The 115343-nt window shown below is 72.7% G+C and carries 82 protein-coding genes, 1 pseudogene and 1 riboswitch (1 of these 84 running past the window's edge); of the genes and pseudogenes, 53 read left to right on the forward strand and 30 right to left on the reverse strand.

Annotated features, from left to right (window positions below; translation table 11 throughout):
- The 3 genes and pseudogenes from ACL06G_RS08265 to ACL06G_RS08275 form a co-directional block, all read right to left on the reverse strand.
- Positions 1–661 (reverse strand): annotated as a pseudogene (locus ACL06G_RS08265) (M4 family metallopeptidase); the annotation flags it as partial.
- Between the two features lie 463 nt (positions 662–1124).
- Positions 1125–3044 (reverse strand): ABC transporter ATP-binding protein, encoded by a 1920-nt coding sequence (locus ACL06G_RS08270; RefSeq protein WP_412787902.1) that lies wholly within the window; start codon positions 3042–3044, stop codon positions 1125–1127.
- On the reverse strand, positions 3041–4930 hold the full coding sequence (locus ACL06G_RS08275) for an ABC transporter ATP-binding protein (protein ID WP_412787901.1): 1890 nt from the start codon (positions 4928–4930) through the stop codon (positions 3041–3043). The genes ACL06G_RS08270 and ACL06G_RS08275 overlap by 4 nt, the downstream gene beginning before the upstream one ends.
- A 246-nt stretch (positions 4931–5176) precedes the next feature.
- On the opposite strand from ACL06G_RS08275, the gene ACL06G_RS08280 reads away from it, so the two are divergent.
- The 3 genes from ACL06G_RS08280 (at position 5177) to ACL06G_RS08290 (ending at position 8093) form a co-directional block, all read left to right on the forward strand.
- Positions 5177–6448, forward strand: coding sequence for a L,D-transpeptidase (locus tag ACL06G_RS08280; protein ID WP_412787907.1), 1272 nt, complete (start codon positions 5177–5179; stop codon positions 6446–6448).
- 102 nt (positions 6449–6550) lie between these two features.
- A complete protein-coding gene (locus tag ACL06G_RS08285; RefSeq protein ID WP_412787900.1) occupies positions 6551–7318 on the forward strand; it encodes an enoyl-CoA hydratase/isomerase family protein in 768 nt (255 codons plus the stop codon).
- 274 nt (positions 7319–7592) lie between these two features.
- A complete protein-coding gene (locus ACL06G_RS08290) occupies positions 7593–8093 on the forward strand; it encodes an ATP-binding protein (protein ID WP_412787899.1) in 501 nt (166 codons plus the stop codon).
- A 54-nt stretch (positions 8094–8147) separates the two neighbouring features.
- Here ACL06G_RS08290 and ACL06G_RS08295 read toward each other — a convergent pair whose 3' ends face one another.
- Both ACL06G_RS08295 and ACL06G_RS08300 read right to left on the reverse strand, forming a co-directional pair.
- Positions 8148–9965, reverse strand: coding sequence for a DUF8508 domain-containing protein (locus ACL06G_RS08295; protein WP_412835651.1), 1818 nt, complete (start codon positions 9963–9965; stop codon positions 8148–8150).
- A gap of 322 nt (positions 9966–10287) precedes the next feature.
- The gene (locus ACL06G_RS08300; protein WP_412787897.1) at positions 10288–11232 is read right to left on the reverse strand and encodes a DoxX family membrane protein; all 945 of its coding nucleotides are present in this window, start codon (positions 11230–11232) and stop codon (positions 10288–10290) included.
- 303 nt (positions 11233–11535) lie between these two features.
- On the opposite strand from ACL06G_RS08300, the gene ACL06G_RS08305 reads away from it, so the two are divergent.
- A complete protein-coding gene (locus ACL06G_RS08305) occupies positions 11536–11958 on the forward strand; it encodes an Hsp20/alpha crystallin family protein (RefSeq protein WP_412787906.1) in 423 nt (140 codons plus the stop codon).
- 93 nt (positions 11959–12051) lie between these two features.
- On the opposite strand, the gene ACL06G_RS08310 is transcribed toward ACL06G_RS08305, so the two are convergent.
- A complete protein-coding gene (locus tag ACL06G_RS08310) occupies positions 12052–13002 on the reverse strand; it encodes an NAD(P)-dependent oxidoreductase (RefSeq protein WP_412787896.1) in 951 nt (316 codons plus the stop codon).
- Positions 13003–13059: 57 nt separating this feature from the next.
- On the opposite strand from ACL06G_RS08310, the gene ACL06G_RS08315 reads away from it, so the two are divergent.
- Positions 13060–13656 carry a TetR/AcrR family transcriptional regulator gene (locus tag ACL06G_RS08315; protein ID WP_412835652.1) on the forward strand — a complete coding sequence of 199 codons (597 nt, stop codon included), beginning with the start codon at positions 13060–13062 and terminating at the stop codon, positions 13654–13656.
- A 31-nt stretch (positions 13657–13687) separates the two neighbouring features.
- On the opposite strand, the gene ACL06G_RS08320 is transcribed toward ACL06G_RS08315, so the two are convergent.
- The gene (locus ACL06G_RS08320) at positions 13688–14278 is read right to left on the reverse strand and encodes a class I SAM-dependent methyltransferase (protein WP_412835653.1); all 591 of its coding nucleotides are present in this window, start codon (positions 14276–14278) and stop codon (positions 13688–13690) included.
- Between the two features lie 247 nt (positions 14279–14525).
- Between ACL06G_RS08320 and ACL06G_RS08325 the strand changes: the two genes are divergently transcribed.
- From ACL06G_RS08325 to ACL06G_RS08345, 5 genes are all read left to right on the forward strand, one after another.
- Entirely contained in the window at positions 14526–15314 is a 789-nt protein-coding gene (locus tag ACL06G_RS08325; protein WP_412835654.1) for a GNAT family N-acetyltransferase, read from the forward strand.
- Between the two features lie 184 nt (positions 15315–15498).
- Positions 15499–15687: a DUF6381 family protein gene (locus tag ACL06G_RS08330; RefSeq protein WP_412787905.1), complete on the forward strand. Its 189-nt coding sequence runs from the start codon at positions 15499–15501 to the stop codon at positions 15685–15687.
- 82 nt (positions 15688–15769) lie between these two features.
- Complete coding sequence (locus ACL06G_RS08335) at positions 15770–16549, forward strand: SDR family oxidoreductase (RefSeq protein WP_412787892.1); 780 nt, start codon at positions 15770–15772, stop codon at positions 16547–16549.
- 195 nt (positions 16550–16744) lie between these two features.
- Entirely contained in the window at positions 16745–18322 is a 1578-nt protein-coding gene (locus ACL06G_RS08340) for an extracellular catalytic domain type 1 short-chain-length polyhydroxyalkanoate depolymerase (RefSeq protein ID WP_412787891.1), read from the forward strand.
- A 348-nt stretch (positions 18323–18670) separates the two neighbouring features.
- Entirely contained in the window at positions 18671–20089 is a 1419-nt protein-coding gene (locus ACL06G_RS08345) for an MFS transporter (RefSeq protein WP_412787890.1), read from the forward strand.
- Positions 20090–20446: 357 nt separating this feature from the next.
- Here the strand turns inward: ACL06G_RS08345 and ACL06G_RS08350 are convergent, their stop codons facing one another.
- Entirely contained in the window at positions 20447–21709 is a 1263-nt protein-coding gene (locus ACL06G_RS08350) for an NAD(P)/FAD-dependent oxidoreductase (RefSeq protein ID WP_412835655.1), read from the reverse strand.
- A gap of 42 nt (positions 21710–21751) precedes the next feature.
- On the reverse strand, positions 21752–22789 hold the full coding sequence (locus tag ACL06G_RS08355) for a MerR family transcriptional regulator (RefSeq protein WP_412835656.1): 1038 nt from the start codon (positions 22787–22789) through the stop codon (positions 21752–21754).
- Positions 22790–22949: 160 nt separating this feature from the next.
- Between ACL06G_RS08355 and ACL06G_RS08360 the strand changes: the two genes are divergently transcribed.
- From ACL06G_RS08360 to ACL06G_RS08375, 4 genes are all read left to right on the forward strand, one after another.
- Positions 22950–23612: a sigma-70 family RNA polymerase sigma factor gene (locus ACL06G_RS08360; RefSeq protein ID WP_412787887.1), complete on the forward strand. Its 663-nt coding sequence runs from the start codon at positions 22950–22952 to the stop codon at positions 23610–23612.
- A 115-nt stretch (positions 23613–23727) separates the two neighbouring features.
- Positions 23728–24141: a hypothetical protein gene (locus tag ACL06G_RS08365; RefSeq protein WP_412835657.1), complete on the forward strand. Its 414-nt coding sequence runs from the start codon at positions 23728–23730 to the stop codon at positions 24139–24141.
- Positions 24134–25330, forward strand: a complete 1197-nt coding sequence (locus tag ACL06G_RS08370; protein WP_412835658.1) for a lycopene cyclase family protein — start codon at positions 24134–24136, stop codon at positions 25328–25330. Before ACL06G_RS08365 ends, ACL06G_RS08370 begins: the two co-directional genes overlap by 8 nt.
- A 30-nt stretch (positions 25331–25360) precedes the next feature.
- Positions 25361–26932: an FAD-dependent oxidoreductase gene (locus tag ACL06G_RS08375; protein ID WP_412787904.1), complete on the forward strand. Its 1572-nt coding sequence runs from the start codon at positions 25361–25363 to the stop codon at positions 26930–26932.
- Between the two features lie 31 nt (positions 26933–26963).
- On the opposite strand, the gene ACL06G_RS08380 is transcribed toward ACL06G_RS08375, so the two are convergent.
- The 5 genes from ACL06G_RS08380 to ACL06G_RS08400 form a co-directional block, all read right to left on the reverse strand.
- Positions 26964–27941 carry a Rieske (2Fe-2S) protein gene (locus tag ACL06G_RS08380; protein ID WP_412835659.1) on the reverse strand — a complete coding sequence of 326 codons (978 nt, stop codon included), beginning with the start codon at positions 27939–27941 and terminating at the stop codon, positions 26964–26966.
- Entirely contained in the window at positions 27938–28945 is a 1008-nt protein-coding gene (locus tag ACL06G_RS08385; RefSeq protein WP_412835660.1) for a phytoene/squalene synthase family protein, read from the reverse strand. The genes ACL06G_RS08380 and ACL06G_RS08385 overlap by 4 nt, the downstream gene beginning before the upstream one ends.
- 63 nt (positions 28946–29008) lie before the next feature.
- Entirely contained in the window at positions 29009–30574 is a 1566-nt protein-coding gene (crtI, locus tag ACL06G_RS08390) for a phytoene desaturase family protein (RefSeq protein ID WP_412787882.1), read from the reverse strand.
- A gap of 106 nt (positions 30575–30680) precedes the next feature.
- Positions 30681–32045: a cryptochrome/photolyase family protein gene (locus tag ACL06G_RS08395; protein WP_412835661.1), complete on the reverse strand. Its 1365-nt coding sequence runs from the start codon at positions 32043–32045 to the stop codon at positions 30681–30683.
- A 70-nt stretch (positions 32046–32115) separates the two neighbouring features.
- Positions 32116–34248 (reverse strand): MMPL family transporter, encoded by a 2133-nt coding sequence (locus ACL06G_RS08400; RefSeq protein ID WP_412787880.1) that lies wholly within the window; start codon positions 34246–34248, stop codon positions 32116–32118.
- A gap of 57 nt (positions 34249–34305) precedes the next feature.
- On the opposite strand from ACL06G_RS08400, the gene ACL06G_RS08405 reads away from it, so the two are divergent.
- Positions 34306–34803 carry a MarR family winged helix-turn-helix transcriptional regulator gene (locus tag ACL06G_RS08405; RefSeq protein WP_412787879.1) on the forward strand — a complete coding sequence of 166 codons (498 nt, stop codon included), beginning with the start codon at positions 34306–34308 and terminating at the stop codon, positions 34801–34803.
- Here ACL06G_RS08405 and ACL06G_RS08410 read toward each other — a convergent pair.
- Positions 34772–36532, reverse strand: coding sequence for an SDR family oxidoreductase (locus ACL06G_RS08410; protein WP_412835662.1), 1761 nt, complete (start codon positions 36530–36532; stop codon positions 34772–34774). The genes ACL06G_RS08405 and ACL06G_RS08410 overlap by 32 nt on opposite strands.
- On the opposite strand from ACL06G_RS08410, the gene ACL06G_RS08415 reads away from it, so the two are divergent.
- From ACL06G_RS08415 to ACL06G_RS08425, 3 genes are all read left to right on the forward strand, one after another.
- Positions 36523–38094 (forward strand): MFS transporter, encoded by a 1572-nt coding sequence (locus ACL06G_RS08415; RefSeq protein WP_412835663.1) that lies wholly within the window; start codon positions 36523–36525, stop codon positions 38092–38094. The genes ACL06G_RS08410 and ACL06G_RS08415 overlap by 10 nt on opposite strands.
- A gap of 240 nt (positions 38095–38334) precedes the next feature.
- Positions 38335–38538 carry a cold-shock protein gene (locus tag ACL06G_RS08420; protein ID WP_412787876.1) on the forward strand — a complete coding sequence of 68 codons (204 nt, stop codon included), beginning with the start codon at positions 38335–38337 and terminating at the stop codon, positions 38536–38538.
- A 289-nt stretch (positions 38539–38827) separates the two neighbouring features.
- Positions 38828–40378 carry a DEAD/DEAH box helicase gene (locus tag ACL06G_RS08425; RefSeq protein WP_412835716.1) on the forward strand — a complete coding sequence of 517 codons (1551 nt, stop codon included), beginning with the start codon at positions 38828–38830 and terminating at the stop codon, positions 40376–40378.
- A 158-nt stretch (positions 40379–40536) separates the two neighbouring features.
- On the opposite strand, the gene ACL06G_RS08430 is transcribed toward ACL06G_RS08425, so the two are convergent.
- Both ACL06G_RS08430 and ACL06G_RS08435 read right to left on the reverse strand, forming a co-directional pair.
- Entirely contained in the window at positions 40537–41250 is a 714-nt protein-coding gene (locus ACL06G_RS08430) for a polyamine aminopropyltransferase (RefSeq protein WP_412787874.1), read from the reverse strand.
- A gap of 107 nt (positions 41251–41357) precedes the next feature.
- Positions 41358–41759: a MerR family transcriptional regulator gene (locus ACL06G_RS08435; protein ID WP_412835664.1), complete on the reverse strand. Its 402-nt coding sequence runs from the start codon at positions 41757–41759 to the stop codon at positions 41358–41360.
- 364 nt (positions 41760–42123) lie between these two features.
- Here ACL06G_RS08435 and ACL06G_RS08440 point away from each other — a divergent pair, with 364 nt between their 5' ends.
- From ACL06G_RS08440 to ACL06G_RS08455, 4 genes are all read left to right on the forward strand, one after another.
- The gene (locus tag ACL06G_RS08440; RefSeq protein WP_412787872.1) at positions 42124–43626 is read left to right on the forward strand and encodes a SulP family inorganic anion transporter; all 1503 of its coding nucleotides are present in this window, start codon (positions 42124–42126) and stop codon (positions 43624–43626) included.
- 158 nt (positions 43627–43784) lie between these two features.
- A complete protein-coding gene (locus ACL06G_RS08445; RefSeq protein ID WP_412787871.1) occupies positions 43785–45038 on the forward strand; it encodes a GAF domain-containing protein in 1254 nt (417 codons plus the stop codon).
- A gap of 122 nt (positions 45039–45160) precedes the next feature.
- Positions 45161–46678, forward strand: a complete 1518-nt coding sequence (gene adh / locus ACL06G_RS08450) for an aldehyde dehydrogenase (protein WP_412787870.1) — start codon at positions 45161–45163, stop codon at positions 46676–46678.
- Positions 46678–47088: a DUF779 domain-containing protein gene (locus ACL06G_RS08455; protein WP_412787869.1), complete on the forward strand. Its 411-nt coding sequence runs from the start codon at positions 46678–46680 to the stop codon at positions 47086–47088. The genes adh and ACL06G_RS08455 overlap by 1 nt, the downstream gene beginning before the upstream one ends.
- A 180-nt stretch (positions 47089–47268) precedes the next feature.
- On the opposite strand, the gene ACL06G_RS08460 is transcribed toward ACL06G_RS08455, so the two are convergent.
- The 4 genes from ACL06G_RS08460 to gcvT all read right to left on the reverse strand — a co-directional run bounded on the left by ACL06G_RS08460 (position 47269) and on the right by gcvT (position 51676).
- Positions 47269–48651, reverse strand: a complete 1383-nt coding sequence (locus ACL06G_RS08460) for an L-serine ammonia-lyase (RefSeq protein ID WP_412787903.1) — start codon at positions 48649–48651, stop codon at positions 47269–47271.
- Positions 48652–48734: 83 nt separating this feature from the next.
- Positions 48735–50009: a serine hydroxymethyltransferase gene (gene glyA / locus ACL06G_RS08465; protein WP_412785272.1), complete on the reverse strand. Its 1275-nt coding sequence runs from the start codon at positions 50007–50009 to the stop codon at positions 48735–48737.
- Between the two features lie 37 nt (positions 50010–50046).
- Positions 50047–50427: a glycine cleavage system protein GcvH gene (gene gcvH / locus ACL06G_RS08470; protein ID WP_412785271.1), complete on the reverse strand. Its 381-nt coding sequence runs from the start codon at positions 50425–50427 to the stop codon at positions 50047–50049.
- A gap of 106 nt (positions 50428–50533) precedes the next feature.
- Positions 50534–51676 (reverse strand): glycine cleavage system aminomethyltransferase GcvT, encoded by a 1143-nt coding sequence (gcvT, locus tag ACL06G_RS08475; protein ID WP_412785270.1) that lies wholly within the window; start codon positions 51674–51676, stop codon positions 50534–50536.
- Positions 51677–51819: 143 nt separating this feature from the next.
- Positions 51820–51929, reverse strand: a riboswitch (glycine riboswitch).
- Between the two features lie 177 nt (positions 51930–52106).
- Between gcvT and ACL06G_RS08480 the strand changes: the two genes are divergently transcribed.
- Entirely contained in the window at positions 52107–52751 is a 645-nt protein-coding gene (locus tag ACL06G_RS08480) for an AAA family ATPase (RefSeq protein WP_412785269.1), read from the forward strand.
- 147 nt (positions 52752–52898) lie between these two features.
- Here the strand turns inward: ACL06G_RS08480 and ACL06G_RS08485 are convergent, their stop codons facing one another.
- On the reverse strand, positions 52899–53585 hold the full coding sequence (locus ACL06G_RS08485) for a hypothetical protein (RefSeq protein WP_412785268.1): 687 nt from the start codon (positions 53583–53585) through the stop codon (positions 52899–52901).
- Positions 53586–53752: 167 nt separating this feature from the next.
- On the opposite strand from ACL06G_RS08485, the gene ACL06G_RS08490 reads away from it, so the two are divergent.
- The 10 genes from ACL06G_RS08490 to ACL06G_RS08535 all read left to right on the forward strand — a co-directional run bounded on the left by ACL06G_RS08490 (position 53753) and on the right by ACL06G_RS08535 (position 78766).
- Entirely contained in the window at positions 53753–54526 is a 774-nt protein-coding gene (locus ACL06G_RS08490; protein ID WP_412785267.1) for an enhanced serine sensitivity protein SseB, read from the forward strand.
- An 86-nt stretch (positions 54527–54612) separates the two neighbouring features.
- A complete protein-coding gene (locus tag ACL06G_RS08495; RefSeq protein ID WP_412785266.1) occupies positions 54613–55392 on the forward strand; it encodes an enhanced serine sensitivity protein SseB C-terminal domain-containing protein in 780 nt (259 codons plus the stop codon).
- A 288-nt stretch (positions 55393–55680) separates the two neighbouring features.
- Positions 55681–56679, forward strand: a complete 999-nt coding sequence (locus ACL06G_RS08500; RefSeq protein WP_412785265.1) for an ABC transporter permease — start codon at positions 55681–55683, stop codon at positions 56677–56679.
- Between the two features lie 64 nt (positions 56680–56743).
- Positions 56744–58507: an ABC transporter substrate-binding protein gene (locus ACL06G_RS08505; protein WP_503167821.1), complete on the forward strand. Its 1764-nt coding sequence runs from the start codon at positions 56744–56746 to the stop codon at positions 58505–58507.
- A gap of 115 nt (positions 58508–58622) precedes the next feature.
- Complete coding sequence (locus tag ACL06G_RS08510; RefSeq protein ID WP_412785263.1) at positions 58623–59621, forward strand: ABC transporter permease; 999 nt, start codon at positions 58623–58625, stop codon at positions 59619–59621.
- Positions 59618–60718 (forward strand): ABC transporter ATP-binding protein, encoded by a 1101-nt coding sequence (locus ACL06G_RS08515; protein WP_412785262.1) that lies wholly within the window; start codon positions 59618–59620, stop codon positions 60716–60718. Before ACL06G_RS08510 ends, ACL06G_RS08515 begins: the two co-directional genes overlap by 4 nt.
- Before the next feature lie 14 nt (positions 60719–60732).
- A complete protein-coding gene (locus ACL06G_RS08520) occupies positions 60733–62055 on the forward strand; it encodes an ABC transporter ATP-binding protein (RefSeq protein ID WP_412835665.1) in 1323 nt (440 codons plus the stop codon).
- Positions 62056–62078: 23 nt separating this feature from the next.
- Positions 62079–63494: an MFS transporter gene (locus ACL06G_RS08525; protein WP_412835666.1), complete on the forward strand. Its 1416-nt coding sequence runs from the start codon at positions 62079–62081 to the stop codon at positions 63492–63494.
- Between the two features lie 42 nt (positions 63495–63536).
- On the forward strand, positions 63537–77210 hold the full coding sequence (locus ACL06G_RS08530) for a non-ribosomal peptide synthetase (RefSeq protein ID WP_412835667.1): 13674 nt from the start codon (positions 63537–63539) through the stop codon (positions 77208–77210).
- Positions 77207–78766 (forward strand): condensation domain-containing protein, encoded by a 1560-nt coding sequence (locus ACL06G_RS08535; RefSeq protein WP_412785258.1) that lies wholly within the window; start codon positions 77207–77209, stop codon positions 78764–78766. Before ACL06G_RS08530 ends, ACL06G_RS08535 begins: the two co-directional genes overlap by 4 nt.
- Positions 78767–78806: 40 nt before the next feature.
- On the opposite strand, the gene ACL06G_RS08540 is transcribed toward ACL06G_RS08535, so the two are convergent.
- Together ACL06G_RS08540 and mnmA are read right to left on the reverse strand one after the other, a co-directional pair.
- Entirely contained in the window at positions 78807–79649 is an 843-nt protein-coding gene (locus ACL06G_RS08540; RefSeq protein ID WP_412785257.1) for a thioesterase family protein, read from the reverse strand.
- A gap of 59 nt (positions 79650–79708) precedes the next feature.
- Positions 79709–80866, reverse strand: a complete 1158-nt coding sequence (gene mnmA, locus ACL06G_RS08545) for a tRNA 2-thiouridine(34) synthase MnmA (protein ID WP_412785256.1) — start codon at positions 80864–80866, stop codon at positions 79709–79711.
- 77 nt (positions 80867–80943) lie between these two features.
- Between mnmA and ACL06G_RS08550 the strand changes: the two genes are divergently transcribed.
- Complete coding sequence (locus ACL06G_RS08550; RefSeq protein ID WP_412785255.1) at positions 80944–81675, forward strand: N-acetylmuramoyl-L-alanine amidase; 732 nt, start codon at positions 80944–80946, stop codon at positions 81673–81675.
- A 30-nt stretch (positions 81676–81705) separates the two neighbouring features.
- On the opposite strand, the gene ACL06G_RS08555 is transcribed toward ACL06G_RS08550, so the two are convergent.
- Positions 81706–82884 (reverse strand): cysteine desulfurase family protein, encoded by a 1179-nt coding sequence (locus ACL06G_RS08555; RefSeq protein WP_412835668.1) that lies wholly within the window; start codon positions 82882–82884, stop codon positions 81706–81708.
- A gap of 186 nt (positions 82885–83070) precedes the next feature.
- Between ACL06G_RS08555 and ACL06G_RS08560 the strand changes: the two genes are divergently transcribed.
- Positions 83071–84129: an N-acetylmuramoyl-L-alanine amidase gene (locus tag ACL06G_RS08560; protein WP_412835669.1), complete on the forward strand. Its 1059-nt coding sequence runs from the start codon at positions 83071–83073 to the stop codon at positions 84127–84129.
- A 114-nt stretch (positions 84130–84243) separates the two neighbouring features.
- Here the strand turns inward: ACL06G_RS08560 and ACL06G_RS08565 are convergent, their stop codons facing one another.
- Positions 84244–84720, reverse strand: coding sequence for a Dps family protein (locus ACL06G_RS08565; protein ID WP_412785252.1), 477 nt, complete (start codon positions 84718–84720; stop codon positions 84244–84246).
- Positions 84721–84948: 228 nt separating this feature from the next.
- On the opposite strand from ACL06G_RS08565, the gene ACL06G_RS08570 reads away from it, so the two are divergent.
- Complete coding sequence (locus ACL06G_RS08570; protein ID WP_503167846.1) at positions 84949–86595, forward strand: glycine/sarcosine N-methyltransferase; 1647 nt, start codon at positions 84949–84951, stop codon at positions 86593–86595.
- Positions 86596–86655: 60 nt separating this feature from the next.
- Here the strand turns inward: ACL06G_RS08570 and ACL06G_RS08575 are convergent, their stop codons facing one another.
- Positions 86656–88590, reverse strand: a complete 1935-nt coding sequence (locus ACL06G_RS08575) for an NAD-binding protein (protein ID WP_412785283.1) — start codon at positions 88588–88590, stop codon at positions 86656–86658.
- A gap of 94 nt (positions 88591–88684) precedes the next feature.
- On the opposite strand from ACL06G_RS08575, the gene ACL06G_RS08580 reads away from it, so the two are divergent.
- From ACL06G_RS08580 to ACL06G_RS08630, 11 genes are all read left to right on the forward strand, one after another.
- Positions 88685–89209: an LOG family protein gene (locus tag ACL06G_RS08580; RefSeq protein WP_412785282.1), complete on the forward strand. Its 525-nt coding sequence runs from the start codon at positions 88685–88687 to the stop codon at positions 89207–89209.
- Positions 89210–89223: 14 nt separating this feature from the next.
- Positions 89224–89931: an SDR family oxidoreductase gene (locus tag ACL06G_RS08585; protein WP_412785251.1), complete on the forward strand. Its 708-nt coding sequence runs from the start codon at positions 89224–89226 to the stop codon at positions 89929–89931.
- On the forward strand, positions 89928–90956 hold the full coding sequence (locus ACL06G_RS08590; RefSeq protein WP_412785250.1) for a methionine synthase: 1029 nt from the start codon (positions 89928–89930) through the stop codon (positions 90954–90956). The genes ACL06G_RS08585 and ACL06G_RS08590 overlap by 4 nt, the downstream gene beginning before the upstream one ends.
- Before the next feature lie 34 nt (positions 90957–90990).
- Positions 90991–93183: an NAD-dependent DNA ligase LigA gene (gene ligA, locus ACL06G_RS08595; RefSeq protein ID WP_412785249.1), complete on the forward strand. Its 2193-nt coding sequence runs from the start codon at positions 90991–90993 to the stop codon at positions 93181–93183.
- Positions 93184–93430: 247 nt separating this feature from the next.
- Complete coding sequence (locus ACL06G_RS08600) at positions 93431–95533, forward strand: putative bifunctional diguanylate cyclase/phosphodiesterase (RefSeq protein WP_412835670.1); 2103 nt, start codon at positions 93431–93433, stop codon at positions 95531–95533.
- A gap of 137 nt (positions 95534–95670) precedes the next feature.
- Complete coding sequence (gene gatC / locus ACL06G_RS08605) at positions 95671–95967, forward strand: Asp-tRNA(Asn)/Glu-tRNA(Gln) amidotransferase subunit GatC (protein WP_412785247.1); 297 nt, start codon at positions 95671–95673, stop codon at positions 95965–95967.
- 3 nt (positions 95968–95970) lie between these two features.
- Positions 95971–97464: an Asp-tRNA(Asn)/Glu-tRNA(Gln) amidotransferase subunit GatA gene (gene gatA, locus ACL06G_RS08610; protein WP_412785246.1), complete on the forward strand. Its 1494-nt coding sequence runs from the start codon at positions 95971–95973 to the stop codon at positions 97462–97464.
- Complete coding sequence (locus ACL06G_RS08615; protein WP_412835671.1) at positions 97461–97712, forward strand: hypothetical protein; 252 nt, start codon at positions 97461–97463, stop codon at positions 97710–97712. The genes gatA and ACL06G_RS08615 overlap by 4 nt, the downstream gene beginning before the upstream one ends.
- A gap of 15 nt (positions 97713–97727) precedes the next feature.
- On the forward strand, positions 97728–99236 hold the full coding sequence (gene gatB / locus ACL06G_RS08620) for an Asp-tRNA(Asn)/Glu-tRNA(Gln) amidotransferase subunit GatB (RefSeq protein ID WP_412835672.1): 1509 nt from the start codon (positions 97728–97730) through the stop codon (positions 99234–99236).
- Between the two features lie 118 nt (positions 99237–99354).
- Positions 99355–100614, forward strand: coding sequence for an AAA family ATPase (locus tag ACL06G_RS08625; protein ID WP_412785243.1), 1260 nt, complete (start codon positions 99355–99357; stop codon positions 100612–100614).
- Between the two features lie 164 nt (positions 100615–100778).
- Complete coding sequence (locus ACL06G_RS08630) at positions 100779–103013, forward strand: MMPL family transporter (protein ID WP_412835673.1); 2235 nt, start codon at positions 100779–100781, stop codon at positions 103011–103013.
- Between the two features lie 19 nt (positions 103014–103032).
- On the opposite strand, the gene ACL06G_RS08635 is transcribed toward ACL06G_RS08630, so the two are convergent.
- The 3 genes from ACL06G_RS08635 to ACL06G_RS08645 all read right to left on the reverse strand — a co-directional run bounded on the left by ACL06G_RS08635 (position 103033) and on the right by ACL06G_RS08645 (position 105580).
- Positions 103033–103269, reverse strand: coding sequence for a DUF6191 domain-containing protein (locus ACL06G_RS08635; protein WP_412835674.1), 237 nt, complete (start codon positions 103267–103269; stop codon positions 103033–103035).
- Positions 103270–103320: 51 nt separating this feature from the next.
- A complete protein-coding gene (locus ACL06G_RS08640) occupies positions 103321–104493 on the reverse strand; it encodes a PQQ-dependent sugar dehydrogenase (RefSeq protein WP_412835675.1) in 1173 nt (390 codons plus the stop codon).
- Positions 104494–104584: 91 nt separating this feature from the next.
- A complete protein-coding gene (locus ACL06G_RS08645) occupies positions 104585–105580 on the reverse strand; it encodes an aldo/keto reductase (RefSeq protein WP_412785239.1) in 996 nt (331 codons plus the stop codon).
- 72 nt (positions 105581–105652) lie between these two features.
- On the opposite strand from ACL06G_RS08645, the gene ACL06G_RS08650 reads away from it, so the two are divergent.
- From ACL06G_RS08650 to serA, 6 genes are all read left to right on the forward strand, one after another.
- Positions 105653–106624: a 2-hydroxyacid dehydrogenase gene (locus ACL06G_RS08650; protein ID WP_412835676.1), complete on the forward strand. Its 972-nt coding sequence runs from the start codon at positions 105653–105655 to the stop codon at positions 106622–106624.
- 302 nt (positions 106625–106926) lie between these two features.
- Complete coding sequence (locus tag ACL06G_RS08655; RefSeq protein ID WP_412835677.1) at positions 106927–109920, forward strand: putative bifunctional diguanylate cyclase/phosphodiesterase; 2994 nt, start codon at positions 106927–106929, stop codon at positions 109918–109920.
- Positions 109921–110183: 263 nt separating this feature from the next.
- Entirely contained in the window at positions 110184–112061 is a 1878-nt protein-coding gene (locus tag ACL06G_RS08660; protein ID WP_412785281.1) for an acetolactate synthase large subunit, read from the forward strand.
- A 20-nt stretch (positions 112062–112081) separates the two neighbouring features.
- Entirely contained in the window at positions 112082–112606 is a 525-nt protein-coding gene (gene ilvN / locus ACL06G_RS08665) for an acetolactate synthase small subunit (RefSeq protein ID WP_412785236.1), read from the forward strand.
- 91 nt (positions 112607–112697) lie between these two features.
- Entirely contained in the window at positions 112698–113696 is a 999-nt protein-coding gene (gene ilvC / locus ACL06G_RS08670; protein ID WP_412785235.1) for a ketol-acid reductoisomerase, read from the forward strand.
- Between the two features lie 305 nt (positions 113697–114001).
- Positions 114002–115343, forward strand: partial view of a phosphoglycerate dehydrogenase gene (gene serA / locus ACL06G_RS08675; RefSeq protein WP_412785234.1) — the 5' portion only. It continues 248 nt past the right edge of the window; 1342 of the gene's 1590 nt are visible here — the first part of the coding sequence; its start codon is at positions 114002–114004; its stop codon lies beyond the right edge, outside the window.

Here is a 115343-nt window from a genome sequence, read left to right on the forward strand (position 1 = left end):
TCACCTGGCCGACGTACATGCTGTTGCCGGTGCCGTTGTGCACGGCCTGGTACTCGTAGAGCTTCTCGCCGGTGGCGGCGTCGGTGATGACGTGGAGCTCGTTCGGGGTGGCGCCGTCGGCCTGGACGCCGCCGATCACGCGCTCCCAGGCGAGGGTCGGGTTGCCGTCCGCGGCCCAGATCACCTTGCGGGGGGCGGTGCTGCCCTCAGCCTTCGCCAGGGACGGCTTGTGCTTTGCCGGAGCCTTGGTGGTGGGCACCTTCAGGCTGGCGTTGGTGGCCTTGTCGGTGCCCTCGATGGCACCGTCGGGCGCACGGTGGACCACCATGTCGCCGCCGAGGACGGGGAGGCCGGCGTAGGTCCGCTCGTAGCGCACGTGGGTGGCGCCGTCGCGGTTCTTGACGACGTCCTTGACCTTCAGCTTCACCTTGCTGTTGAGGCCGAGGGCCTTGGCCGTCGCAGCCTGGCCCTTCTCGGCCTTCGCCAGCAGCGAGGCGTGCTCGGAGGGGCTGACCTTCGCGGGCAGCGAGCCTCGGTCGAGGTCACCGCCGGGGGTGGCGGTGGCGGTACCGGCCTGCAGCCCGACGGCCACCATGGCGGCGGTCGCCACCAGTGCGGCGGTGGCGCGGCTGCGTCTGCCGATGCGGTGTGGGGTTCTCACGCGATGGACTCCTAGTCTGCTGTGGCCGCCGGGGTGATGCGGCCTCGGTGGGGTGCAGATACGGGTGGAGCAGTGGTACGCGTGGGGGGAACCGGGTGCGAGCGACGCTCGTCGGTCACGTACCGGTGGGGGTCGGCCAACCGGAGTCAGACTGGCAGCCGGAACATGGAACTGTCATGACCGCGACAAGAACATGGCCGAAACGCTGTCCCCGCTCGGCGAAGGAGCGGAGCGTACGGTGACGGGCCGACCTGAGGCTGCGTCATGCGGATGACGTGCGACGTCCGGAAGTCGGGGCACCGTGAAGAGTGCCACGCCCCGGAGAGGTGCACCAGAGGGCCGACGGGGGCGAGGGTCACGTGATGGCTGAAAATCACCCTGGCGACTCCGACGGGGCGTCCGGATACCGGTCACGCGCCGGCCCGTTGCCATGCGGGGGCACAGGCGAGGGCCCCGGGCACCGTCAGGCCAGACTCTCCTGCCAGGCATGGTGCAGGCGGGCGTAGCGTCCCTTGCCGGCCGTCAGCTCGGCGGGCGGGCCGTCCTCGACGATCCGGCCGTCCTCCATCACCAGGACGCGGTCCGCCACGTCCACCGTCGACAGCCGGTGGGCGATCACCACCGCCGTACGCCCCCTCAGCACGGTCGTCATCGCGTGCTGCACGGCGCGCTCGCCGGGGATGTCCAGGGAGGAGGTCGCCTCGTCCAGGATCAGCACCGCGGGATCCGCGAGCAGCGCCCGTGCGAAGGACACCAGCTGGCGTTGGCCGGCGGAGATCCGGCCGCCGCGCTTGCGGACGTCCGTGTCGTATCCCTCGGGCAGGGCCGCGATGAAGTCGTGGGCGCCGATGGCCTTGGCGGCGGCCTCGATCTCCTCGGGCGTGGCGTCGGGACGGCCGAGGGCGATGTTCTCGGCGACCGTACCGGAGAACAGGAAGGCCTCCTGGGTCACCATGACCACGCCCCGACGCAGGGTCTGCGTGTCCATGTCCCGCAGATCGACGCCCTCCAGCAGCACCCGGCCCTCGGTCGGGTCGTAGAACCGTGCCAGCAGCTTCGCCAAGGTCGACTTCCCCGCTCCCGTCGCGCCGACGACAGCCAGCGTCTGCCCCGCGGGGATGGTCAGGTCGAAGCGGGGAAGGACTTCGCCGCCGGTGCGGTAGGCGAAGCGGACGCCCTCGAAGACCACCTCGCGCCCCGGCTCGGCGTCTCCGCGCGGCGGAAGCGCCCGGGACTCTCCCGCCGGCTCCGGCACGGACGGCTCCTGCGCCAGCAGCCCGGCGATCTTCTCCAGAGAGGCCCCGGCCGACTGGAAGGAGTTGAGGAACATCCCGAGCCGGTCGATCGGGTCGTACAGCCGCCGCAGGTACAGCGCCGCCGCGGCGAGCACGCCGAGCTCCAGGCCGCCCTCCGCGACCCGGTAGGCCCCCCACAGTACGACGACCGCCACGGTGACGTTCGCGGTGAGTCGGGAGGAGACCACGTAGCGCGCCATTTCCAGGATGGCATCCCCGTTGACCTTCAGGTGGCGGTCGTTGAGACGGCGGAAGGCCTCGTCGTTCGGCCGCTCCCGCCGGAAGGACTGCACCGGGCGGATGCCGTTCATCGTCTCGGCGAACTTCACGATCACCGCGGCAATGGCGGTCGAGCGCGTGCGGTAGATGCGGGAGGACCGCCGCTGGAAGGCTCTGATGAACATCCCGAGGGGCACGAAGGAGGCGACTGCCGCGGCGCCCAGCCCCCAGTCCAGGTAGAGCAGCATGGTGAGGATGTAGGCCGTCGACACCACGACGGTCAGCAGTTCCTGCAGGCCCTCGTCGAGGAGTTCGCGGAGCGCCTCCACGTCCGTCGTCGCGCGGGAGATCAGACGGCCGGAGGTGTACCGGTCGTGGAAGTCCACGCTCAGTGCCTGCGCGTGCCGGTGGATCCGGCTCCGGAGCTCCAGCAGGACACGCTGGTTGACCCGTGCCGCCGCGGTGATGAAGCCGTACTGCAGACCGCCGGCCGCGAGGGAGCACACCAGGTACCCGAGGGCGACGGCGATCAGCGGACCGTAGTCGCCGGCGCCGCGGATCGCCGGGACCGCGTGGTCGATGGCGAAGGCCACGAGGAGCGGCCCTGCCTGCACCGAGGCCTGCTGGAGCAGCAGCAGTACCGCGCTCAGCGCCACGGTGCGGTGGTGCGGTCGGAGCAGTGAACGCAGCAGCCTCAGCGGTGCGTCGCGCGGCGCGGGCAGGACGTCGTTGTGGAACGGGTCGTCCTCTCCCTGCAGCCGGAGTGTCCTGTCGCCCGCCGCGGCCGGGTCGGTCTGCTCGGTCCCGCCGGGAGGTGCGCCGGTCCGTTCGCCGGGCGGCGTGGCCCCGTCGTTCACCGTCGTCGTCACGCTCGAAGACTCCTCTCGGCGGACCCGCCCGCCTCGCTACCGGACATCAGTGCGGCGTACTCCGGGTTCTCGTGCAGCAGTTGCTGGTGGGTGCCCACCGCGGCGATCCGTCCCCCGGAGAGGAGCGCGACCCGGTCGGCGAGCAGCACGGTGGAGGGCCGGTGGGCCACCACGAGTGCGGTGGTGGTGGCCAGTACCTCCCGCAGCGCCCCCTCGACCGCGGCCTCGGTGTGCACGTCCAGTGCGGAGAGCGGGTCGTCGAGCACGAGGAACTGCGGTGCGCCGACCACGGCACGCGCCAGTGCGAGCCGTTGCCGCTGACCGCCCGAGAGGGAGAGGCCCTGCTCACCGACCTGGGTGTCGAGGCCTTCGGGGAGAGCGTCGACGAACCCGTCGGCCTGCGCCACCCCGAGCGCGCGGCGCACCGCGGCGCGGTCCGCGTGCTCCGCGCCCATGCGGACGTTCTCCTCCACCGTGGCGGAGAACAGCGTCGGTTCCTCGAACGCCACGGCGACCCGCTCCCGCAGCTCCGCCCGCGGCAGCGTGGTGATGTCGGTCCCGTCGAGAGTGATGCGGCCCCCGCCGGCCTCGTGCAGCCGGGGCACCAGTGCCGTCAGGGTGGTCTTGCCGCTGCCGGTCGCCCCCACGAGAGCCATCGTCTCGCCCTGCCGGACGTGCAGGTCGACACCGTCCAGCACCGGTGGCACGTCCGCGGGGGCGTCGGGGAAGCGGAAGACGACGTTCTCGAAGCGCAGCCCTCCGGTGAGGATCTCCGCCGGTGCGGCGCGGGCGGACACCGGGGCGGGGCCGCCGTGTTCCGCGTCGGTGGCCAGCGGAGAGTCCGTGACCTCGAAGAACCTGTCGGCGGCCGTCGCGGACTCGTTGCTCATCGCCAGCAGGAACCCCAGCGACTCCACCGGCCACCGCAGGGCCAGCGCCGTCGAGAGGAAAGCCACCAGCGTGCCCGCGGACAGGGCGCCGTCCGCCACCTCCATCGTGCCGAGCACCAGAGCCGCGCCCAGGGCCAGTTCCGGGAGTGTCACGATGCCCGTCATGATGCCGGCCAGCAGCCGGGCCTTCTGCAGTTCGGTGCCCAGCAGCCGCTCCGAGAGCGCCCGGAACGCCCGCGCCTGGCTCCGGTGCCGACCGAACCCCTTGATGATGCGGATGCCGAGTACCGACTCCTCGACCACCGTGGTCAGATCGCCGATCTGGTCCTGCGCGCGGCGTGCCGCGATGAAGTACCGCGCCTCGAAGAGCGAGCACAGCACGCCCAGCGGCAGCAGCGGCGTCAGGACCACCAGGCCGAGCACCCAGTCCTGCAGGAACATGATCAGGCAACCGACCGCGATGGTCGTGCCGTTCACCACGAGGAACGTCAGCGGGAAAGCGAGGAACATCCGCAGCAGTTGCAGATCCGTCGTCGCCCGCGACAGCAGCTGCCCGCTCGCCCAGCGGTCGTGGAACGAGACCGGCAGCCGCTGCAGGTGGCCGTAGAGGTCCGCGCGCATCGCGGCCTCCACACCGGCCAGCGGGCGGGCGACGAGCCAGCGCCGCAGACCGAACAGTGCCGCCTCCGCCACGCCGACGCCGAGCAGCAGTGCCCCTCCGAGCCACACCCCCGTGGTGTCCCGTGAGGCCACCGGCCCGTCCACGATCCACTTCAGGACGAGTGGAACGACTAGCCCCATGCAGGAGGCGACGACGGCGACGACGGCGGCGGTGAAGAAGCGGGCCCGCACCGGTCTGAGGTACGGCCACAGCCGCGCCAGCGATCGCACGGCCGAACGTTCGCCGTCGGGGCGGGAGGGGCGCTCCGGTGCGGCTCCGGAAGGGTCCTCCCCGGAGCCGTCGGCGCGTTCGGGGGCGAGGTCGGTGGCACTCATCGGAACCGAGGTTACGGCGGGCCACCGACACCGCACACTCGGTTTTTCGTCGTGCTCCGTCCGCCCGGGCCGCTCCGCCCGCGGGCCTACGTCCGGGGCCGCGAGGGCCGGCCGTGCAGGGGAGTGCACAACCCTCCCCGGGCTGTGGTTGTCTGACGGGTCACACGCGCGTGGCGCTTCGACGGCGCCCGGGGAGCGCGTGCGGAATTTCGAGGAGAGCGGAAGACCACAGTGGAATTGAAGGCCATGCTGAACCGGGGAGCGGCCGCCGCGCAGGGCCGTCCCCGGCTCGTCGGGGGCGGAGCGGTCGGGCTGGTCGTCCTGCTCGTCGTGACGGTGCTGGTGGTGACCTCCTTCGGGGGCGGGAACCCCTCCAGCGCCGTGGGCGACGGGGGGCCCGGCGCCGGAGCGGGGGCGGGATCGACGGGGCCGTCGCGGGCGGAGCTGTCGATCACGCCGCGGGACGGCGCGGAGGACGTCGCGACCAACGGGGCGCCGGCGGTGAGGGTGAAGCGCGGGATGCTCTCGGAGGTCACGGTGCGGACCGCCGGCGGGCAGGAGGTGCCGGGGGCCGTCGTCGAGGACGGCACGGCATGGAAGCCCTCCAGGCACCTGGCGACAGGCACGAAGTACGTCGTCCACGCGGTGGCCCGCGACGCCGAGGGCCGTGAGGCTGCTGCGGACACCTCGTTCACCACGTTGGTGCCCGACGACACCTTCGTCGGCTTCTTCCAGCCGGAGGACGGTGACACGGTCGGTGTCGGGATGCCCGTCTCGATCCGCTTCAACCGCGCCGTCGAGCACCGCGAGGACGTGGAGCGTGCGATATCGGTGACCGCGGAGCCCGCGGTGGACGTCCGCGGTCACTGGTTCGGCGACCAGCGGCTCGACTTCCGCCCCGAGGACTACTGGGAGCCCGGTACCGAGGTCACGCTCGGACTCGACCTCGACGGCGTCGAGGGGGCGGACGGCGTCTACGGTTCGCAGCACAGGTCCGTCACCTTCACGGTCGGCCGCTCGCAGGTCAGCGTGGTCGACGCGGCGAAGAGGACCATGACCGTCACCCGCGACGGGGAGACGCTGCGGACGGTTCCCATCAGTTCGGGCGCTCCGGCCACGCCCACGTACAACGGGGTGATGGTCATCAGCGAGAAGCACCGCGTCACCCGCATGAACGGCGCAACCGTCGGATTCACCGACGAGGACGGCGAGGGGGAGTACGACATCGAGGACGTGCCGCACGCGATGCGGCTGTCCACCTCGGGGACGTTCATCCACGGCAACTACTGGGCGTCCTCGGCGACGTTCGGCTCCGCGAACACCAGTCACGGCTGCATCGGGCTGGACGACACCCGCGGTGGCGGCGATCGGAGCACCGCAGCTGCCTGGTTCTACCGCAATTCGATGCTCGGGGACGTGGTGCAGGTGAGGAACTCGCGCGACCCGGAGACCATCGCGCCCGACAACGGGCTCAACGGCTGGAACATGAGTTGGGAGGAGTGGACGGGCGAACGCTGAGACCGGCCCGGCGGGTTCCGGCCCACCGGCCCGCGGTGCGGTGCGCCGGTGCGGGCGAGGTCCCCTGAAGCATCGGGGTGAACGACCGCTAACCTGCCGGGTATGACTGTGACTCTCGAAGTGGCGGAGGGTGTCGGCACCCTCCGCCTGGACCGCCCGCCGATGAACGCACTGGATGTCGCCACCCAGGACCGCCTCCTCGAACTGGCCCGCGAAGCGACCTCGCGCGAGGACGTGCGGGCCGTCGTCCTCTACGGCGGCGAGAAGGTCTTCGCCGCCGGGGCCGACATCAAGGAGATGCAACGCATGGACCATGCCGCGATGGTGGCGCGGTCCAGGGGGCTGCAGGACGCGTTCACCGCCGTCGCCCGCATTCCCAAGCCGGTCGTGGCGGCCGTCACCGGATACGCCCTCGGCGGCGGCTGCGAGCTGGCGCTCACCGCGGACATCCGCGTCGCGGGGCGGAAGGCCAAGCTCGGGCAGCCGGAGATCCTGCTGGGTCTGATCCCCGGTGCGGGCGGTACGCAACGGCTCTCCCGTCTCGTCGGCCCCGCCAAGGCCAAGGACCTCATCTTCACCGGCCGCCAGGTCGCGGCCGAGGAGGCCCTCGGCATGGGACTCGTCGACCGCGTCGTGCCCGACGAGGAAGTCTACGAGGCCGCCCACGCCTGGGCGGCGAAGCTCGCGGCGGGGCCCGCCATCGCGCTGCGCGCGGCGAAGGAATCCGTCGACGCGGGGCTCGAGGCCGACATCGACACCGGTCTCACCATCGAACGCAACTGGTTCGCCGGCCTGTTCGCCACCGAGGACCGGGAGATCGGGATGCGCAGCTTCGTCGAGGACGGCCCGGGCAAGGCCCGGTTCACCTGACGCGTCGCCGAACGGCATCGGCGGAGGGTGGCGCGGAGTGGCGCACTGCACCCCCGCGCACCCCTCACCGATCCTTCACATGTCGGCTGTGTCCCGATTCGCCCCCACGTCGGTGAGCGACTCGCTGCATACGGTAGTTGCTGGTCAGAGGGGGGATCACTGCCCGGATGGCAGCCGGGCATATGCCCCCCGGTGCGCCCCCTGAGCTGACGCGCAGGTCAGGAATGTCTCCGAACGCCTTCCCCGTGTGCTTGCACGCGCCATCATGGACGCCATGGCGAGTGAGGGTGACGTGCCGAGCACGGTGGGGCATCTGTCCGAGGCGGAGTGCGCGCTGGGTGGCACCCCGTCCCTCGGTGTGGCGGTGGAACTGGTGGGAGATCCGACACAGGACGAAGTGCGACTGCCGAACCGCCCGGAGTCCGCGGCCACCGCGCGGCGGCTGGCCGAGGCCGTGCTCCGGCAGGGATGGGCCGCCCCGGCAGGCACGACCGAACAGGCCGTGCTGCTCGTCTCCGAGCTGGTCGGCAACGCCGTACGTCACACCGGTGCCCACACGTTCGGCATGCGGATGCACCGCCGGCGCGGGTGGTTCCGCATCGAGGTCCGCGACCCCTCGCGCGGGCTGCCCTGCCTGCTGCCGGTCGCCGAACTCGACGACAGCGGCCGCGGCCTGTGGCTCGTCGACCGGCTCGCCGACCGCTGGGGCGTCGACCTGCTGCCTCTCGGCAAGTCCACCTGGTTCGAGATGCGTCTGCCGGACCCGACGCGGTAGCCGGGTCCGGCAGACGGCAGACGCACCGGGCGGTCTCCGCCCGGTGCCGAACGGTCAGGGGCGAATGCGGACCACCTGCGGGTCGTGGTCGCTGACCTGGTCGGAGAACTCCGCGTTCACGTGCACGATGTCGTACTCGTAGGACGTCACCGCGGGGCTCGCCAGGATGTGGTCGAGCGCCTGCGAGTTGCCCTGGTAGACGTAGGTGTACCGCTCGTCCGCGGGCAGGGAGCCGGACAGCTCCGTCAGTGCGCCGCCCGAGGTGAGGGTGGAGACGGTGTCGGAGAACCCGAAGTCGTTGAGGTCTCCGAGGACGACCACGCGCGCCGACGGCTGCACCGCCAGCAGGTCCTGCACGAATCCGTTCACCTGCGCGGCCTGCTCCCCGCGCTGCGCTTCGGAGTCGCGGTGGGGCGGCTGGTAGCGCGCGTACAGCGGCTCGTCGCCACCCTTGGAGGCGAAGTGGTTGGCGACCACGAAGTACGTCCGCCCCTGGAAGGTGAACTCTCCCGCGAGCGGCTTGCGGCTGGAGTCCCAGGCCGGGTCGCCCGGGGCGATGCGGCCCGGGGAGACGGACAGCGCCGCCGTGCCGCCCTGGTCGACCACGGACACGGCCGTGGTGGCGTCCCCGCCCGGCCGGTCGGTGAACCCGACGCGGGCCGGGTCGAAGAGGAAGCCGACGCGGATGTTGCCGCCGGGCTCCCCGCCGTCGCGGCCGTCCTGCGGGTCGATCTGCCGCCAGTCGTACGCCGGGCCGCCGGCCGCGGAGACCGCGTCGACGAGGCGGGCGTAGGTTTGGTCGGCCGCGACCGTGCCGTCGTCCACCGCGCCGTTGTTGTCCTGGACCTCCTCCAGCGCCACGATGTCGGGCGAGGCGAGGTGGTCGACGATCTGGGCGGCCAGCGCGTCGAACTTCGACTGCGGGTCGTCGGCGTCCAGGTTCTCCACGTTGTGCGTGGCGACGGCGAGTTCGTCGCTCGCCGGGGCGGACGTCGTCTCCCGGGAGAGCCCGTTGCCGGTGGGGGTGCCCAGGGTGGTCGCCTGGATGCCGTAGCCGCCGTACTGGTCGTAGTCCAGCGGCCCGTCGGTGGTCCCGCTGAGCGTGGCGCCGACGTCGGCAGTGGGGAAGGAACCGCCCGTCAGCGACTCGATCTTGACCCGGCCCGGGTTCTGCGAGGAGTAGGAGCCGTAGACGGTTCCGCCGCGGGCACTGGGGTTCTCGCCGGGCTTCGCGGTGACCCACACCTCGTCGTAGGGGGTGGTGGCGCCGACAACGCGGGCGTCGTCGACCCGTACCCGCATGCCCTCCAGCGACTCGTAACGGTCGAGGGCATAGGTGGACGGCTCGAGCGCGAGGCCCTCGATGCTGCTCCCGTCCGCGTCGGGGGCGTAGGCGTCCGGTATGGAGGCGGCGTCCAGGGAGAACGCCGGGGGGAGTGCGTTGCCGGTCGAGTCGACCGTGACGTCCGGGCCGGTGAGTTCGGTGAGCGACTGCCCGCCGCTGCCGGAGCCGCCGGGGTAGTACTCCGACACGCGTCCGGTGACGGTCACCTCGTCGCCGGCATCGACGGCCGGGGTGCTGCCACCGGTGTAGACGAACAGGCCCTCGCTGGTCGCGGGGTCCGCATCCGGGGTCGGGTCCTGGATCCAGAAGCCGCGCGAGCCGGACGTGCGGACGGCGGTGACGACACCCGTCACCGTCACCGGACGCCCCTCGTAGGAGGAGACGCGGTCGTTTCCCTGGACGTCGGCGATGGTGAGGGTCATGGCGGCTGCGGGCGGAGCTGTGGTGAGGCCCGCAGTCAGCGCTCCGGCGAGGACGGCTGCGCAGAGCAGGCCGGAACGGGGAGATCTGGGCGTGGGCAGATGCATCAACGATGCCCTTCGCTGGCACGGATGGCGGTGAGCTGCGAACTGACCGCCAGGACAGGGACGTTGTACGGGGCTTGAGAGACACGGCGGCGACGTGGGGGTGAGCGAGTCATGACAACGCTACGCGCGTTGCGTGTAGTGTGCAGCCGCTGTGACGTCCTGTCGAGGGGGCGGGCGCGGCGCAGCGTGCGCACTCCCGTGCCGCGAGGGCGGGGTGAGCGGCGTCAGGAGCACCCGGGGGCGCGATGCGGGCGGCGGCCCCCGAGGGGACCGCCGCCCGCATCGATCGGGCCGACAGCGCCGAAACCGTCCGGTGGTGGCGTCAGCGGGAGGCGGCCTTCTTCGCCAGGGCCCGCGCCTGCCGTGCGTGCGCCCGTGCCGCCCGGACCTGCGCCTCGGACCGCGCCTGCGCCTCGGAGCGGGCCTGTGCCGCACGCGCCTGCGCCACCTGCTGCGCGTGCCGCGCGCCGTGTTGGAGCTTGTGGACGGCGTGCGCGTCGGGCTGTGCGCGGCGGGCACCGGTGTGCACCCGGTGGAGTCCGTGCTGCGCCTTCTCCCTGGCTGCCTGCTGCGCCTTCCGCAGGTCGTTCTTCCCGTGACGCGGACGCGCCCTTCCGTGCCTGCCCACGCCCGCGAGCGGGCCGCTGCGGGCGGCGCTCGCCGCCCTGCCCGCACGTTTCCTGCCGGCCCTGGCCGCCTCGGCCTGCGCCCGCCTCATCCCGCTGCGCGCCTGCCGGGCACTCTGCTTCGCGCGGACCACGCCGCGCCTGCTCCGCCGCTGCGCCGCCGTATTGGCGGCCACGGCCCAGCGGCCTGCCTCCCGCACCTCGTGCCGGGCCCACCAGGCGGCCGACGGCTTGCCGTGCGTGTCGGCCACGGCGAGCAGGAGTCCGCCGGCGAGGCCGCAATTCTTGAGGAAGTGCGTCAGTTGCGCCTCACGCTGCTCGGGGTCCTGCTCCTCCCAGAAGCGGTGGGCCGCCAGGGTCGTGGGCACCACCGTGCCGAGCAGTGCGAGTGCCGCGACACGTGGCGCCTTCCCCAGAGCGAGTGCCGCCCCCGCGCCGATCTTCACGGCGGCGTCGATCCGGATCAGGGTCCTGGCGTCGGTGGGCACCTGTTCGGGCAGCCGGTCCGCGTTCTTCCCCAGCGTCCGGTCGAGCCACGGCTGTGCGGCCGCCACGTGGCCGTCCAGGTGGCGCAGCGCGTTGATGCCGCCCGACACGAAGATGCCGGCGAGCAGGGGGCGGGCGATTCGCCGAAGGATCATCTGCTGAACACCTCTCTCGCTTCGTGCTCACTGTGCCCGCCTACCCGTACCTGTGCACCTTCCACCGTGCCGGGCGACTGCGTACGGGTGAGTACCTCCCGCGTCCGGTCCCTTCCGGTGTGCGCTCCGGCGGTCGACCGGCGGCTTCACACGCCTCCCCGTCGACATGCTGAGGAAAGTTGAGTCGCAACTTGGCAAGTTTCATGGTGCTGCGCTATACATGTGTGTGTCAGGGCATCGCAGGGCCCGGTGGCAGCGCGTCACCGGCCGCAGAGAGACCTTGTGAGAGAGGGGATGACCGTGATGCTCATGCGTACCGACCCGTTCCGTGACCTGGACCGCCTCGCCGACCACGTCTTCGGCACCCCGTCCCGGCCCGCCGGGATGCCGATGGACGCCTACCGCACCGGTGACGAGGTCGTGATCCACCTGGACCTGCCCGGTGTCGACTCCGAGTCCATCGACCTCGACGTGGAGCGCAACGTCCTCACCGTGCGTGCCGAGCGTCGTGCGCCCGCGCCCGAAGGGGCGGAGCAGGTCGCGTCGGAGCGGCCGACCGGGCGCTTCAGCCGCCAGATCTTCCTCGGCGACACCCTGGACACCGAGCGCATCGCCGCCTCCTACGACGCCGGTGTACTCACGATCCGCGTGCCGGTCGCCGAGCAGGCCAAGCCCCGGAAGATCTCCGTCGAGGGCGGTGGCGCGGCACGGCAGATCGCCGGCTGAGCCCCGCCCGCACCGGCCGGGCCCGCCCCCTCGTTCCTCCAGCCCGGGGCGGGCCCGGCCGGCGGCGTCCGACGGGGCGGGCGCGCAGCCCCGTCAGTCGGCTCCGCTCCCCGCCGGGCGGTGCGTGCCCGCGCCGCCCGTGCGCTGTTCGAGCGCGCGCAGCACGGCGATCATGTCCTCGGCGCCGTGGCCGAGGGCCGAGGCCTCCTCGAACAGTGCGTGGCAGGCGTCCAGCACCGGTGACGCCGTGCCCGACCGCCGTGCCTGCCGAGCGATCAGGCGGTTGTTCTTGAGCACGTCCGAGACCGCGGCCTGCACCCGGACGTCGTCGTGGAGCACTTTGTCGGTCTTCGCCCGCGACACGTCGCTCGCCATCGGTCCGGCGTCGAGGACGGACCGGAGCAGTGCGCGGTCCAGCCCCTGCCGGTCGGCGAAGTGGAAGGCCTCCACGAGGCCGGTGACGGTACTGATGAGGAAGAGGTTCACCGACAGCTTCGTCAGCAGGGCGTTCGGCACCGCGCCGCAGTCGAGGACCGCTGTGCACAGCGGAGCCAGCACGGGGCGCACGTCCGCCACCGCGGCCGGGGCGCCCGCCAGCATGGCGACGAGCCCTCCCGTTTCGGCCGGTCCTCGCGAGCCGGAGACGGGGGCCTCGACGTACCTCCCGCCGGCCGCGTGCACCGCGTCCGCGAGGGCGCGCGAGTGGTCGGGCGAGGTGGTGCCGGTGTGGACCACGGTGCGTCCCGCGACGCGGTCGGCGAAGGCCGGGGTGCCACGTCCGAGGACGTCGTCGAGCGCGGGCTCGTCGGCGAGCATGAGGATCACCGTGCGGGCCCGGGAGAACACCTCGCCGGGGTCGTCCGCCACCCGGGCGCCGGCTGCGCGGACCTGCTGGGCACGGTGCGGGCTCCGGTTCCACACCACGAGCGGCGTCCCCGCCCGGGCGAGCCGGAGCGCCATGGGGCCGCCCATCGTGCCCAGGCCGATGAAACCGGTGGTCTCCACGACGGACCGCCCTTCCACGAGGGTTATGACGCTCGTCATAGTACGGATCTCCCGGGCGCTGTCATAGTGGTCGCGGGTGGGGAGAGAGGACGGGCGATGGCCGAGGAGGAGCGCGGCCCCCGGGCGCGGATGGTCTTCAGCGCGGCGCAGCTCATCCGGCGCCGCGGTGTCACCGGTACCGGGATGCGCGACGTCGTCACCCACGCGCAGGCGCCACGGGGCTCCCTCCAGCACTACTTCCCCGGCGGAAAGCGGCAGCTCGTCGACGAGGCCGTGGAGTGGGCGGGCCGCTATGCGGCCGACCGGGTCGACCTGTTCCTCGCCGGACTGTCCCGACCGTCGCCCAGCGGCCTGCTCTCCGCGATGGTGCGGCAGTGGACCGACGAGTACGCCTCCGGCGAGTTCCTCGCGGGCTGTCCCGTGGCCGCGGCGACCGTCGACTGCGCAGGGACGGAGGCCACCCGGGAGGCCGCTTCCGCGGCGTTCGCCGTCTGGCGGCGCCCCGTGGCGCGGGCACTGAGCGATCTGGGCGTGCCTGCCGAGCGGGCCGCCCGGCTCGCCACCTTGGTGATCAGCGCGATCGAAGGAGCCGTCCTCGTCGCGCGCGCGGAGCGGGACGTGGCGGCACTGGACGCCGTGGCACAGGAACTCGGACCGGTTCTCGACGCGGCCGTCGTGGCACCGGACCGGTGAGCGGCGCCTGGCCGGTGGGCGGGCGCGGGGCTCAGACCCGCCGGGCGACCGTGACCAGCTCCGTGCTGCGCGGCGTCACCGGGCCGCGCGACCAGTCGCCGTAGCGGGCGTCGACGATCAGGCCCGCCTCGGCGAGGAAGGCGTCGAGTGCCGGCGCGTCGAGGAAGCGCAGCCGGGTGCGGTCGGTGCGGAGGACGGGGCCGGTGGCGTCCGCGGTCGTCTCCGTGAACGTCACCACGTCCCCCTCGACGGACTCCACGGTGTGCCACACGCGCAGTCTCCGCCCCGAGGCGTCCTCCACCTCACGGGCGTGCCCGGGATGCCACGCCTCCCACACGCGGGCCTGCGGATGGCGCGTCTCGAAGGCGAAACGCCCCCCGGGGCGCAGCGCACTGCGGACCGCGGCGAGCGAGACTCGCAACTCGTCGTCGCCGACCAGGCACTGGAACGCGTGACTGGCCATCACCGCCAGGTCGAACTCCGCCTCGAAGGTGAGCTCGGCGGCGGTGCCCACCCACCAGTCGACGTCGCCGCGGCGCCGCGCCCGAGCCAGCGCGGCGCGGTCCGGGTCGACCCCGACGAGCCGGCCGGTGTGCCCTCTCTCCCGGGCGCTGTGCAGCATGGCACCGGTGCCGCACCCCCACATCCAGCACCGACCCCGCGGCGGACACCAGCGCGTCGTAGAACGCGTCGGCCGGGTACCGGCCCGGGTCCCAGGGGCAGAGCAGGTCGTAGAGCGCGGCAGCGTCCTCGTCGGTGAACACGGCGGCATCATGCCCCGGCGTGGAGCGGCGGGGAGCCGCGGGTGCGCGCCACCGGCTGCCGCAATGTGGTCACAGGACCACCCGTTCGGACGTAGTGTCGTGCGGGTGAATGTCGTATCGCTTGGGTTCCGTACGGATCTGATGCTCCTCGAACTAGGCGGATCGGTGGTGATCGACCGGTCCACACACATGGTGGTGCGCACGCCTCAGAGCCCCGACTTCTGGTGGGGGAACTTCCTGCTGCTGGCCTCTCCGCTGCGGGAGGGTGAAGCCGAGCACTGGACGGGCGAGTTCGCCGAGCACTTCCCCGACGTCACCCATTTCGCCCTCGGTGTGGACGGCACCGACGGCGAGGCCGGCGACGCGGCCGAGCTCGCGGCCCTCGGCACCACCCTCGAGACGAGCGCCGTCCTCACCGCGGAGGAGATGGCCGCCCCGGACCGGCTGCCCCCGGGCGTCGACGTGCGCCCCCTGTCGGGGGACGACGACTGGCGGCAGGCCGACGAACTGCGCTGGGAGTCGGTGGAGTCGGGTTCCTCGAATCCCGCGCACCGCGCGTACGTCACCGGACGGCAGGAGGAGTACCGGCGCCTCTGCGAGGAGGGCTACGGGGCGTGGTTCGGCGCGTTCGTCGACGGCCGGATGCGTGCCGGAACCGGCGTCTTCACCGACGGCAGCGGCCTCGCCCGCTTCCAGAACGTCCACACGCACCCGGACCTCCGGCGGCAGGGTCTCGCCTCGGCCGTGGTCCGCCATGCGGGCCACTGGGCCCTCACGGAACTGCGCGCCACCACGCTGGTGATCGTGGCCGGTGGGCAGCAGGCCGTCGCGCTCTACGAGAAGCTCGGCTTCGCCGAGACCGAGCGCCAGGTGCAGCTCGCCCGGCCGGCCTGAACCCGCCCCGGTGAAGGAGGCGGCGGTCCGCGCCTTCGGTGGGGCTCCCGCCTCCGTGCCGGCGATCGTCGCGCCCTTCGCCGGATGAGCCGCTCCGCCCGGTCTGGCGGCCGTCCGGATGCCGTGTCACGGCGGGTCTGCTTCGCTGGGAGGACATCTCTCGTCACGGGACCGAGGAGTGATGATGGGAGCCGAGGAGGAGCTGAGCGGCCGTGTGCAGCAGATGCGGGCGAAGGCGCAGCAGCTGAACGAGGCCGCCGAGCGGACGGACGACCTGCAGGAACGGGAGCGGCTGCGGGAGAAGGCCCGCAGGTTGCGCGACCGGAGCGAGGAGGACAGCCGTCCGGCGGGCGGTGACGTCTTCACCGGCTAGAACCCGCCGGACACAGATGGTCGGACGGCAGCGCGGTCGGCGCTGCCGTCCGCGGCGGAGCACGATGGGCGAACGGAGACCGATGGATCAGCCCGTACTGGTCACCGGCGGCAGGGGAAGCCTCGGTCGTCCCACCGTCGAGCGGCTGCTGAGCGACGGCGTCGCGGTCCGCGTGATGAGCCGACGTGAGCGGCCGCCCGGCGACGACCGTCCGTACGGGTGGGCGCGGGCCGATCTGCGCAGCGGCCGGGGCCTGCCGGAGGCGTTGCACGGCGTGGGCGCCGTGGTGCACTGCGCCACCGACGGGCGCACGGACGTGCGGCAGACGCGGCGGCTCGTCGAGGAGGCCCGGAAGTCCGGGGCCCGGCCGCACCTGGTCTACATCTCCATCGTGGGCGTCGACCGCATCCCGTTCTTCTACTACCGGCAGAAGCTCGCGGCGGAGCGCCTCGTGGAGTCCTCGGGACTGCCCTGGACGATTCTGCGGGCCACCCAGTTCCACGGCCTGGTGGCCGGGATGACGCTGGCGCAGCGGCGGCTCCCCGTCGTGTTCACGCTGCGTGGGCTGCGGATTCAGCCGGTCGCGGTGACGGAGGTCGCCGACCGGCTCGCGGCGCTGGCGCAGGAGCCGGCGGCGGGGCGGGTTCCGGAGATGGGCGGCCCCCGGGTCCGTGACGCCGTCGAGCTGGCCCGGGCGACCCTGCGCGCGGCGGGGCGGCATCGCCGCGTGGTGCCGTTGCGGCTGCCCGGGAGGACGGCGGCCGCGTTCCGTGCCGGCTACCAACTGTGCCCCGAACGGGCTGTCGGGACGGGCACGTTCGAGGAGTTCCTCGCCGAACGTGTCGTGTCCGGCCGTCTCTGAGGGGCCGCCGGGCCCGGACGTGGGGGAACGCCCGGCCCGTGGCCCCGGAATCCTGGTGTGACATGTACGCGCCCACCATGCGGGGTGCGGGATTGTGTGGCACCCGGCCGGTGCTCGGCGGTGGCCCTCGCCCCTACCGTCCTGCGGAGCATGAGACGCACCTCACACCCGTAGAGCGTTGGAGCCGCGATGCGCATGCCGTACGCCCCGCACACACCCGCCGCGTCCGGGCCCGCCTTCCGCCGCTGGGCCACCGTCCTGCTCGCCGTGCTGGCCACCGTGGGCGCGATGCTCGCCGCCCCGTCGTCGGCGCGCGCCGCCTCCCTGGAGGAGGTGGGTTCCTTCGGGTCGAACCCGGGGAACCTGCGGATGTTCCGCTACGTGCCCGACGGCCTGGAGTCCGGCAGACCCCTGGTCGTCGCCCTGCACGGCTGCACGCAGAGTGCCGCCGACTACGACGACGAGACCGGATGGACGGAGCTCGCCGACGAGTTGGACTTCGCGCTGCTGCTGCCGGAACAGCGGAGCACCAACAACGCCAACGGATGCTTCAACTGGTTCCAGGACAGCGACACCTCGCGCGGCGGCGGCGAGGCCCTCTCCGTCGTGCAGATGGTGGACCGGATGGTCGCCGATGCCGGTTCCGCCTCCGGCCGGACCTACGTCACCGGACTGTCCGCCGGCGGTGCCATGACCGCCGTGATGATGGCCGCCTACCCCGACCGGTTCGCCGGGGGTGCGGTCGTCGCCGGCCTGCCGTACCGCTGCGCGAGCAGCGTGCTCGATGCCTACACCTGCATGAACCCCGGGGTGGACCGCACGCCCGCGCAGTGGGGCGACGAAGTGCGGCAGGCCTCCTCCTACACCGGTCCCTGGCCCACGCTGTCGGTCTGGCACGGCACCTCGGACACCACCGTCGTTCCGCAGAACCAGCGTGAACTCGTCGAGCAGTGGACCGACGTGCACGGCACCGACGCCACCGCCGACCTCTCCGACACCGTCGCGGGATACCCGCACCGGGTCTACGAGGACGGCGGGGGGAACCCGGTCGTGGAGGCGTACGAGATCACCGGAATGGCGCACGGACAGCCCGTCGACCCCGGCACGGGCGCCGGCCAGTGCGGGAGCACCGCCGCATACGTGCTCGACGCGGACATCTGCGCCGCCCACCACATCGCCGAGTTCTGGGGCCTCGGCAGCGGCGGCGGTGGCACCGACCCCGGCGACGGGACCCTGGTGGCGCACAGCGAGGACTCCCGCGACGGGTACGTCAAGGCCGCGTCCGACGGGTCGTCGGCCACCGTCGGCACGCTGGAGACCTACTACGGGGCAGCCGTCGGCCGGGGCACGGACGGACTGCACAACCGGACCGTGCTGTCCTTCGACACCTCCGCACTGCCCGACGACGCCACCGTGACCGGAGCCCACCTCACCGTCCTGCGGCGCAGCGGCAGCGGCGACCCGTGGTCCGACCCGGCGGGCAACACGCTCGCGGTGGACGTGCACAGCGGCTGCCTGGGCGGGGACTGCGGCGTGACGCCGGCGGACTGGGCAGCAGGAGCGGACGCCCCCGCGGCGGCCTCGATCTCCCGCTTCACCTCCGGGACCGCCGACTCCGGCAGCTTCTCCGCCGCCGGACTGGCCGCCGTCGACCCCACCGGCACCACCCAGGTCCGGCTGCGGTTCACCGGTTTCCCGGCCGCCACGGCCTACGCGTTCCTCGGCTCCGGCACCGACGCCTCCCTGACACTGGAGTACACCACCCCCGGCTGACCTCCCCGGGCGGGCCGGCCCCGTTGCCGGTCGGCCCGCCCGTAGCCCGGTCGCGGACCGCCTCCCGGACGTTCGACGCGCTCCAGGGGCGGCCGCCCGCCGCTCGCGCGCCGCCTCCGTCGCATCATCCGGCACCGTGGGGGAGTAGCGAGCCGCTGACCGGTAACACGGAGGTCAGTCCTCCGGTCAGGAAGCGGCCGCGGGGGTCAGCGTGGGGCAGTGCCGACCGCGGCGGCACCCCCACGCGTTCCATCGGCACAACACAAGCACGGTGCGCGCAGCGCCGCGGAAGCGCGGCAGCCGGTGCGTGACCGTGACGGCGACGACGGACGGGGGAACCCGGGGCGCATGGCGGAGAGCTACGTGCCGGACCCGAGGCGGTGGAAGGCCCTCGCGGTCTGCCTGACCGCCGGGTTCATGACCCTGCTGGACGTGTCCATCGTCAACGTGGCGCTGCCGTCCGTCAGGGCGGGACTCGGCGCCTCCGCCAGCGCGATCCAGTGGGTTCTCGCCGGGTACGCGCTCTCCTACGGGCTGCTCCTGGTGCCTGCGGGACGGCTCGGCGACGCTCGCGGGCGGCGCCTGCTGTTCATGACGGGCCTGGCGCTGTTCGGCACGGCGAGCGCCCTGTGCGGAGCCGCCCGTACCCCGACCTGGCTGGTGACCGCGCGCCTCTTCCAGGGGCTCGCGGGCGGGCTCGTCGCGCCCCAGGTGTCGGCGCTGATCCAGCAGCTCTTCCGAGGAGCGGAGCGGGCCAAGGCCTTCGGAATGTTCGGCGCGGTCGTCGGCCTGTCCACCGCCGTCGGGCCGGTGCTCGGCGGCGTGATCATCCACCTGTTCGGAGCGGAGCACGGCTGGCGGTGGATCTTCTTCGTGAACCTGCCGGTCTGTGCGGTCGCGTTCGCCCTGGCGGGACGCCTGTTGCCCGCACCCGGCGACCACGGCCGGGTTTCGCTGCGCGACCTGGATCCGGCGGGCGTGCTGCTCCTCGGGGCCGGAGTCGGATGCCTCCTGCTGCCGCTCGTCCAGGGACGTCAGTGGCAGGGGGCGGCAGCATGGCTGCTGGTTCCCGTAGCACTGGTCCTGCTCGCTCTCTTCGTGGCATGGGAGCGCCGCCAGGCCCGCTGGGCGCAGCCGCTGGTGAACCTGCGCCTGTTCCGGCTGCGGTCCTACACCCTGGGCTCGCTGCTCATGCTCTGCTACTTCGCCGGATTCACCTCCGTCTTCTTCGTGCTCACCCTCTACCTCCAGGCCGGGCTCGGGTACAGCGCGCTCGGTGCCGGGCTGACCACGACGCCGTTCGCCCTGGGCTCTGCGCTCAGCGCGGCGTTCAGCGGCCGCCTGGTGGCCCGCCACGGTCGCGGCCTGGTCGTGGCCGCCCTCTGCACGGTGGCCGCCGGGCTGGCGCTGGTGATCCTCGCGGTGTCGTTCGTGCCGGGGCACCACGCGGGCGCCGCCGTCGCCGCGCCCCTGCTGGTCGCCGGCCTGGGCAGTGGCACGGTGATCGCCCCCAACCAGACCCTCACGCTCGCCGACGTGCCGCCCGAGCAGGGCGGCAGCGCCGGCGGGGTCCTGCAGACCGGGCAGCGCATCGGTTCGGCCGTGGGCATCGCCGCCACCGGAAGCGTCTTCTTCACCCATGCCCCGGGCGCCGGGGCCGCCTGGGCCCTCGCCTTCCGGTCGAGCGTCGGCGTCTCCCTGGCGTTCGTGCTCGCGGCGCTGCTGATCGGCGTCGCCGACCAGCGGGCCCGGCGCCCGCAGGCATGACACTGGCGTCCGCGCGTCCCCGTCGACTGCTGCGTCGGCTCCGTCGCCGTCCGGTCGGTCTCCCGGTCGCGCTCTCCGCCGGCCTGCGCCTGCCCGCCCGCCGCGGACCCCACGCGCCGTGCGGTGCGACCGGCGGGACGCTCCTCGGCGAGAGCGAGCGCCGCGACGACCACCGCGCCGCCCACGGGCACGTTCCACGTCACCGGTGCGGAAGACCGAACCGTGTCTAACCCGCCGGACTCATGCGTACCTACCTCCCTGGGGTCCGAGTCCCGGGAGCGCCTGCGGAGGCATCCGGTACTCCCCACCCCGGAGGTGATGCGCCGTCAGGGGCCCGTGCGCCGGAGGTGGGGCCCGCTATCTCCTCCGGCCGCCGCCCGAGGCCGCCAGAACCTCCCGGGCCGCGCGGGAACCGGAGGCCAGCGCGCCCTGCACGGAGCCCGTCGCCCGGTAATCGCCGCACACGAAGCGGCGGACGCCCACCCGGGTGGTGCGCGTCAGCGGCCAGGGAGCCGGCATGGCGGGCAGTGCCCCGGGCACCGTGCGGACGGCGATGTGCTCCCAACCGCCGGTGTCCGTGCCGTACGCGCGGGCGAGAGTGCCCCGCAGCACGGCGTCCTGTTCCGGTCCGTCGCCGCCCAGCACGGAGGTGGCGACCAGCGCCCGGCCCTCCGGCGCGTAGCTGCTCGCAGCCTGCGACACCACACAGGTGTTCAGGAAGCGGCGCTGCGCGTCCACCAGCACGGTGGGCTCGTTCAGGGGCGGGCGGGGTGCCGCATGGTAATGCGTCGTCACGGTCCGGGTGGCGGGTACCTCCAGCCCCGGCAGCAGCTGTGCCGCCGCCTCCGGACCGGTCGCCACCACCACCCGGTCGGCGGAGAGTTCCCCGCCCCCGTCCAGCGCCACCCCGTCGTCGGTGAGTGCGGACACGGGCGTGCCCAAGCGCACGGTTCCCGGCGGGAGCGCGGCGGCCAGCTGCTGGGGAACGGCGCCGATCCCGGACCGCGGCAGGCACTGCGTGCCGCGCAGCATGCTCCGCCAGACGAGGTGGAAGAACCGGGCGGAGGTCTCCAGCTCCTCCTCGAGGAAGACCCCGGAGAGGAAGGGTCGGAAGAACTCCTCGACCAGTTCGGGCGAGAGGCCGGCGTCCGCCAGGGCCGTCAGCGTCGTCGTGTCACGCGCTCCCTTGACCGGACGGGCCGGCGCGAGCATGTCGCGGGCCGACAGCACGCCGAGAGCGAGCAGATCCCGTGCGGACATCAGTCGTCCCGGCATCAGGTCCGCGCAGGAGCCGGGCTGTCGGGTGGGGTCAGCCAGCCGCCGCAGGCCGCCGTCGGAGGTGCGGACCAGCGCGCCGGGCGTGAGCGGGCACAGCCGCAGCGCGGGGAGGTCGAAGCGGCGCCGTACTTGCGGGTAGGAGGTGTTGAACACCTGGAACCCGTGGTCGAGGAGGAACCCGTCGACCCGGTCGGTCCGCATCCTTCCTCCGACGACCTCGGAGGCCTCCAGCACCTGCACGGACCTGCCGGCCGCGACCAGATCCGTGGCACAGGCAAGCCCGGCCAGGCCCGCTCCGACCACGAGGACGTCCCCTCCACCGCCGTTGCCGGGTGCCGTCATGCCGATCGGACCGCCCTTCCTCACGGGGTCACTGCCGCCGCGTCATTGTGCATCGCCGGTGCCGCCCCCGGTGGGACCCGCCCGCGACGTGTCCGCCCCCGGAGGAAGGGCGAGCCGTTCGAGCAGCTCCAGCGCGTCGCGCAGGCCGTGCGGGCGGTGCAGTCCGGGGAGCGGCCCGCCCGCCCAGCCCGGCCCGGCCGCGACGACGGCCGGCCGGCCGCGCGCTCCGCGTACCCCCCACGTCATCGCCGCCAGATGACGGGCCAGCGGACGGCTGGCCGTGGAGCGCGACTGCGACCAGAGCACCACGGCCGACGGCCCGGTGCGCCGGACGGCCTCCTCCAGCGCGGGCGCGGGCACCGCCGCGCCGAACATCAGCACCGGCACCTCCCGGCACCCGAGGCCCGCGAACAGTGCTTCGAGCGGGAGGACGTGCAGTTCCCCGGGTACGCAGGCGAGCACAACCGGCCCCGGTGCCGGGCCGCTGCCCGTGCCTTCCGGCGGTGCTGCGGACGCGGTCGCTGCCGCCGTACTCCGCAGCGCGGCCGACACGTGCCAGGACAGAAGGTGTTCCACCTCCACGTACCTGTCCCCGGCCGCTTCCCACTTGCGCCCGACGGCCCGCAGGGTCGGCACCATCACCTCCTCCCAGGCCGCGAGGATGCCGTGGTCGCGGACGGCGGTGTCCAGGGCCGTTCCCAGGGCTGCGGCGTCCAGCCGCACCGCGGCCCGGGCCAGGCCCCGGCACTCCTGGCGCACGTCGCCCAGCGGCAACCCGCCGCCGGCGCCGCCCGACCGCTCCCCGCGCGTCCCCGGGACGCCCCGGGGTGATCCGGTCCCCGCGGGGGCGCGAGCGGCCCGGGCGGCTTCGGCAGGCGGCACTCCCGCGGCGGTCAGCCGGCACATCTCCTGCAGCACCGTGACGTCCTCAGGTGACCAGCGCCGGTGCCGGCCCTCCTCACGCACGCTCGGGCCGATGCCGTACCGGCGGTCCCAGGACCGCAGCGTGGTGGGTGACACGCCGAGCCGCCGGGCCACGGCGCCGGTGGTCAGGCCGGGAGGGGGTGCGGAGCGCTCCATGCCACCCACTATACGACGCACAAACGATGCGAGTTGTCGTCGTGCAACGCTTCGGGAAGTCTCGCCGGTAGCCACGAGCCGTTCGGAGCCGGGCGCCCGCGGACTGCGGAACAGGGCCCCCGGCACCGTCCGGCCCGGTCACCGGAGCGAGGAGCCCGCCATGACGGCCACCACCCAGCCAGCCCGCAGCACCGATCGCCGCCCGGCCCCCGCGAGGACCGTGCCGCACCCCGCGACCGGCCCCGGGGGCGCCCTGCACGCCCCGACGGAGGAGAGCCGCGCGGACGAGGAGACGGCCGCACGCTTCCTCGACGGCGACGAACTCGCGCTCGCCGCCGTCTACCAGCGGTGGTCGGCACTGGTCCACACCCTCGCGCTGCGCGCGCTCGGGGACCGCGGCGAAGCCGAGGACGTCACCCAGCAGGTGTTCCTCGCCGCCTGGCGCGGCCGCCACGGATACCGGCCGGACCGCGGCACGCTCGCCGGCTGGCTGGTCGGCATCACCCGGCGGAAGGTCGCCGACGCCCTCGCGGCCCGCACCCGCCGCGGCGACCTCGCCACGCTGGCGGCGGCCCGCGAGGAGCAGCGCACCGCGCGACTCCCCTCCGAGACCGAGGCGGCGCTCGACAGGGTGCTCGTCGCCGAGGAGCTCGCAGCCCTGCCGGAAGGGCAGCGACGCGTCCTCCGCATGGCCTTCTACGACGATCTGACGCAGACCCAGATCGCCGAACTCACCGGCCTCGCTCTCGGCACCGTCAAGAGCCACGCCCGCCGGGGCCTGCACCGGCTCCGCCGCCGCCTGGCGGACGCCGACACCCGCTGACCGCACCGGACACCGGCGCCGCGCGTCACCCGCCCGGTGACCCGGGGTCACCGAGGAACACCCACAGTGCCGGTAGGCTTCCGCAGGCCTGCCGGCACGACAGGAGGTACTGCGCGTGCACCACATCGACCCCGCGTGCCTGGCCGCGTACTCCCTGGGCGAGGAACCCGGGACACTCACCGCCGCGCAGCAGCGCCACCTCCGTGCCTGCCCCGCGTGCTCGGCGCGGTGGCGGTCCCTCCGCCGCGTGGTGGCGGCGGCGCGCGCCGCCCGGCCCGAGGACGCCGTCGAACGGCCGCCGCACCGCGTGTGGCACGCCCTGCTGGACAGCCTCGCCTCCGACAGTCCTGCCACTGCCGACACCGCTGACACTCCCGACACCGCTGACACTCCCGACACCGCTGACACTCCCGGCACCCCCGACACCCCCGACACCCCCGAGCCCTCCGACGCGGCGGCCGTCCGGCCCGGTGACCCCGCGGTCCGCGGGCGGCTGCCCGGGGAGAGAGGGGAACCGCCCGGTGCGTGAGGCGGACGTCGTCGTCATCGGCGCCGGAGCAGCCGGACTCTCGCTCGCACGGCTGCTCGCGCGCGCTCCCGCGTCCCGCGGACCGCGTACCGTCGCGCTCCTGGAGACACCCGACACCCGCCGGCGTGCCCCGGACCGCACCTGGTGCTTCTGGGGCCCGGACGACGCCGAACCCGACCGCTTCGAAGAGGCGTCCTGGGGCCGCCTCCGGGTGCACGGGCCGACCGGCGGGGCGGTCGAACGGGACACCGCCCCGCTGCGCTACCGGATGATCCGCTCCGCCACCTACGCCCGTGAGGTCTCCCGACTGCTGTCCGAGGACGGCCGGGTGCGGCGTGTCGCGGCCACCGTCACGGGCGTCACGGACGGTTCCGACGCGGCGTCCGTCCGCTGCGTCACGGCGGACGGCCACCGCAGCGGGATGCGTGCACGGTGGGTCTTCGACTCCCGGCCGAAGCGGCCGCTCCCACCCGCGCGCACGCTGCTGCTCCAGCACTTCCGCGGCTGGTTCCTGCGCACGGCCCGCGACCGTTTCGACCCCGGGGTCGCCGAACTGATGGACTTCCGCGTCCCGCAGCCGCACCACGGCCTCGCCTTCGGCTACGTACTGCCCTTCGACTCCCGCACCGCCCTCGTGGAGTACACCGAGTTCTCCTCCGGCGTCCTGGACCGTGCGGCCTACGAGCGGGCGCTGCGCCACTACGCGGACACCGTGCTGCGGCTCGGCCACTACCGGGTGGAAGCGGCCGAACAGGGCGTCATCCCCATGACCGACGCGGTGTTCCCGCGCCGTACCGGGGCCCGCGTGTTCCCTCTCGGAGCCGCCGCGGGAGCCACCCGTCCCTCGACCGGCTACACCTTCGCCGCGGTGCAGCGCCAGGTGCACCACGTCGCCGACGCGCTGTGCGCCGGCCGGACCCCGCTGCCGCCACGCCTGCACTCCCGCCGCGCCCGCGCCATGGACGCCGTCCTGCTGCGGGCCCTGGACACCGGCAGGATCAGCGGCGCCGTCCTCTTCGAGGAACTGTTCCGGCACCACCGTGCCCCGGAACTCCTCCGGTTCCTGGACGGGGGAACCTCTCCGCTCGAAGACCTGCGGATCGGCGCCGCCGCGCCCGTGCTCCCGATGCTCCGGACCGCCGCCGAGCTTCCCTTCCTCCGCCGCCGCCCGCGCGGCGGGGGAACCTGACCCGACCGCCGAGGAGGCCCGTTGCCCTTCCTGCGCACCCCCGACCCGTCCGCTTCCACCGGCTCCCGGGCCGCCGCGCCCGCCCGGCGCGGCCGGGACCGCCGTGCCGAGACGGTCCCACCGCCGCCCGGCGCGCCGCGCTTCGGGTCGCCGCCCCCGCACATCGGAGTCGTCGGCGGCGGTATCGCGGGAATCGCCGCCGCCACCGCACTGGCCGAGCGCGGCGCCCGCGTCACACTCTGGGAACGGGAGCCCGAACTCGGCGGTCGCCTCACCGGCCGGCCCGAACAGCTGCGGGACGGCAGCACGGTGACGATGAGCCGTGGCTTCCACGCCTTCTTCCGGCAGTACTACAACCTGCGGGGCCTGCTGCGGCGCGTCGACGGCTCTCTCGGCATGCTCCGCCCCCTCCCGGAGTATCCGCTGCGGCACCGCGACGGCCCGTGCGACGGGTTCCGCCGCCTGCCCCGGACACCGCCCTGGAACGCGCTCGCCTTCGCCGCCACGAGCGAGACCTTCCGCAGCCGGGACCTGCCCCGGCTGCGGCCCGGAGCCGCACTGCCCCTGCTGGACGTGCGGGTGCCCGGGATCTACCGGGCCCTGGACGGCACCAGCGCCCAGCAGTACCTGGACGCCGTCGGCTTCCCCCCTGCGGCGCGGCACCTGGCGTTCGAGGTCTTTTCCCGCAGCTTCTTCGCCGACCCCGACGAGCTGTCCGCGGCCGAACTGGCGCTCATGTTCCACCTGTACTTCCTCGGCTCCAGCGAGGGACTCCTCTTCGACGTGCCCGACGAGCCGTACCCGCAGGCGCTGTGGCGCCCGCTGGCCCGCTACCTGGCGGGACACGGGGCACACGTGGAGACCTCGGCCCCGGTCGCGGCCCTTTGTCGCGACGGTGAGCGTCTCACCGTCCACACCGGCGGCCCCCGGAACGCCTGCCCGGTGGACGCGGTCGTCCTCGCGCTCGACACCGACGGCCTCCGCGGCCTGGTCGAGCGCTCCCCGGAGGTCGGCGACGCCGCCTGGCGCGCCGCGGTGGGGCGGCTGCGGACCGCGCCGCCCTTCCTGGTGTCCCGACTGTGGCTGGATCGGCCGGTGGCAGCGGAGCGTCCCGGATTCCTCGGCACCGCCGGCTACGGCCCGCTGGACAACGTCAGCGTCCTGGAGCGCTGGGAGGGCGAGGCCGCGCGCTGGGCGGCCCGCAGCGGCGGGTCCGTCGTCGAACTCCACGCGTACGCGGTGCGGGAGAACCACCGCGAGGTGGAGCGGCAGCTGCGGGCGCAGCTCCACGCGGTGTACCCGGAGACACGGGCCGCCACCGTCGTCGACGCCCGGCACGAGTGGCGGGCCGACTGCCCGCTGTTCCCGGTGGGCGGCTTCGCGGACCGTCCGGGCGTCCGCACATCCGACCCGCGCATCGTGCTGGCGGGCGACCTGGTCCGCTGCGACCTGCCCGTCGCCCTGATGGAACGCGCGGCGACCACCGGCTTCCTGGCCGCGAACGCGCTGCTGGAGCAGTGGGGCGTGCGCGGGCAGCGACTGTGGACGGTGCCGCGGCGCGGCCGCTCACCCCTGCTGCGCCGGCTCGCCGCCCTGGCCTGAACGACCCCGGAACCGCACCGGGGTGCGGGCGTCAGCCCGGGAAGCGGCCCGTGCTGCGCAGCGCCCAGCGCCGTTCCGCGTACGCCAGGTCGTCGCGCCACAACCGGTCCGCCGCGCGGCGCACCAGCGGACGAAGCGCCGGAGCCGCCCGGCGCGCCACCGCGAAGCCCCGCCGTCCGGAACAGGCCAGCACCGCCTCCACCACGGCGGTCCGCGGCCGTCCCTGCGCGTCGCCGCCCAGCGGTGTCGCGTGCGTCTCCACCACCGAACCCGCGCCCTCGCCCTCGGCGATGCGCATGACCACCGTCCGCGGCCCCGGCGCGGTGAACACCGCGCGCACCGGCACCACCAGCCGTCCCGCCACGCGGAACGACACCCGCACCACGAACTTCTCCGGCCCGGCCTGCTCCACCGTCAGGTCGGTGAAGGCGTACGGATGGAACCACGCCCCGTGCCACGGATCGAGGCGGTTGGCCACCACGTCCTCCGGCTCGCACACCCCCGCGGTCCGCGTCACCGCGTCCAGCACCGTCCCGGCCGGCGGCCGTGCGGGCACCGGGGGACGCGGCAGCGGACGCTCCCCGCCCAGCGCGTCCAGCCGCACCCACACCAGCACCCCGTCGTCGTGGACCGGGTACGGCTCCCACCCCGCGAACGGGCCGCCGTCCAGCACGAGCCCGTGCCAGTGGCAGACGATCCTCCCGCAGCGCACCGGACTCTCCCGCAGCGGTGCGCCCAGGTGCGGGCAGATGCCCGGCCCGGCCCGCAGGGCGCCGCCGGGACCGCGCCACACCACGACCTCGTGCCCACCGAGCGGGACCCCGAAGGGGACACCCTCCCGCACCTCGCGGCTGCCGCACACCACGTACCAGTTGCCCGTCGGTCTGCCCAGCGCCGCCCGCAGGGCGTCCGCGACGACCGCGGGCTTTGCCTCCTGCCAGGTCGAGCGCCGACCGTGCCGGCGGTGGCGCCAGGTCAGCGGGACGCGGCGGGAGCGGCCCGACGTCACCGGGGGGCCTCGCCGGGCAGCGCCGCCCGGCGGTCCGTGCCGGGGAGCCGCCGCCCCGGGGACGCGGACCCGCGTGCGCGGAACCGCGCCGCGCCGACGGCCGCCGCCCCGCGTGCCGCAACGGCCGCGCGTCGCCGCCGCGGCACGGTCACCCGCCGGTGCACCACCGGGAATCCGGCGGTGGCAGCCGTGTCGAGGATCCCCCGGTACAGCGCGAACGCCGTACGGATGCAGGGCCGGGACACCGGGTCCAGCAGGGCGATCCCGGGCTCCGCCTCCCGGTAGACGCCGCGCGTCAGGGCGGCCGCGTCCTCCAACGCGGCGGTGATCCGGGGATCGCCGCGCCCGGTCCGGCGGCTCCACAGCAGCAGGTCCCGTTCGACGCCGCGGGCTGCCAGCAGGTCGGCGGGCAGGTAGACCCGGCCCCGGTCCAGGTCCTCGCCGACGTCGCGGACGAAGTTGGTCAGCTGGAACGCGACGCCCAGCGCCGCGGCGTGCGGCGCCGCCTCCTCCTCGGCGGTGACGGTGCCCAGCACCGGCACCATCTGCAGCCCGATGACGGCGGCGGAACCGTGCATGTAGGCGCGCAGCGCGGCGTAGTCGGCATAGTCCGTGGTGTCGAGGTCCTGCCGCATCGACGCAAGGAAGTCCGTGAAGTGCCGGTGGGGGATGCCGTACCGCCGGGCCGTGTCGGACAGGGCCCGCACCACCGGTTCCCTGCTCGCGCCGGTGCGCAGGCCGTCCGCGAGCTCCCGTTCCCAGGCAGCCAGAGCGGCGGCACGCTGCGACGGCGGAACGTCGGCCGAGAGGTCGTCGACGATGTCGTCGGCCCAGCGGGCGAAGCCGTACAGCGCGTGCACCGCCGGACGCCGTTCCGGAGGGAGCAGCCGGGTCGCCAGGAAGTAGGTGCGCCCGTGGCGGGCGTTGAGGCGCCGGCTCACGGCGTAGTCCCGGCGCAGCGACGGGTCGGTGATGCCGGCGGCGGTCAGCTCACGCTCGGTCATGGGGCTGAGTCTGCGGGACGCGGGTCCCGGCCGCATTCCGGCGCGCCCGTCCGCGACCGGAGCTCACCCGTGTCGGTGGAACACCCGTGTCGGCCGAACGCGTGCGGGCGGGTGCGCGCCGCCTCCGGTGATGCGGGCGGCGGCCAGTTTGCCGGAGAGCAGCACGGTGGGGATGCCGACGCCCGGCGTGGTGCCGCAGCCCGCCAGCACGGCGTTCTCCGTGCCGCGCACGGTGCTCCGGGGACGGAACGGGCCGGTCTGGGCCAGGGTGTGGGCCGCGGAGAACGGTGTTCCCGCGGCCAGGCCCTGGGCGGCCCAGTCGGCCGGGGTGACCAGCACCTGCTCCTCGATGGCGGCGTCCAGGCCGGTGAGGCCGCGCTCCTCCAGGGCGGCGACGAGCGTGTCGCGGTAGCGGGGGCCCAGCTCGCGCCAGGCCGCGGCGTCCGGCCCGACGTCGGTGTTGGGGCAGGGCGCGAGGACGTAGTGCAGGTGGCGGCCCGGCGGGGCGAGCGCCGGGTCGTGCGTGGTGGGCCGGGACACGAGCAGCGAGGGGTCGCTCATGAGGCGGCCCGTGCGGGTCAGTTCGTCGAAGGTGCGCCGCCATGCCGCCCCGAAGGAGAGGGTGTGGTGCGCGAGGCGGTCCCAGGTCCGGTCCGTGCCGGCGTGCAGCACCACCGCGGACGGTGCGTGCCGCAGCGGTAGCGGGCGCCGCGGGGTGCGGCCCAGCAGCCGGTAGGAGAGCGGCAGGTCGGCGGTGAGCACCACGGCGTCGCAGGGGAGACGCCTCCCGTCGGCCGTCAGGACGGCGCGCACCCGTTCACCGGAGCGTTCCAGCGACGACGCCTCGCAGTGCCAGTGGAACGTGCCGCCCGCGTCGCGGGCGGCTTCCGCCAGGGCCGTGCCGACCGCGTGCATGCCGCCCCGGGGGAACCAGACTCCGGCGACGGTGTCCATGTAGGCGATCACGGCGTAGGCCGCCAGTGCGCGTGCCGGCGGCACCCCGGCGTAGAGGGCCTGGAAGCAGAACACCCGGCGCAGCCGTTCGTCCGCGAGGAATCTCCCCACGGCCCGGTCGAGGCGGCCGAACCCGCCCAGGGCGGCGAGCCGCACCAGGTCCCGGTGGAGCAGGTCGCGGGGCGCGTCGACGTGGGCGTCGATGAAGCGTCCGATCTGGGTTCGGTAGAGGCGGGTGAGCCAGTGGCGCAGGTCCCGGTAGCCGGCGGCCTCCCGCGGGCCGGCGAAGCGCCGCACCTCGTCCTCCATCGCCTCCGGGTCGGTGTGCACGTCCAGCCGGGTGCCGTCGGCGAACTCGGCACGGTAGGCGGGATGCAGCGGCAGCAGTTCCAGCCGTTCCGCGACGGACGTGCCGACGGCGGCCAGCGCTTCGTCGAGGAGGTGGGGCATCGTCAGCACCGTCGGGCCGGTGTCGATCCGGAAGCCGCCCAGGTCGATCCGTCCGGCCCGGCCGCCCGGGACGCCGGAGCGTTCCAGCACGGTGACGCGGCGCCCCGCGCCGAGCAGGTGGAGTGCGGCGGAGAGCCCGGCGAGGCCGGCACCGACCACGACGACGTGGTCGGTGCGGCCCGGGACCGTCCTCCTCGGCGGCCGGGCCGGGGCGGTGTGCTGCATGCGGGCCCCTTCGGAGGGCGGAAGCGGTCGTCCCTCTTCTACCGGAGGCCGTCCCGTCCGCCGTGCAGCGCCACGCGGGATGCGGGGGTGCGGCGTGCCTCCGGCGTCAGTCCGCGCCGCGGGCCCGGCGGAAGCGGTCCAGGCCCTCGGCGAGGTCGACGAGGGGATCCGGGTAGTCGAGGGCGGCGCGCTCCGGGCCGGGGAGCTTCCAGGGGGTGTGGACGGCGGGCGCGTCGAGGTCGGCGAGTTCGGGGACCCAGCGGCGCACGTACCGTCCGTCGGGGTCGAAGCGTTTGGCCTGGGCGAGCGGGTTGAGCACCCGGTTGGGGCGGGTGTCGGTACCGGTTCCGGCCACCCACTGCCAGTTGAGCTGGTTGTTGGCGACGTCGCCGTCCACCAGCAGGTCGAGGAAGTGGCGGGCGCCGATCCGCCAGTCCAGGTACAGCGTCTTGGCGAGGAAGCTGCCGGCCAGCAGCCGCCCCCGGTTGTGCATCCAGCCCTCGTGGCGCAGCTGCCGCATCGCCGCGTCGACGATCGGGTAGCCGGTGCGGCCGGCCCGCCACGCCTCGGCGGCCCGCTCGTCGTTCCGCCAGCGGTCGTGGTGGGTGCGGTAGTCCTCGCGGGCCGCCTGCGGGCGCGCCGCCAGCACCTGGTGGTGGAAGTCGCGCCACGCGACCTGCCGCACGAACGCCTCGGCGCCCGCCCCGCCCCGCTGCCGCGCGCGGTGCACCAGCTCCACCGCGGACAGCGTGCCGAAGTGGAGGTGGGGGGAGAGCCGGGAGGTGGCGTCGCCGGACAGGTCGTCGTGGCGTTCCTCGTAGGCGTCCATGCCGTGGCGTACCCAGCGGGCGAAGCGGTCGCGGCCCTCGGTCTCGCCGCCCCGGGCGAGGCCGGGCGAGACGTCGTCCACCGCCGACCGGGCGGGCATCCTCCCGGAGGGCAGGGCGTCGGGCACCGGGACGCGGCGCGGCGCCGCCAGCGGGTCCCGCAGGCGTTCCCTCTCCCAGCGGCGGAAGTACGGGGTGAAGACGGCGAAGTGGTCCCGGTCCTGCGGGGTCACGGCACCGGGTGCCAGCGCTGTGGTCACCGCGTCGTGCACGTGCAGCGCGCGGCCGTCCGCCTCCAGCGCGGACCGCAGCCGGTCCTCGCGCCGGTGGGCGAAGCCGCTCACGTCGGCGGCGACGTGCACGTCGCGTGCGCCGGACTCGTGCGCCGCACGGCAGGTCTCCGCCACCACGTCGCCGCTGCGCAGCACCAGCCGCCCGCCGCGGTCCCGCAGCGCCGCGTCGAGATCCCCCAGGCAGTCGGCGAGGAACGCCCGGCGGTTGGGCGCGTCGAAGCGGGCGGCGCGCACCGCGTCGTCGAGGACGAACAGCGGCACCACCGCGTCGGCCCCGTCCAGGGCGGCTCGCAGCACGGGGTTGTCGTGCAGCCGCAGGTCGGCGGTGAACAGGGCGAGGGAGACGGTCACGGAATCACTCCGGCGGGTCCGGGATCGGGCACGTGCACCCTTTCCCGGGGCCGGCGCCGCGCGGATGCGGTCAGGTCCGGGAAATCACCTCGCCGGGTGAGTCGGCCCGCGGCGCCCGGGGGTCGTGGCGCAGCGCGCTCGGCCACCACAGCACCGGCCCCGCGTCCCGGACGAGGGCGGGCACCAGCAGCGAGCGCACGACGAGGGTGTCCAGCAGCACGCCGAACGCCACGATGAAGGCGATCTGCACCAGGAAGGCGAGCGGGATGACGGCGAGTGCCGCGAAGGTCGCCGCCAGAACAACCCCGGCGGAGGTGATGACCCCGCCGGTGGCGGTCAGTCCGGTCAGCACCCCGGCCCGGGTGCCGTGGCGCAACGACTCCTCCCGCACCCGGGTCATCAGGAAGATGTTGTAGTCCACGCCGAGCGCTACCAGGAACACGAAGCCGTAGAGCGGCACGGAGGCGTCGGTGCCCCCGAAGCCCAGCAGGTGGTCGAAGACGACTGCGGCGATGCCGACCGTGGCGAAGTAGTTCAGTGCCACCGTGGCGACCAGCAGCAGCGGCATCAGCAGTGAGCGCAGCAGCAGGGCGAGGATCACCACGATGATGCCAAGTACCACGGGCGTGATCACCGTGCGGTCGCGCTGCGCGGCCTGCTGCGTGTCGTACTGCTGTGCGGTGTATCCGCCGACCAGGGCGTCGGCGCCCTCGACCGCGTGCAGGCGGGTCCGCAGCCGCTGGACCGTGCGCTGTGCCGCGTCGCTGTCGGCGGGGGCGGCCAGGGTGGCGTCGATCAGCACCCGTCCGCCGACCGTCCGCGGTGTGCCGCCGCCGGGGCGTCCCGACCCGGTGAGCGGCACCGCCCGGGTGACGCCCTCGGTACGGGCGGCGGTACGGGTGACCTCGCGCACGACGTCGGCGTTCGCCACGACGACGGCCGGGTTGCCGGAGCCGCCGGGGTAGTGGTCGGCCAGTTTCTCCTGGGCGGTCACCGACGGCGCGTCGTCGACGAAGATCTCGTCGAGCGGCACGCCGTCCGACTCCAGCTGCGGGGCGAAGGCCGCGCAGGCCAGGAGCGCGACCAGCGTGCCCGCCCAGATGCGGCGGGGTGCGCGCTCGACGAGCGAGGCGACCCGGCCCCAGATGCCGTTCCCGGCCCCCGGCCCGGCCGCTGTCTCCCGCGGGCGGGCGGGCCAGTAGGCGGCACGCCCCAGCAGCGCCAGTGCGGCGGGGAGGAAGGTCGTGGTCGCCACGACGGCACAGGCGATGCCCAGCGCCCCCACCGGGCCGAGCGCCCGGTTGTTGGCGAGGTCGCTGAGCAGCAGGGCCAGCAGGCCGAGCCCGACCGTGGCGGCGCTGGCGACGATCGCCCCGGCGGACCGGCGTACGGCGGTCCGCATCGCGGACAGCCGGTCGGCGTCCGCGCGTGCCGCCAGTTCCTCCTTGAAACGCGCGGACAGCAGCAGGGCGTAGTCGGTCGCGGCGCCGATGACCAGGATGGAGAGGATGCCCTGGACCTGCCCGTCCACCCGCACCAGGTCGTGTTCGGCCAGCACGTGGACCAGGGCGCTGGCCAGCGAGAGTGCGAGGACCGCGCTGAGAATGATCACCAGGGGGAGCAGCACGCTGCGGTAGACGAGCAGCAGGATCAGCAGGACGACGCCGAGTGCGACGCCCAGCAGCAGTCCGTCGATGCCTGCGAAGGCGTCGGAGAGGTCCGCCTGGGTCGCCGCCGGGCCGCCCACGTACGCGGTGCTGCCCGGCACGTCCGCCGCGGCCTGCCGGATGCGGTCGATCGCGGCCGGGGCGTCCTCGCCGAGGTCGGAGCGCAGCTGCAGCACGCCCTGCAGCGCCTCACCGTCCCGCGAGGGCAGGGCGGGCGACACGGCGCCGGAGACTGCCGGGTCGCCGGCGAGGGACCGCAGCGCCCGGGTCGCCGCCGTCCGCTGTCCGGGAGTCACCGTGCCGTCGTCCGCGGTCCACACCACGATCGCGGGGACCGTCCGGTTCGGCTGGAAGTCCTGCTGGGCCTCCAGGGCGCGGGTGGATTCGGCGGACTGCGGCAGGAAGGCCGTCCGGTCGTTGGTGGCGACCTCCCCGAGCTTGCCCGCGTACGGGCCGACGACCCCGCCGAGGCCGAGCCAGGCGACCAGCAGCAGGACGGGTACGAGCCATCGCAGTGCGCGCGGCGTGGTGGGCATCCGGCGTGTCCTCACACTCGAAATATCTCAATCATTGAGAGAACTTACCCTGGAGGGGTGGCGCACTCATCCGGCGGGTCCTCCCGGGGGACCGAACCCGACACCGACCTCCAGACGTTCGCGGTGCTGCTCCGCCGGATCAACGGCGAGATCAACCGCATCGCACAGGAGTTCGCGCACGCGCAGGGCCTCCACCACACCGACGTGCGCGCCCTGGCCGCGCTCCTCGACGCGGACCCCGGAGCAGGTCCGATGACGCCCGGGAGGCTGCGGGAGCATCTCGACCTCACCTCCGGTGCCGTCAGCGCCTGCCTCAACCGGCTCGAGGGCGGCGGCCACATCCGGCGCGTCCGCGACGCCGGGGACGGACGGGTGGTGCACCTGCACTACGCGCCCGCCGGGCGCGACACCGCACGCGCGTACTTCCGCCCGCTCGCCCGCAGCACCGACGCCGCACGGCAGCGGTTCACCGAGGACGAGCTGCGCACCGTCGTGCGCTTCCTCGCGGCGATGGGCGACGAACTCACCTCCGGGCGCGCACCCGAGAAGGACTGACCTCTCCACCGGGCGCCCCGCCGGCGTGCGCCGACCGCTCCGCCACACGCGCGATGTTCCGCGCCATGCCGCCGAACACCGGTCCGTGGAACGGTGCGACACCACACCAATAGAGGTGGCCGGCCAGACCGTGCGGATGGAACACCGCCCGCTGCAGGTACACGGTGCGGCCCTCCGCGTCCCGGGCGACCCGCAGCTCGAGCCAGGCGAGCCCCGGAAGCCGCATCTCGGCGCGCAGCCGCAGCAGCCGCCGCGGCCGCACCTCCTCCACCCGCCAGAAGTCCAGCGAGTCGCCCACCCGCAGCCGGTGGGGGTCGCGCCGCCCGCGCCGCAGTCCCACCCCGCCCAGCAGCCGGTCCAGCCGGCCCCGCACCGCCCAGGCGAGCGAGAACGAGTACCAGCCGTGCTCCCCGCCGATCCCCTCGATCACCCGCCACAGCGCCTCCGGGGAGGCGTCGACCCGACGGGCCCGCCGATCGGTGTACAGACTGCCGCCCGCCCAGTCCGGGTCGGTCGGCAGCGGGTCACTGGGCGCCCACGGCACGGAGGCCGACGACCAGCGGGTCGACACCTCCGCCTCCCGGATGCGCTGGAGCGCCAGCCGCAGCGCGCTGTCGAAGCCGAGGCGGCCTCCCGGCGGGTCGGGCACGTAGGCGGCGATGTCGTCCTCCCGGCACACCACCTCGTGGCGCAGCGACTCCGCCAGCGGACGGGCGATCGCGGCGGGCACCGGAGTGACCAGGCCGATCCAGTGGCTCGACAGGCTCGGCGTCAGCACCGGCACCGGGACGATCACCCGTCGCGGCAGCCCCGCCACCGCCGCGTACCGCTGCATCATCTCGCGATACGTCAGCACCTCGGGCCCGCCGATGTCGAAGGTCCGGTTGACCTCCGCCGGAAGCCGCGCGCAGCCGACGAGGTACCGCAGCACGTCGCGTACCGCCACCGGCTGGATCGGGGTCCGCACCCAGCTCGGCGTCACCATCGCCGGCAGCCGCTCCGTGAGGTACCGCAGCATCTCGAACGAGGCCGACCCCGACCCGATGACCACGGCCGCCCGCAGCACCGCCGTGGGCACCCCCGACGCCAGCAGGATCCGCCCCACCTCGGCCCGGGACCGCAGATGCGGCGACAGTTCGCGTTCCGGCACACCCTCCGGGGTGAGACCGCCGAGGTAGACGATGCGCCGCACGCCCGCCGCGCGCGCCTCCTCCCCGAAGATCCGGGCCGCCCTCCGGTCCGTCTCCTCGAAGTCGCGGCCGCTGCCCAGGGCGTGCACCAAGTAGTAGGCGACATCCACCCCCCGCATCGCCTCCCGGACCTGCCCCGGGTCCGTCACGTCGCCGGGCGCCACCTCGACCCGGTGCGCCCAGGGGTGGTCCCGCAGCTTCTCCGGCGTCCGGGCCAGGCACCGCACGGTGTGGCCCGCCTCCAGCAGCTCCGGCACCAGCCGGCCGCCGACATAACCGCTCGCGCCCGTCACCAGGCAGCGCAAGGGCTCCTCGCCCTTCTCGGGCACGGCATCGGACACGGTGCACTCTCCCTCCGGCGGGGCCACCACGGCCGCCGCCGGGCGGCCGTGGTGGCAGGAACGGGTCGGCGATTCCCTCCCTGCCGTCTTCCGAAGCGTGCCCGCCGCCGGATGCACCCGTCGGGGGAACCGGCCCGGCCGGTCTCCTCCGCCGTTTCGGCGACCGCCTCCGCGGCCACCCGGGGCGCGTGAGCGCATCCCACGCCGCCCCCGGAACCGTCGTCCACGGCACCGCCACCGGTCGGTGGGTGCTGGCGGCGACAGTGCTCGGCTCCGCGATGGGCTTCCTCGACGCGACAGTGGTGAACGTCGCCCTGCCCGCCATCGGCAGCGACCTGGACGCCGGGGTCTCCGCCCTCCAGTGGGTCCTGGACGGCTACCTGCTGACCCTCGCCGCCCTCATCCTGCTCGGCGGCTCGCTCGCCGACCGGTACGGGCGGCGCCGTGTCTTCAGCACGGGCGTGGTGTGCTTCATGGTGCCCTCGGTGCTCTGCGCCCTCGCCCCCGACGCGACGGTACTGGTCGTGGCCCGCGGCCTGCAGGGCGTGGGCGCGGCGCTGCTCACTCCCGGAAGCCTGGCGATCATCCAGTCCGCCTTCCGCCCCGACGACCGCGCACGGGCCATCGGCACCTGGTCCGCGCTCTCCGGCGTCGCCGCCGCGCTGGGACCCATCCTCGGCGGCTACCTGATCGACGCCCTGTCCTGGCGGTGGATCTTCCTCATCAACGTGCCGCTCGGCCTTGCGGTGCTGGCCGCGACCGCGCGGCACGTGCCGGAGAGCCGCGACCCCACGGTCCGCGGCAGGCTCGACCTGCGCGGCGGCCTCCTCGCCACCCTCGGGCTCGGCGGCCTCACCTACGCCCTCATCGAGGGCCCGCGCGGCCATGTCGCCACCTGGCTGGTCCTCGCCGTGCTGCTGCTCGGCCTCGCCGCCCTGCTCGCCTTCGTCCTGACGGAACGGCGTTCACCGGCACCGATGCTCCCCCTCGGCGTGTTCGCCGCCCGGCAGTTCCTCGCCGCGAACGCCGTCACGGTGGTCGTGTACGCGGCGCTGGGCGGCGTCTTCTTCCTGCTGGTCGTCTTCCTCCAGACCTCACTGGGCTACTCGCCCCTGCTGGCCGGCGCGGCCTCGCTGCCGGTCACCCTGCTCATGCTGCTGCTCTCCGCCCGCGCCGGGCAGCTCGCGCAGCGCGTCGGGCCCCGCATCCCGCTGACCGCCGGTCCGCTGCTGCTCGCGTGCGGGATGCTGCTGATGCTCCGCATCGACGAGGGCGACCCCTACGTGTCCTCGGTGCTGCCCGCCGTGGTGGTCTTCGGCCTGGGCCTGGCCACGACCGTGGCCCCGGTGACGGCGACCGCGCTCGCCGCCGCGCCGGCGGAGCACTCCGGAGTCGCCTCCGGCATCAACAACGCCGTCTCGCGCGCCGCCCAGCTCGCGGCGGTCGCGGCGCTCCCGCCCCTGGCAGGCATCTCCGGCGGCGACTTCACCGACCCCGGCGCGCTCACCGACGGCTTCCACACCGCCATGGCGATCACCGCGGCTCTCGCCGCCGCCGGCGGGGTGCTGGCCTTCGCCACCATCCGCAGCGACGTCCTCGCCCGGGCAGCGGCCCCCGCAGGCCCGCCCGAGGCCGAGAAGGGCGCCGCCCCGGCTGCACGCGGGGCCCCGCAGAAGCCGCCGTACGAGTGCCCGCTGGCCGGCACTCCGCTCCGTCCGCCGCCCCGGAGCGGCGGAAGAGGTGGCCCTCCGGGTGCCTGAAACGGGAGCCCCACCCCTTTGCGACGCCCTTCGTGGCCGGCTCCGTACCGGGACGAAGAGTGCGTGTTACAGTCAAACCAGTTGCAGTTGTGGTTCCCATGAACTTTTGTGTGCGCCTGCTGGTTCCGACACCTCGGGCGCACTTCTGTTTTCACCGGTCTGTCTCCGGCGGGCGATCACCGCTACGACACGCGGCGACTCGCGCCTTGCGGTCCCGCTGTTATCGAAGGAGAGAGACACATGGCTACTGGAACCGTGAAGTGGTTCAACTCGGAAAAGGGCTTCGGCTTCATCGCGCAGGACGGCGGCGGCGCCGACGTCTTCGCACACTACTCCGCGATCAACGCGAACGGTTTCCGTGAGCTGCTCGAGGGGCAGAAGGTCGAGTTCGACGTCACGCAGGGCCCGAAGGGCCCGCAGGCCGAGAACATCACCGTCGCCTGAACCGGGCGCACGTTACTCCGTGCGGTGCGGGCCCGCGCCCAGCGGGTCCGCACCCCGCCCGCCGCTCCGGCGGGCATACCCTGTGGCCCGCTCCAGGTCGCTCGCCGACCGGTAGCGGGCTCCCGGATCTCCTGGCGGAACACGTCGTTCTACCGGAGGTCCTCCTTTCGCGCCGCGAACTTCCCGGCGTCGACTCCACATTTTCTGCGGCTCGTTCGGCGCGATTCCTGATGCGGCCCGGAAGGCTGCCGGAATCCCCTCGTTGCGTGCCGTTCCGAGGGAGGTTCTCCTGAACCGCACCAAGCACCACACGTCCCGACGCTCCGCGCGCGAACGGGCGGGAGGCGCATCCCCTTCCCCCTCCCGCCACCGTGCGCATGGCCGCGACGACGCGGACACCGGCGGGCCCGCATCGTCGGCGGCACCGTCCCCCGCCGAGCCGGAGGTCGCCGATTTCGCCGAGCTCGGTCTTCCCGAAGGTCTGCTCGACGTCCTCCGACAGAACGAACTGACGAGGCCGTTCCCCATCCAGGCAGCAACGATCCCGCACGCCCTGGCAGGCCGAGACGTCCTGGGACGAGGCCGTACCGGCTCCGGAAAGACCCTTGCCTTCGGTCTCGCTCTCCTCGCCCGCACTGTCGGGCTACGGGCCGGTTCCGGGCGGCCGTTGGCTCTGGTCCTCGTGCCGACGCGTGAGTTGGCGCAGCAGGTGACCGAGGTGCTCACCCCGTACGCACACCGGACGGGCCTGCGTCTCGCCACGGTCGTCGGTGGAACCTCCGTCCGCCGGCAGACCGAGCGACTGCGGCGCGGAGCCGACGTGGTCGTGGCGACCCCCGGCAGGCTCCGGGACCTGGTCGAACGGGGGGAATGCGGGCTGGGCGAGGTGCGTGTCACGGTGCTCGACGAGGCAGACCAGATGGCCGACATGGGCTTTCTCCCGCAGGTCACCACCTTGCTCGACCGGGTGCCGAGGGACGGGCAGCGGCTACTGTTCTCCGCCACCCTCGACCGCGATGTCGACGTCCTGGTGCGGCGATTCCTCCGTGACCCCGCCGTCCACTCGGTGGATCCGGCGGCGAGTCCGTCAGGGACGGGACTGGCACACCACGTGCTGCATGTGAGGGAGGACGACAAGAACGCCGTCGCCCTCCACATCGCAGCCCGCGAGGGCAGGGTCCTGATGTTCATGGACACCAAGCGTGCGGTCGACCGCACGGTCAAGCGTCTTCTTGCCGGGGGCGTGCAGGCCGGCGGGCTGCACGGCGGCAAGTCCCAGGGGCAGCGCAACCGAACGCTGGAAGGGTTCCGCGCCGGCCGGATCGGCGCCCTTGTCGCCACCAACGTCGCGGCACGCGGCATTCACGTCGACGACCTGGACCTCGTGGTGAACATCGACCCGCCCAACGACCACAAGGACTACCTGCACCGCGGCGGACGTACAGGACGCGCCGGTCGGACGGGCAGCGTCGTCACTCTGGTGCTGCCCCACCAGCGGCGTGACATGACCCGCCTTCTCCGCACCGCCCGCATCACCGCGCCGGTGGTGCGGGTGGGCCCCGGTGACGTCGAACTGGCGCGTGTCACCGGGGCACGGAGTCCTTCGGGCGTCCCGGTGCAGGCTGCCGCCCCTGCGCCCCCCTCGCCGGAGGGAAGCCACGCGGCACCCCGTGGAAAGCGGTCCGGACGCCGCCGGTCGGGTGCACGCCGCCGGCGCCTGCCCGGGACCGCGCAGACACAGGTGCGCAGGAACGACACGAACGCCGAGGGGCCCCGGGCCCGTTCACCGAGAGCTCTCCGTGACGGGCAGTCCGGCAGGGGGCGCGGCGGGCGCTCTTGACCGTCAAAGCTGCCGCAGCGTTAGAGTGGGCACTGCTCGCCGAGCGCTGCTCGGCCTGCTTCCGAGACATTCCCGGGCAGTCACCGGTTGCTGCCGTGACCGCTCGGGAATGCCCTACGGGCAGTGCCCCGTCGGCGGCTTCGAGAGCCGTGCGTCCCTCAGGTCACGGCGACGTACACGGTGTTGGCCGACCTACCACCCTGCAGCGGATTGTCGAACTCGACCACATGCCCTGCGGCCTCCTCGAACACGTCCGTGAGCACGGCCAGGAACGCGTCGTCGGGCGGATCGTTCGACCACAGCGCGAAGCAGCCCCCGGGACGGAGGATCCCCGCAAGAGTGTTGAGTCCCTCGGACTCGTAGAAGCCGGCATGCGACGGCTGGAGCACATGGCGCGGCGAATGGTCAATGTCCAGGAGGACGGCGTCGAACCGACGTCCCGGTGCTTCCGGATCCAGACCGTGCCCGGCGGCGACAGCGGAGAAGAAGTCCGCGTGCACGAAACGGAGTCGATGGTCGGAGGCCAGCCTGCGCCCCAACGGCACCAGCCCGTCCCGGTGCCAGTCGATGACGGCGCCGAGCGCCTCGACCACGACCAGCGACCGTACCCGGGGATCGTCCAGCGCTGCGGCCGCGGTGTGGCCCAGGCCGAGGCCCCCCACGGCCACGTCCAGTTCTCTCCCGGGCAGCGCCGCCAGACCCCTCTGCGCCAGCGCGACTTCTCCCGCGGTGAAGAGGGAGGACATCAAAAACTCGTCCCCCAGCTTCACTTCGTGGATGTCGCCGCCGGACACCGGATCCCTGCGGCGTCGCAGGCTGATGTCCCCCTTCTCGGTGTGTCGCCAGTCGAGCTCCTCGAAACGGAGGGCCATGTGCTGCCTTTCTGCTGAGGGCGCGCCCGACCCGAAGAGCCGGGACGGACGGCTGACATCGCCGATGCTTCTGCTCGGTCCGAGCTGTGCCGGCGTTCCGGTCCGGTTCAGGCGCCGTCGAGGCGCTTGCGCAACGTGCCGGCGAAGTCCTCCGCTGCCAGCAGCTGCGCACGCAGGGTCTCGCACCGGGCTTCGGCGATCTTCCGGTACGCGTCCAGCCGTTCCCGCAGGCGGCCGTGCTCCCGCTCGTCCCGGTCGCCCGACGCCTCGTCGGAGAACCGGTCGGTGACCTCCAGCAGGTCGCGCATCTCCTCCAGCGAGAACCCGAGCGGCTTCATGCGGCGGATCACCATCAGGCGCTCCACGTCCGCCCCGGTGTAGAGCCGGAAGCCGCCCTTGCTCCGGGCGGAGGGGACGACCAGCTCCACCTCCTCGTAGTGCCGGATGGTGCGCAGCGACAGACCGGTCCGTTCCGCCACCTCGCCGATCTGCATGCGCTGCTCGGCCATCTCTCCGCCTGCTTCCTTCCTGTCGTCGACGTGTTCCGGACGGCCGATGTCGCCCGCACGTCGGTGAGGACAATCACAGGCGAACATGCCGTGATCACCTGCGTTTCCACGGTCCGTCGGTCGTCACCATCCCTCACGTCAGGGTAGTGTTCATTCCGAGCGGCGACGCCGCTCCGTCGCGCTGCGGCGCCGACGGAGCCACCCGCTCCCTCCGACCTCCGGGCAATGATGCCCGACCGGCGCCCCGCGCCGGCCCCCGGCCCGTGCCGCACCCCGGCCGCCGGCGCCCGCGGCCGGCTCCACCCGTGAACGAACCAGCAGATGCGCGCGGCGGTGCCCGCGTGCCCGAACGAGAAACGGACGCATGCCCGCAGCAACATCGGCAGCCTCGCGGCTGCGCCTGACCCGTCCCGACTTCCTCGCCTCGCCGAAGGTGTTCCGCACCGAGGTGCTCGGCGGCCTCGTGGTCGCGCTCGCCCTGATTCCCGAGGCGATCTCGTTCTCGATCATCGCGGGCGTCGACCCCCGCGTGGGCCTCTTCGCCTCCTTCACCATGGCGGTCGTCATCGCCGTCGTCGGCGGGCGCAAGGCCATGATCTCCGCCGCGACGGGCGCGGTGGCGCTCGTGGTGGCGCCGCTCAACCGCGAGCACGGCTTCGGCTACCTGGTCGCCGCGGTCGTCCTGGCCGGCGTCTTCCAGGTGCTGCTCGGCGCCCTCGGCGTCGCCCGCCTCATGCGTTTCGTCCCGCGCAGCGTCATGGTCGGGTTCGTGAACGCCCTGGCCATCCTGATCTTCCTGGCGCAGGTCCCCGAGCTGGTGGACGTGCCCGTCGCCGTCTACCCGCTCTTCGCGGCCGGACTGGCCCTGATGATCGCCCTCCCCAAGCTCACCAAGGCCGTGCCCGCCCCACTGGTCTCCATCGTCGTGCTCACCGTGATCACCGTCGCCGCGGGCATCGCCGTACCCACCGTCGGCGACAAGGGACAACTTCCCTCGGCGCTGCCGGCCCCGGGCATCCCGGATGTGCCGTTCACCACCGAGACACTGGCGATCATCGCGCCGTACGCGCTGGCCTTCGCCCTGGTGGGGCTCATGGAATCGCTGATGACCGCCAAGCTCGTCGACGACATCACCGACACCCGCTCCAACAAGACCCGCGAGTCCGTGGGCCAGGGCGTCGCCAATATCGTGACCGGCTTCTTCGGCGGCATGGGCGGCTGCGCCATGATCGGCCAAACCATGATCAACGTGAAGGTCAGCGGCGCCCGGACGCGGCTGTCCACCTTCCTCGCGGGCGGCTTCCTCATGGTGCTGTGCCTCGCGCTGGGCCCGGTGGTCTCCGACATCCCGATGGCGGCGCTGGTCGCGGTGATGGTCCTGGTCTCCTTCGCCACCTTCGACTGGCACTCCGTCCAGCCGAAGACGCTGCGCAGGATGCCCCCGGCCGAGACCGTCGTCATGGCCGTCACGGTCGTGACCGTCGTCGCCACGCACAACCTGGCGATCGGCGTGATCGTCGGCACCCTCACCGCGATGGTGGCCTTCGCCCGCCGGGTGGCCCACCTGGTGAACGTCTCCAGCGTCACCGACCCCGACGGCAACCAGGTCATCTACGCGGTCACCGGCGAACTGTTCTTCGCCTCCTCCAACGACCTGGTCCACCAGTTCGACTACGCCGGCGATCCCGACGACGTGGTCGTCGACCTCTCCGAGGCCCACATCTGGGACGCGTCCTCCGTCGCGGCGCTGGACGCGGTGGAGACCAAGTACGCCGCGCGGGGCAAGAAGGTCACCATCACCGGCCTCAACGCCCCCAGCGCCCGCATGCACGACCGCCTCGCCGGCGAACTCGTCGGCGGCCACTGACCGGGAGCGCCGACGACGGGCCGGGACCGCACGGGACCGCACCCAGCGGCCCCGGCCCGTCGCTCCCCACCACGCCGACGGCCCGGACCCCTTGACGTCTCGCCGATCCGTAGCACGCTCTGCGACAGGGGCAGAACGCGGACGAGTCGGGGAAGCTCATGGCGGTGCGAGGTGACCTTCGGCAGCGAAGGGCCGCTCTGGAACGGGAGTGGGCCCACCGGATACCGGAGTTGAAACGGGCGCGGCCCGGGCCGCACGACGGTGCGGAGCTGCGGACGGAAGTGATCGACTCCTGGACACGGTCCCTGAGCACCGTGGACCCCGGGCGCAGCAGCGCCCCGGCCACCGACGGCGGCGAACTGCGCCCCCGCTGGGCCGACTCCCCGCTGCGCCGCCCCGTCGGCGACCTCGCCGACGAACTGCGCGGCATCGCGGACGACGCCGGCTTCATCGCCGCCGTCACCGACCGGACCGGCACCATCCTGTGGACCTGCGGCGGCCGGGTGATGCGGCGCCGCGCGGAACAGGTCAACTTCGCCCCCGGCGGCCGCTGGAGCGAGGACGCCATGGGCACCAACGCGCTCTCGCTGGCGCTGTCCACCGGACGTCCGAGCGTCGTCTTCTCCGCCGAGCACCTGGTCGCCGCGCTGCACGGCTGGACCTGCTACTGCGCACCGGTCCACGGTCCGGACGGCCGCATGCTGGGCGTACTGGACCTGTCCACCACCTGGGACCGTTCGCACCCCCTCGCCCTGTCCACCGTCCGCGGACTGGTGTCCGCCATCGAGGCCCGGCTCCGCGCCGAACCCCCGGCGGACCTCGGGAACGGGCCGCCGCATTCTGCCTCGCCCGCCGTACGGCTCACCTGTCTCGGCGAGGGGCACGCCGTGCACGCCGGTGTCGCGCTCCGGCTCCCGCCCCGGCAGCTGGAGATCCTCGCCCTCCTCGCCCTGGAACCGGAGGGCTATGCGCCCGAGCGGCTGCGTGACGCGCTCTACGGCGAACGCGCGGTCACCGCGTCCACGTTCAAGGCGGAGGTCTCCCACCTGCGGCGCGCCCTCGGCGGGTCCGTCGCGCCCCGCAGGTACGCCCTCACCGTGCCGGTGAACTGCGACGCCGTGGAGGTGCTGCGGGCCCTCGCACACGGCGACCTCGACACCGCGCTCACCCTGTACCGCGGCCCGCTCCTGCCGTACTCCGAGGCCCCCGGCATCGCCGCCTGGCGGGAACACCTGACGGTGGCCGTGCGGTCGGCGGTCCTCGCGACCACCCGTCCCGAACCGGCCCTGCGGTACGGCGAACGCGCCCCGCACGACGTCGAGATCCACCGCCATGCCCTCCGGCTGCTGCCACCCGGCGACACCCGGCGGGCACTCGCGACGGGACGGCTCAGCGCCGTCCTGCGGGACTGACGGCGCTCCCGGTGCCGGGGAGCCCCCGGCACACCAACCTTTCGCCAACCCCGCTGCCCCACCGTGCTCCGGGAGACGGTCCCGGCCATCGGGACCCCGACGCATCCCGAGGAGAGCGAACCATGGTGTACGCGCAGCCCGGCACCGAGGGCGCCATCGTCGAATTCGCCGCGCGCTACGACAACTTCATCGGCGGGGAGTGGACCGCGCCTGCCGACGGCAGGTACTTCGAGAACCCGACACCGCTCACCGGCCGGACCTTCACCGAGGTCGCCCGCTCCACGGCTGTCGACGTCGACCGCGCGCTCGACGCCGCGCACGCCGCGGCGCCCCGCTGGAACCGCACCTCCGCCACCGAGCGGGCGATCCTCCTGAACCGGATCGCCGACCGCATCGAGGAGAACCTCGAGAAGCTCGCCGTCGCCGAAACCTGGGAGAACGGCAAGCCCGTCCGGGAAACCCTGGCGGCGGACCTGCCGCTGGCCGTGGACCACTTCCGCTACTTCGCCGGAGCGGTCCGCGGGCAGGAGGGCAGCATCGCGGAGATCGACGCCGACACCGTCGCGTACCACTTCCACGAGCCGCTCGGCGTCGTCGGCCAGATCATCCCCTGGAACTTCCCGATCCTGATGGCGACCTGGAAGCTGGCACCGGCACTGGCCGCCGGGAACTGCGTGGTCATCAAGCCGGCCGAGCAGACGCCCACGAGCCTCCTGCTGCTGATCGAGCTCATCGCCGACCTGCTGCCGCCCGGTGTGGTCAACGTCGTCAACGGGTTCGGCGTCGAGGCGGGCAAACCGCTCGCGTCCAGCAACCGGGTGGCCAAGGTCGCGTTCACCGGCGAGACCACCACCGGGCGCCTGATCATGCAGTACGCCAGCGAGAACATCATCCCCGTCACCCTGGAACTGGGCGGCAAGAGCCCGAACATCTTCCTGCCCGACGTGATGGCCGCCGACGACGACTTCCTCGACAAGGCCGTCGAAGGCTTCGTGATGTTCGCCCTCAACCAGGGCGAGGTCTGCACCTGCCCGTCCCGGGCGCTGATCCACTCCTCGATCCACGACGAGTTCATGGCCCGCTGCGTCGAGCGGACCGAGGCCATCGTGGGCGGCGACCCGCTCGATCCGGCGACCATGATCGGGGCGCAGGCGAGCAACGACCAGCTCGAGAAGATCCTGTCCTACATCGACATCGGCAAGCAGGAGGGGGCCGAGGTCCTGACCGGCGGCGGCTCCCGCAGCGTTCCCGGACTCGAGGGCGGCTACTATGTCGAGCCCACCATCTTCCGCGGCACGAACGACATGCGGATCTTCCAGGAGGAGATCTTCGGGCCCGTGGTGTCGGTGACCACCTTCGACTCGACCGACGAGGCGCTGAAGATCGCGAACGACACGCTCTACGGCCTGGGCGCCGGCGTGTGGACACGCGACGGCAACAGCGCCTACCGGCTCGGCCGGGAGATCAAGGCGGGCCGGGTGTGGACCAACTGCTACCACGCCTACCCGGCGCACGCGGCGTTCGGCGGCTACAAGAACTCCGGCATCGGTCGCGAGAACCACAAGATGATGCTGGACCACTACCAGCAGACCAAGAACCTGCTGGTCAGCTACTCGCCGCAGAAGCTCGGGTTCTTCTGATGGGCGGCGCCGCCCGCACTCCGCGCGTGAGGCTCACCCCGGCGGCGGAGGACCTCGTGCGGTCGCTGACCCGGGCCCACGGACCGGTGATGTTCCACCAGTCCGGCGGATGCTGCGACGGCAGCGCGCCGATGTGCTACCCGCGCGGCGAGTTCCGCGTCGGAGCCGCCGACGTCCTTCTCGGACATGTCGGTGACGACGCGCCGTTCTGGATGAGCAGCGACCAGTTCGCTTACTGGAAGCACACCTTCCTGACGGTCGACGTGGTGCCGGGGCGGGGAAGCGGCTTCTCGCTGGAGGCCCCCGAGGGCGTACGGTTCCTGATCCGCTCCCGGCTGCTGACCGACGAGGAACTGTCCCGCGTCGACGCCGAGCCGCCACTCCCCACGGGTGCCGACGTCACGCCGTGACCCGAGGCCGCCGGTTCCGGTCCGTCCTCGCGAGGACGGACCGGAACCGGCAACCCCGCCGCATCGTCCGAATCGGAGCCCTTCCCGTTCGGCGCTGTCACCGGAACCTTCCGTCGTACGGAGGAGAACCGGCCGTGACAGCGGCGCAACCCGCGAATCATCCGGTGGGGCCCGGTGCCCTCAGCACTCGATGACGTTGACCGCGAGGCCGCCCCGCGCCGTCTCCTTGTACTTGACCTTCATGTCGGCACCGGTGTCCTTCATGGTCTTGATCGCCTTGTCCAGCGACACGTGGTGCCGACCGTCGCCGCGCAGCGACATGCGGGCCGCGGTGACCGCCTTGACGGACGCCATGCCGTTCCGCTCGATGCACGGGATCTGCACCAGTCCGCCGACCGGGTCGCAGGTGAGACCGAGGTTGTGCTCGATACCGATCTCGGCGGCGTTCTCCACCTGTTCGGGGGAGCCGCCGAGGATCTCCGCGAGTCCGCCGGCCGCCATCGAGCAGGCCGAGCCGACCTCGCCCTGGCAGCCCACCTCGGCGCCGGAGATGGAGGCGTTCTCCTTGAAGAGCATGCCGATCGCTCCGGCGGCGAGCAGGAAGCGCACAACCGTTTCCTCATCGGTGCCCGGCACGAAGTTCATCGCATAGTGCAGGACCGCCGGGATGATGCCGGCCGCGCCGTTGGTCGGAGCGGTGACGACCCGTCCGCCTGCCGCGTTCTCCTCGTTGACGGCCATCGCGTAGAGGGTGACCCACTCCATCGCGTGCGCCTCGGCGTTGCGTTCCGCGCGCAGCTGGCGGGCCGAGGTGGCCGCGCGGCGGCGGACCTTGAGGCCACCGGGGAGGAGGCCCTCCTGCGACAGGCCGCGCGCCACGCACGCCTGCATGACGTGCCAGATCTCCAGCAGGCCCTCGCGGATCTCCGCCTCGGTGCGCCAGGCCTTCTCGTTCTCCAGCATCAGGGCGGAGATGGACAGGCCGGTCTCCTCGGTGAGCCGCAGGAGCTCGTCGCCGGTGCGGAACGGGTGCCGCAGCACGGTGTCGTCCAGCTTGATGCGGTCCTCGCCGACCGCGTCCTCGTCGACGACGAAGCCGCCGCCGACCGAGTAGTACGTCTTCTCCAGCAGTGGCGCCCCGGACTCGTCGTACGCGCACAGCGTCATGCCGTTGGCGTGGTACGGCAGCGAGCGCCGCCGGTGGAGGATCAGTTCCTTCGACTCGTCGAAGGCGATCTCGTGGGCGTCCCCTATGTCGGCGGCGAGCAGTCGCAGCCGTCCGTCCTCGCGGATGCGGCGGACCCAGTCGTCCGCGCGGTCGACGTCCACGGTCGCGGGGGAGTGCCCCTCCAGCCCGAGCAGGACGGCCTTGGGCGTGCCGTGCCCGTGCCCGGTGGCACCGAGGGAGCCGAACAGTTCCGCCCGTACCGAGGTCGTCTGCGCGAGCGCGCCCTCGTTCTTGAGGCGGCGGGCGAACATGCGGGCCGCACGCATCGGGCCGACCGTGTGCGAGCTGGAGGGGCCGATGCCGATGGAGAAGAGGTCGAAGACGGAGAGGGCCATGGTGGGCGGAGCTTCCTGTTGCCGTTGAGGGGGCCGGTCCGGGGTCCGCGCCGCGGGGTGCGGCGCGGACCCCGGGCGGGGCGTTACGCGTTCAGGCCGGGGTACAGCGGGTGCTTCGCCGCCAGGGCGGTCACCCGCGCGGCCAGCGCCTGGGACTTCGCCTCGTCGAAGCCCGGCTTGAGTGCCTCGGCGATGATGTCGGCGACCTCGCGGAAGTCCTCGTCGCGGAATCCGCGGGTGGCCAGTGCCGGCGTGCCGATGCGCAGGCCCGAGGTGACCATCGGGGGGCGCGGGTCGTTCGGCACCGCGTTGCGGTTCACCGTGATGCCGACCTCGTGCAGCCGATCCTCGGCCTGCTGGCCGTCGAGCTCGCTGTGGCGCAGGTCGACCAGGACGAGGTGCACGTCCGTGCCGCCGGAGAGCACCGACACGCCCGTGTCGACCGCGTCCTGCTGGAGCAGGCGCTCGGCCAGGATGCGGGCGCCGTCGAGGGTGCGCTGCTGGCGCTCCTTGAACTCCTCGCTCGCCGCGATCTTGAACGAGACGGCCTTGGCGGCGATCACGTGCTCCAGCGGGCCGCCCTGCTGGCCCGGGAAGACCGCCGAGTTGATCTTCTTGGCGTGTTCCTTGCGGGAGAGGATCACTCCGCCGCGCGGGCCGCCGAGCGTCTTGTGGGTCGTGGTGGTGACCACGTCCGCGTACGGCACCGGCGAGGGGTGCAGGCCTGCGGCGACCAGTCCGGCGAAGTGCGCCATGTCGACCAGCAGCAGGGCGCCCACCTCGTCGGCGACCCGGCGGAACGCCGCGAAGTCGAGATGCCGCGGGTAGGCGGACCAGCCCGCCACGATCATGCGGGGGCGGTGCTCCTTGGCGAGGCGCTCCACCTCGTCCATGTCGACCTGGCCGCTCTTCTCGTCGACGTGGTAGGCGACCACGTCGTAGAGCTTGCCGGAGAAGTTGATCTTCATGCCGTGGGTCAGGTGCCCACCGTGGGCCAGGTCCAGCCCCATGATGGTGTCGCCCGGCTGGAGCAGGGCGAACATCGCCGCGGCGTTCGCCGAGGCCCCCGAGTGCGGCTGCACGTTGGCGGCCTCGGCGCCGAAGAGCTCCTTGATCCGGTCGCGGGCGAGCCGCTCGACCACGTCGACGTGCTCGCAGCCGCCGTAGTAGCGGCGGCCCGGGTAGCCCTCGGCGTACTTGTTGGTCAGCACCGAGCCCTGCGCCTCGAGAGCGGCGACCGGCGCGAAGTTCTCCGACGCGATCATCTCGAGGGTGGACTGCTGGCGGTGGAGTTCGGCGTCGACGGCGGCGGCGACGTCCGGGTCCACCTCGTGGAGGGAGCTGTTCAGAAGAGACATGGGGTCCTTCCCTGGGAAAGGGCGCTGGCGGCGGTACTCAGTTTCCGGCGGTGAAGGAGGTGTACTCCTCGGCGGAGAGCAGGCCCTCCGGCTCACCGTCGAGCTTCACCTTGAACAGCCATCCGCCTTCGAAGGGCGCGGAGTTCACGAGCGACGGGTCGTCCACGACGTCCTGGTTGATCTCGGTGATCTCGCCGGTGACGGGTGCGTAGAGGTCGCTGACGGACTTGGTCGACTCCAGCTCGCCGCAGGGCTCGCCCGCGGAGACCGTGTCGCCGACCTCGGGGAGCTGGACGTACACGACGTCGCCGAGGGCCTCGGCGGCGTGCGTGGTGATCCCGACCGTCGAGACGCCGTCCTCGGCGTCCGACAGCCACTCGTGCTCCTTGCTGTAACGCAGCTGCTGGGGGTTGCTCATGGTCCGATTCTCCCGGAAAGACGGTGGTGGGCGGCAGGGGGCATCCCGCCGGGGGTGGTGGCGGAAGGCGGTTGCGCGGTCCCGCTGTGCGGCGGGACCGGGAAACTCACTTCTCGCGCTTGTAGAACGGCAGGGCGACGACGTCGTACGGCTCGTGGGTGCCGCGGATGTCCACCGCGACTCCCTCGGTGCCCGCTTCGGCGTGGGCCGCGTCCACGTACGCGATGGCGATGGGCTTGCCCAGGGTGGGGGAGGGCGCGCCGGAGGTGACCTCTCCGATCACCGTACCGTCCGTGCCGGAGACCACGGGGTACCCGGCGCGCGGCACCCGCCTGCCCCGCGCGACCAGGCCGACCAGTTTGCGCGGCGGCGCGGTCGCGGCCCGCTCGGCGGCGGCCTCGAGCGGCTCGCGTCCCACGAAGCGGCCCTCGTTCGTGGTCTTCTCGAACTTCACGATCCGCCCCATTCCGGCGTCGAACGGCGTGGTGGAGGTCGTCAGCTCGTTGCCGTAGAGGGGCATCCCGGCCTCCAGCCGGAGGGTGTCGCGGCAGCTCAGCCCGCACGGCGTCAGGCCCGCGTCCTTGCCCGCCTGCGTCAGCGCCTCCCACACGGTCACCGCGTCGGCCGTGGCGACGAACAGTTCGAAGCCGTCCTCGCCGGTGTAGCCGGTGCGGGCGATGAGGGCGTCGACGCCGGCGACGGTCCCGGGCAGCCCCGCGTAGTACCGCAGGCCGTCCACGTCGGCGTCGGTGACCTGCCCCAGGATGCCGGCGGACTCCGGGCCCTGCACCGCGATCAGCGCGTACGCGTCCCGGTCGTCGCGGACGGCGGCGTCGAAGCCGGCCTGCCGGTCGGTGAGTGCGTCGAGCACGGTCGCGGCGTTCGCCGCGTTGGCGACGACCATGTACTCCGTCTCGCCGGTCCGGTAGACGATCAGGTCGTCGAGGATGCCGCCGTCGGTGTCGCAGATGTGGGTGTACCGGGCGCGGCCGACCTTCAGCTTCGACAGGTGGCCGACGAGGGCGTAGTCGAGGAGCTCACCGGCGTGCGGGCCGGTGACGGTGATCTCGCCCATGTGGGACAGGTCGAAGAGGCCCGCCCGGTTGCGCACGGCGTTGTGCTCCTCGCGCTCGCTGCCGTACCGCAGCGGCATGTCCCAGCCGGCGAAGTCGGTCATGGTGGCGCCGAGGTCGCGGTGCACGGCGTCGAGCGCCGTCCGGCGGGGCGGGTTGCTGGAGGTCGTGCTCATGTGGGGCTCCCAGGGCTGGTGACACGGATGTCCTCCCCATCTGTCATCGGAACCTGAGAGGTTCGCCACCTGCCCCGGCGGGCGGTGGCTTGCACCTTGGGTGGGGCCGCGGCGCGTGCTGCGGCCCGCTTTTCAGATCTGCCTCGTCCTGCGCGGTATCGGGGCCTGAGAGATTCAAGGGAGGATCTTGCTCCTTCGGCGTCCCGGGTCGTGCGTGCGGTGGCGGACCCGGAAACTCTCCCGCGCGGATTCAAGCGGCCGGTATGGAGTTCGACGGCCATCATGACACGGCTTCCGCCGGAGCGAAGCCCCGCGTGCGACCCGGCGGGCGGGGAACCGCCTTGCTCTTCATTACTTTTTCTTGACATTCTCCGGGGTATGCCGCCTACGAGCGCCGTGGAGGAACGGCACCGACAGGGGGAGGGCCCGGGTGGAGAGCCTGCACAGCGCCTACGTTCCGGCGGCCGGAGCGGCCGTCCCCGCTCCGCGGCGATCGCCCGTGCCCGGTGGGGACCTGCGGGGCACCGTTCGCACCGGCACGCTCCGCTTCCCGGCCGGCGACCGGGTCGTGGTCTCCGGGCTCCCCGGTAGTGGCAAGTCCACGCTGATGCGCAGAGCCGCGACCGGTGCCGGCCCCGTACTGCGGATCGATTCGCAGGACACACGGGAACGCTGGGCGCAGCGGCTGCCCGACCTTCTGCCGTACGCCCTGTACCGGCCGTTCGTACGCGCCGCGCACTATGCCGGACTCCGCCGCTCGCTGGCCTCCGAGGCCTCCCTGCTCGTGCACGACTGCGGGACGCAGGGCTGGGTCCGCCGCTGGCTGGCGGCCGACGCCCGGCGCCGGGGCCGCGGCCTCCACCTGATCGTGATCGACGTTCCCGCCTCGGTGGCGCTCGCCGGGCAGGCGCAGCGCGGGCGCGGAGTCTCGCGGTACGCGTTCCTCCGCCACCGGCGTGCGGTGGCGCGTCTGCTGGCGGAGGCCGAGGCGGGGCGGCTGCCGGACGGCTGCACTTCGGTGACGGTGCTGGACCGCGGTGCGGCGAGTGCGCTGCGCACCGTGACGTTCGGATAGGGCGGGCGGGCCGTCCGGCCCTGCGCCGCCCCGGACGGCCGCCCGCCCGCCGCTGCCCGCACGACAGCCGGCCCGCCACCCGTTTCCGGGCGGCGGGCCGGCTGCGAGGACACTCCGCGGTGCTGCGTCCTGCGGGATGTGCCCGCGTCAGTTGGGGAGCAGCTCCAGCTCCGGGTCACCGGGGGGCAGCTGGCTCTCCGACAGCTGCGGGCCCTGGTCGGTGGCGGGAACCTGCTTCTCGTCCTGCTGCTGGGCGTCCTGGGTCGCCTTCGCGTCGGCCTGGGTCTCCGCGGCGGGCAGACCGCTGTCGGCGGAGGCCCGGTCCATGAGGTTGACGGCGGCCTGGAGGGCTGCCTTCGCCTCCTTGGCGATCCCCTGCCGGTCGCCGGCCTCGGCGGCACGGAGCAGCTCGTCGACCTGGTCCCCGAGCTTCACGGCGGCCTGCCGGGTCGTCGCGGCGACCGGGGCGGCCTCCAGGGTCGCGGCCTCCGGCGAGACCTGGGTGTCACGGGCCTGCTGGTTCTGCACGAACGGCGCGAGCGCCTCGTGCACGACCCGCGCGTGCTCGTCCGCCTGCTCCCCGGAGATCCTGCCCTCCGGGGCGTTCAGGACGGCCTCGACGACGTCGGCGACCGGCTTGAGGGCCTCGGCGGTTTCGCCGAGCGCGCGGGCCTGCTGCTGGAGCTTCTGCGCCTGCGGCACAGCGGCCTCCTGGCCGGCCTGCGGGCTGGGCTTCTCGGCGGCGAAGGCGGTGCCGGCGGTGATGCCGCCGAGGGCGACCGCACCGGCGAAGGTGGTGGCGAGAACGGCGGATACCGTCTTGTTGACACGCATCGGGGTAGTTCCTCCTTGAATATGCGTGAGGGGACGGATCCAGGTTTTGCCGTTCGTGAGCACTTTGCAACCGGACAATCGCAATCCGTGACTGTTCGGGTGAGCATTCCTGGTCACGACCACCCCGCTGCGGTACACCCCGGGCCGTGCCGGACTAGGGTGACCGTATGACCATTCCGCAGCAGTACGGGCCCGGGCACGGCGGGGGATGGCCCGGCAACGAGCTGGAGGAGACCCTTGCCGCCTCCCTCGATGTGCCGGGTGCCGGAGCCCGACTGCTGGAGGTGCTCGGCCGGAGCAGTGTCTGGGTTCCGCTGCCCGAGGGAGGCGGCCCGGCGAGTGCCTCTCTGAACGTCCCCACCGTCGAGCTGGACGGCGCCCCCTACGTGCCCGTCTTCAGCTCGGAGCAGCAGTACCTCCACGTGGTCGGGGCCCACGTGTCGTTCACCGTCGCCCCGACCCGCGAGTTCGCCAGGGGGCTGCCGCCCCGGGTCGGCATCGCGATCAACCCCGAGGGCACGGTCGGTGCGCCGCTGCCGCCCGAAGCCGTCGCCGAGCTGTGCCGCAACACTCCCGGCGAACGGCTGACCGGTGTCAGCGGGGGCGCCCGCATGCGGCTCTTCGAGCCGGACTGGCAGGACGAACCGGTCGACTTCCTCGCCGCCGCGGCCGGCGAGTTCGCCCTGGTCGCGCCGGTGCGCACGGCCCGCCGCGCGCTGGCGAGCGCCGAGGGCGATCCGCCCGCGCTGTTCGTGGGTGTCGAACTCGACCTGCTGGAGCCGCAGTCGCGGCAGGCCGCACACGACGCCCTGGCCCGCGCGCTGACGCAGGCACAGGTCGGGTGGCCCGTGCAGCTGGTGCTGCTCGACGCCGCGGAGGATCCGGTGGTGGACTGGATGCGGCAGTGCGTGCGCCCCTTCTACGTCAGGCAGGGCCCGTAGTACGTCGGGCAGGGCCCGTAAGCTGTCGGTACGGGAACGGGGCGCGCCGGTGCGCCCCGCTGGAACTTCAGAAGGGGGCGGCCCTCGTGAGCGCGGGTGAGAGCGTCGAACAGCTGCTGCGACAGGTGTCGCCCGACCGGTACGACGTCTACGAGGCCCTGCTCCATGCCCTCGCGGAGACGCAGTTGTGGATGTTGCTCTGGCAGGGCAGCCCCGGCGCTCCCGACGCGCAGTACGGCAACATGGACGTGCGCGGCCACGGCTACGCCCCCTGCGTCACCTCTCCCCAGGAGCTGGCCGCCTCTGGATGGGAACGCCAGTACGAGGTCGTTCCCGGGCACCGGGTCGCGGCCTCGCTGTACCGGGAGCGCTGGGGCATCTGGCTGAACCCGCACGCCTCCGGCGGAGTGGGGATCCCCTGGCTGGACCTCCGCCGCGTCGCCACCGGACTCGACCAGTCGCCGGCCGGCCCGTTGCGCATCACCGAACCGACCCTGGAGCTTCCGCAGTTCTACGCGCTTCTCGCGCAGAACGCACACCGCACCGCCAATATCCGGGCGTTGCGCCGTGCCTGGGTGCAGCCCGCCCTCGGCGCCCCCTATCTGGCGATCGGTCACGACCTGTACCAGGAGGGGCCGCAGGCCCACGAGGAGGTGCGCGCCATGGTCGGGCAGGCCGTCGGCGCCGCCCCCGAAGGGCTGCCGGTGTGCAGCGTGGCGATGGCCGACGACTACGACCCCGTCGCGATGTGGTTGCGCGCCAACTCGCGCCCGTTCTTCGACCGGGACGCCCATGCCGGTCCCGCGCCCGCGGCGGGCGCCGGACCGGATGCGGCGCCCGCACACGGGTTCCCCGGGGCGTACTGACGCACGCATGCCGGTCGCTCGTCGCACCCGGGCAGAGCGGGCGGACAGAGCGGGCGAAAAGCCGCACCACGTTCCGCTCACGGAAGCTTCACGTCCGTATAGCGACACGGTGCGCCCCACATCACAGTTGCGCATCCATTCCCGGTGAACCCTGGCGGGTGATCGCCGCGCCCATGAAGACTCCCCAGCCATGAGGTCGGACGACCTCTGCACCAACAGCTGTACGACGAGCCGCTACAGCGGCAGGCGCTGGCCGGTCACCACCGGTCGAGAGGGGTCCCCAGCACGATGACGGCACCACTGCGCGACACGGTCACGGCAGAAGCCGAGGAGCCCGAGACCGCTGTCGACACGTCGAAGAAGGACGTGGAAGGCCGCTCGCTGGGCAGAATCGCCTGGAACCGGCTGAAGCGGGACAGGCTGGCCCTCGTCGGCGGTTTCGTGGTGCTCTTCCTGGTGATGGTGGCGATCTTCGCGCCGTTCATCGCGAAGCTGGTCGGCCAGGACCCGTACGGATACAACCAGGACCTGATCGACCCCCTCTTCGGCACTCCCAAGGGCGCCCTCGGCGGCATGAGCTCCGAGCACCTGCTCGGTGTCGAACCGGTCAGCGGCCGCGACATCTTCGTCCGCATCGTCTACGGCGCCCGCGTGTCGCTGCTGGTGGGCTTCCTGTCCGCCATGGTCGCCGTGGTCGTCGGCACCGTGATGGGTATCCTCGCCGGATACTTCGGCGGCTGGGTCGACGCCCTGATCAGCCGCGCGATGGACATGCTGCTCGCGTTCCCGCAGCTGCTGTTCATCATCTCCCTCATCGCCGTCATGCCGAACAGCATGCTCGGGCTGAGCGGCACGGGCGTGCGGCTGGCGCTGATGGTCCTCGTCATCGGCTTCTTCGGCTGGCCCTACGTCGGCCGCATCGTGCGCGGCCAGACGCTGTCGCTGCGCGAGCGCGAGTACGTCGAGGCGGCGCGCAGCCTGGGAGCCGGACGGCCGTACATCCTGTTCAAGGAGCTGCTCCCCAACCTCATCGCGCCGATCACCGTCTACACCACGCTGATCATCCCGACCAACATCCTCACCGAGGCCGCCCTGAGCTTCCTGGGTGCCGGCGTCAAGCCGCCCACGGCCTCCTGGGGACAGATGCTGTCGGACGCCATCAAGTACTACGAGCAGGACCCGATGTTCATGGTGGTGCCGGGCGTGGCCATCTTCATCACCGTCCTCGCCTTCAACCTCTTCGGCGACGGAGTGCGCGACGCGCTCGACCCGAAGGGCTCACGCTGAACCCCCACCTGTCACACCCGGCTCTGCACTCGTTGGGCCGCGATCACCACGGAGGATGCGCATCGTGACATTCCTACGCACATCGAGCCGGCGACGGGCCGCCGCATCGGCCGTTGTCGTGGCGGCTCTGCTGTCCACCGCCGCCTGCGGCGGTGCCAACACCAGTGACGGGAGCGGCGGCGGGGACGCCGCGGGCTTCAACGCCGGCGTCGGCAAGGTCGCCCAGGCCTCCGACACCAAGGGTGGAACCCTGAAGTTCATCGGTACCCAGGACGCCGACTCCTGGGACCCCACGGTGGGCTACTACGGCTTCGCCTGGAACTTCATGCGCTTCTACACGCGTCAGCTGATCAGCTACGCGCCGGAGCCCGGCGAGAAGGGCCTGGAGCTCAAGCCGGACCTGGCCGAGGACGTCGCCGAGGTCAGTGACGACGGCAAGACGTACACGTACCACCTCAAGGACGACATCAAGTGGCAGGACGGCAAGCCCGTCACCGCCATGGACGTCAAGTACGGCATCGAGCGCCAGTGGGCGATGGACGTGCTGCCGGGTGGTCCGAAGTACGTCAAGGACACCCTGGACCCGAAGGCCAAGTACAAGGGTCCCTACAAGGAGGACGGCGGTTTCGACGGGATCGAGACCCCGGACGAGAAGACGATCGTCTTCCACCTGCCGAAGGCCAACAGTGACTTCGAGCAGATGCTGGCCATGCCCTCGGCCTCGGCCGTCCGCGAGGACAAGGACACCAAGTCCAAGTACGGCCTGAACCCGTTCTCCAGCGGCCCGTACGTGTTCAAGAACTACGAGCCGAACAAGAACATCGAGCTCGAGCGCAACAAGTACTGGGAGCAGTCCACGGACGACATCCGTGCCGCCCTCCCGGACAAGATCTCGGTCGACCTGATCACCAACGACGACGAGATGGACAAGCGTCTCATCAACGGTGACTACGACCTGCACCTGAGCAACACCGGTCTGGGCGCCGCCGGTCGTGCCACGGCCATGAAGGAGCACAAGGCCAACGTGGACAACCCGATCATGGGTTACATCCGCTACGCCGTCTTCTCCACCGACGTGAAGCCGCTGGACAACATCCACTGCCGCAAGGCGCTCATCTACGGCGCCGACCACAAGTCGCTGCAGACGGCGCGCGGCGGCCCAATGGCCGGCGGTGACATCGCCACCAACATGCTGCCCCCGGTCGTCCCGGGCTCCGACGAGAACTACGACCCGTACGGTCTGCGCAAGAAGGACGGCGCGCCGAACGCCGAGATGGCCAAGGCCGAGCTGAAGAAGTGCGGCAAGCCGAACGGCTTCTCCACCAAGATCGCGGTGCGCAACAACGTCGCGGTCGAGGTCGACACCGCCGAGTCGCTGCAGCAGTCGCTGTCCAAGGTCGGCATCAAGGCCGAGATCGAGCAGTTCGACGGCTCGCAGACCTCCGCCGTCGTCGGCAACCCGGCCAAGGTGAAGAAGGAGGGCTACGGCATCTCCATCCTCGGCTGGGGCCCGGACTTCCCGACCGTCCAGGGTTACGGCAAGCCGCTGTGGCACAGCAGCTTCATCTTCGACAACGGCAACTACAACTTCGCCACGATCGACGACCCGAAGATCGACCAGGCCTTCGCGGACTTCATCGACACCCAGGACGAGGCGAAGAAGACCGAGATCGCGGAGTCGATCAACCACAAGGTCATGGAGGGCGCGTACTACCTGCCCTTCACCTTCGAGAAGATCCTGGTGTGGCGCTCCGACCGGACCACGAACGTCTACTCGACCTACGCCTACAGCGGTCAGTACGACTTCGTCTCGATTGGCGTCAAGTAACCGACCGGCACACCCGCCGCTAGGCACGAAGGGCAGGTGAGGGCCGTAACGGCGGCCCGGTGACGGCCCCGGAGAATCTCCGGGGCCCCACCGGGCCGCCAACGGGCCGAGAGCAGTGCTCACTTATCTCATCAGGCGGTTGTTCGCCGCCGCAGTGATGCTGGTCGTCATCATTCTGGCGGTCTTCTGCATCTTCTTTCTGATCCCCAAGTGGGCGGGCGTCGACCCGGCCACCATGTACGTCGGCAAGGTGTCCAGCCCGTCGGCGATCGAGGGCATTCGCCAGAAGCTCGGGCTCGACGAACCGATCGTCGTGCAGCTCTTCGAGTTCTTCAAAGGCGTGCTCGTCGGACGCGAGTACGTCGGCGGCGGGTCCGTGACGCAGTGCACAGCGCCCTGCTTCGGCTACTCCTTCACCACCGAGCAGGAGATCTGGCCCGTCCTGGCCGACCGCCTGCCCGTCACCTTCGGACTCGCCATCGGTGCCGCCGTGCTGTGGCTGATCATCGGGCTGTCCGCCGGTGTCCTCTCCGCGCTGAAGCGGGGAACCATCTGGGACCGGGGCGCGATGATCTTCGCGCTCAGCGGCGTGTCCCTCCCGATCTACTTCACCGGCCTGATCTCGCTGGCGATCTTCGCCGGCAGCCTCGGCTGGGTGAACCGCGGGTTCACCCCGATCGAGGAGAGCTTCACCGCGTGGTTCAGCAGCATGATCCTGCCGTGGGTGACGCTCGCCTTCCTCTTCGGCGCCATGTACGCCCGGCTCACCCGGGCCACCATGCTCGAGGTGATGGGCGAGGACTACATCCGCACCGCCCGTGCCAAGGGCGTGCGGGAACCGATCGTCATCCGCAAGCACGCCATGCGTTCCACCATGACGCCGATCATCACACTCCTCGGCGTCGACCTGGGAATGCTCATGGGCAACGCGATCCTGACCGAGACCACCTTCAGCCTCCCCGGGCTCGGCCAGGCCGTGTTGCGCGCCATCGGTCAGCGCGACCTGCCGCTGATCCTGGGAGTCACCCTGATCACCGCCATCGCCGTGGTCGTCGCGAACCTCATGGTGGACCTGCTGTACGGAGTGATCGACCCGCGAGTGAGGCTGGCATGACCGACCTGAACAAGACCGCCACCGCGGTCGGCGAACCGGCGGAAGGCGCCCCGAAGCCGCCGAAGTCCTTCCTCGAGGTCCGCGACCTGTACGTCCACTTCCCGACGGAGGACGGGCTCGTCAAGTCCGTCGACGGCCTCTCCTTCTCCCTGGAGAAGGGGAAGACGCTCGGCATCGTCGGCGAGTCCGGCTCCGGCAAGTCCGTCACCTCGCTCGGCATCATGGGACTGCACACGGTCGGGCAGTACGGTCGCCAGAAGGCCCGGATATCGGGGGAGATCTGGCTGGACGGCACCGAGCTGCTCTCCGCCCCGGCGGACAAGGTCCGCCGGCTCCGCGGCCGCGAGATGTCCATGATCTTCCAGGACCCGCTCTCCGCGCTGCACCCGTACTTCACCATCGGGCACCAGATCGTCGAGGCGTACCGCATCCACCACGACGTGGACAAGAAGGTCGCCCGGCGGCGCGCGGTGGAGATGCTGGACCGCGTCGGCATCCCGCAGCCCGACCAGCGGGTGGACAGCTACCCCCACGAGTTCTCCGGGGGCATGCGCCAGCGCGCGATGATCGCCATGTCGCTGGTGAACAACCCCGAGCTGCTGATCGCCGACGAACCCACCACCGCACTGGACGTCACCGTCCAGGCGCAGATCCTGGACCTCATCCGGGACCTGCAGAAGGAGTTCGGCTCGGCGGTCGTCGTCATCACCCACGACCTCGGTGTCGTCGCCGAACTCGCCGACGACATCCTGGTGATGTACGGCGGCAGGTGCGTCGAGCGCGGCACCGCCGACAAGGTCTTCTACGAGCCGCAGCACCCCTACACCTGGGGCCTGCTGGGCTCGATGCCCCGGATCGACCGGGACGAGACCGACCGGCTCCGGCCGGTGAAGGGCTCGCCGCCCAGCCTGATCAACATCCCCGACGGCTGTGCCTTCCACCCGCGCTGCCCGTACGCGGACGTTCCCAAGGACAACCTCACCCGCACCCAGCGCCCCGAGCTGCGCGAGACCGAGGCCGGCCACTGGTCCGCCTGCCACATGGCACGGGAGGACCGGGAACGCATCTGGAACGAAGAGATTGCGCCGAACCTGTGAGTGAGGACGAGCAGATGACGACTTCCGAGCAGGCGGAGGCGAAGGAGCCCGCGGCGGAGGGCACCGTCCTCACCAAGGCGGACCCCGCCCCCGGCGAGACGCTGCTGCGGGTCTCCGGCCTCAAGAAGCACTTCCCGATCACCAAGGGGATCCTCAAGAGGCAGGTCGGCGCCGTCAAGGCGGTCGACGGCATCGACTTCGACGTGCGCTCCGGGGAGACCCTTGGCGTCGTGGGCGAATCCGGCTGCGGCAAGTCGACCATGGGCCGGCTGATCACCCGGCTGCTCGAACCCTCCGGCGGAACGGTCGAGTTCGAAGGCCAGGACATCACGCACCTGGGCAGCGCCAAGATGCGTCCGCTGCGCCGCGACGTGCAGATGATCTTCCAGGACCCGTACTCCTCGCTGAACCCGCGCCACACGGTGGGCGCCATCGTCAGCGCGCCGTTCCGGCTCCAGGGCGTCACCCCGAAGGGCGGGCTCAAGGCGGAGGTGCAGCGGCTCCTGAGCGTCGTCGGCCTCAACCCGGAGCACTACAACCGGTACCCGCACGAGTTCTCCGGGGGCCAGCGGCAGCGCATCGGCATCGCCCGCGCCCTGGCGCTCAACCCGAAGCTGGTCGTCGCGGACGAACCGGTCTCCGCCCTGGACGTGTCCATCCAGGCGCAGGTGGTGAACCTGCTGGACGACCTGCAGGACGAACTGGGCCTGACGTACGTCATCATCGCCCACGACCTGTCGGTGATCCGTCACGTCTCGGACCGCATCGCCGTGATGTACCTCGGGAAGATCGTCGAGCTGACGGACCGCAAGTCGCTCTACAGCGCACCGATGCACCCGTACACCCGTGCTCTGCTGTCCGCCGTGCCGGTTCCGGACCCGCGGGGGCGCAACCGGCGGGGTGCCGAGCGGATCCTGCTGGAGGGCGACGTCCCCTCGCCGATCAAGCCGCCGACCGGCTGCCGGTTCCACACGCGCTGCTGGAAGGCGACGCAGGTCTGCAAGGTCGAGGAACCCGCTCTGGTGGCTCTCAAGTCCGGACATCAGGTGGCCTGCCACCACCCGGACAACTTCGAGGACCAGCGGCCCGAGGACACCGTCCTGCTGACCGCTGCGGAGAAGGCCGCGGACCAGGCCCTCTCCGAGGCGGCCGACCGGACGGCCGCGAGCACGGCCAGCCAGGAGGCCGTGGAGCAGGCGCAGGCACAGGCGCAGCAGGACTCCGGAGAGGCCGAAGAGGCCGCAGACGTCGAGGAGTCCGAGAAGAACGGGAAGACGGACGGGACCACCGGGCCGGACGAGGCCGCGGAAACCCGACCGGCGGACAGAGACGACTGAACGGACGGCCGAGGGGGGTGGGCATGTACGGCTTACGGCACCGAGCGCCGAACGGAACGGGGCTGCCGTTCCACGTACTCGTCGTGGGGAACGCGGTCTCCTCCTACGGCACCTATCTGAACCTGGTCGCCCTCAACCTGTACGTCCTGCAGACGACCGGCACGGCGTTGTCCGTCGGGCTCTTCCTCCTGCTGCGGATCGCCTCCTCCTTCCTCTCCGGCTTCGTCTCGGGGCGCCTGGTGACGCGGTTCGACCGCATACGCCTGATGATCGCCGGCGACCTGTGCCAGGCCCTCGCGCTCCTCGGCTTCCTCGCGGCGCCGCATCCGGCCCGCTCCGTCCTGCTGTACGTCCTCGCCGTGGTGATGGGCGGCTGCTCCACCATGACGGGCGTCGCCCGCCGCAGCAGCGTGCCCGACCTCGTCGGCCAGGACCTGCGCGTACGGGCCAACGGCCTCCTGGTGACCGGCCGTTCCCTGGCGATGGTGCTCGGGTTCGCCTCCGCGGGCCTGGTCGTCGCCGAAGCCGGGTACACGGCCGCCTTCCTGGTGGACGCCGCCACCTTCCTGGTGTCCGCCGCCGCCCTGATCGTTCTGGCCGCGTCCGGCACCACCGCACCCCCCGGCACCCGGAGAGCCCCGCGAGGGCGCGCCGCGGCCGGTGCTCCGGACCGGCCCGACGAGGCGCCCGAGAAGCCGGACCACCCCGGCGAACCGTCCCGGCCGATCCCGATCGCGGTGTGGCGGTACGCGCCCGTGGTGCTCTGCCTGATCACCGTGCGGGCCGTGGACAACATGGGATCGGCCTCCCACCAGGTCGGCCTGCCGGTGTACGCGGAGCAGATCGCCCCCGGCGACCCGGCCGCCTTCGTCGGCCGGTTCTACGCGGTGTGGGCCGTGGGGGCCCTACTGGCCCACCAACTCGTCTCCCGGGTACCGGCGGTGGCCCGCTGGGCTGGTGACGGCCCGTCCGGAAGCAGGCCCGGCGGGGAACGCGCCTTCGCGATCGGGACCTGCCTGATGTCCGCCTTCTTCATTCTCGCGTTCGCCGATCTCCCGCTCCTCGCGCTCCTACCCGTCGCGGCTGCCGCCGGACTGGCCGACGGCTTCACCGAGATCGTCTACCACTCCCGTCTCCAGGCCCTTCCGGAGTGGGAACGCGGCCGGGCGCTCGGCTTCGCCGCCATGGCGGAGACCGCGGCGCTCGGCACCGGGACCGTGCTGTGCGCCTCGCTGCTGGACCGGTTCGCGCCGTTCACGGTGGTCGCCGCCGCACACGGGACCGCGATCGCGCTCGCGCTCCTCCTCCTGCTGCTGCTCACCACGGTGCCCTCCCTCACGTCCGGTGCGGACGCCCCGGACGCCCCGGACGCCCCGGACGCCCCGGAGGACACGGCGCGGCCGCAACGTGCCGCAGGCGGCAGGACCCCCGCCACCTGAACCGCCCACCGCCCTCACGCCACCACTCCCGGAACGGACACGATGGACAACGACGCACTGACCCGGCTGCGGTCACGCCTGCACGGGCTCCGGAACGTCCTGGACTGCGCGCTGCTCCCGCACGAGGACCAAGTCCTCGCGTACGTCGTGCCGGACGGCCGTGCCGACTTCGCCCTTCTGCACCGCCGGATCGCCGCGGCCGCCCTCCAACACGGCCTCCGCGTCACACCGGTACTGGTGGACGGGGTCCCGCTGCTGCCCGACGGCACACCCGACCGGGTCGCGCTCGCAGAGGTGCCGGTCGTGCCGGAGGCGCTGCTCGCCCGCTACCGCACGGAATGCCGGGCCGCGGGCGTCGACGTCGTCCGGGCGCCCGCGGCCCCGGAAAGGCGGCGGGTGACGCTCCCGGAGGCCGACCCCGCGGTCGCGGGCAGCACCGCCCGGAACGGTACGCCGTCCGGCGGGACCGAGGACGCCGGAGCCACCGGAGCCACCGGAAGCGCCGGCGCTGCGGGTGCCCCGACGCCCGCGGTGAGCACCGGCCCGGAGCTCGTGCTTCCTCCCGGAGCCCCGCACACGCTCCCCGAAGCGCTGGTGCGGACCGCCGCGGACCGCCCGGAGTCCGGCCTGCACCTCCGCGAACGGGACCGGACCGTCTCCCTCGCCTACCCTGAGCTGCTCGCGCGGGCCCGGCGGACACTCGGCGGTCTCCGTGCGGCAGGACTGCGGGCAGGGGACCGCGTCATCCTCCAGCTCCCCTCTCTCGAGGCGTACTTCCCGGCCCTCTGGGCCTGCTTCCTCGGCGGTATCGTGCCCGTCACCGTGGCCCGCCCGCCCGGCTACGCGAGCCGCGGCGCGGTGCTCGACAAGCTGCACCACGCTTGGCAGACGCTGCGGGAGCCGCCGGTGATCTGCTCCGGCCCGGCCGTCGAGGGCGTCCGGTCGATGCAGGACCTCTACCCCATGCCCGGCCTGCGGGTGCTGGACGCCGCCCGGCTGGCCGCCGCGGTCGAGGCCGAGGACCTGCACGCTCCCGACCCCGACGAGACCGCGCTCCTCCAGCTCTCCTCGGGCAGCACCGGACGGTCGAAGGCCATCCGCATCACGCACCGGGGCGTGATGCAGTACGTCGCCGGAGCGCGGCTCCAGGGCATCGAACCCCACCACACCACCGTCAACTGGCTCCCCCTCGACCACGTGGCCGGTCTGCTGATGTTCCATCTGCGGGACACCGTGCTGGGATGTCCGGCCGTGCACACCCCCACCGAGGCCGTGCTGGCGGACCCGCTGCTCTGGCTCGACCTGCTGGAGGAGCACGGCGCGGCACACAGCTGGTCACCGAACTTCGGCTTCAAGCTCGTCGCCGAGGCGCTCCGGCGCGAGCGGCACAGGTCCTGGGACCTCTCCTCCGTCCGGTCGCTGATCAACGCGGGGGAGCAGTGCACGCTCCCCGTGATGCGCGCGTTCCTCGACGCCACGCGGCCGTTCGGACTCGCCGGGGACAGCGTGCTGCTCGCCTGGGGCATGGCGGAGACCTGCACCGCCATCAGCTACAAGCGGTTCGGGGCCCCCGGCACCGTGCACCGGGTGCGGAAGTCCTCGCTCCGGGGCGAACTCGCATGGGTGGACCGGGACGTCCCGGAACACGCGTGCACAACCTTCCTCAGCATGGGACCGCCGACGGCCGGAGCGAGCTTCCGCATCTGCGACGACGCGGACCGGACGCTGCCCGAGGGGCGCATCGGAAGACTCCAGGTCCGCTCCGGAAGGGTCACGCCGGGCTACCTGGACAACCCCGGAGCGAACGAGGAGGCCTTCCGCGGCGAGGGCTGGTTCGACACCGGCGACCTCGCGTTCCTCAAGGACGGTGAACTGACCGTCACGGGGCGGCGCAAGGAAGTCATCATCATCAACGGAAGCCACTACTTCTGCCACGAGCTGGAGGACGTGGTCGGCGCCGTGGACGGGGTGACGGCCGGATCCGTGGGCGCCTGCGGCGTGCCCGATCCCGCATCGGGCAGCGAGCGGTTGGTGGTCTTCTTCGTTCCCGACCGGGACGCGGCCGACGAGGCCGGTGCGTGCGTGCGGAACGTGCAGGCTGCACTGGCCGGACGCTTCCAGCTCACCGGAGTCCTCGCGGTGCCGCTTCCGGGCGCGGACTTCCCCAGGACCACGAGCGGCAAGATCCAGCGGACCGAGCTGCGCCGACGGTTCCTGCAGGGAGATTTCGACACGCTGGTGCCCGCCGCCGGGCGCCGGCAGCTCTCCCCGGAAACGGGCGCCGAGGACGACGACCGGTCCGTGCCCGACGCCGTGCACCGCGTGGTCTGGGAACCGCTGCCCCCGTCCCCGGCCGCGACGGCGCGTCCGGAACCCGCCACCACGCTGGTCGTCGCGGACGAGGACGGTCTCGCAGCCGCGCTCACCGCGCCCGGTGCCGGCTTCGCGGACGCCCCGGTCGCCACCCCCGGCACGCGGTACGCGCGCACCGGTCCGGGGCGGTACACGCTGGACCTCACCGACCCCGCCCAGTGGAAGGCCCTGTGGCGGGACCTGGCAGAGGAGGGCCTCGTCCTCGGGGGACTGCTCCACCTGACCGGCTACGCCCGGCCCGTCGGACCGGACGAGCACACCGGGGGAGGGCGGGACCTGGTCGGCGCGGCGGGGCTGTCGCTCGTCCTCGCCGCACAGGGGTTCCGCGCGCAGGCGCCCGGGAGCAGCGCCCCTCGTGTGGTGACGGTCAGTCGCGGACTGCACCGCGTCACCGGGCACGAACCCGTCGGGTACACCGGTGCCGCCGTCCCCGGGGTTGCCGCCGGACTCGCCGTGGAGTGGCCCGAGGCCGCCGTGCACCACGTGGACCTCGAAGGCGTGGACGAGGTTGCGGACGCCCGGGAACTCGCGGAGGTCCTGGGCCGGTTCCCCCGCACGGCCGAGGGAACGCCGCTCGACGAGACGGCGGTCCGGGCCGGGAGGCTCCACCGCCGCCGGTGGATCAGGACCGACCCGGTGCCCGGCCCTGTCGGGCAGGAGCCGCCCGCTCCCTTCTCCGACGGCTCCTGCCTGGTCGTGACGGGCGGACTCGGCGGCGTCGGCATCGAGGTGCTCTCCGAGCTGCTCCGCCGCCACCGGCTGCACCTGCTCCTCCTCGGACGCACCCCCGTGGCGGAGGACACCGCGACCGATGCGGCCCGTTCGCTGGCGCGGCTGCGGCACCTCGGCGGCGACGTCGCCTACGCCGCCGTCGACGTCACCGACGCCGCCGCGGTCGCGGACGCCGTGGCGTCCGCCGAGGCACGCTGGGGCCGAGTGCTCGACGGCGCGCTGCACCTCGCCGGGACCTACGACTCGCTGATGCTCGCCGACGAGGAGCCCGCACACTGGCGGGCCGCACTCGCTGCCAAGACGACGGGCGCGGTCAACCTGGCGGCGACCGTGACGGCGCGCCCCGGAGCCCGGTTCGTCTCCTTCTCCTCCCTGCTGACCGTCACCCCCGCCGCACGCTCGGCCTCCTACATGGCGGCCAACCGGTTCCTGGAGGCGTTCACCACCTACCTGGAGACCCTCGGCGTGCCCGGTCAGTGCCTGGTGTGGGGGCTGTGGAGCAGGACGGGCATGAACCGCGGCGAGGCCAACGAGGCTCCGGCGATCCGCCGCGGCCTGCTGGCCCTGACTCCCGACGAGGGACGTCGGCTGGCAGCAGCGGTACTCGCCCGTGGGCCCGGCTGCTGGTTCGTCGGACTGGACGACACGTCCCCGGCCCTGCGCGGCCTGGTCCGCCACGCCCGCCCGACCGCACTCGAGCGTCTCCGGGCCGTCGGCAGCCCCCGCGGACCGCTGCCCGAACTGCGGGACCTGCACGGTCGGCAGGTGGCCGTGGAAACCGTCCCGGACCCGCATCCCGCACCGGCCGACGCGCCCCCGGCCGCAGCGGCCGCCCGGGGAGCACGGTCCCCCTCCGGCGGCCGGAGCCGTACGAGGGAACTGGTCCTGCGGGCGCTGTCCGAGGCCGCCGGCGAGCAGATCGAGGAGCACCGTCCCTTCCACGAGGCCGGGCTCGGCTCCCTCCACCTGATGCGTGCGCACGGGGCGCTGGAGCGGGAGGTCGGGCGCGAACTGCCCCGCACCCTCCTCTTCGAGTACCCGACCGTGGCCGACCTCGTCGACCACCTCACCCGGCAGGAGCGTCCCGGGGCCGCGGCCCCGGACGCCGACGACGGCGCGGCCGCCGATCGGCGCATCGCCGTGGTCGGCATGGCCGGACGCTTTCCCGGCGCGCCCGATCTCGACGCGTACTGGCGCCTCGTCCTGTCGGGAGAGACGGCACTGCGCCGGTTCACCGCCGACGAGGCTGCCGCCGCCGGGGTGACCGAGGAGGAACGGGCCCGCGGCGACCGCGTGCTCGTGGGCGGCACGCTGGACGGCGCCGACCTGTTCGACGCCTCCTTCTTCGGCATCAGCGCCCGGGAGGCGTCCCTCATGGAACCCCAGCAGCGACTGCTGCTGGAGGTGTGCCACGAGGCGCTCGAAGGAAGCGGCTACGCCGGTCCGCCCGGGGACACCCGGGTCGGGGTGTTCGCCGGCACCGGTATGAACCTGCATGCCCTGCAGACCTATCTGCTGAACAACCTCACCCCGACGCAGGACGTCCAGGACCCGGTGACGGCACTCCAGTTGGCGATCGGCAACCAGCCCGACTTCGCTGCGACCAGAGTGGCCCACCGCCTCGGCCTGCAGGGCCCGGCCGTCGGTGTGCAGACCGCCTGCTCCAGTTCACTCGTCGCCGTCCACCTCGCCGCACAGGCGCTGCTCACCGGCGACGCCGACCTCGCCCTCGCGGGTGCGGCCGCGGTCCACGTCCCGCAGCACGCCGGATACCGCCACGTCCCCGGCTCCATCCTCTCCCGCACGGGTGCCTGCCGCGCCTTCGACGCCGCGGCCGACGGAACGGTGGGAGGCAACGGCGTGGCCGCCGTCGTCCTCAAGCGCCTCGACCGGGCACTCGCCGACCAGGACACCGTCCATGCCGTGATCCTGGGCTCCGCGGTCAACAACGACGGCGCCGGAAAGGTGGGCTTCACCGCCCCGAGCGTGTCCGGGCAGCGCCGGGTCGTGCGTCGCGCCCTGCGGAACGCCGGGGTGAGCGCCGACACCGTCGGCTACGTCGAGACGCACGGCACCGGCACCGAACTCGGCGACCCCATCGAGTTCCAGGCGCTCACGGAGGCCTTCCGGGAGACCACCGACCGGGAAGGGTTCTGCGCGCTCGGCTCGGCCAAGGCCACCATCGGTCACCTCGACTCCGCCGCGGGCATGGCGGGCCTCATCAAGGCCGTGCTGGCCCTGCGGCACGGGCGGATACCGCCGCTGGCGAACTTCACCCGCCCGAACCCCGCTCTGGCCCTGGAGAACAGCCCCTTCCGCCTCCCGGACTCCGCGAGCGCCTGGCCGCGGGGCGACACGCCGCGCCGGGCCGGCGTCAGCGCACTCGGAGTGGGCGGCACCAACGCGCACCTCGTGCTGGAGGAGGCCCCTGCGGTGCCGGAGACGCCCGCGCAGGGGCCCGCGGCGGACGGGCCCGGCCTCCTGCCGCTCTCCGCCCGCACCCCCGAGGCCCTGGTGCGCCTCGCCGGCGCCTACCGGGAACTGCTCCGCACCGACCCGCCGCGCATGTCCGACGCGTACGCCACCGCAGCGCTCCGCCGCCCGCACCACGAGCACCGCCTGACGCTTCTCGGCCACGGGGCCACCGGGATCGCTGCGGCACTCGACGCCTTTCTCGACGCCGGTACGGACTCGCCACCTCCGCCGCGCGCCCCCTGGGTCGGCGGCCGCGCTCCGCGGAATGCGGACGTCCCCGTCGCCATGGTCTTCTCGGGGCAGGGGACCCAACGGCACGGTATGGCACGCGAGCTCTACCGGCGCTTCGACGTCTTCCGGCGGACCGTCGACGACTGCGAGCGGCTCCACCGCGATTCCTGGGGCAGCAGCCTGACGGACCTGCTCCTCGCCGAGGACCAGCCGGGACACGGCGACTCCTGGACGACCGACGTGACCCAACCCGCCCTGTTCTCCTTTCACATGGCGCTCCGGCGCCTGTGGGAGTCCTGGGGCGTGCGCCCGCAGCTGTTCGCCGGACACAGCCTCGGCGAGTACGCCGCCCTGTGCGCCGCGGGCGCGCTGTCCACGGCCGACGGCCTGTACATCACCGCGGTGCGGGGCCGGCTGATGCAACGACTCTGCCCACCGGGCGCCATGGCCGCAGTGGCGGCCGACCGCACCGCAGTGACCGAGGCCGTCGCGGACCTGCCGGAGGTGGAGCTCGCGGTGGTGAACGCCCCTGGGAACCACGTGCTGGCGGGACCGGCGGCCGCGGTGGCGGAGGCCACCCGCCGACTGGAGTCCGCCGGCCACGCGGCGCGTGCGCTCCCCGGGGACCGGGCCTTCCACTGTGCTCTCGTGGAACCCGCGTTGGAGGAGTTCGGCCACCACCTCGCGCGACTGGACCTGCGCCCGCTGACGGCACCCGTGGTCGTCAATGCGGGCGGGGCGCTGCTCCCGGCCGGGCACACCCCGGATGCCGCCCACTTCCTCCGGCAGGCGCGCGGGACCGTCGACTGGGCCGCCGTCGTCGCGCGACTCGAGCAGGAGGGCGCCGCTCTCTGTCTGGAGGCCGGCGCGGACGCCACGCTCACCGCGGCAGGGCGGCGCAACGCGCCGGCCTCCACCTGGATCGCCTCGCAGCCGCAGGGCGAGCCCGGGCCGAGCGGACTGGCACGGGCCGTCGCCGAACTCCACTGCCGCGGCGTCGCCGTGGACTGGAAGGGCCTGGAACTGCCCGACGGCCGGGGCCGCCACATCCCGCTCCCCACCCACCCTCTCGACCGAACCTCCCACTGGATCAGCGCCGGAGCACCGCACGCTCCGGACGGAGGCACCGCCATGACCCACGACACGCGCCCGGCCGCAGCAGCACCGGGCGACACCCCCGGAACCGGCACCGGCCCGGGAACGGAACGCCTTGCGAAGGACGGTGTGCGCGACGGAATCCTGACGGAGGTCCGCGAACTCGTGGCGGACCAACTGTCCCTGACTCCCGACGACGTGCCCGCGGACGCCGCCTTCTTCGACCTGGGCGCCGACTCGCTGCTCCTGATCAACATGATCCGGCGGCTGGAGAAGACCTTCGGCGTCCGGATCGCCATGCGGGAGCTGTTCGAGGAGGCGGACACCTCCGCGCGTCTCGCCGACGTCCTCGCCGAGCGCGGTGATCCCGAGCGGACACGCCGCCTCGCAGCCGCGCCCGAACCGGCCGCGCCCGAACCGGCCGTGACGGCGCCCGCACCCGTCGAGCGGACAGCCGCACCGTCCGCCGCCGTGCCCGCATCGTCCGCCGCGGGAGAGGGAACCGCCCTCCCGGAGCCGGCCCGTCCCACACCCGCCCCGGCCGCCCCTGCCCCTTCCCTGCCGCCCTCCTCCGCGGCCCCCGCCCCGGCCGCCGGCGGGACGGGGTCCGAGGCAGGACGGCTGGTCGAACGCCAACTCGACCTCATGTCGGGCTTCTCCCGGCTGATGCACGACCAGCTCAGGCTGCTCTCGGGCAGCACCACCGGCCCCGCGGAGCCGCCCGCCGGAACGCCGCCCGCCCCGGAACCCCTCGCACACGACCGGGAGGCCCCCGCCGCTGCCGCACCCGTGGCCGCCGTTCCCGCCCCAGGAACCACCGCTGCCCCCGGGAAAGCCGGCCCGGCGCCGACCGAGGCGGCGCACGGTCCCCGGGTGTCCGTCCCCCGCACCTCCGGCATGGCGTCCGGGAGGCTGACCACCGAGCAGCGCGCGCACGTCGACGCGCTGACGCAGCAGCTCACCGCACGCACCGCAACCTCCAAGGAGCTCGCGCAGCGGCACCGCCGGGTGCTCGCCGACAGCCGTGCCGTCGTCGGCTTCCGCAGCGCCACGAAGGAGATGCAGTACCCGCTGGCGGCGCGCTCCGCCCGCGGTCCCCGCCTGGAGGACGTCGACGGCAACGCCTACGTCGACATCACCATGGGCTTCGGCGTGCTGCTCTTCGGGCACGAACCGGACTTCCTCGACGAAGCGGTGCGACGGCACCTCTCCCGGGGCATGCGTCTCGGGCCCCGCAGCGAGGAGACCGGCCGTGCCGCGGAACTCCTCGCCGACCTCACCGGCTTCGACCGGGTCGCCTTCGCCAACTCCGGTACCGAGGCGAACTCCGCGGCGATACGGCTCGCACGGGCCGCGGTCGGACGGGACACCGTGGTGATGTTCCGCGGCTCCTACCACGGCCACGCCGACAACGTGCTCGGCCAGGCGGTGGAGGAGGACGGCCGCCGCACGACGGTCCCGGCCTCCTCCGGCATCCCCGCCAACGCGGTCGAGGACCTGGTGGTGCTGGACTACGGCGCGCCGGAATCGCTCACGGCCATCGAGGCGATCGCCGACCGGGTCGCCGCCGTGCTCGTGGAGCCGGTGCAGAGCCGCCACCCCGGTCTGCAGCCGGCGGACTTCCTCCGCTCGCTGCGCGGACTGACCGAACGCCACGGCATCGTGCTGCTGTTCGACGAGATGCTCACCGGCTTCCGTCCCCACCAGCAGGGCGCACAGGGCGTGTTCGGCGTCACCCCGGACCTCGCCACGTACGGCAAGGTGCTGGGCGGCGGCTATCCCATCGGTGCCGTCGCCGGCCGCGCAGACCTGATGGACGGCATCGACGGCGGCCACTGGTCCTACGGCGACGACAGCTACCCGCCGCGCGACACCACCTTCTTCGGCGGCACCTACATCCAGCACCCCCTCGCGATGACCGCCGCCGAGGCCGTCCTCACCCGGCTCCGGCAGGCCGGGCCGCAACTGCAGCAGAACCTGAACGCGACCACCGAGGCCTTCGTCGGACGGTTGAACCGCTTCTTCGAGGACGAGGAATTCCCCGTCCGCATCGCCCACTTCGGATCGCTGTTCCGTTTCGAATACCGCGGCAACCTCGAACTCTTCTTCCACCACCTGCTGCTGCGCGGCGTGTACGTCTGGGAATGGCGGAACTTCTTCCTCTCCACCGCCCACACCGACGCCGACCTGGAGTGCGTCGAGCACGCCGTGCGGAACGCCCTGTGGGACATGCGCCGCGGCGGGTTCCTCGCCCCTCCGGGCGGTCCGCGGCCGATACCCGCCCACGCGCCGCCGCTGCCCGTCCCCGACGCCGCCGTGCCCCACCCGGGAGCGTCCCCCGTCGCGCCGCGGGCCGCGACTCCGCGCCGGCAGCCGGGCCGCCCAGGCACCGGCCCTGTGCTGCCCGCCCCGCGCACCGGCGCCGAACCGTCCGGAACCGCCGGAACGCCCGACTTCAGCCTGTACTTCTTCGGCGACTACCCGAGGGAGAGCGAGACCGACGACAAGTACGCCATCGTGCTCGACGGCGCGCGTTTCGCCGACAGCCACGGTTTCCACGCGGTCTGGCTGCCCGAACGGCACTTCCACTCCTTCGGGGGCGTCTTCCCCAACCCGGCCGTCCTGGGCGCGGCGCTCGCCCGCGAGACCAGCCGGATCCGCATCAACGCCGGCAGCGTGGTGCTGCCGCTGCACCACCCGGTGCGCGTGGCGGAGGAATGGTCCGTGATCGACAACCTCTCGGGCGGCCGCGTCGGGATCGGCTGCGCCAGCGGTTGGCACGCCAACGACTTCGTGCTCCAGCCCGACAACTACGGGCGGCACAAGGACGTCATGTACGAACACCTGCGGACCGTGCAGCGACTGTGGCGCGGCGAGGAGATCACCTCCCGCAACGGCCACGGCGACGACGTCGGGGTGCGCCTGTACCCGCGCCCGGTGCAGCAGATGCCGCCGTTCTACACCGCGATCGTCGGCAACCCGGACAGCTACCGGCAGGCGGCCCGCAACGACCTGGGCGTCGTCACCAACCTGATGACGCAGTCCGTCGAGGACCTGGCACGGAACATCGCCCTGTACCGGCAGGAGCGCGCCGCGGCAGGGCTGGACCCCGCTGCGGGACGGGTCGTCGTCCTGCTGCACAGCTACCTCGGCGAGGACGCCGCCCGGGCCCGCGCCGAGGCGCTGCCCGCCTTCAGCCGCTACATGCGCTCGTCGCTGTCCCTCTTCGGCCAGGTCGGCAACAGCCTCGGCATGGAGATCGACTACGAGAACACCCCGGAGGAGGACATGGAGTTCCTTCTCGAACGCGCCTACCACCGGTACTGCGAGTCCCGCGCCCTGATCGGCACCCCCGACAGCGTCGCCCCCGTCCTGGACGCCGTCCTCGCCGCGGGTGCGGACGAGATCGCCCACTTCGTCGACTTCGGCGTCACCCCGTGGCAGGCACGCGACAGCCTGCCGCACCTCGACGCCCTGCGACGGCGCTACCAGGAACCGACGCGGCCCCGGGCCCCGCGACCGGCGGGCGAGGTGCCGCGGGACGCGGGCCGGGCCCTGACCTTCGCCCAGCAGCGCCTGTGGTTCCTGGATCGCATGCACCCCGGCCGGACCGCGTACCACGAGTGCTCCGCGGTGCGCCTGGAAGGACCGCTGGACGTGGCGGCACTGCGGACGGCACTGGGCCGCGCCGTCGAACGCCACCCCGCGCTGCGCTCGGTGTTCCGCGAAGTCGACGGCGAACCGCGCCGGATCGTCCTGGACCAGCCGCACGACGGCCCGGAACTCCTCGACGCCCGGGGAGAGGAGGAATCCGAGGCCCTCGACCGCGCGGTGGCCGAGGAGTACGCCCGGCCGTTCGACCTGGCACGTGGCCCGCTGCTGCGCACCCGTCTGCTGCGCTGCGCCCCGGACCGGCACGTCCTGCTCCTCACCGTTCACCACATCGTCTTCGACAGCGTCTCCGCCGAGATCCTGACCGCCGACCTGGGTGAGCTGTACGCCGCCGCGCAGGAGGGCAGGCCCGACCGGCTCCCCGAACACACCGACGGAGGGGACCACGCCGCGCGGGAGCAGGAGGCGGCGGCCGGCCCCGACGGGCAGCGGGCCCTGGCCCACTGGCGGGAACGGCTGGCCGGTGCGCCGCCGTACCTGGAACTGCCCGCCGACAAACCGCGTCCCCCGGCCCCCACGGGACGTGGCGACGCCGTCCACCTCCGCCTGGACGCCGCAGCGACGCGTGCCGCACGGGCCCTGGGGCGCGACCGCCGCGCCACGACCTTCATGGTGATGCTGACGGCCTTCTACGCCACCGTTCAGGCCTTCACCGGGCAGGACGACCTTGTGGTCGGCACGCCGGTGGCCCATCGCCCGGCAGGCACCGAGGACTCCGTCGGCTTCTTCGTCAACACGCTGGCGCTCCGCACCGACCTGGGCGGAGACCCCACGTTCGTCCAGGCGCTTGACCGGGTGCGGAGGACCGCCTTCGACGCGTACGAGCACCAGGACTGCCCGTTCGAGGAGATCGTGCGGGCAGTGAACCCGCAGCGCGACCCCTCGCGTGCCCCTCTCGCGCAGGTCTTCCTCGAGTACGAGACGAAGCCCGTGCTGCAGCCGGAACTGCCCGGCGTACGCGCCACGGCGCTGGACCTCCGCACCCGCAAGGCGCCCTTCGACCTGACCCTGTTCCTGACCGATCTGGACGACGGACTGCGCTGTCGCGCGGAGTACAGCACGGACTTGTTTGAGGAGGCGACGGTTCGCCGGTTCCTCGACTGCTTCGCCCAGGTTCTGGCCGGTGCGGCGACCGATCCGGAACGGCCGCTGTCCTCGCTCGCCGGGCCGACGGCCGCGGACCGCAGTCTGCTGGCACGCACCGGGGCGACCCCCGCCTACGGCGGGGAGCACCGGGGTGACCGGCCCGCGGAGCCGGTCCACCGGCGCGTGCTGCGCCGGGCGGCGGCGCAGCCGGACGCCCTCGCGGTGGCCGGCGGCGCAGCCGGCCTGACCTACGGCAGGCTCGCGGAGCGGTCGGCGCAGGTGGCTCGCCGGCTCCGGGAGGAGGGATGCGCCGCCGGCGACGTCGTCGGTGTCCTGCTGCCGCGCGGTGCCGAACTGGCCGTGTCTCTGCTCGCGGTGGCGCGCACGGGTGCCGTCGCCCTGCCGCTGGACCCGACCCATCCCCGGGAACGGCACCGTCGCATGCTCGACGAGGCCGGTGCGGTGGCGCTGCTGACCGCGGACGCGCACGAGGACCTCCCGCTCTCCGACGCGATACCCGTCCTCACCGTCACGGCCGCGGAACCCTGCGGGGCGACCGACGAGGGACGGGAAACCGCCACCGGGGAGTTCGACGCCGATGTGCACGATCCGGCACCGGACGATCTGCTGTGCGTCCTCTACACCTCCGGTTCGACCGGCCGCCCCAAGGGAGTCGGCATCCGCCACGGCGCCATGGCGAACGTGGCCGACTGGCACCACCGGGAGTTCGGCACCACGTCCGCCGACCGGGGCTGCTGGATCTCCAGCCCGGCGTTCGACGCCTCCGGACTCGAACTCTGGGCCCACCTCACCGCCGGGGCGAGCCTGCACCCGGTGCCCGACGCGGTGCGCGCCGCCCCCGAAGGGCTCCGTGACTGGCTGTTCACCGAGCGGATCACCAGCGCCTTCTTCACCACTCCGCTCGCCGAGCAGTTGCTGGAGGAGGACTGGCCGGCCGATGCCCCGCTGCGCCTGGTGATCACCGGGGGCGACCGGCTCCGCCGCCGCGCCCCGCGCGGTGCGCCCTTCCGGCTCGTCAACATCTACGGCCCGACCGAGAACACCGTCGTGTCCACCTGGACGGATGTGGCCCCGTCCGGCGAGGAGGCCGGGGATCCCCCGATCGGCCTGCCGGTGGCCGGTACGTGCGCGCTGGTGCTGGACAGCGACCTGCGTACCGTGCCGGTCGGCGTTCCCGGTGAGCTGTACGTGGGCGGGGCACACCTGGCCTCCGGCTACGTCGCGCGGCCGGAGCTCACCGCGGAGCGCTTCGTCGAGGACCCGGGCGGCAGGTTCGAGGGGCGGTTGTACCGGACCGGCGACCTGGTGCGGCGGCGGAACGACGGGCTCCTGGAGTTCCTGGGGCGTACCGACCACCAGGTCAAGATCCGGGGCCACCGGGTCGAGCCGGGCGAGGTGGAGAGCGTGCTGGCGGGACTTCCGGGAGTGCGGGAAGCGGCCGTCGTCGCCCGAACCGAGCGTGGCGAACAGCCGTACCTGGCGGCGTACGCGGTGCTCACCACCGGCCCGTCGGAGGAGGACGAGCCGGAGACGCGGAAGGCCCTCACCGATCGGCTGGCCGATCTCCTGCCCGACTACCTGATCCCCCGCGCCTGGGTCTTCCTACCCGAATTGCCGCTCAACTCCAACGGCAAGGTGGACCGTTCGCGCCTGCCCGCGCCGGACTTCTCCTCGGACGCGCAACACGCGCCACCTGCCACCGCGCTCGAACGGAACCTGCACGACCTGTGGGCGAGGGAACTCGACCTGGAGCGCGTCTCCGTGACGCGCTCGTTCTTCGAGTTGGGAGGCCACTCCCTCAACGCCGTACGGCTGTTGAACCGGATGCGTGCCGAACTCGGCGCCGAGGTATCGGTGCTGGAGTTCTTCGAAGCCCCGACCGTCCGGGGCACCGCCGCGCGGCTCGGTGACGGCAGCGAGGCCGACCCGCCGGACGGCCGAGGGACGTCGCCGGGGGTCTCCGCGGACGGCGACCCGGGTTCCGCCGGTGCGTCCGACGCCGGCGGCGAACGCGTCAGGGGCACCCTGTGACCGCCGGGGGAGCGCCGGGCCGCCACCTCGCCCCAGCCCCTGTGCCTCCGGCCGACCCCGGGCTGGCAGAACTCGTCGGGATGCTGCGGGTGCGCGACGTGCGCGTCCGTGCCGACGGCGACGCTCTCCACTACGACGCGCCGCCGGAAGCCGTCACCGACGACCTGCTCGAACGGATCCGGGAGCACAAGACGGAACTCCTGGAATGGCTCGCCTCCGGAGCCGGTGGACCGGAGGTGGAGAGCAGCGGTCCCGCGACCTACTTCCAGCGCCGGATGCACGCGCAGCACAGCGCGAGCCGTCTTCCCGCCGGCCTCAACGTGGCGCAGCGCATCGAGTTGGACGGCCCTCTGGATCCGGAGGTGCTCGCCCGCGCCTTCACGGCTCTGACCGCCCGGCAGGCCACGCTCCGCAGCCGTCTGGTGCGGTACGGCCCGGAGCTGGTGCAGGAGGTGCTGCCCGTCCGGCCGGTGTCGCTGCCCGTGGCCGACCTGTCCTCGGCCGTCGGGGCCACCGAGGAGGCCGCGGCCGAGTGGCTCGTACGGCACACCGACGAACCTTTCGAGCTGTCCGTGGCACCGCTGTGGCGTGCTGCGCTGCTCCGCCGAGGCGAACGGGCGTGGACGCTGGCCCTGGTGGTCCACCACATCGTCATCGACGGCTGGGGTCTGGACGTTCTGCTGCGGGATCTGGCCGCGTTCTTCGCGGCCGCCCGGGAGCTGCCGGCCGGGCGGATCCCGACCGGGGCGGAGGCCGGCCTGGCGCCACTGGCCGCCTCGTACCCGGAGATCGGACGCTGGCAGCGCGCCCACCTGTCGGGGCCGAGGCTGCGGGAACTGCGCGACCACTGGAGCACGGCACTCGACGGCGCGCCGCTCCGCCTCAACCTTCCGACGGACCGTCCCCGCCCGGAACGCCACAGCAACCGTGGCGCCGGGTTCGGGTTCGAGGTGGGGCCCGCGCTCGCCGCGGACGTGGAGGCGCTGGCGCGAGCCCGTGGCACCACGGTGTTCACGGTCATGCTCGGTGTGTACGGAAGTCTGCTGTGCCGCCTGACCGGGCAGGCGGAAGTGGTGGTGGCCTGCAACATCGCCAACCGGGTCCGGCGCGAGCACGAGGACGTGGTCGGTCCGTTCACCAACAACGTTCCGTTGCGACTGGGCAGTGGCGGCGGGAACTGCCGTACCGCGATCGACGCCGCCGCCCGCACGTTCTTCGCCGCGGCGTCGCACCAGGACTACCCGATGGCGATGCTCGTCGAGGATCTCGCGGCCCGCGGCACCGCGCCGGGCGAGCGGTTTCCGCAGGCGCTCATCGTGATGCAGAACCAGGCCGCTCCGGAACTGGTGCTCCCGGAGGTGGACAGCGAGGTCCACGACGTCGCGGTCGACGGCATGCGGTCGGAGTTGTGCCTCATCCTGGTGCCCGAGGCGGACCGCATCCGCTGCCTGCTGCGGTACGCCCGGGACCTGTTCGACCCCGGGACCGTCGAGCGGTGGGCGGAGAGCTATGTGGCGCTGCTGAAGGAGGCGGTGTCGGCGGGGGCCGGAGACTGAGGGTCCCCGGGCCGGAGGACGCCGTGTCCGTGTGCGGCCCTCAGCCCGGTGTGCGGGCGCCTCGGTCGCGGGTCGCGCGGGCCAGTTGGCGGGACTGTGCGACGAGGCGGTCCGCGCTGTCCCAGACCTCGGCGTCCTCCTCGAGGAATCCGCCGGCCAGGTTCCGCGTGGTGAGGGCAACGCGCAGCGGCCCCGGGGCGGGCAGGGCCCGGACGTGGACGGTGAGTTCGACGGTCGGCACCCAGCCGTCCAGGCCGAGGTCGAAGGCGGTGGGCGGCAGTGCGTCGACGGTCAGCAGCAGCGACAGCGGGTCCGGTGCGCGGCCGTCCGCCAGCGAGAACCAGGCGCGCATCTCGCCCCTGCCGGATGGTGCGCCCACCGCCCAGCCGACCGTGTCCGGGTCGAGACGCATGTCCAGGCGCCCGGCGATCGCCGGCAGCGCACCGGCCGGGGCGTCCTCGGTGCCCACGCAGTGCTCGTACGGCGGGATCGCGGGCGGTTTCGCCGCGGTGCGCACCTCGTCGGTGAGGCTCCCGAGGTCGCCGTACGTCGCCAGCACGCGGAGGTGCTCGGTCTCCTCGCCGTCGGATCCGGTCCGGAAGAGCGACGCGGAGCCGGTGGACAGCGTGCGGCCGGTGCGCGCGGTCCCGGTGCGGACGGTCGCCGGCCCGGCCGTGGTGGCGGTGAGGTAGTGGGCGCTGACGCTGAAGGGATGCGGGTGCGGCAGGGTTTCGCCGAGCGCACGGGCGGCCACTGCCAGCAGGTAACCGCCGTTGAGGGCGTCTCCGACGGCCCAGCCGGGGGACAGGTCGGCGTGGTGGACACCGGTGTCGTGCCGCCGTACGGCCGTGTCCCGGTCGAACTCGCTCACGTCGTCGCTCATGACCCGCACGGTACACGATGATGTTACCGGTGGGTAATGCCGCGGCTTCGCACAGCCGTTCAGCCCGCGGCCGGGGTCCCGGCGCGTTCCGTGACGTCGATCGTCGCGGAACCCACGACCCGCGTCCCGTCGTACAGCACCACGGTCTGGCCCGGGGCCACCCCGCGGACCGGCTCGTCGAAGCGCACCCGCAGCTCTCCCCCGGTGATCTCCGCCGTCACCGGGGTCTCGCCGCCGTGCGCCCGGAGCTGTGCCGTGTACCGTCCGGAGCCGCGGGGTGCCGTGCCGCACCACCGGGGGCGGGTGGCCGTCAGCGCCGCGACGTCCAGCGACGCGAGCGGTCCGACCGTGACCGTGTTGTCCACCGGCGAGATGTCCAGCACGTACCGCGGCTTGCCGTCCGCGGCCGGCCGCCCGATGCGCAGGCCCTTCCGCTGACCGACGGTGAAGCCGTACGCGCCCTCGTGGGTGCCGAGCTTCTCCCCGGACTCGTCGACGATGTCACCCTCCGCGCGCCCCAGGCGGTCCGCCAGGAAACCGCGGGTGTCGCCGTCGGCGATGAAGCAGATGTCGTGGCTGTCCGGCTTCCGTGCCACCGCCAGATCGCGCCGTTCGGCCTCCGCGCGGATCTCGTCCTTGGTGGCGCGTGTCTCGCCCAGCGGGAACAGGGCGTGCGCAAGCTGACGTTCGTCGAGCACACCGAGCACGTAGCTCTGGTCCTTGGCCTCGTCGCCGGCGCGGTGCAACTCACGGCTGCCGTCCTCGCGCTCCACGACCGTCGCATAGTGGCCGGTGCAGACCGCGTCGAACCCCAGGGCGAGGGCCTTGTCCAGCAGTGCGGCGAACTTGATCTTCTCGTTGCAGCGCAGGCAGGGATTGGGGGTGCGTCCCGCCTCGTACTCGGCGACGAAATCCTCCACCACGTCCTCGCGGAAACGTTCGGCGAGGTCCCACACGTAGAACGGGATGCCGATCACGTCGGCCGCGCGGCGCGCGTCCCGCGAGTCCTCCAGGGTGCAGCAGCCGCGCGCGCCCGTGCGGAAGGATTTCGGGTTGGCGGAGAGGGCCAGGTGCACGCCGGTGACCTCGTGCCCGGCCTCGACGGCCCGGGCGGCGGCGACTGCGGAGTCCACTCCTCCGGACATGGCGGCGAGCACACGGAGCCGCCTCGGCGGAGCGGCCGGGGTGGAGGGCGGGGCGGTGGAGGAATCAGCCATAGCCCCTCCAGGGTACGGGTCCCGGAAATGCCTCCGGCTCCGGAACCGCGACCGCCGTCCCGCACGTTGTTCCGGCCGTGAGCCGGACCACAGGAACCAGGGCCGCAGCGCCCGCCGAACGCAAGAGAACCACCCGGGCCGGGAGAGGCCGCCCCGGCGGCCCCCGCAGGCGCACCCTGCTGCTCGGAGCCCTGCTGGCGTCGCTGGGCGGCGCCGGATACGCCGCGCGCGATCAGGCGGAACACCTGTGGTGGCGGCTGCCGGGCCGGCAGCAGGAGCGGGAACCCGGAGCCGTGGACCACCCCGGGGCCGAGTGGATCAGCGCCTCGCAGGAGAACCTCGCCCCTGCCGACCGCCCCTACGACCACGGCATCGACCGGGTGGTCATCCATACCGTGGAAGGCAGCTACGCCGTGGCGCTGCAGGTGTTCCGGGATCCGGCCCACGGGGCGTCGGCCCACTACGTGGTGCGTGCCGAGGATGGCCACGTCGCGCAAATGGTGCGGGAGGCCGACGTCGCCCATCACGCGGGGAACCTCGACTACAACCGGCGCAGCATCGGCATCGAGCACGAGGGGTTCGTCGACCGGCCGGAGGACTTCACCGCAGCGCTGTACCGCTCCTCCGCGCGGCTCACCGCGGGCGTCTGCGCGCGGTACGGCATCCCCGTGGACCGGGAGCACATCGTCGCCCACCACGAAGTGCCCGGCAGCGACCACACCGACCCGGGCCCCGGCTGGGACTGGGACCGGTACCTGCGGCTCGTCCGCGAGGCGGGCGAGGAGGGCGGCGTGCGCGGACGCGGGTAGCCGCGGAGCGGCCGTCGTGGACCGCCCGGCTCAGCTGAGTCCTGCCGCGCGGGCCCGCTCCACCACCGGGCCGATCGCCGCCGCGAGCGCGGCCACGTCCTCCTTGGAGGAGGTGTGGCCCAGCGAGAAGCGCAGCGTTCCCCGTGCCAGCTCCGGGTCGGCCCCCGCCGCGAGCAGTACGTGCGAGGGCTGCGCGATGCCCGCCGTGCAGGCGGACCCGGTGGAACACGCGATGCCCTGGGCGTCGAGGAGGAGCAGCAGCGAATCCCCCTCGCATCCGGGGAACGAGAAGTGGGCGTTGGCCGGCAGCCGTCCCGCAGGATCGGGGTCGCCGTTGAACACCGCGTCCGGAACCGCCTGCCGTACGGCCTCGACCAGGGCGTCGCGCAGCGCGCCGATGCCGCGCGCGAAGGCGTCCCGGTGGGCCGTGGCCAATTCCGCGGCGGTGGCGAGCGCCGCGATCGCGGGGACGTCGAGCGTCCCGGACCGCACGTCCCGCTCCTGGCCCCCGCCGTGCAGCAGCGGCACCGGTGCGTGCTCGCGTCCCAGCAGCAGTGCGCCCACCCCGTACGGCCCGCCGATCTTGTGGCCGGTCATGGTCAGGGCGGCGAGGCCCGAGGCGCCGAAGTCCACCGGAACCTGGCCGACCGCCTGCACCGCGTCGGAGTGCAGCGGGACGTCGAATTCGGCTGCCACGGCGGCAAGTTCCCCGATCGGCTGCAGGGTGCCGATCTCGTTGTTCGCCCACATCACCGTCGCCAGGGCCACGTCGGAGGGATTGCGTGTCAGGGCTTCCCGAAGAGAGTCGGGGTGTACCCGGCCGAGGGAGTCGACGGGCAGCCACTCCACGACGGCGCCCTCGTGGTCGGCGAGCCAGTGCACGGCATCCAGCACCGCGTGGTGCTCCGCAGGGCCGGCGAGGACCCGCACGCGTGCCGCGTCCGCCGCCCGCCGCGACCAGAACAGGCCCTTGACGGCGAGGTTGTCGGACTCGGTGCCGCCCGCGGTGAAGACCACCTCGCTGGGGCGGGCGCCCAGTGCGGCGGCGACGGCCTCCCGCGCCTCCTCCACGGTGCGCCGGGCCTGCCGTCCGGCGCGGTGGAGCGAGGAGGCGTTGCCGGTCGACGTGAGCTGGTCGGTCATCGTCCGCACCGCCTCGGGATACATCGGCGTCGTGGCGGCGTGGTCGAAGTAGACGGAGTCAGCCATGATGCGTCGATTCTACGAGCAGGCCCCGAGGTGCACGGGAGGCCGGAGTCCGGGGTGCGGCACGTGAAGGCACGCACCGCCCCTCGACGTGCACCGTATGCGCACGAGCGGACACGCTCCGCGCATGAACCGGCTCCGATGGGGGAACGATTCGGGGAGGATCGCCGTGAAGAGCGGAGCGCGCGCATGACGAGGTCGGGGCCGCAGAAGTATCCCGGAGCGAGTACGGCCCACTGGTACCAGGACGACTGGGGCGGTGACGCCATGGAGTCCAACGTGGGCGTGCTCCACACCACCGAGGGCACCTCGCTGCCCTCCTATCGAGGAGGGGCGTCGGCCCCCAACTTCACCGCGGTCCCGGACCTCGGCGGTCGGCTGCTGCGGTGGTACCAGCACTTCGACTTCGACACCTCCTCGCGCGCGCTGGTGAACCAGCCCGGCGGCGTGGAGACCAACACCCTCAACGCCGTGCAGGTCGAGCTGGTCGGGACCTGCGATCCGGCCCGCCGCAGCAGTTGGGGCGACCTGCGTGCCGGGCGCGACTACCTGTACTGGCCCGAGGCGCCGGAATGGGCGCTCGCCGCGCTCGCGGAGTTCGTCCGCTGGGCGCACGACGCGCACGACGTGCCCCTGCGGTCCACCGTGACCTGGAAGGCCTATCCCGGCTCCTACGGCGCCGCCAACGGCGTGCGTCTGACCGGTTCCCAGTGGCTCGCCTACTACGGATGGCTCGGCCACAGCCACGTTCCGGAGAACCTGCACGGCGATCCGGGCGCTCTCGATGTCGCGCGTGTACTGGCGTACGCGCGGGGCGACGCACAGGAGGACGACGTGCCGGAATACCTCTCCCTCGGGCTCGCCGCGGGCCCGGTGCTCAGGCCCGGCGCATGGACGCCGCTGACCTGGGACCGCGAGTTCGCGGACCCGCTCGACGAACACGCCGCCACCGGGCAGACCTTCGTGACGGGGCCCGGCAGGTTCACGGGTACGGCCTATCTCCGTGTCAACGGCTTGAGTCCCGGTGCCACGCTGCAGGCGCGCCTGGTCGAGGTCGAGGGCGGCCGCACGGTGACCCACCACCCCATCGGCGAAGGTGTGGGCAGTGCCGGATCGACGTTCTACGCCTTCCCGCTCACGGGGCACGTCGCCTCCGGGAGGCGCATGAAGGTGCAGGTGACGCACTTCGGCGAGGACGAGGTGACCTTGGACGGCTCCTACCTGAAGGCTCTGGTCTGGGACCGGTGACGGTGCGGCGTCCCGGGCCCGGGACGCCGCACCGTCACCGGTCCCGTCCTGCACCGCCCGCGCTGCCGGCCGGGGTGCGGGACCCCGGTGCGGCCCCGACGGGAACCGACTCCTTCAGCGCTGGTTCTCCGCCTCGAACATCCAGCGGTGCTTCTCCAGGTCGCCGGTGATCTGGATGAAGATGTCCTCCGTGACCGGATCCACCTTCCCCACGGCGGTCATCCGCTCCCGCGACTTGGTGATCACCGCGAAGAGGGCGTCGGCCATGGTCCGCACCGCGTCGACGTCCTGCTGCCAGCCCTCCTTCACCGGGCCGATGGCGGTGCCCGACGCGACCGTTGCGGAGCGCCCGTCCGGTGCCACACCCAGCGCGGAGGCGCGCTCGGCGACCTGGTCCGAGTACTCGCGGGCGTCGGTCACCACCTCGTCGAGCTGCAGGTGGATGGAGCGGAAGCGCGGTCCGACCACGTTCCAGTGGATCTGCTTCGCGACGAGAGCGAGGTCCACGAGGTCCGTCAGCGCCCCCTGCAGAGCGCCTCCGACGGTCTTGAGGTCTTCCTCCGGAAGCGTACTCTTCAGTGCGTACGACATGGTGGTTCACTTTCTCTCGGTATGCCCCGTTCCTTCTCTCGGCGTACCGGGTTCCCGGCAGTAGCCGGGTGACACACCTTGGAATCGAAGGCATGGAACACGAGCGGCCTGGACATGGTTTCCTGCGGGGCTCCAAGCGTGGTTCCCCGCATTGCTCCAGAGCGAGGGTGGCCGCGCGTGCGCCCGCCGCCATCGACCACTGGAGGTTTCGTCATTTCAGCGCGCCCTGTGCAGGAGTTCGGTGATAACCCCGTGGACGTCCGGGAAACCGGGCACTACACCGAGGAGTACATACCCAGTTTCGTCGAGAAGTGGGACTCTCTGATCGACTGGGAGAAGAGAAGGGGGAGCGAGGGAAACTTCTTCGTAGACCTGCTGCGCAAGCGGGGAGTCAAGAGCGTCCTGGACGTGGCGACGGGGACGGGGTTCCACTCCGTCCGCTTGCTCGATGCGGGGTTCGAGACGGTCAGTGCCGACGGCAGCGCCGAGATGCTGGCCCAGGCCTTCGACAACGGAGTCCGCTACGGAAACCACATCCTCCGGGTCGTCCAGGCCGACTGGCGGTGGCTGAACCGGGATGTCCACGGTGAGTACGACGCCATCGTGTGTCTGGGCAACTCGTTCACCCACCTCTTCGCCGAACGCGACCGGCGGAAGGCGCTGGCCGAGTTCTACGCGATGCTGAAGCACGACGGCATCCTCGTGCTCGACCAGCGGAACTACGACGCGATGCTGGACCGCGGGTACTCCAGCAAGCACACGTACTACTACTGCGGTGACGACGTCGCGGTGGAACCCGAGTACCTCGACGACGGCCTGTGCCGGATGCGGTACACCTTCGCTGACGAATCGGTTTACCACCTCAACATGTTCCCGCTGCGGAAGGACTACACCCGCCGGCTCATGTCGGAGGTGGGCTTCCAGCACGTCGAGACCTACGGCGACTTCCAGCACACCTACCGCGAGGAGGAGCCCGACTTCTACGTGCACGTCGCCGAGAAGGAGTACCGGCCGTCCGAGGACCGCAGCGGCAGCTACTCGTCCGCGGTGACCACCGCGCGCAGCTACTACAACTCCGCCGACGCCGACGCCTTCTACGCGGCGGTGTGGGGTGGCGAGGACATCCACATCGGTCTCTACGACCGCCCGGACGAGCCGATCGCGGACGCCAGCCGCCGGACCGTGGAGCGGATGGCCGGGAAGCTCGGGCTCAGCCCCGGGTCGGTCGTCCTCGACCTCGGCGCCGGCTACGGCGGCAGCGCCCGGCAGCTCGCGACCGCACACCGCTGCCGGGTCCTGGCGCTCAACCTCAGCGAGGTCGAGAACGAACGTCACCGCGCGCTCAACGCCGAGCGGGGGCTGAGCGACTCCATCGAGGTGGTCGACGGCTCGTTCGAGGACCTCCCCTACCCGGACTCCAGCGTCGACGTGGTGTGGTCGCAGGACGCGTTCCTGCACAGCGGCAACCGCACCCGCGTGCTGGAGGAGGCCGCGCGGGTGCTGCGCCCCGGCGGACAGCTGATCTTCACCGACCCCATGTCGGCCGACGGCGTCCCCAAGGCGCGCCTGCAGCCGGTGCTGGACCGCATCCACCTGGAGACCATGGGGTCCCCGGGGTTCTACCGGAGGGAGCTGTCCAAGCTGGGCTTCTCGCCCGCGAGCGGCGACGGGTTCGAGGAACACCGCGAGCAGCTCGTGCGCCACTACGGGCGGGTCCTGGAGGAGACCGAGCGGCAGGAGGCCCAGGGGCTCGGCGGGCAGGTGAGTGCCGAGTACCTGACCCGCATGAAGAAGGGCCTCACGAACTGGGTGCACAGCGGTCAGGAACAGGACGTCACCTGGGGCATCTTCCACTTCCGGTTCAACGGCGGCTGACCGCCTTCCGCCGGAGGGCGGGGGCCGGCGCGCGACACCGCGTGCCGGCCCCCGCCGCCGTCAGGCCCCTCCCTGACGGGGCAGCATCGCGGGGCCGCCGTCCCCGTCCGGGGCGGGACCAGCGCTCAGCAGCGAGCCCAACCCGCGCCGGGTAGCCGCCACGACCACCCGGTCGTCCGGCTGCAGCATGTGACCGGGGTGCAGTCGCCAGGCCAGCTCGCCGCCGGCCGCGGGTGCGGGGTCGCCGCACCCCACCGACGGCACTCCACCCGGCCCGCCCACCCCTGCCAGGTCGGCCCGGCGCTCGGCGGGCGCGGCGATGTCCAGGGCGACGACCCGCCACGCGCCGCGTTCGAACGCCTCGCCGACGGTGCGGCCCTCCAGCAACGGGTTGCCCCGCACGTCCACCGCGGCGAACACCATCACCCGGCGGCCGACCGGGATCGCCCCCATCACCTGGCGGCCCATCATCGCCCCGGCGAAGGCGGGTGCCGCCAGGGCCGACACCGACCTGCTGCGGGTCTGGGCCAGGGGGTAGGTGTCCCGCAGCGTCCGGCTGACGGTGAAGGCGAAGTCGTCGTCGAACAGCCGCAGCGCGACGCGCAGTTCGGGCTTCACCTGGCGCGCGTAGAGCACCGCCTCCAGATTGGTGCCGTCGTCGCTGGTGAGCGCCAGAAATGCCCGACTCCGCTTGATGCGGGCCGCCTCCAGCACCCCGTCGTCCTCGGTGACGTCCGCGATCAGCGTCGGCACCCGGCGGGCGCGGGCCAGCGCGATGCCCCGGGCCTCCGGGTCCCGCTCGATGCAGACCACCGGAATGTCCAGTTCCAGTAGCCGGTCGAGGACCCGTGTGCCGACCTTGCCCAGGCCCAGCAGCACGACGTGGCCGGACAGCCCGCGGGGTGGCGAGCGCAGCGTGGCCACCCTGCGGAAGGCGCCGTAGCTCTCCAGCACCACCGCCAGCAGCAGGGGAAGCATCATCAGACCGGTGAAGCTCGCGAGGAGTTGCAGGATCTGGTCGCCGGGCGGCGCGGCCACATTGGGATCGTTGATCGCCAGGAAGTCGAGCAGGGTCAGGTAGGCGGCGTGCAGCGGACCGCCGCCTCCAGAGCGCCAGTTCAGCGCCGCGAGGCAGGCGACGATCAAGGCCATCGCGCCCAGCGCGATGCGCAACCGGCGGGAGAAGAGCGTGCCCAGCTGGCGGAGGGCCGGTAACGCGGGCAGCCGTCCCGTCGTCGGATTGGGCCGCTCGCGGCGGGTGATGGCCTCCAGCACGAACACCCCGCGGCGCGACGGGAGTCCCTCCAGTTCGGAGTCGCCCGGGAGCAGCACGGGCCCGACACCGTCGGCCGCGTCCTCCGCCGCCTCCTCCGGGGCGTCGGCGGAGTCCCGCGCCTCGGGCAGCAGGGCCAGCGTGCACAGCGGGTTGCGGGCTCCGCGGTCCCGGCCGCCGACCGACCCCAGCGTCCGCTCCTTGGCCCGCAGCAGCAGGCCGTCGGCGTGCACGATCTTGTCGCTGCCCACCACCGCCGCGGCGACGAGAGACGGGGCCGCGGTGTCGGCATCGGACAGCACCGTGGTGGAGGCGTCCACCGACGCCGGGTCCAGGTCCGGCCGGTTCACCTCGACCGCGCGGTCCAGCAGGTTCTCCAGATAGCCGCCGAGCGTCCGGTTGAACATCCGGATCACCAGGCGCAGTCTCGGATTCAGACGACGTGCCCGCAGCGCGACGTGCACGTTGAGCTGGTCGTCGCCCGAGGTCAGCGCCAGGGCCGCGGCGTGCTCGACCCCCGCCCGGCGCAGCGCCGCATCGTCCGGGGCCCGGGCCTCCACCGCGGAGACGGACAGTCCCGGCGCGCCGATCAACTCCGAGATCCGCGGGCCGTGGTCACCGCCGCGCAGCGAGGGCAGCACCACCGTGACGTGCTGCCCGTAGACGCCCGCGAGCTCTCTCGTGATCCGCTGCGCCAGCGCGTTGTCGCCGCACACCACCATGTGGGGGCGCTCCCCGCCCGGTGCGCCTACGCTGCTGTCCATGGTCTCCACGGACAGTTCCTCCCCCCTGAAGCCCCCGCAGGGTCTGCCGCCGATGCACATCTGCGTCTTCTGCTCCGCGGCCGATCTCGCCGAGGTCTACACGGCCGAGGCCCGTCGGTTCGCCGAGCTTATCGGGAAACGCGGACACACCCTGGTGTGGGGCGGCAGCGACGTGGGCCTCATGAAGGTCGTCGCGGACGGCGTGCAGGGCGCGGGAGGGCGGCTGGTCGGCGTCTCCGTGGAGTTCCTCCACCACAAGGCACGGGCCGGGGCGCACGAGATGATCGTCGCGTCGACGCTCGCGGAGCGCAAGGCGGTGCTGCTGGAGCGGGCGGACGCGGTGGTGGTCATGGTCGGGGGCACCGGGACGCTGGACGAGGCCACCGACATCCTCGAGTTGAAGAAGCACGGCATGCACGGCAAGCCGGTGGTGGTGCTCAACACGGCGGGCTTCTACGACGGTCTGCGGCGGCAGATGGAACGCATGGATGCCGAAGGCTTCCTGCCCGTTCCGCTGCCCGGCCTGGTGACCTTCGCCCGGGACGCCGAGGCGGCGGTCGCCGCACTCGGTGCGTGAGGGATCATGGCGGCATGTCGACAACCTCCAGCCCTGCAACCCACCTGATCACCGGAGCCGGCTCCGGCATCGGCGCGGCCCTCGCCCGGCGGCTGCAGGACCGCGGCGACCAGCTGTGGCTCCTCGCGCGGGACGCGGGACGCGCGAAGGAGCTCGCCGCGGAGTTCTCCGGTGCGCGGACCCTGGTCGGCGACCTCGCCGAGCCGGAGCGGCTGTCCTGGGCCTTCAGCCACCAGGAGCTCCCGGAACGGCTCGACTCGTTGCAGCACGTCGCCGGAGTCGTCGAGCTCGGCCGTGTCGGCGACCTCGGCATCAGGACGTGGAACACGACGCTCGCGGCGAACCTCGTGGCACCCGCCGAACTGACGCGGCTGCTGCTGCCGCAGCTCCGCCTGGCGCGGGGGCACGTGGTGTTCGTCAACTCCGGGGCCGGCCTGCGGGCCAACCCCGAATGGAGCGCCTACGCGGCGAGCAAGCACGGTCTGAAGGCTCTGGCCGACGCGCTGCGCGGCGAGGAGGGGGAGCACGGCCTCCGCGTCACCTCCGTCTACCCCGGGCGCACCGCGACGCCGATGCAGGAGAAGGTGCACCGGCAGGAGGGCAAGGAGTACGACCCCGAGCGCTGGATCACGCCCGGAGCCGTCGCCGAGACCGTGCTCACCGCTCTCGACCTGCCGCACGGCAGCGAGGTCACCGACCTCACCGTGCGCCCGACCGCATGAGTGCGCACGTGTGGGGACCGGGCGCCGCGACCGGCATCGGATCGATGCCGGGAGGGGACGCGCGCGAGACGGTGAGGGCCGTCACCGGCACTCTGGAGGGCCTGCCGTTCCTCCCCGAGCTGCCCGCCCGCGGACCGGGCGCCGACATGACGGGCCGGACGGCCGGTATGCTCGCCGAGCTGTACGCCCAGCTGGAGCCCAGCGGCTGGCGACTGGCCGACCGTCCCGGCAGGGACACCCGCCGCGCGCGGTCCTGGCTCCGCGAGGACCTGGACGCGCTGGAGGAGTTCACCCAGGGCCGCACCGGTGCGCTGAAGGTGTCCGTCGTCGGGCCCTGGACGCTGGCGTCCGCGCTGCAGCTGCGGGGCGGCGAAGCCATGCTGACCGACGCCGGCGCCTGCCGTGATCTGGCGGCCTCGCTCGGCGAGGGGCTGCGCGCCCACCTGGACGAGCTCGGCCGTCGTGTGCCGGGAGCCCGGATCGTGCTGCAGCTGGACGAGCCGGCGCTCGCCGCGGTGCTGCGGGGACGGGTACGGACCGCCAGCGGTTACCGCACCTACCGGGCCGTGGACCGGACGGTGGCCGAGGGCACGCTGCGCGAGCTGATCGGGATGCACGACGGGGAGACGGTGGTGCACGCGTGCGCGGCGGAGGTGCCGTTCGCCCTGCTGCGCCGCGCCGGGGCCGCGGGGATCTCGTTCGACTACGACCGGCTCACGTCCGGCGGGACGGACACGGAGAGTGTCGACGAGGCGATCGGTGAGGCGGCCGAGGCGGGCACCGCGCTGTTCTTCGGCATGGTGCCCGGTGACGGCTCCGATGCCGCGGAATTGTCCGACCCGGCAGGTAGCGTCATGGGTGTCAGGTCGCTGTGGCGCAGGCTGGGACTGTCACCCGCCCTCCTCACCGAGGCGGTGGTGGTCACTCCGTCGTGCGGCCTCGCGGGCGCCTCCCCGGCGTACGCGCGGGCAGCACTGGAGCACTGCGTCCGGGCCGCGGGTTCGCTCGCGGACAACCCTGAGTGACGGGGCATCGGGACGTACGGGAGGACGAGAGACGGTGGCGGGCGAAGAACCAGCAGGGCGGAACCAGATCCCCGAGCACGCACGCGAGCGGCACGGGCAGCTGGCCGATCAGGTCGAGGAGCACCGCTTCCGCTACTACGTGAAGGACGCTCCCGTCGTCAGCGACGCCGAGTTCGACCGCCTCCTGCGGGAACTCGAGGAGCTGGAGGAGGCGCACCCGGCGCTCCGCACCCCGCAGTCGCCCACGCAGCAGGTCTCCGGCCGTTACGAGACCGGCTTCGCCGAGGTGGCCCACCGGGAGCGCATGCTCTCCCTGGACAACGCCTTCGACGACGAGGAACTCGGCGGCTGGAGCGACAGGCTGGCGCGCGAGCTCGACGGTCTCCCGTACCACTTCCTGTGCGAGCTGAAGATCGACGGTCTCGCGGTGAACCTCACCTACGAGCACGGCCGGCTCACCCGCGCGGCGACCCGCGGCGACGGGCGTACCGGTGAGGACATCACGCCCAACGTGCGCACCGTCGCGGACGTGCCGCAGCGGCTCGCCGGGGAGGACGTGCCCGCCCTGATCGAGGTCAGGGGGGAGGTGTTCTTCCCCATGGAGGGCTTCGAGGAGCTCAACGCGCGGCTGGTCGAGGCGGGCGACAAGCCGTTCGCCAATCCGCGCAACGCGGCGGCCGGCTCGCTGCGCCAGAAGGACCCGCGGGTCACCGCGTCCCGCCCGCTGAGGATGGTCGTGCACGGAGTGGGTGCGTCGGAGGGCTTCGGTGCCGAACGGCTGTCGGACGCCTACGACCGGCTGCGTGCCTGGGGGCTGCCGGTCTCCGAGCACGTCCGTGTGGTGGCGGGAGCGGCCGGGGTACGGAGCTACATCGAGGAGTACGGCGAACGCCGTCACGCCGTGGGGCACGAGATCGACGGCGTGGTCGTGAAGCTGGACGAGATCCCCCTCCAGGGCAGGCTCGGCTCCACCTCGCGGGCTCCCCGCTGGGCCATCGCCTGGAAGTTCCCGCCCGAGGAGGTCAACACCCGGCTCGTGGACATCCGGGTCGGGGTGGGGCGCACCGGCCGCGTCACGCCGTACGCCGTGGTGGAGCCGGTCACCGTGGCGGGTTCGGAGGTCGAGTTCGCCACCCTCCACAACCAGGAGGTGGTGAAGGCCAAGGGTGTCCTCCTCGGCGACACGGTCGTGCTGCGCAAGGCGGGCGACGTGATTCCGGAGATCCTCGGCCCCGTCGCCGACCTCCGGGACGGCACCGAGCGCGAGTTCGTCATGCCCTCGGCGTGCCCGGACTGCGGAACCGCGCTGCGGCCCATGAAGGAGGGCGATGTCGACCTGCGGTGCCCCAACGCGCGGTTCTGCCCGGCGCAGCTCCGGGAGCGGGTGTACTACCTCGCAGGGCGCAAGGCCCTGGACATCGAGCACTTCGGCTACGTGGCGGCCACCGCGCTCACCCAGCCGCTGGAGCCGGCCGAACCACCCCTGCGGGACGAGTCGGGGCTGTTCGACCTGAGCGTCGAGCAGTTGCTGCCGATCCGGTCCTACGTCCTGGATCAGGACACCGGCCTCCCCAAGCGCGATCCCGGGACGGGCCTGGAGAAGGTCGTCACCTTCTTCGCCAACAGCAAGGGCGAGCCGAAGAAGAACACGCTCGCGCTGCTGGAGCGGATCGAGGAGGCGAAGCGCCGTCCGCTGGCACGCGTGATCACCGGTCTCTCCATCCGGCATGTCGGGCCGGTCGCCGCCGAGGCGCTCGCCCGCGAGTTCCGGTCATTGGACCGGATCATGGAGGCGGACGAGGCGGAGCTGGCCGCCACCGAGGGCGTGGGGCCCACCATCGCCGCCTCTCTGAAGGCCTGGTTCGCCGAGGACTGGCACCGCGAAATCGTCGAGCGCTGGCGGGCGGCCGGGGTGCGCATGGTGGTGGAGCCGGTCGAGGGGGAGGAGACCTCGCGCGGGCTCGAAGGCGTCACCGTGGTGGTGACCGGCACCCTCGCCTCCCACACGCGGGACGGCGCCAAGGAGGCGCTGCAGCGCCAGGGTGCCAAGGTCACCGGATCGGTCTCGAAGAAGACCGGATTCGTCGTAGTGGGTGACAGTCCCGGATCGAAATACGACAAGGCCGTGCAGTTGAAGGTGCCGATTCTCGACGAGAACGGCTTCGCTGTCCTCCTGGAGCGCGGCCCCGACGCCGCGCGCGAAGCAGCGCTCCAGCCACCCGAATAGGGCAGCCGACCGGGCCGTTCACCTGCCGCGGAGCTGTCGTGGCGACCGCTGCCGCTCCTCTCCGAGGGCTCTTTCGGCGCCTTCCCGCGGGAACCCGAACGGCCGAGAACGGCGGCCGTTCCGCCCCTCCGCCGAGGGGGCGCACCCTCGGCCGATAGGTGCCCCCCACAGTCAACTCCGCCCTACTGTGGGGGAATGAGCCTGTCGCCCGCCGCGTCAGGCACCACGGTTGTGTGAGAGGGACGGCATGCTGGAATCCCGCGGTGCCGACGCTGCGTCACGGCTGCGTCGGGTCCTCCGCTTCGGCCGCCCGGGCTTCGCCCCGACCGTCCTCGGCCTCGCCGCCGGGGCTCTCGCCGCAGGTGTCCTCAGGACGCTGCACGACGGTCACGCACTCTTCCCCGGCGGCTCGGTGGGGTGGTCCCTCGCCACCCTCACCGGCCTGGTCGTGATCCACCTGGTCGCCATGGGCCGGGACCGCTGGTGGGGAGGGACCGGCTCCGGAGCCGCCGTCGCGCTGGCGGTCCTGCTGCTTCACGGGTGGGTGCCCGCGTCGGCCGTCTCCCTCGCCGTCGTCGTGCTGGTGGGCGCGGCCCGGCGGCGCCGTCTCCGCACGGCACTCGTCCACGGCGCCGTGGACCTTCTCGCCCTTGGCGGCGCGGCCCTCCTCCTCGGCCTGTTCCGCCCGTATCCCACGGTCGAGTCGCCCTGGACACCGGCCGCCTGGGACGTCTACGCCGTTCCCGAACTCCTCACCGCGGCCTGCGCGTACCTGCTGCTGAGCCGGGTGCTGCTGCGGTGCTGCTTCGCGCGCCCGGAGGGCGCGGACTCCGGTTGCGACCGGACCGCCCTGCTCCGTCAGTGCCTCGTGGCGGTGGCGCTTCTCGGCATCTCCCCGCTGATCGTCGTCGTCGCCGTCCACGCACCACTGGTGCTCCCGCTGTTCGCCGTGCCGCTGATCGCCCTCGACTCCACGCTGTGGATCGCCCGTGCGCGTGCGGAGGAACAGCTCATCGACAGTCTCACGGGGCTGCCCAACAGGCAGCGGCTCATGGAACGCACGCGGGCGGCCCTCCGCGAGGCTCGCCGCACCGGCAACCGCTCAGCACTGCTGCTCATCGACCTCGACCGATTCCGCTCCGTCAACGACACGCTCGGGCATCCGGCCGGCGACCGGCTGCTGCTCCGCATCGCGGGCAGGCTCCGCACCGTGCTGCCCGCGGGAGCGGAGCCCGCACGGCTGGGCGGCGACGAGTTCGCGGTGCTGCTGCCCGAGGTCGACTCCACCACCAGCGCGCAGCGCGTGGCCCGCACCGTGGTCGCGGCGCTCGGCTCCCCACTGGACCTGGACGGGCTCACGCTCGCCCTGGAGGCGAGTGCGGGCGTCGCGGTGTTCCCCGAGCACGCGCACGAGGCGGAGGGGCTGCTGCGCCGTGCGGACGTCGCCATGTACGAGGCCAAGCGGGACCGGTCGGGGGCGGAGGTCTACGACGCGACGCGGGACGGCAACACGCCCGACCGCCTCGGCCTCCTCGCCGATCTCCGCCGGGCGCTCGACGACGGCGAGGTCGCGCTGCACTACCAGCCCAAGGTGCGGTTCGACGGCCGCGTCTGCGGACTGGAGGCCCTGGTGCGATGGGTGCATCCGGAGCGGGGGCGCGTCCCGCCCGACGAGTTCATAGCGATCGCGGAGTCCTCGGGGCTCATGCCGCGGCTGACCGAGTACGTGCTGGAGGTCGCCCTCGCGCAGGTCGCGCGGTGGCGGAGCGCGGGACTCACCGTGCCGGTGGCCGTGAACGTCTCTCCGCGGGACGTGGCCGGACCGGGGTTCGCCGGGGCGGTCGCCGCCAGGCTGGCCCGGCACGGTGTGCCGCCGCACGCCCTGCAGTTGGAGATCACCGAGCACGTGCTCCTGGAGGAGCCGCAGCGCGCCGCCGACACCCTGGCCGCGCTCGCGGGGCACGGTGTGCGGATGTCGCTGGACGACTTCGGCACCGGCTACTCGTCGCTGGTGCACCTGCGCCGCCTGCCGGTCAGCGAACTCAAGATCGACCGTTCCTTCGTGGCCCGGCTCGCCGTCGACGCCGAGGACGCGGAGATCGTGCGGTGCACCGTCGACCTGGCCCACTCACTGGGACTCCAGGTCGTCGCGGAGGGCGTGGAGGACGACGAGACCTGGGAACGGCTGCGCGACCTCACCTGTGATGCGGTGCAGGGGTGGCTGGTGGCGGCGGCCATGCCGGCCGACGAGGCCACGGCCTGGCTCGCCTCCCGCGGCGAGGACGGCGCGCGGCAGCGGGCGCTCCCTCCCGCCGCCTCCCCGAGCCCGGTCGACCAGCCCGTGACCTGAAGGGGCGCGCAGCCGTCCTCCGCGCCCGCTGCGGACGGACGGCCGCTGCCGGACGGCAACCGTTTAGGAGCCCGGTACGGGTGCGCCATAGGATTGGGCGGAGCCCGACCACACGCATCTCACCCTTGAGGATCCGCATGCCTGGCATCACGCGCGAGGAGGTCGCCCACCTCGCCCGGCTGGCACGCCTCGAGCTGCAGGACGAAGAACTCGACCACTTCGCCGGACAGCTCGACGACATCATCGGCGCCGTCGCCGCCGTCTCCGATGTCGCCGACGAGGACGTACCGCCGACCTCCCACCCGCTGCCGCTGACCAACGTCATGCGCCCGGACGAGGTCCGTCCGAGCCTGACGCCCGAACAGGCGCTCTCCGGCGCGCCGGCACAGGAGCAGCAGCGTTTCAAGGTGCCCCGGATCCTGGGGGAGGACTGAGTCATGAGCGATCCGATCAAGCTGACCGCCGCGGAGATCGCGGAGAAGATCGCCTCCGGCGAGGTCACCGCCGTGCAGGTAGCCGAGGCCCACCTGGCCCGGATCGATGCCGTGGACGAGAAGGTGCACGCCTTCCTCCACGTCGACCGGGAGGGCGCGCTCGCGCAGGCCCGCGCGGTCGACGCGAAGCGCGAACGGGGTGAGAAGCTCGGCCCGCTCGCGGGCGTGCCTCTCGCGCTGAAGGACATCTTCACCACCGAAGGCATTCCGACCACGGTCGGATCCAAGATCCTCGAAGGCTGGATCCCGCCCTACGACGCCACGGTCACCCGGCGGCTCAAGGAAGCGGACGTCGTCATCCTCGGCAAGACCAACATGGACGAGTTCGCCATGGGGTCCTCCACCGAGAACAGTGCCTTCGGCCCGACCCGCAACCCCTGGGACCTCACCCGCATCCCGGGCGGTTCCGGGGGCGGATCGTCCGCCTCCCTGGCCTCCCACCAGGCGCCTCTCGCGATCGGCACCGACACCGGCGGGTCCATCCGCCAGCCGGCCGCCGTGACCGGCACGGTCGGCGTGAAGCCGACCTACGGCGGTGTTTCGCGCTACGGCATGGTCGCCTTCTCGTCCTCGCTGGACCAGGGCGGTCCCTGCGCCCGCACCGTGCTGGACGCCGCCCTGCTGCACAGTGTGATCGGCGGCCACGACGCGCTCGACTCCACCTCCATCGAGCAGCCGCTGCCCGATGTGGTCGCCGCCGCACGGAACGGCAGCGTCGAGGGCCTGCGGGTCGGCGTCGTGAAGGAGTTCCGGGGCGAGGGCTACCAGGCCGGAGTGATGCAGCGCTTCGACGAGGCCGTCGAGGTGCTGCGCGAGCTGGGCGCCGAGGTCGTGGAGGTCTCCTGCCCGTCCTTCACCAAGGCGCTGGCGGCCTACTACCTGATCGCCCCCAGCGAGTGCTCGTCCAACCTCGCGCGCTTCGACGCCATGCGCTACGGCCTGCGCGTCGGCGACGACGGGACGCGCTCCGCGGAGGACGTCACCGCGCTCACCCGCGAGGCCGGGTTCGGGCCCGAGGTCAAGCGCCGCGTCATGCTCGGCACCTACGCGCTCAGCTCCGGCTACTACGACGCCTACTACGGTTCCGCCCAGAAGGTCCGCACCCTCATCACGCGGGACTTCGAGAAGGCGTACGAGAGCGTGGACGTGCTGGTCTCGCCGACCACGCCGACCACCGCCTTCCCCATCGGCGAGCGCGCCGACGACCCGATGGCCATGTACCTCGCCGACCTGTGCACCATCCCGTCCAACCTCGCCGGCAACGCGGCCATGTCGCTGCCCTGCGGCCTGGCGCCGGAGGACGGGCTCCCGGTGGGCCTGCAGATCGTCGCGCCCGCCATGGCCGATGACCGCCTCTACCGTGTCGGTGCCGCCGTCGAGGCCGCCTACCAGGCACGTTGGGGGCATCCGTTGCTCGAGGAGGCTCCGTCGCTGTGAGTGGAAAGCTGCAGAAGGCCAAGGGATTCAAGAACTCCCGCACCGGCATGTACGTGTCCATCGCCACCTCCCTGTTCGGCGTCGTGGGTACCGTGAAGAGGGGCAGGCAGGCCCGGGCGGAGGGAGACACCCTCCAGATGCTGGACGTGGCGGTGTCCGCCGCCGGCATCGTCACCGGTGTCGCCCTGCTCGTCCGAGAACTGCGCCGGCTGGACCTGGAAGACGTCGTGGACGACGTCCTCGACTGAGAGGCAAGAATTTCCGTGACCGTCACAGAACTGGTGTCGTACGAGGACGCCCTGGCCGGCTTCGACCCCGTGATGGGGCTCGAGGTCCACGTCGAGCTCGGCACCAGGACCAAGATGTTCTGCGGGTGCTCCACCGCCCTGGGCGCGGAGGCCAACACCCAGACCTGCCCCACCTGCCTGGGGCTGCCCGGTGCTCTGCCGGTCGTCAACGCGACCGGCGTCGAGTCCGCGGTGCGCATCGGACTCGCGCTGAACTGCCGGATCGCCGAGTGGTGCCGCTTCGCCCGGAAGAACTACTTCTATCCGGACATGCCGAAGAACTTCCAGACCTCCCAGTACGACGAGCCCATCGCCTTCGACGGCTACCTCGACGTGCAGCTGGAGGACGGCGAAGTCTTCCGCGTGGAGATCGAGCGGGCCCACATGGAGGAGGACACCGGCAAGTCCACCCACATCGGCGGTGCCACCGGCCGGATCCACGGCGCCTCCCACTCGCTGCTGGACTACAACCGGGCGGGCATCCCGCTGATCGAGATCGTCACCAAGCCGATCACCGGCGTGGGCGAGCGGGCGCCCGAGGTCGCCAAGGCGTACGTCGCCGAACTGCGCGAACTCATCCGTGCGCTCGACGTCTCCGAGGCCCGCATGGAGATGGGCCAGATGCGCTGCGACGTCAACCTGTCGCTGCGCCCGCACGGCGTACCGGAGTTCGGCACCCGCTCCGAGACCAAGAACGTCAACTCGCTGCGCTCCGTCGAGCGGGCGGTGCGGTTCGAGGTGCAGCGGCACGCGGCCGTGCTCTCCGGCGGTGGGTCCATCGTCCAGGAGACCCGGCACTTCCACGAGGAGGACGGCTCCACCACCTCCGGGAGGATCAAGGAGGAGGCCGAGGACTACCGGTACTTCCCGGAGCCCGACCTGGTTCCGGTGGCGCCGCCCCGCGACTGGGTGGAGAAGCTGCGTGCCGAACTCCCGGAACTGCCGCGGCTGCGCCGCAACCGGCTCCGTGAGGAGTGGGGCATCTCCGAGCACGAGATGCAGTCGGCCCTGAACGCGGGCGCCGTCGGCCTGATCGTCGCCACCATCGACGCCGGGGCGCCGGCCGACCAGGCCCGCAAGTGGTGGATGGGAGAACTGGCCCGGCGCTCCAACGAACAGGGCGTCGAGCTGGGCGATCTGCCGATCACGGCCGAGCAGGTGGCGCGGCTGTGCGAACTGGTCGCCGAGGGTTCCCTCAACGACAAGCTCGCCCGCCAGACCATCGAGGGCGTCCTCGCCGGCGAGGGTTCGCCCGACGAGGTCGTGGACAAGCGCGGCCTGAGGGTCGTCTCCGACGACGGCGCCCTCGGGAAGGCGGTCGACGAGGCCATCGAGGGCAACCAGGCGGTCGCGGACAAGATCCGGGGCGGCAAGGTCGCCGCGGCCGGGGCGCTCGTCGGGGCCGTGATGAAGGCCACGCGGGGGCAGGCCGACGCCGCGCGCGTCCGTGAACTGATCCTGGAGAAGCTCGGCGTCGAGGGCTGAGAACGACCGGAAGACCTACTGCGGGCGGTTCCCTCCGGGTGGAGCCGCCCGCAGCGGGCTTCCTGCGGCTAGGGTGGCGCATGGCTGACCGCGCAGGTCCCTATGAGGAGGTGGAGACGTGATCACCCGTGTGGAGATCGACGGGTTCAAGTCGTTCCTGAATTTCGAGTTGGACGTTCATCCGTGCACGGTGCTCATGGGCGCCAACGGTTCGGGGAAGTCCAACCTTCTGGACGCCCTGGACTTCGTCCGCAAGGCCGTGACGAGCGGCTTCCCCTCGTCCCTGGGCACCGATCCGCCGCTTGCCCCCCGGCACCTGTTCCATCACGCCGCCGGCAGTGACGGCACCTACTCCTCCACCTTGATGAGCATCAAGGTCGGGATGATCGTGCCCTCCTCGGACGGGCCGCTGCCGATGGTCGTGTGGCTCGAGGTGGAACGCGACAGCGACCCGCCGGAGTCCTCCCGGGCCACGCCGCTGCCGGTGCGCGCCAGCGTCTGGATCAGCAGCATGGACCGCACCGGCTGGATGGGGCGGCTCGGCCTTCCCGACGACCTGCGCGACGCGCTGTCCCAGGCACGGGAGAAGTTCCTCAAGCGCACCGGCACCGACTGGGTGTCGCTCGACGCCGAGTCCGCGGGAAGCGGCAAGGACGGCGCGGAACTCCTCGCTCTGCTCCACCGCGAGTGCGCGACCTGGCAGCCGATCGCCCTCGACCCCGCCGCACTGCGCCGGCCGTTCGGCGGCAGCGAGGTCGCCCCGCTGCAGGCCGACGGCGGCAACCTGGCCGCCGTGCTGCACCGGGTCGGGCGCGAGGAGCGCTCCGCCATGGAGGCGGACCTGACCGCCCTGGTCCCGGACACCGACGGGATCCGCCCGCTCTTCGACGAGCGGCGCGGCGAGTACGACTTCGACGTGCTGTTCAGCCACACCGGCTGGACCTCGCCCCCGATGCTCTCCGGCGGCACCCTGCGGGTGCTGGCGCTGCTCGCCGCCTGGTACGACGACCGCCGCGCCGGGGTGCTGGCCGTCGAGGAACTGGAGAACGGACTCCACCCGTCCCGCCTGCCTGAGCTGGTGCGGCGCCTGCGCCGCGGCGTCGACGAGTACGGCGACTTCGCCGACCGCGCCACGCAGGTGAGCGGCTTCCGGCAGCTCATCGCCACGACGCACTCCCCGGCGCTGCTGTCGGCGATGGCCGACGAGACCTCGGGTGGACTGGTCTTCCTGGAGCAGGACACCCGTGTCGACCCGGACAGCCAGGCCGTGTCCTCGGTGACGCGGGCCCGTCCGGTGCGCGAACGGCGCCCCGGAGAGGGCCCGGGGACGACGGTCGCGGCCGACGAAGCGGCCGCGCTGCTCGACACCGCGGGCTGATCGCGGCCGGACCTCCGCTTCCTCACGCGGCCCCCGGCATCGCCGGGGGCCGCGTGACGTCCGCCACGTGTGAGCCGGGGCACGAAAGCGACAAATGATCACAAGTGCCTGGCACAGTGCTGCGCCGGGGGAACGCGCATCCTCGACCCAGGAAGCACTCCGGTATGGCCGCACTTGCCCGGTGGTGTCTGCGACGCCGCCTCGTCGTCGTCGCGCTCTGGCTCGTTGCCCTCCTCGGCACGGGCGCTGCCGCCGCCGTCGCGGGCACGTCCTACACCGGCGACTACGGGATCTCGGGAACCGAGTCCGCCCACGCGCAGGAGCTGATGCGGCAGGGCTTCCCGGGCAGCGATCGCGACGACACCACCGTGGTCTGGAAACGCGGCCACGGACCGGAGGGCGTGCGGGACCGTACGGTGGAACAGCGGATGGGCGAGGCGCTCGACGACATCGCCGCGCAGCCCGCGGTCGACGAGGTCACCGGCCCCTACGACTCCCGCGGCCCGGCCCGGATCAGTCCCGACGGGCACACCGCCTACGCCACCGTGCACTTCACCCGCCCCGCCGGCGACGTCGCCGAGGACGATCTGCGCCGCGTCGCCGACACCGCGCAGGCGGCCGCGGACGCCGTGCCCGGACTCCGGGTCGCGGTCGACGGGGCCGACGTTCCGGAGGCCGAGAGCTCCAGCAGCCGGCTCAGCGAGGCCGTCGGCGTGGCCGCCGCCGCCGTGGTCCTCTTCCTCGTCTTCGGCTCCCTCGCCGCCACGCTGCTGCCTCTGGTGACCGCGGTGGTGGCGGTCGGCACGGCGTGCCTGGCCACCGGCCTGCTGGGGCACGTGATGACCCTCGCCGATTTCGCCCCGATGCTGGGCACCCTGATCGGCCTCGGTGTCGGCATCGACTATGCCCTGTTCATCGTGACCCGGCACCGTCGCGGACTGCGCCGCGGACTCGGTGTCGAGGAGGCGGCGCGGGAAGCCGTCTCCTCGGCCGGCCGCGCGGTCGTCTTCGCCGGAGCCACGGTCTGCATCGCTCTCCTCGGCATGCTCGTGCTCCGACTCGACTTCCTCGTCGGTGTCGCCGTCTCCGCCTCGTTGACCGTGATCCTCGCCGTGCTGGCCTCGGTGACGCTGCTCCCCGCGCTGCTGGGAGCGATCGGCCTGCGGGTGCTCGGGCGCCGGGAGCGGAAGAGGTTCGCGCGGACCGGTCCGGCTGCCGAGGAGGGGACCGCCGGGCCCACCGCGCGCTGGTCGCGTTTCGTCGAACGGCGCCCGCGGGTGCTCGGGGCCCTCGCAGCTGTCGTGATGGTCGTCCTCGCCCTGCCGGTGCTCGGCCTGCGGCTGGGAACCTCCGACGACGGCACCGCACCCGCCGGCTCGCAGAGCCGCCAGGTCTACGACCTGATGGCCGACGGATTCGGTCCCGGGGTCAACGGTCCGCTCACGCTCGTCGCCGAGACCGACGACCCGCGGAGCAGGGCGGCGCTGCACGACCTGCCCGCCGAACTCCGCGGCACCGAGGGTGTCGCCGAGGTCTCCGGCCCGGTGATGAGCCGCGACGGCAGCGTCGGCGCCGTGACGGTGCGACCCGACTCGGCGCCGCAGGACGCGGCCACCTCCCGGCTCGTGGAGCGGCTGCGTGCCGACGTCCTCCCGGAGGCCGTCGGCGACGCGCCGCTGACCGTGCACGTCGGTGGCACGACGGCGGCGTACGACGACTTCGCCGACACCATCCTCGGCAAGCTCCCGCTCTTCCTCGGCACCGTGGTTGCGCTGGGGTCAGCCCTGCTGCTGCTTGCCTTCCGCAGCATCGGCATCCCCGCCAAGGCGGCCCTCATGAACGTGCTGGCGGTCTCGGCGTCCTTCGGCGTGGTGGTGGCGGTCTTCCAGTGGGGCTGGGGCAGCGAACCGCTCGGCCTGGGCGGTGCCGGACCGATCGAGCCCTTCCTGCCGGTCATCATGATCGCGGTGCTCTTCGGTCTCTCCATGGACTACCAGGTCTTCCTGGTGAGCCGCATGTTCGAGGAGTGGCGGAGCACCGGCGACAACCAGCGGGCAGTCCGGGTGGGGCTCGCCGAGACCGGCCGCGTGATCAACAGCGCGGCGGCCATCATGATCGCCGTGTTCGGTGCCTTCGTCCTCAGCGGCGACCGGATCATCGCCATGTTCGGTATCGGCCTCGCCACCGCCGTGGCGCTGGACGCCTACGTGCTGCGCACCTTGCTGGTGCCTGCCCTGATGCACCTGCTGGGTGGTGCCAACTGGTGGCTGCCCGGCTGGCTCGGCAGGTTCCTGCCCCGGCTCACCATCGAACCGCCGGAGCCGGACCGGCTCCCCGCGCAGCCGGAGCCCCTGGCCATCCCGCACCAGCGGGAACGGGAGCCGGTCGCTCCGGTCTGAGAGCCCGAGGGGGCACGCGTCAGACGGTGCCGGTGTCCTCCTCGTCGTCCTCGGTCTCCTCGACACGGGGACGGATGGGCAGCACCGCTCCGACGCCGCCACCCACGAGCAGCGCGACGCCCGACTCGAGGTCGAGCGGTCCGCAGCCCGGTTCGTGCTGCCCCTCGACCACCCGTGTGTGGTCGATCCGCTGCTGCTCGTCCGCGGTGTGCTGCGCCGCGGGATTGAAAAGTTCCTGAACCAGCCCGAGATCCATCCGGCGATCCTCCCGTTCTCCCGCGACCGCAGGGTCGTCGTGCGTTTCCCGTCAGCTCACTCCCAGTTCCACGATACGGTCGTCCCCCTGCCCCGGGGTACCACGCGTGTCGGTCTCGCTCGTCGTCAGCCAGAGGCCGCCGCCGGGCGCCTCCACCACGGTGCGCAGCCGGCCCCACCTGCCCTCGAGGAAGTCCTGGGGCGCGGCGACGGGTTCGCGGCCGTGCAGCGGCACCCGCCAGAGGCGCTCTCCCCGGAGCGAGGCCAGCCAGGCCGATCCCCGGACGATCGCCAGGCCGCTGGGAGAGGCTTCGGCGGGCCGCCACTGTGCCACCGGATCGCGGAATCCCGGCTCGCCCGCCCGGCCCTCGACCTCGGGCCAGCCGTAGTTCCCGCCGGGCTCGATCAGATTCAGCTCGTCCCAGGTGTCCTGCCCGAACTCCGAGGCCCACAACCTTCCCGCGTCGTCCCAGGCGAGCCCCTGCACGTTGCGGTGTCCCCACGAGTAGACGACCGACCCCTCCAGGGGGTTGCCCCGTTCCGGCGCCGCGCCGTCCGGCGTCATCCGCAGGATCTTCCCCGCCAGGGACTCCCGGTCCTGCGACAGACCGCTCCGCCCGGTCTCGCCCGTGCCGACGTACAGCATGCCGTCGGGGCCGAACGCGATGCGGCCGCCGTTGTGCACCGAGCCCTTCGGAATGCCGCGGAAGACGGTGTCCGGTGCTCCGAGCCGCTCTCCCGCCGGAGCCGCCGCGTCGTAGGACATCCGGACCACACGGTTGTCGGAGGCAGTCGTGACGTACGCATAGACGGTCCGGGCGTCGTCCGGGCGCACGGCGAGCCCGAGCAGTCCGCCCTCACCACCGGGGTCCGCTCCCGGGACAGTGCCCGCCGGGGTCTTCCGCCCCGTCGTGGTGTCCACGGCCACGATGCGTCCGGTGTCGCGCGATGCGACCAGCGCGCCACCGCCCGGCAGCGCGGCCACGCCCCACGGGGAGTCCAGCCCGGTGGTCACGGTGCGCTCCACCGTCACCGTTCCCTCGGCCGGGGGCGCCGTCCCGGAGGGCGCCGGACCGGAACTGCCGTCGGCCGACGCCGACGGCGACGCTCCCGAACCGCCTTCGCGCCCGGAGGCGCAGCCGGCCGTGCACAGCACGACACCGGCGAGCCCTGCCGCCAGGAGCGTACGGGGGCGGACCGACCACGGCCGCTCGGACGTACCCACGATCCGATCCTCCTCGGGCTGCGGCGGAGCGGTCACTTCCTGACCGGCTGCCCTCCAGGACACCACATCCCCGCCCCCGGACGCGGGCACATCAGTCCCACGAGCCCTGGGCCGGTGGCAGCGCCTCGATCTCCGCCAGGTCCTCCGCGGTGAGCCGGAGCCCGGCGGCCCCGCAGTTCTCCACGGCCCATCGCTCCTTCTTCGTCCCCGGCACGGGGACGACGTGGCGGCCCCGGGTGAGGAGCCAGGCCAGCGCCACCTGGGCGGGAGTCGCCGCGCCGTGGCGGCGGGCCACGCGGCGCAGCCCGGCCACCACCGGCTGGTTGGCCGCCATCATCTCCGCGGTGAACCGCGGGTGCCGGGCACGGACGTCGTCCCGTTCGAAGCCGCCGCCGGTGGTGAGCGTCCCGGTCAGGTAGCCGTTGCCGAGCGGCATCGCCGCGAGGAAGCCCACGGCCCGCGACTCGCACCAGGGCAGCAGCGCGTCCGCGGCCTCGCGCGACCACACCGAGAACTCCGCCTGGACGCTGCTCACCGGGAAGACCTGCTGGATCCGGTGCAGCAGACGCAGCGTCGCGTCGTGGATGCCCGCCCCCGCACGGCGGTCGGCCCGCGCCCCCATCGCCGACAGGCCCAGGCTGCGCACCTTGCCGGCCCGGACCAGTTCCGCCATGGCCCCCCAGGTCTCCTCCACCGGGACCTCCGGGTCGGCCCGGTGGAGCTGGTACAGGTCGATCACCTCGGTCTGCAGGCGCCGCAGGGACGCGTCGCAGGCGCGTTTGATGTACCCGGGCCGTCCGTTGGCGACGATGTGCTGGTCCCCGACGAGGAGTCCGCACTTGGTGGAGACGAACACGTCGCGCCGGCGCTGCTTGAGCACTCTGCCCAGCAGCAGTTCGTTGGTGAAGGGGCCGTACATGTCGGCGGTGTCCAGCAGTGTGCTGCCGTGGTCCAAAGCGGCGTGCACCGCGCGCAGCGAGGACTCGCCGTGCTGCTCCGAGGTGGAGTACGCCCAGGTCATCGGCATGCACCCGAGGCCGATCGCCCCCACTCCCAGTGCCGCGGCACCGATGGTCCTGCGCTCCACGTGGACGTTCTCCTCCCGACGGCACACCAACCTAGCGCGTGGGCGGTGAGGCGCTTCGCCTAGCCTCTGGCCATGGCTTCCGTATCCTCTGCGACCGCCCCCGGGCAACCTTCGGACGTCTGGCTGCCCGTACCGCCCGACGAGATCGACGGCCTCCCGGAGGGGTTCACCTACCACTTCTGGGACGGGGCCGAGGACTTCCCCGCGGACCCCGCGCGCTGCGGCTTCTACGTCGTGCCGTACATGAAGGGACCCCGGGTGGCCGTCGCGCCGTTGCACGCCATGACCGGGGTGCGCGTCGTGCAGACTCTCACGGCGGGGATCGACCACGTCGCGGGCGCGGTGCCGGACCTGCCCGCCGGTACCGTGCTGTGCAATGCGCGGGGCGTGCACGACGCCAGCACGGCCGAACTCGCGCTGACCCTGACCCTGGCCTCGCTGCGCGGTGTTCCCGATTTTGTGCGGGCCCAGTCCTCGGGAGCGTGGTTGCAGGGCATCCGCCCGGCCCTTGCCGACCGGACGGTGCTGATCGTCGGGTACGGGGCCATCGGGAGCGCGGTGGAGGACCGGCTGGTGCCGTTCGAGCCCGCCGAGGTGCTGCGGGTGGCCCGCACCGCCCGCACCACGGAGCGCGGTGCGGTGCACGCTCTCGACGACATGGCGGAACTGCTGCCGCGCGCCGACGTCGTGATCCTGTGCACCCCTTTGACGGAACAGACCCGGGGCCTGGTGGGCGCCGGCTTCCTGGCACGGATGCGGGACGGGGCGCTGCTGGTCAACGTCGCCCGCGGCGCGGTGGTGGACACCGCCGCCCTGCTGCCGGAAGTCGAGTCCGGCAGGCTGCAGGCCGCGTTGGACGTCACCGATCCGGAACCGCTGCCGCCGGAGCACCCGCTGTGGCGTGCGCCCGGCGTCCTGATCAGCCCTCATGTCGGCGGCCCGACAACCGCGTTCCTGCCTCGTGCGAAGCGCCTTTTGCGTGCCCAGCTCGGCCGCTGGGCGCGGGGAGCGGGGCTGGAACACGTGGTCGCCACCGCCGGGTGACGCGGTGGTGGGCCGCTGCTCCTCCTCCCACGCCCGCCGTCCGGTTCCGCTCCGCTCCGGGCGGGGCCCGGCGCGGAGCTCCGCGGCACGGATTCACCCGGTCCGTCACTTTCCGTATCGGAAGTATGTCCCTGTGTGACGAATCTGGTGTATCGTCCCGACGGTGACCGAACCGGGACACGAGGGGGGAGCGAAGGGCGAATGCGCGAGCGTGTGACGAATCGCCGGGGGCGGTACGCACGGTGGGCCGTACACCGCAGCCGCGGCGCGGGGGCGAGCGCCGCCTCCTTCCGGGGGTCCCGGTGAGTGCCCAGGGCGGTGGGCTCTGGGTCGGCCCCGGCTGTTCGCGGTCCGCCCCGAGCGCCGCGTCGCGTCCCCGTATCGGCCTCCGCCTGCTGCTCGCGGCGCTCTGCGGCGGGTACGCCGCGGGTGCGGCCCTCGGCTGGGGCTCCGAACGCCTCGCCCTGGTGATGGGGGACTTCGGTCTCAGCGCCGCCGCCCTCCTGGCGGCACTCTCCTGCGCCTGGCACGCCCGCACCCGCAGCGGCAGCCGGTTCCGTCCGGCCTGGTACCTCTTCGCCCTGTCCTCCGGCATGGCCGCGCTGGGCAACGGCGTCTGGGGCTGGTACGAGGTGGTGCTCGAGGTGCCCGTGCCGAACCCGTCCCCGGCCGACTTCTGCTTCCTCCTCTTCGCGCCTCCCGCCATCGTCGGCCTGCTGGTGCTCGCCAAGCGTCCCGTCACCCGGGCCGGCTGGACCTGCTTGGCACTGGACTCCTGGCTCATCGGAGGATCGCTGCTCACCGTCTCCTGGTCGCTCGCGCTCTCCCACACCGCCTCCTGGCAGCGCGGCTCGGTGGCCTCCGCGGCTCTCGAACTCGCGTACCCGCTGCTGGACATCGTGCTGATCAGCATCGCCCTCGCTCTGCAGTTCCGGCGCCCCGCGGCCGACCGCGCGGCGATCAGCACCGCCGTGGGCGCCCTGGCGCTCACCGTCCTCTGCGACGCGCTCTTCACCTCGCCGCTCCTGCGCGAGCACTACAGCTCCGGGCAGTTCCTGGACGCCGGCTGGTTCGCGGGGTCGCTCGTCCTCGCCTACGCGCCCTGGGCCGGTCTCCGCCGCCCGCGTTCACAAGCCTGCTCCCGCGCCGCCGGCACGGACCCGGTGCGCAGCCCGGAGCCCCCCGAGCAGCAGGCCAGGCCCATCGCCGGCTCGCTGGCGGCACTGACCCCGTATCTCGCGGCGGCCGTCAGCATCCTCAGCATCATCCACAGCGCCGTGGACGGGAGCCGCGTCGACCGTGTCGTTCTCCTCACCGGCTGCACGGTGGTGCTGGTGCTCGTCGTCCGGCAGGGCATCATGCTGCTGGACAACCTGCATCTCACCCAGGAACTGGCGGAGAAGGAGAACCACTTCCGCAGTCTGGTCCAGGGCTCGAGCGACGTCATCATGATCGTTGCCTCGACCGGTGTGCTGCGGTACGTCTCGCCGGCGGCCGCGGGTGTCTACGGCCGCGAGGCCGGGGAGCTCGTCGGGTCCGAACTCGCCTCCCTGATCCACCCCGAGGACCTCGCGCGGGTGCTGCACGAGATCCGCAGGTTCCTCGCCGCCCCGCCCGAGAAGGAACGTTCCACGCGCATCGAGTGCCGGTTCCGGCACGGCGCCGGTCACTGGCTGAACATCGAGTCCACCGTCAACCGCCACCAGGGCGGTGTCGTCCTCAACAGTCGCGACGTCACCGAACGCGTCCGGCTCCAGCGCCAGTTGCAGCACAGCGCCTCGCACGACCCGCTCACGGACCTGCCCAACAGGGCGCTCTTCACCGACAGGGTCCGACAGGCGCTCGCCGGCCGCCGGGGCGGTGACCGCGCCACCGCCGTGCTCTACATCGACCTCGACGGCTTCAAGCTGGTCAACGACACTGTCGGCCACCACGCGGGCGACGAACTGCTGGTGCATGCCGCGCGTCGGCTGCGGGATTCCGTGCGGGCGGGCGACACCGCCGCCCGGCTCGGCGGTGACGAGTTCGCCGCGCTCGTCCTCGGCGACGCCGCGGACACCGGCCCAGGGGGGCGTGAACGCCGCGTCCGGGAGATCGCCGAGCGCCTGCGGTCGACGCTCTCCGAGCCGTACGTCGTGCACGACGGCACCGAGGTGCGGGTCGCCGCCTCCATCGGGATCGCCTTCGCCGAACCCGGCATCACCCCCGATGTTCTCCTGCGCCGGGCGGACCAGGCCATGTACCGGGCGAAGCAGGCGGGCAAGGACCGCGTGGAGCTCTACACCCGGCAGCCGCCGCTGCGCCTCCCCCAGCAGGCACGTCCGGCCCGCGCCGGCCAGGAGCCCGGCGAACTCGCCGTCCTCCACCAGCCCGTCGTCGAACTCCGTACCGGCAGAGTCACCGCGGTGTGGGCCCAGGCCCGCTGGCGCTCGGCACAGGGGATGCTCCTTCCGCCCGCCGGGATCATGCAGGTCGACGGCGTGCAGGGTACGGCGGCCGGCCAGCGGGCGGCCCGGCTGGGCCGCAGGTTCCTGGACGAGGCCGTCGCTCAGGCCGCGAACCGTCACCGTGCCGGAATCGCCACGCCGTTGAGAGTCCCCTGCGCCGCCCGGCGCCTCACCGGACGGCAGCCGCCCGGGAGCGGCATCGAGTCGTTGCTCGCCCGGCACGGCCTGCCCCCCGCCTGCCTGGTGCTGGAGCTCTCCGTGGCGGACCCCCGCATCTCCTGGGGGGAACTGGAGGAGCAGCTGACCGCCCTGCGCGCTGTCGGCGTGGGCATCGCCCTGGACGGGCTGGGCTGCGGGCACGTCGGGATCACGGCCCTGAGCCGCCTGCCCCTGGACGGGATCTGTCTCGACCGGGGTCTGGTCGAAGGCGTTGTGGACTCGGTCCGGGCGAGGAAGATCGTCGCCGGGCTCCTGGGCATGGCGGACGATCTCGGGCTGACCGCCGTGGCCGACGGCATCGACCGCCCGGAACAGGTGGTCGTGCTGCGCGGCATGGGGTGCGCGCACGGCCGTGGCGCCGCGTTCTCCGGTGCACTGGACGAGCATCGGCTGCGCCGCGCGCTGAGCTCCGGCGGATACCCGCTGCCACCGGGCCGGTCCGACGGGCCGGAACCGGCAGCAGCCTCCGTGAGCAGTGCCCTGCCGCTCCCGGTGCGCCGTGGGGGAGCGAGCGGCCCCGATCCGCTGATCACCCACTCGCCCCCGAGCCGGCCTTCCGCCCCACCCGACGACGCGTACGACGCGTCACCGTCCGGGTCACATAGTGAGACACCCGTCCCACCCACTTGACACCCTCGGGGAGGGCGGAGGAAGGTCATGCCATGCGCACCCGAATTCTCGTACTTGGACGGCGCGTCGGCTGAAGGGGCCCTCACGGAACCCCGCGACCTCAGCGACGCGCTCCCCTCGCCTGCCTCCACGGCACGAGGGGTTTTTTGTTGCACCGGTGCCCGGACGGCAACCACTCCGTCCCGCGCCGACCGGTGGCGCACAGGCCGCCGGTGACCGATCACGACGAGCGCCACACCCTCACTCTCCGGGAAGAGAAGCCGATGACCGAGCAGCCCTCCGGGGCCCCCAAACCGCAGCCGCGGCCCCGCAGCGGACAGCAGCAGCCGGGCGCGCCGACACCCTCGCCCGCGCCGATGACGGGCGCGCAGTCCCTCATCCGTGCGCTGGAAGAGGTCGGCGCCGACACGGTGTTCGGAATCCCCGGCGGTGCGATCCTGCCGGCCTACGACCCGATGATGGACTCCTCGGGCGTGCGCCACGTGCTCGTGCGGCACGAGCAGGGCGCAGGCCACGCCGCAACCGGCTATGCCCAGGCCACGGGGAAGGTCGGGGTCTGCATGGCCACCTCGGGCCCCGGCGCCACCAACCTGGTCACTCCCATCGCCGACGCCCACATGGACTCCGTGCCGCTGGTCGCGATCACCGGGCAGGTCGCGTCCAAGTCCATCGGCACCGACGCCTTCCAGGAAGCGGACATCTGCGGCATCACCATGCCGGTGACCAAGCACAACTTCCTGGTCACCGACCCCGCGGACATCCCCCGGACCATCGCGGAGGCCTTCCACATCGCGGCCACCGGCCGTCCCGGCCCCGTTCTCGTCGACATCGCCAAGGACGCCCTCCAGGCCCGGACCCGGTTCTCCTGGCCGCCGCAGGCCGATCTCCCCGGCTACCGGCCCGTCACGAAGCCGCACGCCAAGCAGATCCGCGAGGCCGCACGTCTGATGACCGGAGCCCGGCGCCCCGTGCTCTACGTCGGCGGCGGCGTGCTCAAGGCCCGCGCGACCGGGGAGCTGAAGGTGCTCGCCGAACTGACGGGAGCCCCCGTCACCACCACGCTCATGGGCATCGGGGCCTTCCCCGACAGTCATCCCCAGCATCTGGGGATGCCGGGCATGCACGGCACGGTCGCTGCCGTCACCGCCCTCCAGAAGTCGGACCTCATCATCGCGCTCGGCGCCCGCTTCGACGACCGCGTCACCGGCAGGCTGGACTCGTTCGCGCCCCACGCCAAGATCGTCCATGCCGATGTCGACCCCGCCGAGATCGGCAAGAACCGTGCCGCCGACGTGCCGATCGTCGGTGACGCGCGCGAGGTGATCGCCGATCTGGTCGTGGCGCTGCAGGCCGAGTACGAGGCGGGCCGCGGCGGCGACTACGACGCCTGGTGGCAGCTGCTGGACCGCTGGCGCGAGACCTACCCGCTCGGCTACGACCTCCCCGAGGACGGCTCGCTCTCCCCGCAGCAGGTCATCCAGCGCATCGGGCGCCTCGCCCCGGAGGGGACGGTCTTCGCTGCCGGAGTGGGCCAGCACCAGATGTGGGCGGCGCACTACATCGACTACGAGAAGCCGGCCACCTGGCTCAACTCCGGGGGCCTGGGAACCATGGGCTACGCGGTGCCCGCCGCCCTGGGCGCGAAGGTGGGCGTGCCCGACAGGACCGTCTGGGCGATCGACGGCGACGGCTGCTTCCAGATGACCAACCAGGAACTCGCCACGGCCGCGCTCAACGGCGTGCCCATCAAGGTCGCCATCATCAACAACGGGGCACTGGGGATGGTCCGCCAGTGGCAGACCCTCTTCTACAACCAGCGCTACTCGAACACGAAGCTGCACGACGGAGATCCGGAGCAGGCGGACGGCGCCGCCGACATCGCGCCGTTCCGCGGCACCCGTGTCCCGGATTTCGTGAAGCTGGCCGAGGCCATGGGCTGCGTCGGTATCCGCTGCGAGGACCCCGAGCAGCTGGACGCCGTCATCGAGAAGGCCAACTCCATCAACGACCGGCCCGTCGTCGTCGACTTCATCGTGCACGAGGACGCGATGGTCTGGCCGATGGTCGCGGCGGGCACCTCCAACGACGAGGTCATGGCGGCGCGCGGCGTGCGCCCCGACTTCGGCGACAGCGACGAGTGACGAGCGGAGCAGCACAGCAGATGTCCAAGCACACCCTCTCCGTCCTGGTGGAGAACACGCCGGGCATCCTGGCAAGGATCGCCTCGCTGTTCTCCCGCCGCGGCTTCAACATCGACTCCCTCGCGGTCGGAGTCACCGAGCACCCCGACATCTCCCGCATCACCATCGTGGTGAATGTCGAGGACCTCCCGCTGGAACAGGTCACCAAGCAGCTCAACAAGCTCGTCAACGTGCTGAAGATCGTCGAGCTGGAGCCCGGATCGGCGGTCCAGCGGGAACTCGTCCTGGTGAAGGTCCGCTCCGACAACGAGACGCGCTCGCAGATCGTCGAGATCGTGCAGCTGTTCCGCGCGAAGACCGTCGACGTGTCGCCGGAGGCGGTCACCATCGAGGCGACCGGCAGCAGCGACAAGCTCGAGGCCATGCTGCGGATGCTGGAGCCGTACGGCATCAAGGAACTGGTGCAGTCCGGGACCATCGCCATAGGACGGGGTGCCCGGTCGATCACCGATCGCTCGCTGCGCGCCCTGGAACGCAGCGCCTGACCGGCCTTCCAGCATCCGAGCGCCGGAACCCACCGACCCCGCCCCGCCGTACGGTGGGGCGCCCCACCAGCAAGAAACGAGGAGACCCCAAGTGGCCGAGTTGTTCTACGACGCCGACGCCGACCTGTCCATCATCCAGAACCGCAAGGTCGCCGTTCTCGGTTACGGCAGCCAGGGGCACGCCCACGCTCTCTCGTTGCGCGACTCCGGCGTCGACGTCCGGGTCGGCCTGAAGGAGGGCTCCGCGTCCCGCACCCGGGCCGAGGAGCAGGGCCTGCGGGTCACGACACCGGCCGAGGCCGCCGCCGAGGCCGACGTCATCATGATCCTGGTCCCGGACCCGATCCAGGCCAAGGTCTACGAGGAGTCCGTGGCCCCCCACCTGGAGGCGGGCAACGCGCTGTTCTTCGGCCACGGCTTCAACATCCGTTTCGGCTTCATCAAGCCCCCGGCCGGGGTGGACGTCTGCATGGTGGCGCCGAAGGGCCCGGGCCACCTCGTGCGGCGGCAGTACGAGGAGGGGCGCGGCGTCCCGTGCATCGCGGCCGTCGAGCAGGACGCCTCGGGCAGGGCGTTCGACCTGGCCCTGTCCTACGCCAAGGGCATCGGCGGCACCCGCGCCGGCGTGATCGGGACGACCTTCACCGAGGAGACCGAGACCGACCTCTTCGGCGAGCAGGCTGTGCTGTGCGGTGGCACCTCCGCCCTGGTCAAGGCCGCCTTCGAGACCCTGGTCGAGGCCGGCTACCAGCCCGAGATCGCCTACTTCGAGTGCCTGCACGAGCTGAAGCTGATCGTGGACCTCATGTACGAGGGCGGTCTGGAGAAGATGCGCTGGTCGGTCTCGGAGACCGCCGAGTGGGGCGACTACGTCACCGGCCCGCGGATCATCACCGACGCGACGAAGACCGAAATGCGGAAGGTGCTCTCCGACATCCAGGACGGCTCCTTCGCGACCAACTGGATGAAGGAGTACGAGGCAGGTCTGCCCAAGTACAACGAGTACAAGAAGGCGGACAGCGACCACCTGCTGGAGACCACCGGCCGCAAGCTGCGGAAGCTGATGAGCTGGGTCGACGAGGAGGCCTGACCTCGCACCGCCGTCGCGGGGCGGGGAGGCGGGCCCCGCCCGGACACTGCCCCGCGACGGATTCCGTGCGCCCCGCACACCGGCGGGTGCGTGCGACTGCCGGCACGGCTCCGTCGGGCCCGTGGGACACGGGCCCGACGAAGATCCCGGAACGTCGGCGGGAGCCGCCATTCCGCGGCTAGACTTGAGCAGAAACGCGTCACAGGCTCACAGCGTCGTGTGTCTCACGTGGCTGCCCACCTCCACCGCCCTTCGGCCGTCGGAACGCGGCCGTCCGTAGAGGACAAGTGAGGACTGAATCCCTCGTGACCAAGCCTGTCGTACTCATCGCTGAAGAGCTCTCACCGGCGACCGTCGACGCCCTGGGACCGGACTTCGAGATCAGGCGCTGCAACGGGGCCGACCGCTCCGAGCTCCTCCCCGCGATCGCCGACGTCGACGCCGTTCTGATCCGCAGCGCCACCAAGATCGACGCCGAGGCCGTCGCCGCCGCGCGCCGGCTGAAGGTGGTCGCCCGTGCGGGTGTCGGACTGGACAACGTGGACGTTTCCGCCGCCACGAAGGCGGGCGTCATGGTGGTGAACGCTCCCACGTCCAACATCGTCACGGCCGCGGAGCTCGCCTGCGGTCTGCTGGTGGCGACCGCGCGCAACATTCCGCAGGCCAACTCCGCTCTCAAGAACGGTGAGTGGAAGCGGAGCAAGTACACCGGCGTCGAACTCAGCGAGAAGACGCTCGGAGTCGTCGGCCTCGGACGCATCGGCGTCCTCGTCGCGCAGCGCATGTCCGCCTTCGGCATGGACGTCGTGGCCTACGACCCCTACGTGCAGCCGGCACGCGCCGCCCAGATGGGCGTCAAGCTGGTCTCCCTCGACGAGTTGCTCGAGACGTCGGACTTCATCACCGTCCACCTGCCCAAGACTCCCGAGACGCTCGGACTCATCGGCAACGAGGCCCTGCACAAGGTCAAGCCCGAGGTTCGCCTCGTCAACGCCGCGCGGGGCGGCATCGTCGACGAGGACGCCCTGCTCGCCGCGCTCAAGGAGGGGCGCGTGGCCGGGGCGGGGCTGGACGTCTACAGCAGCGAACCCTGCACCGACTCCCCGCTGTTCGAGTTCGACCAGGTCGTGTGCACACCCCACCTCGGTGCTTCCACCGGGGAGGCCCAGGAGAAGGCGGGCATCTCCGTCGCCAAGTCCGTACGCCTGGCCCTCGCCGGTGAGCTCGTGCCCGACGCGGTCAACGTCCAGGGCGGGGTCATCGCGGAGGACGTACGCCCGGCGCTGCCGCTCGCCGAGAAGCTGGGCCGCATCTTCACGGCCCTGGTCGGCGAGGTCGCCGTCCGGCTGGATGTCGAGGTGTACGGCGATCTCACGCAGCACGACGTGAAGGTCCTCGAACTCTCCGCTCTCAAGGGCGTCTTCGAGGACGTGGTCGACGAGACGGTCTCCTACGTCAACGCTCCGCTGTTCGCGCAGGAGCGCGGCGTCGAGGTCCGGCTCACCACCTCCAGCGAGTACGCGGAGCACCGCAACATGGTCGTCGTCCGCGGCACCCTCGGCAGCGGGGAGGAGGTCTCCGTCTCCGGCACGCTGGCAGGTCCCAAGAACCAGCAGAAGGTCGTGGCGGTCGGTGCCCACGACATCG

The sequence above is a fragment of the Streptomyces callyspongiae genome (genome assembly GCF_047200695.1).
Classification (GTDB): Bacteria; Actinomycetota; Actinomycetes; order Streptomycetales; family Streptomycetaceae; genus Streptomyces.

What these genes read in the sequence shown, in the direction of transcription:
- ACL06G_RS08275 (WP_412787901.1), bottom strand. Translation starts at nt 4,930, where the DNA reads ATGAGTGCCACCGACCTCGCCCCCGAACGCGCCGACGGCTCCGGGGAG.
- ACL06G_RS08280 (WP_412787907.1), top strand. Translation starts at nt 5,177, where the DNA reads ATGCTGAACCGGGGAGCGGCCGCCGCGCAGGGCCGTCCCCGGCTCGTC.
- ACL06G_RS08285 (WP_412787900.1), top strand. Translation starts at nt 6,551, where the DNA reads ATGACTGTGACTCTCGAAGTGGCGGAGGGTGTCGGCACCCTCCGCCTG.
- ACL06G_RS08290 (WP_412787899.1), top strand. Translation starts at nt 7,593, where the DNA reads ATGGCGAGTGAGGGTGACGTGCCGAGCACGGTGGGGCATCTGTCCGAG.
- ACL06G_RS08295 (WP_412835651.1), bottom strand. Translation starts at nt 9,965, where the DNA reads ATGCATCTGCCCACGCCCAGATCTCCCCGTTCCGGCCTGCTCTGCGCA.
- ACL06G_RS08300 (WP_412787897.1), bottom strand. Translation starts at nt 11,232, where the DNA reads ATGATCCTTCGGCGAATCGCCCGCCCCCTGCTCGCCGGCATCTTCGTG.
- ACL06G_RS08305 (WP_412787906.1), top strand. Translation starts at nt 11,536, where the DNA reads ATGCTCATGCGTACCGACCCGTTCCGTGACCTGGACCGCCTCGCCGAC.
- ACL06G_RS08310 (WP_412787896.1), bottom strand. Translation starts at nt 13,002, where the DNA reads ATGACGAGCGTCATAACCCTCGTGGAAGGGCGGTCCGTCGTGGAGACC.
- ACL06G_RS08315 (WP_412835652.1), top strand. Translation starts at nt 13,060, where the DNA reads ATGGCCGAGGAGGAGCGCGGCCCCCGGGCGCGGATGGTCTTCAGCGCG.
- ACL06G_RS08320 (WP_412835653.1), bottom strand. Translation starts at nt 14,278, where the DNA reads ATGCTGCACAGCGCCCGGGAGAGAGGGCACACCGGCCGGCTCGTCGGG.
- ACL06G_RS08330 (WP_412787905.1), top strand. Translation starts at nt 15,499, where the DNA reads ATGGGAGCCGAGGAGGAGCTGAGCGGCCGTGTGCAGCAGATGCGGGCG.
- ACL06G_RS08335 (WP_412787892.1), top strand. Translation starts at nt 15,770, where the DNA reads ATGGATCAGCCCGTACTGGTCACCGGCGGCAGGGGAAGCCTCGGTCGT.
- ACL06G_RS08340 (WP_412787891.1), top strand. Translation starts at nt 16,745, where the DNA reads ATGCCGTACGCCCCGCACACACCCGCCGCGTCCGGGCCCGCCTTCCGC.
- ACL06G_RS08345 (WP_412787890.1), top strand. Translation starts at nt 18,671, where the DNA reads ATGGCGGAGAGCTACGTGCCGGACCCGAGGCGGTGGAAGGCCCTCGCG.
- ACL06G_RS08350 (WP_412835655.1), bottom strand. Translation starts at nt 21,709, where the DNA reads ATGACGGCACCCGGCAACGGCGGTGGAGGGGACGTCCTCGTGGTCGGA.
- ACL06G_RS08355 (WP_412835656.1), bottom strand. Translation starts at nt 22,789, where the DNA reads ATGGAGCGCTCCGCACCCCCTCCCGGCCTGACCACCGGCGCCGTGGCC.
- ACL06G_RS08360 (WP_412787887.1), top strand. Translation starts at nt 22,950, where the DNA reads ATGACGGCCACCACCCAGCCAGCCCGCAGCACCGATCGCCGCCCGGCC.
- ACL06G_RS08385 (WP_412835660.1), bottom strand. Translation starts at nt 28,945, where the DNA reads ATGACCGAGCGTGAGCTGACCGCCGCCGGCATCACCGACCCGTCGCTG.
- crtI (WP_412787882.1), bottom strand. Translation starts at nt 30,574, where the DNA reads ATGCAGCACACCGCCCCGGCCCGGCCGCCGAGGAGGACGGTCCCGGGC.
- ACL06G_RS08400 (WP_412787880.1), bottom strand. Translation starts at nt 34,248, where the DNA reads ATGCCCACCACGCCGCGCGCACTGCGATGGCTCGTACCCGTCCTGCTG.
- ACL06G_RS08410 (WP_412835662.1), bottom strand. Translation starts at nt 36,532, where the DNA reads ATGCGCTCACGCGCCCCGGGTGGCCGCGGAGGCGGTCGCCGAAACGGC.
- ACL06G_RS08420 (WP_412787876.1), top strand. Translation starts at nt 38,335, where the DNA reads ATGGCTACTGGAACCGTGAAGTGGTTCAACTCGGAAAAGGGCTTCGGC.
- ACL06G_RS08430 (WP_412787874.1), bottom strand. Translation starts at nt 41,250, where the DNA reads ATGGCCCTCCGTTTCGAGGAGCTCGACTGGCGACACACCGAGAAGGGG.
- ACL06G_RS08435 (WP_412835664.1), bottom strand. Translation starts at nt 41,759, where the DNA reads ATGGCCGAGCAGCGCATGCAGATCGGCGAGGTGGCGGAACGGACCGGT.
- ACL06G_RS08440 (WP_412787872.1), top strand. Translation starts at nt 42,124, where the DNA reads ATGCCCGCAGCAACATCGGCAGCCTCGCGGCTGCGCCTGACCCGTCCC.
- ACL06G_RS08445 (WP_412787871.1), top strand. Translation starts at nt 43,785, where the DNA reads ATGGCGGTGCGAGGTGACCTTCGGCAGCGAAGGGCCGCTCTGGAACGG.
- adh (WP_412787870.1), top strand. Translation starts at nt 45,161, where the DNA reads ATGGTGTACGCGCAGCCCGGCACCGAGGGCGCCATCGTCGAATTCGCC.
- ACL06G_RS08455 (WP_412787869.1), top strand. Translation starts at nt 46,678, where the DNA reads ATGGGCGGCGCCGCCCGCACTCCGCGCGTGAGGCTCACCCCGGCGGCG.
- ACL06G_RS08460 (WP_412787903.1), bottom strand. Translation starts at nt 48,651, where the DNA reads ATGGCCCTCTCCGTCTTCGACCTCTTCTCCATCGGCATCGGCCCCTCC.
- glyA (WP_412785272.1), bottom strand. Translation starts at nt 50,009, where the DNA reads ATGTCTCTTCTGAACAGCTCCCTCCACGAGGTGGACCCGGACGTCGCC.
- gcvH (WP_412785271.1), bottom strand. Translation starts at nt 50,427, where the DNA reads ATGAGCAACCCCCAGCAGCTGCGTTACAGCAAGGAGCACGAGTGGCTG.
- gcvT (WP_412785270.1), bottom strand. Translation starts at nt 51,676, where the DNA reads ATGAGCACGACCTCCAGCAACCCGCCCCGCCGGACGGCGCTCGACGCC.
- ACL06G_RS08485 (WP_412785268.1), bottom strand. Translation starts at nt 53,585, where the DNA reads ATGCGTGTCAACAAGACGGTATCCGCCGTTCTCGCCACCACCTTCGCC.
- ACL06G_RS08490 (WP_412785267.1), top strand. Translation starts at nt 53,753, where the DNA reads ATGACCATTCCGCAGCAGTACGGGCCCGGGCACGGCGGGGGATGGCCC.
- ACL06G_RS08500 (WP_412785265.1), top strand. Translation starts at nt 55,681, where the DNA reads ATGACGGCACCACTGCGCGACACGGTCACGGCAGAAGCCGAGGAGCCC.
- ACL06G_RS08515 (WP_412785262.1), top strand. Translation starts at nt 59,618, where the DNA reads ATGACCGACCTGAACAAGACCGCCACCGCGGTCGGCGAACCGGCGGAA.
- ACL06G_RS08520 (WP_412835665.1), top strand. Translation starts at nt 60,733, where the DNA reads ATGACGACTTCCGAGCAGGCGGAGGCGAAGGAGCCCGCGGCGGAGGGC.
- ACL06G_RS08525 (WP_412835666.1), top strand. Translation starts at nt 62,079, where the DNA reads ATGTACGGCTTACGGCACCGAGCGCCGAACGGAACGGGGCTGCCGTTC.
- ACL06G_RS08530 (WP_412835667.1), top strand. Translation starts at nt 63,537, where the DNA reads ATGGACAACGACGCACTGACCCGGCTGCGGTCACGCCTGCACGGGCTC.
- ACL06G_RS08540 (WP_412785257.1), bottom strand. Translation starts at nt 79,649, where the DNA reads ATGAGCGACGACGTGAGCGAGTTCGACCGGGACACGGCCGTACGGCGG.
- mnmA (WP_412785256.1), bottom strand. Translation starts at nt 80,866, where the DNA reads ATGGCTGATTCCTCCACCGCCCCGCCCTCCACCCCGGCCGCTCCGCCG.
- ACL06G_RS08555 (WP_412835668.1), bottom strand. Translation starts at nt 82,884, where the DNA reads ATGGCTGACTCCGTCTACTTCGACCACGCCGCCACGACGCCGATGTAT.
- ACL06G_RS08560 (WP_412835669.1), top strand. Translation starts at nt 83,071, where the DNA reads ATGACGAGGTCGGGGCCGCAGAAGTATCCCGGAGCGAGTACGGCCCAC.
- ACL06G_RS08565 (WP_412785252.1), bottom strand. Translation starts at nt 84,720, where the DNA reads ATGTCGTACGCACTGAAGAGTACGCTTCCGGAGGAAGACCTCAAGACC.
- ACL06G_RS08575 (WP_412785283.1), bottom strand. Translation starts at nt 88,590, where the DNA reads ATGGTGGTGTGCGGCGACAACGCGCTGGCGCAGCGGATCACGAGAGAG.
- ACL06G_RS08580 (WP_412785282.1), top strand. Translation starts at nt 88,685, where the DNA reads ATGCACATCTGCGTCTTCTGCTCCGCGGCCGATCTCGCCGAGGTCTAC.
- ACL06G_RS08585 (WP_412785251.1), top strand. Translation starts at nt 89,224, where the DNA reads ATGTCGACAACCTCCAGCCCTGCAACCCACCTGATCACCGGAGCCGGC.
- ACL06G_RS08590 (WP_412785250.1), top strand. Translation starts at nt 89,928, where the DNA reads ATGAGTGCGCACGTGTGGGGACCGGGCGCCGCGACCGGCATCGGATCG.
- ACL06G_RS08600 (WP_412835670.1), top strand. Translation starts at nt 93,431, where the DNA reads ATGCTGGAATCCCGCGGTGCCGACGCTGCGTCACGGCTGCGTCGGGTC.
- gatC (WP_412785247.1), top strand. Translation starts at nt 95,671, where the DNA reads ATGCCTGGCATCACGCGCGAGGAGGTCGCCCACCTCGCCCGGCTGGCA.
- gatA (WP_412785246.1), top strand. Translation starts at nt 95,971, where the DNA reads ATGAGCGATCCGATCAAGCTGACCGCCGCGGAGATCGCGGAGAAGATC.
- ACL06G_RS08630 (WP_412835673.1), top strand. Translation starts at nt 100,779, where the DNA reads ATGGCCGCACTTGCCCGGTGGTGTCTGCGACGCCGCCTCGTCGTCGTC.
- ACL06G_RS08635 (WP_412835674.1), bottom strand. Translation starts at nt 103,269, where the DNA reads ATGGATCTCGGGCTGGTTCAGGAACTTTTCAATCCCGCGGCGCAGCAC.
- ACL06G_RS08650 (WP_412835676.1), top strand. Translation starts at nt 105,653, where the DNA reads ATGGCTTCCGTATCCTCTGCGACCGCCCCCGGGCAACCTTCGGACGTC.
- ACL06G_RS08660 (WP_412785281.1), top strand. Translation starts at nt 110,184, where the DNA reads ATGACCGAGCAGCCCTCCGGGGCCCCCAAACCGCAGCCGCGGCCCCGC.
- ilvN (WP_412785236.1), top strand. Translation starts at nt 112,082, where the DNA reads ATGTCCAAGCACACCCTCTCCGTCCTGGTGGAGAACACGCCGGGCATC.